This window comes from bacterium, from assembly GCA_008933615.1.
GTDB lineage: Bacteria > CLD3 > CLD3 > SB21 > SB21 > SB21.
In genome coordinates, this window is sequence record WBUR01000009.1 from 1 (window position 1) to 101,496 (window position 101,496).

General features: G+C 44.7%; 83 protein-coding genes. 18 read left to right on the plus strand and 65 right to left on the minus strand.

Going from position 1 to position 101,496, the window contains the following annotated elements:
- Nucleotides 1–666: 666 nt before the first annotated feature.
- From F9K33_04690 to fsa, 21 genes are all read right to left on the minus strand, one after another.
- Entirely contained in the window at nt 667–3,429 is a 2,763-nt protein-coding gene (locus tag F9K33_04690) for a pyruvate, phosphate dikinase (protein KAB2880476.1), read from the minus strand.
- A gap of 454 nt (nt 3,430–3,883) precedes the next feature.
- The gene (locus tag F9K33_04695) at nt 3,884–4,183 is read right to left on the minus strand and encodes a TfoX/Sxy family protein (protein KAB2880477.1); all 300 of its coding nucleotides are present in this window, start codon (nt 4,181–4,183) and stop codon (nt 3,884–3,886) included.
- A gap of 207 nt (nt 4,184–4,390) precedes the next feature.
- Nucleotides 4,391–5,812, minus strand: a complete 1,422-nt coding sequence (locus tag F9K33_04700) for a carboxypeptidase regulatory-like domain-containing protein (GenBank protein ID KAB2880478.1) — start codon at nt 5,810–5,812, stop codon at nt 4,391–4,393.
- Between the two features lie 76 nt (nt 5,813–5,888).
- The gene (gene pta / locus F9K33_04705) at nt 5,889–8,138 is read right to left on the minus strand and encodes a phosphate acetyltransferase (GenBank protein KAB2880479.1); all 2,250 of its coding nucleotides are present in this window, start codon (nt 8,136–8,138) and stop codon (nt 5,889–5,891) included.
- A gap of 389 nt (nt 8,139–8,527) precedes the next feature.
- Nucleotides 8,528–8,929 (minus strand): hypothetical protein, encoded by a 402-nt coding sequence (locus F9K33_04710; protein KAB2880480.1) that lies wholly within the window; start codon nt 8,927–8,929, stop codon nt 8,528–8,530.
- A 191-nt stretch (nt 8,930–9,120) separates the two neighbouring features.
- Complete coding sequence (locus tag F9K33_04715) at nt 9,121–10,020, minus strand: hypothetical protein (protein ID KAB2880481.1); 900 nt, start codon at nt 10,018–10,020, stop codon at nt 9,121–9,123.
- 165 nt (nt 10,021–10,185) lie between these two features.
- A complete protein-coding gene (locus F9K33_04720) occupies nt 10,186–11,031 on the minus strand; it encodes a hypothetical protein (protein ID KAB2880482.1) in 846 nt (281 codons plus the stop codon).
- A 293-nt stretch (nt 11,032–11,324) separates the two neighbouring features.
- A complete protein-coding gene (locus F9K33_04725) occupies nt 11,325–11,678 on the minus strand; it encodes a hypothetical protein (protein ID KAB2880483.1) in 354 nt (117 codons plus the stop codon).
- 70 nt (nt 11,679–11,748) lie between these two features.
- The gene (locus tag F9K33_04730; protein KAB2880484.1) at nt 11,749–13,062 is read right to left on the minus strand and encodes an NAD(P)/FAD-dependent oxidoreductase; all 1,314 of its coding nucleotides are present in this window, start codon (nt 13,060–13,062) and stop codon (nt 11,749–11,751) included.
- On the minus strand, nt 12,996–13,313 hold the full coding sequence (locus F9K33_04735; protein KAB2880485.1) for a winged helix-turn-helix transcriptional regulator: 318 nt from the start codon (nt 13,311–13,313) through the stop codon (nt 12,996–12,998). Before F9K33_04735 ends, F9K33_04730 begins: the two co-directional genes overlap by 67 nt.
- A gap of 139 nt (nt 13,314–13,452) precedes the next feature.
- Nucleotides 13,453–14,901 (minus strand): thiamine pyrophosphate-binding protein, encoded by a 1,449-nt coding sequence (locus F9K33_04740; protein KAB2880486.1) that lies wholly within the window; start codon nt 14,899–14,901, stop codon nt 13,453–13,455.
- Entirely contained in the window at nt 14,898–16,286 is a 1,389-nt protein-coding gene (gene vorB, locus F9K33_04745; GenBank protein ID KAB2880487.1) for a 3-methyl-2-oxobutanoate dehydrogenase subunit VorB, read from the minus strand. Before vorB ends, F9K33_04740 begins: the two co-directional genes overlap by 4 nt.
- 66 nt (nt 16,287–16,352) lie before the next feature.
- On the minus strand, nt 16,353–16,850 hold the full coding sequence (locus tag F9K33_04750; GenBank protein ID KAB2880488.1) for a hydrogenase maturation protease: 498 nt from the start codon (nt 16,848–16,850) through the stop codon (nt 16,353–16,355).
- 1 nt (nt 16,851) lies between these two features.
- Nucleotides 16,852–18,141: a Ni/Fe hydrogenase subunit alpha gene (locus tag F9K33_04755; GenBank protein KAB2880489.1), complete on the minus strand. Its 1,290-nt coding sequence runs from the start codon at nt 18,139–18,141 to the stop codon at nt 16,852–16,854.
- Entirely contained in the window at nt 18,131–18,910 is a 780-nt protein-coding gene (locus F9K33_04760; GenBank protein KAB2880490.1) for an oxidoreductase, read from the minus strand. Before F9K33_04760 ends, F9K33_04755 begins: the two co-directional genes overlap by 11 nt.
- Nucleotide 18,911: 1 nt before the next feature.
- Nucleotides 18,912–19,748, minus strand: coding sequence for a Ni/Fe hydrogenase subunit gamma (locus F9K33_04765; GenBank protein ID KAB2880491.1), 837 nt, complete (start codon nt 19,746–19,748; stop codon nt 18,912–18,914).
- A gap of 3 nt (nt 19,749–19,751) precedes the next feature.
- Nucleotides 19,752–20,219, minus strand: a complete 468-nt coding sequence (locus tag F9K33_04770) for a cyclic nucleotide-binding domain-containing protein (GenBank protein KAB2880492.1) — start codon at nt 20,217–20,219, stop codon at nt 19,752–19,754.
- Between the two features lie 90 nt (nt 20,220–20,309).
- The gene (locus F9K33_04775) at nt 20,310–21,464 is read right to left on the minus strand and encodes a sulfite reductase subunit A (GenBank protein ID KAB2880493.1); all 1,155 of its coding nucleotides are present in this window, start codon (nt 21,462–21,464) and stop codon (nt 20,310–20,312) included.
- 25 nt (nt 21,465–21,489) lie between these two features.
- Nucleotides 21,490–22,800: an acetyl-CoA hydrolase/transferase family protein gene (locus tag F9K33_04780; protein KAB2880494.1), complete on the minus strand. Its 1,311-nt coding sequence runs from the start codon at nt 22,798–22,800 to the stop codon at nt 21,490–21,492.
- Between the two features lie 296 nt (nt 22,801–23,096).
- Nucleotides 23,097–24,194, minus strand: coding sequence for a trypsin-like serine protease (locus F9K33_04785; GenBank protein ID KAB2880495.1), 1,098 nt, complete (start codon nt 24,192–24,194; stop codon nt 23,097–23,099).
- Between the two features lie 266 nt (nt 24,195–24,460).
- A complete protein-coding gene (gene fsa, locus F9K33_04790; GenBank protein ID KAB2880496.1) occupies nt 24,461–25,114 on the minus strand; it encodes a fructose-6-phosphate aldolase in 654 nt (217 codons plus the stop codon).
- A 196-nt stretch (nt 25,115–25,310) separates the two neighbouring features.
- Here fsa and uvrB point away from each other — a divergent pair, with 196 nt between their 5' ends.
- The 5 genes from uvrB (at nt 25,311) to F9K33_04815 (ending at nt 30,430) form a co-directional block, all read left to right on the plus strand.
- Nucleotides 25,311–27,326 (plus strand): excinuclease ABC subunit UvrB, encoded by a 2,016-nt coding sequence (gene uvrB / locus F9K33_04795; GenBank protein ID KAB2880497.1) that lies wholly within the window; start codon nt 25,311–25,313, stop codon nt 27,324–27,326.
- A 61-nt stretch (nt 27,327–27,387) separates the two neighbouring features.
- Nucleotides 27,388–28,197 carry a tetratricopeptide repeat protein gene (locus F9K33_04800; protein KAB2880498.1) on the plus strand — a complete coding sequence of 270 codons (810 nt, stop codon included), beginning with the start codon at nt 27,388–27,390 and terminating at the stop codon, nt 28,195–28,197.
- Nucleotides 28,198–28,261: 64 nt separating this feature from the next.
- Entirely contained in the window at nt 28,262–28,846 is a 585-nt protein-coding gene (locus F9K33_04805; protein ID KAB2880499.1) for a sigma-70 family RNA polymerase sigma factor, read from the plus strand.
- 43 nt (nt 28,847–28,889) lie between these two features.
- Nucleotides 28,890–29,819 (plus strand): hypothetical protein, encoded by a 930-nt coding sequence (locus F9K33_04810; protein ID KAB2880500.1) that lies wholly within the window; start codon nt 28,890–28,892, stop codon nt 29,817–29,819.
- Entirely contained in the window at nt 29,819–30,430 is a 612-nt protein-coding gene (locus F9K33_04815; protein KAB2880501.1) for a molybdenum cofactor guanylyltransferase, read from the plus strand. The genes F9K33_04810 and F9K33_04815 overlap by 1 nt, the downstream gene beginning before the upstream one ends.
- 46 nt (nt 30,431–30,476) lie before the next feature.
- On the opposite strand, the gene F9K33_04820 is transcribed toward F9K33_04815, so the two are convergent.
- The 5 genes from F9K33_04820 to F9K33_04840 all read right to left on the minus strand — a co-directional run bounded on the left by F9K33_04820 (nt 30,477) and on the right by F9K33_04840 (nt 37,388).
- A complete protein-coding gene (locus F9K33_04820; protein KAB2880502.1) occupies nt 30,477–31,337 on the minus strand; it encodes a hypothetical protein in 861 nt (286 codons plus the stop codon).
- 153 nt (nt 31,338–31,490) lie between these two features.
- Entirely contained in the window at nt 31,491–33,287 is a 1,797-nt protein-coding gene (locus F9K33_04825) for an ABC transporter ATP-binding protein (protein ID KAB2880503.1), read from the minus strand.
- 9 nt (nt 33,288–33,296) lie between these two features.
- On the minus strand, nt 33,297–33,884 hold the full coding sequence (locus F9K33_04830) for a nicotinate-nucleotide adenylyltransferase (protein ID KAB2880504.1): 588 nt from the start codon (nt 33,882–33,884) through the stop codon (nt 33,297–33,299).
- A 31-nt stretch (nt 33,885–33,915) separates the two neighbouring features.
- Nucleotides 33,916–34,767 (minus strand): outer membrane protein assembly factor BamD, encoded by an 852-nt coding sequence (gene bamD / locus F9K33_04835; GenBank protein KAB2880505.1) that lies wholly within the window; start codon nt 34,765–34,767, stop codon nt 33,916–33,918.
- A 41-nt stretch (nt 34,768–34,808) separates the two neighbouring features.
- A complete protein-coding gene (locus F9K33_04840; protein KAB2880506.1) occupies nt 34,809–37,388 on the minus strand; it encodes a hypothetical protein in 2,580 nt (859 codons plus the stop codon).
- Nucleotides 37,389–37,560: 172 nt separating this feature from the next.
- Here F9K33_04840 and F9K33_04845 point away from each other — a divergent pair, with 172 nt between their 5' ends.
- Entirely contained in the window at nt 37,561–38,832 is a 1,272-nt protein-coding gene (locus F9K33_04845; GenBank protein ID KAB2880507.1) for an HlyC/CorC family transporter, read from the plus strand.
- A gap of 78 nt (nt 38,833–38,910) precedes the next feature.
- Complete coding sequence (purL, locus tag F9K33_04850; GenBank protein KAB2880508.1) at nt 38,911–41,166, plus strand: phosphoribosylformylglycinamidine synthase subunit PurL; 2,256 nt, start codon at nt 38,911–38,913, stop codon at nt 41,164–41,166.
- An 84-nt stretch (nt 41,167–41,250) separates the two neighbouring features.
- On the opposite strand, the gene F9K33_04855 is transcribed toward purL, so the two are convergent.
- From F9K33_04855 to F9K33_04865, 3 genes are all read right to left on the minus strand, one after another.
- Nucleotides 41,251–42,819: a bifunctional response regulator/alkaline phosphatase family protein gene (locus F9K33_04855; GenBank protein KAB2880509.1), complete on the minus strand. Its 1,569-nt coding sequence runs from the start codon at nt 42,817–42,819 to the stop codon at nt 41,251–41,253.
- 80 nt (nt 42,820–42,899) lie between these two features.
- Nucleotides 42,900–44,912, minus strand: coding sequence for an ATP-dependent helicase (locus F9K33_04860; GenBank protein ID KAB2880510.1), 2,013 nt, complete (start codon nt 44,910–44,912; stop codon nt 42,900–42,902).
- A 152-nt stretch (nt 44,913–45,064) separates the two neighbouring features.
- Nucleotides 45,065–45,457 carry a hypothetical protein gene (locus tag F9K33_04865; protein KAB2880511.1) on the minus strand — a complete coding sequence of 131 codons (393 nt, stop codon included), beginning with the start codon at nt 45,455–45,457 and terminating at the stop codon, nt 45,065–45,067.
- A 68-nt stretch (nt 45,458–45,525) separates the two neighbouring features.
- Here F9K33_04865 and F9K33_04870 point away from each other — a divergent pair, with 68 nt between their 5' ends.
- The 5 genes from F9K33_04870 (at nt 45,526) to F9K33_04890 (ending at nt 50,389) form a co-directional block, all read left to right on the plus strand.
- A complete protein-coding gene (locus F9K33_04870) occupies nt 45,526–46,137 on the plus strand; it encodes a hypothetical protein (protein KAB2880512.1) in 612 nt (203 codons plus the stop codon).
- A 33-nt stretch (nt 46,138–46,170) separates the two neighbouring features.
- Nucleotides 46,171–46,974, plus strand: coding sequence for a hypothetical protein (locus tag F9K33_04875; protein KAB2880513.1), 804 nt, complete (start codon nt 46,171–46,173; stop codon nt 46,972–46,974).
- Nucleotides 46,975–46,999: 25 nt separating this feature from the next.
- Nucleotides 47,000–47,716, plus strand: coding sequence for a hypothetical protein (locus tag F9K33_04880; protein KAB2880514.1), 717 nt, complete (start codon nt 47,000–47,002; stop codon nt 47,714–47,716).
- Nucleotides 47,717–47,799: 83 nt separating this feature from the next.
- On the plus strand, nt 47,800–48,312 hold the full coding sequence (locus tag F9K33_04885) for a ferritin (GenBank protein KAB2880515.1): 513 nt from the start codon (nt 47,800–47,802) through the stop codon (nt 48,310–48,312).
- A 70-nt stretch (nt 48,313–48,382) separates the two neighbouring features.
- Nucleotides 48,383–50,389, plus strand: a complete 2,007-nt coding sequence (locus F9K33_04890) for a glycoside hydrolase family 15 protein (protein KAB2880516.1) — start codon at nt 48,383–48,385, stop codon at nt 50,387–50,389.
- A 56-nt stretch (nt 50,390–50,445) separates the two neighbouring features.
- Here the strand turns inward: F9K33_04890 and F9K33_04895 are convergent, their stop codons facing one another.
- From F9K33_04895 to F9K33_04970, 16 genes are all read right to left on the minus strand, one after another.
- The gene (locus F9K33_04895; GenBank protein ID KAB2880517.1) at nt 50,446–51,540 is read right to left on the minus strand and encodes a cyclic nucleotide-binding domain-containing protein; all 1,095 of its coding nucleotides are present in this window, start codon (nt 51,538–51,540) and stop codon (nt 50,446–50,448) included.
- 275 nt (nt 51,541–51,815) lie between these two features.
- Nucleotides 51,816–52,832, minus strand: a complete 1,017-nt coding sequence (locus F9K33_04900; protein ID KAB2880518.1) for a dipeptide epimerase — start codon at nt 52,830–52,832, stop codon at nt 51,816–51,818.
- A gap of 5 nt (nt 52,833–52,837) precedes the next feature.
- Nucleotides 52,838–53,503, minus strand: coding sequence for a site-2 protease family protein (locus F9K33_04905; protein ID KAB2880519.1), 666 nt, complete (start codon nt 53,501–53,503; stop codon nt 52,838–52,840).
- A 98-nt stretch (nt 53,504–53,601) separates the two neighbouring features.
- Nucleotides 53,602–54,294, minus strand: coding sequence for a 16S rRNA (cytidine(1402)-2'-O)-methyltransferase (gene rsmI, locus F9K33_04910; GenBank protein ID KAB2880520.1), 693 nt, complete (start codon nt 54,292–54,294; stop codon nt 53,602–53,604).
- Nucleotides 54,291–54,671, minus strand: a complete 381-nt coding sequence (rnpA, locus tag F9K33_04915) for a ribonuclease P protein component (protein KAB2880521.1) — start codon at nt 54,669–54,671, stop codon at nt 54,291–54,293. Before rnpA ends, rsmI begins: the two co-directional genes overlap by 4 nt.
- An 11-nt stretch (nt 54,672–54,682) precedes the next feature.
- A complete protein-coding gene (locus tag F9K33_04920; GenBank protein KAB2880522.1) occupies nt 54,683–56,494 on the minus strand; it encodes an N-acetylmuramoyl-L-alanine amidase in 1,812 nt (603 codons plus the stop codon).
- Between the two features lie 9 nt (nt 56,495–56,503).
- Nucleotides 56,504–57,019 carry a tetratricopeptide repeat protein gene (locus F9K33_04925; protein ID KAB2880523.1) on the minus strand — a complete coding sequence of 172 codons (516 nt, stop codon included), beginning with the start codon at nt 57,017–57,019 and terminating at the stop codon, nt 56,504–56,506.
- Between the two features lie 174 nt (nt 57,020–57,193).
- Nucleotides 57,194–58,162, minus strand: coding sequence for a tetratricopeptide repeat protein (locus tag F9K33_04930; protein ID KAB2880524.1), 969 nt, complete (start codon nt 58,160–58,162; stop codon nt 57,194–57,196).
- Between the two features lie 27 nt (nt 58,163–58,189).
- Nucleotides 58,190–59,440 (minus strand): FtsX-like permease family protein, encoded by a 1,251-nt coding sequence (locus F9K33_04935; protein ID KAB2880525.1) that lies wholly within the window; start codon nt 59,438–59,440, stop codon nt 58,190–58,192.
- A 30-nt stretch (nt 59,441–59,470) separates the two neighbouring features.
- On the minus strand, nt 59,471–60,709 hold the full coding sequence (locus F9K33_04940; protein KAB2880526.1) for an FtsX-like permease family protein: 1,239 nt from the start codon (nt 60,707–60,709) through the stop codon (nt 59,471–59,473).
- A 35-nt stretch (nt 60,710–60,744) separates the two neighbouring features.
- Nucleotides 60,745–61,461, minus strand: coding sequence for an ABC transporter ATP-binding protein (locus F9K33_04945; protein ID KAB2880527.1), 717 nt, complete (start codon nt 61,459–61,461; stop codon nt 60,745–60,747).
- Between the two features lie 40 nt (nt 61,462–61,501).
- Nucleotides 61,502–62,797 (minus strand): efflux RND transporter periplasmic adaptor subunit, encoded by a 1,296-nt coding sequence (locus F9K33_04950; protein KAB2880528.1) that lies wholly within the window; start codon nt 62,795–62,797, stop codon nt 61,502–61,504.
- A gap of 39 nt (nt 62,798–62,836) precedes the next feature.
- Entirely contained in the window at nt 62,837–64,144 is a 1,308-nt protein-coding gene (locus F9K33_04955; GenBank protein ID KAB2880529.1) for a TolC family protein, read from the minus strand.
- Between the two features lie 238 nt (nt 64,145–64,382).
- A complete protein-coding gene (locus F9K33_04960; protein KAB2880530.1) occupies nt 64,383–65,117 on the minus strand; it encodes a YIP1 family protein in 735 nt (244 codons plus the stop codon).
- 73 nt (nt 65,118–65,190) lie between these two features.
- Nucleotides 65,191–66,201, minus strand: a complete 1,011-nt coding sequence (locus F9K33_04965; GenBank protein KAB2880557.1) for a zinc-binding dehydrogenase — start codon at nt 66,199–66,201, stop codon at nt 65,191–65,193.
- Between the two features lie 65 nt (nt 66,202–66,266).
- The gene (locus F9K33_04970) at nt 66,267–66,686 is read right to left on the minus strand and encodes a BrxA/BrxB family bacilliredoxin (protein KAB2880558.1); all 420 of its coding nucleotides are present in this window, start codon (nt 66,684–66,686) and stop codon (nt 66,267–66,269) included.
- A 282-nt stretch (nt 66,687–66,968) separates the two neighbouring features.
- Between F9K33_04970 and F9K33_04975 the strand changes: the two genes are divergently transcribed.
- Nucleotides 66,969–67,313: a hypothetical protein gene (locus tag F9K33_04975; protein KAB2880531.1), complete on the plus strand. Its 345-nt coding sequence runs from the start codon at nt 66,969–66,971 to the stop codon at nt 67,311–67,313.
- A gap of 69 nt (nt 67,314–67,382) precedes the next feature.
- On the opposite strand, the gene F9K33_04980 is transcribed toward F9K33_04975, so the two are convergent.
- From F9K33_04980 to F9K33_05050, 15 genes are all read right to left on the minus strand, one after another.
- The gene (locus F9K33_04980; GenBank protein ID KAB2880532.1) at nt 67,383–68,960 is read right to left on the minus strand and encodes a S41 family peptidase; all 1,578 of its coding nucleotides are present in this window, start codon (nt 68,958–68,960) and stop codon (nt 67,383–67,385) included.
- Nucleotides 68,961–68,982: 22 nt separating this feature from the next.
- Nucleotides 68,983–70,563 (minus strand): S41 family peptidase, encoded by a 1,581-nt coding sequence (locus F9K33_04985; GenBank protein ID KAB2880533.1) that lies wholly within the window; start codon nt 70,561–70,563, stop codon nt 68,983–68,985.
- 20 nt (nt 70,564–70,583) lie between these two features.
- Nucleotides 70,584–72,773 carry a DUF1926 domain-containing protein gene (locus F9K33_04990; GenBank protein ID KAB2880534.1) on the minus strand — a complete coding sequence of 730 codons (2,190 nt, stop codon included), beginning with the start codon at nt 72,771–72,773 and terminating at the stop codon, nt 70,584–70,586.
- Nucleotides 72,774–72,791: 18 nt separating this feature from the next.
- The gene (gene ftsY, locus F9K33_04995; protein ID KAB2880535.1) at nt 72,792–73,712 is read right to left on the minus strand and encodes a signal recognition particle-docking protein FtsY; all 921 of its coding nucleotides are present in this window, start codon (nt 73,710–73,712) and stop codon (nt 72,792–72,794) included.
- Nucleotides 73,713–73,725: 13 nt separating this feature from the next.
- Nucleotides 73,726–74,211, minus strand: a complete 486-nt coding sequence (locus F9K33_05000; protein KAB2880536.1) for a hypothetical protein — start codon at nt 74,209–74,211, stop codon at nt 73,726–73,728.
- Entirely contained in the window at nt 74,129–76,558 is a 2,430-nt protein-coding gene (locus F9K33_05005; protein KAB2880537.1) for a BamA/TamA family outer membrane protein, read from the minus strand. The genes F9K33_05000 and F9K33_05005 overlap by 83 nt, the downstream gene beginning before the upstream one ends.
- Nucleotides 76,559–76,574: 16 nt before the next feature.
- Nucleotides 76,575–76,913, minus strand: a complete 339-nt coding sequence (locus F9K33_05010) for an ethanolamine utilization protein EutN (GenBank protein ID KAB2880538.1) — start codon at nt 76,911–76,913, stop codon at nt 76,575–76,577.
- 24 nt (nt 76,914–76,937) lie between these two features.
- The gene (locus tag F9K33_05015) at nt 76,938–78,443 is read right to left on the minus strand and encodes a DUF92 domain-containing protein (GenBank protein ID KAB2880539.1); all 1,506 of its coding nucleotides are present in this window, start codon (nt 78,441–78,443) and stop codon (nt 76,938–76,940) included.
- Nucleotides 78,444–78,674 carry a 4Fe-4S dicluster domain-containing protein gene (locus tag F9K33_05020; GenBank protein ID KAB2880540.1) on the minus strand — a complete coding sequence of 77 codons (231 nt, stop codon included), beginning with the start codon at nt 78,672–78,674 and terminating at the stop codon, nt 78,444–78,446. It lies immediately after the preceding gene.
- Nucleotides 78,675–78,694: 20 nt separating this feature from the next.
- The gene (locus F9K33_05025) at nt 78,695–79,834 is read right to left on the minus strand and encodes a cystathionine gamma-synthase (GenBank protein ID KAB2880541.1); all 1,140 of its coding nucleotides are present in this window, start codon (nt 79,832–79,834) and stop codon (nt 78,695–78,697) included.
- A 34-nt stretch (nt 79,835–79,868) separates the two neighbouring features.
- Nucleotides 79,869–81,215 (minus strand): cystathionine beta-synthase, encoded by a 1,347-nt coding sequence (locus F9K33_05030; GenBank protein KAB2880542.1) that lies wholly within the window; start codon nt 81,213–81,215, stop codon nt 79,869–79,871.
- A gap of 44 nt (nt 81,216–81,259) precedes the next feature.
- Complete coding sequence (locus F9K33_05035; GenBank protein ID KAB2880543.1) at nt 81,260–81,667, minus strand: hypothetical protein; 408 nt, start codon at nt 81,665–81,667, stop codon at nt 81,260–81,262.
- 12 nt (nt 81,668–81,679) lie between these two features.
- Nucleotides 81,680–82,030, minus strand: coding sequence for a hypothetical protein (locus F9K33_05040; GenBank protein KAB2880544.1), 351 nt, complete (start codon nt 82,028–82,030; stop codon nt 81,680–81,682).
- A gap of 123 nt (nt 82,031–82,153) precedes the next feature.
- Nucleotides 82,154–82,540: an anti-sigma factor antagonist gene (locus F9K33_05045; protein ID KAB2880545.1), complete on the minus strand. Its 387-nt coding sequence runs from the start codon at nt 82,538–82,540 to the stop codon at nt 82,154–82,156.
- A 26-nt stretch (nt 82,541–82,566) separates the two neighbouring features.
- Nucleotides 82,567–83,550, minus strand: coding sequence for an ABC transporter ATP-binding protein (locus F9K33_05050; GenBank protein ID KAB2880546.1), 984 nt, complete (start codon nt 83,548–83,550; stop codon nt 82,567–82,569).
- 195 nt (nt 83,551–83,745) lie between these two features.
- Between F9K33_05050 and F9K33_05055 the strand changes: the two genes are divergently transcribed.
- The 3 genes from F9K33_05055 to F9K33_05065 all read left to right on the plus strand — a co-directional run bounded on the left by F9K33_05055 (nt 83,746) and on the right by F9K33_05065 (nt 89,568).
- Nucleotides 83,746–86,109: a TonB-dependent receptor gene (locus tag F9K33_05055; protein KAB2880547.1), complete on the plus strand. Its 2,364-nt coding sequence runs from the start codon at nt 83,746–83,748 to the stop codon at nt 86,107–86,109.
- Between the two features lies 1 nt (nt 86,110).
- Nucleotides 86,111–87,301, plus strand: a complete 1,191-nt coding sequence (locus F9K33_05060; protein KAB2880548.1) for a hypothetical protein — start codon at nt 86,111–86,113, stop codon at nt 87,299–87,301.
- 107 nt (nt 87,302–87,408) lie between these two features.
- Nucleotides 87,409–89,568, plus strand: a complete 2,160-nt coding sequence (locus F9K33_05065) for a T9SS type A sorting domain-containing protein (protein ID KAB2880549.1) — start codon at nt 87,409–87,411, stop codon at nt 89,566–89,568.
- Nucleotides 89,569–89,596: 28 nt separating this feature from the next.
- Here the strand turns inward: F9K33_05065 and F9K33_05070 are convergent, their stop codons facing one another.
- From F9K33_05070 to F9K33_05090, 5 genes are all read right to left on the minus strand, one after another.
- On the minus strand, nt 89,597–91,237 hold the full coding sequence (locus F9K33_05070; protein KAB2880550.1) for an acyl-CoA carboxylase subunit beta: 1,641 nt from the start codon (nt 91,235–91,237) through the stop codon (nt 89,597–89,599).
- 97 nt (nt 91,238–91,334) lie between these two features.
- On the minus strand, nt 91,335–93,041 hold the full coding sequence (locus tag F9K33_05075) for a hypothetical protein (GenBank protein KAB2880551.1): 1,707 nt from the start codon (nt 93,039–93,041) through the stop codon (nt 91,335–91,337).
- 101 nt (nt 93,042–93,142) lie between these two features.
- The gene (locus tag F9K33_05080; GenBank protein ID KAB2880552.1) at nt 93,143–96,349 is read right to left on the minus strand and encodes a hypothetical protein; all 3,207 of its coding nucleotides are present in this window, start codon (nt 96,347–96,349) and stop codon (nt 93,143–93,145) included.
- A 3-nt stretch (nt 96,350–96,352) separates the two neighbouring features.
- A complete protein-coding gene (locus F9K33_05085; GenBank protein ID KAB2880553.1) occupies nt 96,353–98,413 on the minus strand; it encodes a helix-hairpin-helix domain-containing protein in 2,061 nt (686 codons plus the stop codon).
- Between the two features lie 45 nt (nt 98,414–98,458).
- On the minus strand, nt 98,459–99,307 hold the full coding sequence (locus tag F9K33_05090) for a hypothetical protein (protein KAB2880554.1): 849 nt from the start codon (nt 99,305–99,307) through the stop codon (nt 98,459–98,461).
- A gap of 240 nt (nt 99,308–99,547) precedes the next feature.
- Here F9K33_05090 and F9K33_05095 point away from each other — a divergent pair, with 240 nt between their 5' ends.
- Together F9K33_05095 and F9K33_05100 are read left to right on the plus strand one after the other, a co-directional pair.
- Entirely contained in the window at nt 99,548–100,342 is a 795-nt protein-coding gene (locus F9K33_05095) for an SDR family oxidoreductase (GenBank protein KAB2880555.1), read from the plus strand.
- Nucleotides 100,343–100,372: 30 nt separating this feature from the next.
- On the plus strand, nt 100,373–101,496 hold a 1,124-nt coding region (locus F9K33_05100; protein KAB2880556.1), incomplete at its 3' end, for a nitronate monooxygenase.

Sequence of the window (101,496 nt, forward strand, 5' to 3'; positions counted from 1 at the left end):
AAATAAATCCAGTTTTTTACACTTTTTTTTCAATATTTCATATTTTTTGCTCTTCTTTTATAGTATTTAAAAATAATAGTTTATAATAATAAATGGTCATTTTGCGCCAATTTTCACAATAATGTGAAAAAAAATACTTATGAGATTAAACTTCTCCGAGCTTTTGATTGTAGTTTTTATCGATATGGCAGCACGTGATCAACCATGGTAGCCGCAAACTTTAGGATGCCTGGTATTTTCCTCAGGCTAATCCTTCGGCGGAACTCAGGACGAGCGCCTAGCCTACCAACTTAACAATTTTTGTTGGCTTGATAAATAAATAAAATCTTAATGATGAAGGTCAATACAACCAATGAACGATAAAACTGATAGTTTTGGCCGCGTGGAAGATAAAAAAAGGCAGAGATGGGTTCTACTTAGTTGGAAAGAATTACAAACAAGGATTAACGATCTGAGATTTTAGAAGGAGTCGTGTCAATGAATAGGTTAACAAGAACGGAAGATCAGAAATCAAAAATTACCATTTCTTGTTCTTAAATCATTCTAAAATAAAAAAGGCAGAGATGGCCGGGTATAGAGGGTTCCCGTTTCTCTGCCTCTATCAATTATGGGGATCTTGTTGAGGTAGAGAACCCGTTCTCAGTCGAGAACGGGTTCTGAAGCTTTTTATTTATTTACTTTCTCATTAATAACTGCTTGAGCCGCTGCCAATCGCGCAATAGGTACCCGGAATGGCGAACAGCTTACATAATTAAGGCCGAGCGAATGGCAAAACTCCACCGAATTCGGTTCGCCTCCATGTTCACCGCATATGCCGATCTTCAGGTCTTTGCGTACTTTACGCCCTTTGTCGATCGCCATTTTCATCAGGATGCCAATGGAATTCTGATCGATGACCTGGAAAGGATCCACCGGGAGGAGCTTTTTATCAAGATATTCCGGAAGAAATCCGCCGATATCGTCGCGGGAGAAGCCAAACGTCATCTGCGTGAGGTCATTGGTACCGAAAGAGAAAAACTCTGCGTCTTCGGCCACTTTATCCGCCGTCAAACAGGCGCGAGGAATCTCAATCATAGTTCCCACCAAATGCGGGATTTTCTTCATGCCAAATTTCGCCAGAACTTCTGCGTATATGTTTTCGACCAGTGTTTTTTGATTTTTTAATTCCGTATTAGCCGCAACCACAGGAATCATGATCTCTGGAAATACTTTTTTGCCTTCTTTGAGTAATTCCGCCGCCGCTTCAAATATGGCGCGAACCTGCATTTCCGTTACTTCCGGATAGGTCACGCCGAGACGAACGCCGCGATGCCCCATCATCGGATTATTCTCATGAAGATCTTCGGCGCGTTTATTAAATTGCTCCGCCGTGATACCGAGGCTCGACGAAAGTTTATTTCGTTCTTCCTCATGCTGCGGTACAAATTCATGTAACGGCGGATCGAGCGTCCGGATCGTAACCGCATATCCGTCCATTGCCGCCAATGTGCCTTTGATGTCCGACTTGACGAACGGAAAGAGTTCGTCTAATGCGGCTCGTCGTTCCTCTTCATTCTTCGATACGATCATTTTGCGCAGCAGGAAGAGCGGTTGTTCAGAATTTTTTCCATAGAACATGTGCTCGGTTCTGAATAAGCCGATGCCTTCGGCTCCGAATAGGCGCCCTTTAGCGGCGTCTTCCGGCGTGTCGGCATTGGTGCGAACTTTCAGTCTGCGCACCTGGTCGCACAGTTTCATAAATTCGATAAAATTTGGATTGTCTTCGGCGGCTTTGATCATCGGGAGTGAACCTTCATACACAAATCCGGCGGTGCCGTTCAGCGTAATCCAGTCGCCCTCATTGATCTTATGTCCGTTAACTCTGAAGTATCTGTCCGAAAGATGAATTTCGAGTTCGCCGGCGCCGACGATGCAGCACTTGCCCCATCCGCGCGCAACGAGCGCCGCGTGGCTTGTCATACCGCCTCGTGCAGTGAGAATGCCTTCTGCCGCTCGCATGCCTTCCACGTCTTCCGGATTGGTTTCATCACGCACCAGAATAACTTTCTTCCCTTGTTTTCCCCATGCGACCGCGTCAGCCGCCGAGAAAACAGCCTGGCCTGCCGCACCGCCGGGGCCTGCGGGCAACCCTTTGGCGATCGGTTTAAGTTTAAGTTCCGCAGCTGGATCAATAATAGGATGCAGGAGTTCTTCTAACTGCGCAGGAGTCACGCGCATGATTGCTTCTTCCTTGTTGATCAGTTTTTCCTTATACATATCCAGCGCCATTTTTACGGCCGAAGGGCCGTTACGTTTTCCAACGCGGCACTGCAGCATCCACAACTTGCCTTCCTGAATCGTAAATTCGATATCGAGCATGTCGTGATAATGCTTTTCCAATTTTCGTTCTATTACATGTAATTGTTTATAGGCATTCGGCATGGCCGTTTCCAGCGACGATAGATGTTCGTTATGCGGATTCTTGCCAATCTCGTTCAGCGGATTCGGCGTACGAATTCCGGCAACCACATCTTCACCTTGGGCATTGGCAAGCCATTCACCGTAAAAATGATTGTCGCCCGTGGCGGGATTACGCGTAAAGGCTACGCCTGTTGCGGAGGAATTGCCCATATTACCATAGACCATCGCCTGAACATTCACTGCAGTTCCCCATTCATCCGGAATGCCTTCGATCCTGCGATACGCAATAGCGCGCTTGCCGACCCAGCTTGCAAATACGGCGCCGATCGCGCCCCAGATTTGTTCCATCGGATCTTCAGGAAATGGCGTACCGAGAACTTCGATAACACGTGCCTTATACGTCGCAATCAACTGTTTAAGGTCATCTGCCGTCAGGTCGGTATCAAGCTTAATACCTCGCGCCGTTTTCAGCGCATTAAGGTCAAGTTCTAACAGGTGTCGAATGCCGTGCCCGTCCTTAGGTTCGATACCGGCGGCTTTTTCCATCACGACGTCGGAATACATCTGGATCAACCGGCGATACGCGTCATAGACAAATCGCGGATTTTGTGTTTTTTCAATGAGTCCTTTGCAGGTCGCTTCGTTTAATCCCACATTCAGAACGGTTTCCATCATACCGGGTAAGGAGCGGCGGGCGCCGGAGCGTACGGATACGAGCAACGGATTTTTCTTATCGTTAAATTGAGCGCCCATGATCTTCTCAACAAAAACCATTGCTTTTTCGACCTGGGCTTTTACTTCAGGAGGAAATTTTCTTTTATTTTTATAATAATAGGTGCAAACTTCGGTTGTGATCGTAAAGCCGGCCGGAACAGGAATCCCGATATTGGCCATTTCGGCAAGATTTGCGCCTTTACCGCCGAGCAGGTTTTTCATTTCAGCTTTACCTTCGGCTTTGCCGTTGCCGTACGTATAAACCATTTTTTTAGATTTTGTTTTAGCCGGTTTGCTTTTGGGTTTTGTTGCCATAAATAAGAATATCTCCGTTGTTAATATCTTTTTGTAATAGGGAAATGTATAAAACTTTCTATCATTAATCTAAGACTTTGGTCATTTTAAAACATGATTTTTGTCATGAAATGATGAAAAAATATACAGTTTTGCATATTATTGGACCTTCAAACGGTTTTGAGATAATCGAAATCTCAAATACCAAAACCCAAATCACAAATAAGTTCCAATAACAAGAAACAAAACCAGCTTATCGGGTTTACTCACAATTGATAGAAACGCTGTCAGCCTGAGCCCGTCGAAGGCTGATTTTATTGATCGTTTGTCATGCTTCTCAGCCTGAGGCTGATCTGCATGACTTTGTGAGCCAACCCTATAAGCGGGGGGATACTAAAATGTTAATCATTAACAATGTTCGGTCATTGGCGGTTTTGAATTTATTTAAAATTTGTTATTTGTGATTTGAAACTTACTATCTTGGTTTTTTCGTTTCCTTTTGCTGTTCAAAGAACCGTCTCAGCTCCTCTTTCTTCTCTTTTGAAAGTTCATGCCACCGAATTCCCTGTATCGCGCCTTCCAGTGCGCATAGTGAACTCAGGCATGCGCCTTCGTCTTCTGCTTTCAAACGCAGAAAAACTTTTTCTGCGCCTAGTTTTTTAAGTTCGTGAAATGAATAAATATCGGCTCGTTTCAATTTTTTCGCCATCACTTTGCCGATATTCGGCAGACGGTTGATCTCATGTTTTTGTCGATTTTGAATGAAGTGGGGCATAGATGTTGTCCTTTAGTGTATACTATTAGTCTCTCACCCTGAAAGAATGGTGAACAATGACAAAATTTTTTCCGCAGATATCGGCTAATTTTCGCGGAGAGAAAATTCTGCGTGAATCTGCGAAATCTGCGGGAATATATCTATTTCTTTTCCTGCGCTTCGACCACTGCGATCGCGGTCATATTGTAAAAATAATTCAACTTTTCATCAGGGTATCAAATATGACGAAATTCTTGATGAAGGTTTCGTACCTGCACTGTCAAACTGACCGCCAACATATAATTCACTCCCATTGATAGCCATGGCATTTACACCAGGTGGAAAACCAAGGGATCCATACCCGCCAACCCCACTCCCCAAACCACACCACTCATTGCCGTCCCATTGTGCAATATAATTTATGGGTTTTGTGCCTAGCATCGTAAACCAACCACCGCAATACAAAATATTATCGTAAAAAAGTAAACTCACCACATATTCGTTTGCACCATCACCTAAGCTAGACCAAGAGTTGCCATCCCACTGAGCTAACCGATAAGCTGTATTTCCACCTGCGGTCGTAAATATCCCTCCGGCATAAATAGTGCTATTATTTACTGCCAGAGCCCTTACATAATTATTCATGCCACTTCCAAGTGCACTCCATGCCGATCCATTCCATTTGGCGATGCGATTAGCTGATGTTCCTCCGGCGACAGTAAAGTTTCCTCCAACGATTACGTCCGTCCCAGCAATAGCCATTGAATAAATGACGTCGTTCGTTCCCGTCCCAACCGCCGACCATTGCGATCCATTCCATTTGGCAATATTATTTGCCGGAACTCCACCGGCTTGTGTAAACGAACCACCAATATATAAATCACCGTTTAAGACAGCCATTGCATAAACATTTCCATCGGTGCCGCTCCCAAGCGCATGCCAGCTATTCCCATCCCATCTGGCAACATGATTGACGGTGACTCCACCGGCTGTTGTAAATACTCCTCCATAATAAACGTCATTCCCAATCACAACAATCGGGAACACAGCCTCATTCATGCCACTGCCCAAAGCAGACCAATTAGCTCCATTCCACTTAGCAGCAAAACTAACAAGTGAAGAGCCCGCATAATCAAATCTGCCGCCGACATAAACATCCGATCCCTTACTTGCAATTCCATATACGTCACTGCTAAGTCCTTTAACACGAAATTGCTCACTCCAATTAAAATCGGCGAGTATGGGATCAAGGCAATTGCCATTATCTGCTACGATAGTACGTGTCATCAAGATGTTGGCTGATATAGTTTGCCCTCTTTTGACCAATACATCAACCGTCGTCGTAACAAAACCATTCTTAGATGCACCTACAGTATATGGTCCCTCAGAAACTTCAGGAATTAAATAATTGCCATTGCTGTCAGTAAAAACTGAACCCGTCGGAGGGTTTGTCGCTATTAATACATTAACTATAGCTGAATCCCCAACCGCCGTAATTACCTTTCCGGAAATGTTACTGATAGGTTTACTCTCTTCATTACACGCACTCAGAACTAAAATGAAAATCAGAAAGAAATTGATGAGTTTCATACGCCCCCTTTTTTGTTTAAAATTAGTCATTTTGATAGATAGTTTAGAAAATTCGTGCAAACTTACATTTTTTTTTTGATTTCAAATTACTAAAAGGGCGATGAAATCCCTCGCCCTTTTACTGATCCATTCTAACTTACTTCTTTTCCTGCGCTTCGACCACTGCGATTGCGGTCATATTGACGATGTCATTCACTTCACAGCCTTTTTGGAGTAAGTGAACCGGATTACGCATGCCCATCAATATCGGACCGATCGCTTCGGCGCCGCCGAGCCGCTGGAGCAGTTTCACCGACGCATTTGCCGATTGCAGATCCGGGAATATGAGCACGTTGGCGCCGCCCTTTAAAGTGCTGAACGGATAAAATTCGTCGATGATCTCCGGCACTACCGCCGTATCGGCCTGCATTTCACCGTCAATCATAAGTTCCGGCACACGTTTTCGCGCGATCTTCAAAGCCTGCGCAATGCGGTCGGTGTCTGCATGTTTCACACTGCCGAAATTAGAAAACGAAACCATCGCTACGCGCGGTTCGATATTGAAACGTTTGGCAACTTCCGCGCTCATGATCGCAATTTCAGCCAGTTCCTCTGCCGTCGGCATGATATTGACGGTCGAATCGGCGCAGAAGTAGATTTTGTCTTTAATGATCAGCATATACGCGCTGGATACGCTGGATATCCCTTCAGCGCGTTGAATGATCTGCAAAGCCGGTCGCAGGGTTTCCGGATAGTGCTGATCCAGGCCTGCGATCATGGCGTCGGCGTCATTCATACGAACCATCATCGCTGCATAATGCGTCCTGTCATGCATGTCCTGGCGCGCTTCATTAAGGTTTACGCCTTTGCGCTGACGTAATTCGTAATACTCTTCCGTATAGGATATGAATCGTTTGGATGTTTCCGGATTGAGAATCTGAATTCCATCAAGATCAACGTCCAATTCTTTGGCCAAAGAACGAATCTTGATTTCTTCGCCTAGCAATATCGGATGCGCGATGCCTTCATCCAGAACAATATGGCTGGCGCGCAGGACTTTTTCATTATAGCCTTCGGGAAATACGACGCGTTTCGGATCGCGTTTGGCGCGGTTCATCATCGTGCGCATCACTTCGCGGGACTTCCCGAGACGGTTTTCCAATTGTTCTTTATATTCCTCAATGTCGATTTTAATTCGCGCAACGCCGCTGTCCATAGCGGCCTTGGCAACTGCCGCAGCTTCCCAGATCAGTACGCGGTAATCGAACGGCTTCGGAATCAGGTAGTCTTTTCCAAAACGCATGCGCTGATTACCGTAGGCTTTGGATACGGAATCCGGCACATCTTCTTTGGCAAGTGCTGCCAGGGCAAAAGCGGCGGCGCGTTTCATTTCTTCGTTAATCGCTGTCGCGCGTACGTCCAAGGCGCCTCGGAAAATAAAAGGAAATCCAAGTACGTTATTGATCTGATTGGGATAATCGGATCGCCCCGTTCCCATGATGACATCGGGCCTCGCAGCCATCGCAAGGTCGTAGGTAATTTCCGGGTCGGGATTAGCCATCGCCATAATGAGTGGATTCTTTCCCATCGAGCGCACCATGTCCTGCGTAACGCAATCGGCCACCGATAATCCAGCAAACACGTCTGCATCAACCAAAGCATCCGCCAGCGTTCGCGCTTTGGTATCATTTGCCAAAGCTTCTTTGTAGGGATTCATTCCGGCCGTGCGTCCTTTGTAGATCGCGCCTTTGGTATCGCAGAGAATGAGGTTTTCTTTTTTAACGCCAAGGCTGATATAGAAATTGGCGCACGCAATGCCCGATGCGCCTGCGCCGTTAACGACAACTTTGATCTTATCCAGCGGCTTGCCGAGAAGTTCCATCGCATTCATCAGCGCCGCGCCGGAAATGATCGCGGTTCCGTGCTGATCATCGTGGAAAACAGGTATTTTCATCGTTTTCTTTAATTCTTCTTCAATGTAAAAACATTCCGGCGCTTTAATGTCTTCAAGATTGATCCCGCCAAAAGTGGGCTCAAGCAGTTGAACCGTTTTGATAATCTCATCGGCGTTATGCGTATCTAATTCTATATCAAACACATCGATATCTGCGAAACGTTTGAACAAAACGCCTTTGCCTTCCATCACCGGTTTACCTCCGAGCGCGCCGATGTCACCGAGCCCAAGAACGGCGGTGCCGTTCGATACTACGGCTACGAGATTTCCCTTAGCGGTATAAAGAAATGCGTCGTCCGGATTTTTTTCGATATGCAGACAGGGTATCGCAACACCCGGACTGTATGCAAGCGAAAGATCGCGCTGGGTTGTGCATGGTTTGGTCGGTATAACTTCAATTTTTCCTTTTCGCCCCATCTGGTGATATTCGAGGGCTTCTTGATCCTTTATCATGTTCATCCTCCTGCAGTCGTAACTCTCAACGAATTACCGAGAGCATAAAAATCATTTTAGAATAGAATTAATTGTTGAATAGTAACTAACAAATACCGTCATACTGAGGTCTTTTAGCAGATGAATTTAATGAATTGGAATTCAAAAAAACATGACCTACGTCATGTTAGCGTATCTTTTAAAATGTAGAAAAAAACAACGTAGAGGGGTTTTACAATGAAGCGATTTTGGAGAGGAAAACGATTATATAAAAAACCTTGAAGGAAAAGAGCCGATTCATAACTTATCCTACGTTAAATCAGCCAGACCCCTCAAGGTCTTAACTTAATTTTCCGGATAACCCGAAGTCTCCGCATTCGCGGCAATTTTTCCCGCTCACTGGTTTCTCGCTACCTGGCCATGTGCAGGCAAATGTGCCGAACCGTTTTGTTATTATCAAAACGGGCCGCTTCTTTGACTGCAAAGACACCTACGTCGTGCCCGATATCACGTAATGCCATGGCCGCAAGAATGCGGAAATTCGAGTCCGGATGATTTCGCAATATTTTCATCAGCGGGATCACGACCAGATTCATGTCCTTGTCCGAATATGACCTTTTGATATCCGCGACAGATGCAATGACGCTTTCGAGAAAATCACCCTCCACCTTTTTCAATGTCAGGGCGAGATTCATTTCTGCCGCATCCAATATTGCGTTTTGTCTTTCCGTCCGCGTATTGCCGCCTTCACCGGCAAATGCCGCGGTTGACCATACTAAAATGGCCGCTGCAAAGAACATTAACGACTTCATAAATGCCTCCTTGGTTTCTGAGTGAAAGCATTCATTAATTAAAGCCGTGCGCATCGACTGAAATGTAATACGCGGATAAAAAAAGAAAAGTTTCACAATAAAAAGATACAACCTCCGGAATGTTCATGATGTGAACCGGGGCGGAACTTAAGAACAAAACTATGCCGGATAGTCCAAACTCCAGACCCTTTTTATTCGATAGACACAACCAGAAAATCTAATTTCTCTTTGTCGGCGGCAATCACTTTGCTTCCTTCAATGACCTCACAGATACTGAAAATGCCGTCCATTTCAAGCTTAACTACTTTTAATTTCCCGACGGCTTTTTGCCGCTTAAATATTTGTCCGTCGACTATGATCTCTTCTTCCTGTATGACCTGGAATTTATCTCCTTCTTTTATTCCCAGCTCTTTGCCGCAGCTGATCAGCACCAAATCGGCTTGTTTCTTTTTGGACTTGTCTTTTTTCTTGGCCTTCTTGTCTGTTTCAGGCTCGACGAAACGGATGATCTTGCCTTCGACTGGAAATACCTGCTTAATGCTGCGGCCGATTTCCGCGTCGGCGTTGTCCAGCGCGCCATACGCAATGTTGGCTGACTTGTCTTTTTTCTTATCCGAAATACCGGTAATATCTTTGGATGCAATGATCTGACCCGTAGTTACATCAATGATGCGTATCAACAGATCTACTTTGCATGAACTCTTCTTGTCTTTTTTAGACGTGGTCGTATGAATATTGACTATCGTGCCCTGAACAAGAAATTCAGTTCCTAACATCGCGCCCAACGAGACCGCCTTGCTCGGGTCGGTAAGATCGGAAGTCTGCAGGTTTTGTTCCTTCAGGATCTTTTCAATGGCAGACCTTTCGACCACGATGAATCTCCGGAGACCGACGAAGGTATTCACCAGCTGTTGTGTTACTGATTCCGCAAATTTTTCAATTCCGCCCTGATCGAACATCTGCCGGTCGCTGACGGCGCCGACTTCAAACGGGAGCACGGCAACGCGGGGTTTCTTCGTAACCACACTTACCCTGTCCTGAGAGACTAGCGTTCCGCTAATCAGGATCAATGCACATAACCATATTTTCATATCCGTTATCCTTAATGTATTATTTGATGACTGAAAGAATCCTATCAAGAAATAGGCAAAAATCTATTTCATCAAATAACCAAAAGCAAACGGTTTATTTTTTTAGGCGCAAAACTCTGCCGGATAATTCACTCATTTGATCTTCATCAGGTTTTAATGCTCTGACTATTCCTCAATAGCCGATGGAATGCCCAATTGTGTTAATCGCTCTCTAACGATCGCTTTGTGCTGACGAACGTAGTTCCTTCTAATGTCGGGATCAGGAGCCTGAGACGACGCTGGTAGGCCTGCAACATAGAAATAGCTTCCCCAAGAATAGTTATACGTCCAGAAAAACCCTCCGCCATCTCCTTTGATATTACCAGGAGTTCCCGGTGTCAGAGGCGGACCGTCGATCGCAATGAGACCGATAAACCCGTAGTACCAGGTACTGCCGACTGGAACGGTCGGCAGAAAACCTGCCTTGGTCAGGAACGTATCCTTGACGTCCGTTTCTATCTCATAGTCGTAGTGACATACATTCAAATTATCATGGAAGTGGTATTCAATATAGACTTCATAATGCTCGCACTTGGCGTCGGACCAGCGAACGGAAAGATCGGTACCGGAAATAGTCTCGTTATCTGCAGGATCCAAAACCTTGAAATCCCGCGGAACATAAACTGAACTTTCCACAGAGCGGCTTCCGACCTTGATCTTAAGATCGCATCTGGTTCCGGGCATAAAAATAGTATCATTGTAGTCAAAATCACTATAATATGGATTGTCAGGTGGAACACCGTTGATCGTGATGTCAGGAACCGTATCGTAAAAATTCACGATGACGTCGGCATCCCCGTAGTAAGATGAATCGTATTCCCAATATTCTGTTGCAATAAAGGCGGCCGCAAAGATCGGATTTGGATTATCGTAGATATATTCAGTCACGTATTTGTTCTCGACAACTTTGTCACAACTCATGAATAAAATCAAGAGAGTGACGGCGGCAGTTTGCAAAGTTCTGGTCATCATACAACCTCCACACGGTTTGAATTGGTTTGGCATTAATGTGAGCGCTAAGAACCCCGGTTCATTCTTACGGCACTTTTCTAAGACAGTATGACTAACCAAAAAAAAGTGGCAATTTATTTTACAAAAAAAACCCTCCTTATTCAGGAGGGGATAAAAAAGGTAGAGCGAAAAGCCTTTTCGCTCTAGAAGTATGGACGGTATTTACAACACGCTCTCGCCGGGAAATGTGTATTCGCCATTGTAAGCGCGGATGCAAACTGGCGCACTATGATATCGATAATGAAATTAGACGGTTAAAAAGTGAGAACTTTATCTGACTCTACTGTCCATTGAGCCAATTCACTCATGGTGCTGATTTCCACACCGTCGATCAGGGAATGATCCCGCAAACCCCGCGCATCGACGCAGCTTCCGCATAACTTTACTTTCCCTTTTTTGGAGAGTACTCCTTTTAACATACGCTCAATGTTATAGTATCCCTGCGGCGTATTTTGCGCTTTCAGCGCGGACGTCACAGCATCGGCCATTAAAAATACCAGCACTTCAACTTCGGAAGGCTCCTTTTGCACCGCCATAGCAAGGCGCAGAGCGTTGTAAACTTTTTCCGTTCCGTAAGGCGGGTCGTTAATCAAAAACAGGATTTTCATAACATAGTCTCCCGATTCTTTTTGTTTATAGAATGTTCGTGAATTCTACCTTTAGAAAGCAAAGCAGTGTTCATACATCAATCGGAATCCTGAAGACTTTAGCGCCGAGAGAAATCAAAAAGCGTAGTAAAGTTTTGCGAATTCCAACAGGAGCAAGCCACCACTTCTCAAACAAGATTTTACCTAGGTGCCATACTTTTCCGATGTTTCGAAGATCGAGTTGCGGATTTTTTTCTCCAAAGAAGTCGCCATAAGCAAATCCCGCAAGCCCATCGCCTGCTTCAAGCATACAATATCCGGTTCCGCAAAACTCATCTTTGGAAATTCGCCCTTCAATTTGATCTGAAATTCGTCGAGCAACAACTTCCCCCTGTGTATGAGCAAAAACCCCGGCTTTTGGAAGCATCATCGGAATATCGGGATTCCATCGCCCGGGAATACTTATAGCCGTTATGTCGCCGATGGCATACACGTTTTCGTGTGATGTTTGTAAGGTTTTGCGATCTACAGATATCCAACCGGCTTCATTTAAAAGAGAAGCATCTTTGACAACCTTTGGCGCACGGTGAGGCGGAATCGCAACGAGTAATTGGTAGGCTACCGGTTCTTTTCCTTCAAAATGGAGTTCACGAGATTCGTCATTAACCGACATTAGCTTATGTAGCGGATGAAATAAAATACCTTTCGCCGTAATCATTTTCTTTACGGCTTCTCCGAGTTCCGGACCGCCGACAGGCATCGGTTGTGCTTCAGGAGTGTATAGATGAACAGTTTTCGCCGATCTGCGCCGGCGATAATAATCCATGATAAGCATAGCCGCTTCGTGTGGAGCTCCGGGACATTTGTATGGAACTCCCGCGACGACTAATGCTATGTGTTCTTCTCGAAAACTCGACAGCGTTTCTTCTAATTTACTCGCTTCCTGAAATGTATAGAATGAATGTGCGTTGTCGGTTAGACCCGGTATCAGCTGTGGTGCAAGTTCGGCTCCCAGTGCAATTACGAGATAATCGTAAGTTAGAGTTTGTGCGGAAATGGTAACGGAGCGTTTGGAAATATTTATATTCTTTACCTCATCACAAAATAAATCGATGCCTTTACGAATGAGCGATCGGATGGGCTTAATAATTTGCTCCGTTTTTCTGCTGCCGGTCATTACCCAAAGAAACGAGGGGGCAAATGCATGGGTTGGGTTCTTTTCAATAAGAACAATTCTATGAGTCTGCGGAAATTTTCTTCGGAGTTCATTGGCCGCTACAAGACCGCCCACGCCGCCGCCTAAAATTATGACTGTTTTGCTCAAGTTTCTCTCCCGGGTTATTGATTCAAAATCACTTGATGGCGCTGAATATTCTCCACTAGAACTTCTCTCATGAGCCGGCATGCTTTTGACACTTTAGCCGAAGAAAGTTTATAGTATACATTGATGCCTTTTTTCCGTTGTGCCAGCAATCCTTTATGCGCCATGATGGTAAGATGCTGCGATAAAGTGGATTTTAAACCCCCGATTTTTGATAGAATATCCCCGAAACTCAATTCATCCTCTTGTAATACTTCAATGATTTCGATACGAATCGGATGGCCCAACGCTTTACAAACGTCGGCATGCAATACATAAATACTTTTGTTTTTCATAATTCACCTGTTTATTAGTTCATAAGTTTATGAACTAATAAACACAAAATCAATGGTTTTTTAAAAATTTTTTCAGGTTAAAGACTAAAAAAGGGCGAAGATCATCTCTTCGCCCTCTTATCTTAAAACGCAGAATGGTCTACAATACGCTCTCGCCGGGAAACTCGTATTCGCCGTTGTAAGCGCGGATGCCCCATTCGAAGGCCTCTTCATTGATCGGAATCATCGCGCATTTATCTTTCAGCGCCTGACGGATCGCGGTAAGGAAAGTCTCTTTGGGGAAAATATCTGTTGCCGCATGCAGGGCGCCGAGAGCAACGATATTTTTTACCATGACCTTGCCGAGATCCATCGCGATCTGCGTAAACGGAATTCCGTAGATCATAGTTCCGTGATTAAATAGCGGTGGAGCTGTGATTATTGAACTGTCATAGAAAATAGTTCCGCCGTTTCGTACGTGAGGGCCGAATTTTGCCAAACTGGGCGCATTGAACGCGATGAGAATATTCGGATTCGGCGATGCCGGGGACAATACTTCCGTTTCCGCAACGTGCACATCCGCGTAGGATGTTCCTCCGCGCGATTCCGGGCCGTAACTCGGGATATGTGTTGCGTCGAATCCTTCATTGATTCCTGCGCGGGTGATGAGCATCGCCGCCGTCTGGGCGCCGTCGCCGCCGGAACCGGCCAACTTCAGCGAAATGTCGCTTGGCGAAATATGATGCGGGAACCCGGGACTGAATCGTTCTACTTTCTCACTCGTTCCACCGACCAGTTCCTGCAGTTTGTTGGGGTCAAAGTTCGGTTTGTTCAGTTTGAACCAAGGCTCGCGGGGCTCGTCTTTTTTAACTCCAAGAGGAAATACCGGGAGCATCTTATCGCGAACCCAAGTCTCTGCTTCCTGCGGCGTCATCTTTAAATGGGTTGGACATTCTGCCAGCACTTCTACGAATGAATATCCGCGCCCTTCAACCTGTAATTGAATGGCTTTTTTGATCGCCTTTTTTGCATGGTTGCGTTGCTTGTTGTCAAATAAAGCGACGCGTTCCACATACATCGGGCCGTCAATTTGGGCGATCATTTCCGCCATACGAAGCGGTTGTCCCATGATCCTGCTTCGGCCATGCGGCGAGGTTGCTGTTTTTTGTTCCATCAACGTAGTCGGAGCCAATTGCCCGCCGGTCATGCCATAGATCGCATTGTTAATAAAAATTACCGAGATGGGAATTCCTAACTGCGCCGACTGAATGATCTCTGCTAAACCGATCGACGCCAGATCGCCGTCGCCTTGATAGCTAATGACGATCGATTCCGGATTGGCAGTCTTATGCCCCAAAGCAACAGCCGGCGCACGTCCATGAGCGGCTTGTGTATTGCCGACGTCAAAATAATAGTACATGAATACGCTGCAGCCGACTGGCGAGACTAGTACCGTTCGGTTTTGAATTTCCAGTTCGTCTATAGTTTCCGCCAGATATTTATGCGCAAGGCCGTGGCCGCAGCCCGGGCAGTAATGCGTGGAGTTGGCCTTCAACCCTTCGCCGTGAGCATGACGCTCGAACTTTTCATAAAATATACTCGATTTCATGCTAACACCTCCTCTACCGAAATAACCTTTTCGATAATTTCTTTAAGTTGTGGCAATATGCCGCCGAAATGCCTTACATGGTCGATCGTCGGGCATTCCAGGTTGTGGTGGCTCAACGACAGGCGTAGTTCGTCTTCAAGCTGGCCGTTGCCCGCCTCTACCATGACGATCTGCTTTGTATGACTCAGAACGGGTTTCAACAGATCGATCGGGAACGGCCACAGCGTGATCGGGCGGAACAGGCCGACTTTCAATCCTTGTTTTCTTAATTCATTTACAGCGCCTTTCGCCATGCGCGCCGGTGTGTTGCAGGCCATTAAGATAATTTCTGCGTCGTCACAATGATACAGATCGGCACGCTGCTCGTTCTGTGTCATCTGACGGTATTTATTATTTATACGAATATTATTCTTTTCAAGATCCACTTCGTTGAGTTCGATCGAACAAATGAGATTGCCCCGATGCATCTCATCACCGTAAACAGCCCACTCAGGAATGCCCGGTTTGATCATCGCCTTCGGCAGATTCACTCTGCCGGTCATTTGCCCCATATATCCGTCGCCGATCATGATAACCGGATTGCGGTACTTGAATGTGAGTTCAAATGCCAAGATGGTCAGATCCAGCATTTCCTGCGGCGTGTACGGAGCGAGAACGATCGCGTGCGTATTGCCGTGGCCTAACCCGCGGCATACGAGTTTGATATCGGCCTGTTCCGGCGCAAGATTACCCAAGCCCGGCCCGCCCCGCATGATATTGACAAATACGCCGGGCAGCTCCGCGCCAATACTGTACGAAATGCCTTCAAGCATGAGGCTGAATCCCGGTGACGAGGTGAACGTCATACACGGAAGCCCTGCGCCGCTGCAGCCGTACATCATGTTCACCGTAGCAACCTCGCTCACCGCCTGGATAAATACGCCGTCAAGGTCGGGCAATAATTTTGCCATGAGTTCCGCGCCTTCCGTAGACGGCGTAATAGGATATCCGAAGAAATGACGGCAGCCCGCCAGTAGCGCACCAATCGCGGACGCATACGTACCTTTGGTCACCAGCGATTCCGTTTGAGCGAACGGGATAACTTCGCCGGGAATGGCAAATGGCTTTACCTTCGGCGTCGGCCGCGGGCCATTGAACGATTTCGGATCGGTTAATTCAAATTGGAATTCCGTTTCCTGCGGACGCAGGCCGTACGGTTCCGGGCAAGCGCTGATACACAGCCCGCATCCCGAACACTGATCAAGCTCAAGTTCGATCGGAATGAGGCCGGTCAGGGGATTCACTTCCTTGCCCATCGTGATACATCCCTTCGGACACGAATCTATGCACCGCCCGCAGCCCTTACAGTACTCGGGAAATACATACGGTTTTGGTCTGGATTTCATCTTGTTCTCCTTTTAGAAAGGATTACCGGTTACGAAAACAATAAATAAGTTAACAAATAAAAAATATTATTTAAGATTCAGACTGTTGTTTTTTATCTGCCTGTATTTCAAAATGTCATGAATGACCATAATTAGTACGTCTTGAACTTTCTTCTCCACTGCTTCGGATAAACCCTCGCCCGTTCCAAAATCCACACCGTCGATTCCATAGACAATAAGATCCGGTGTTTCCGATTTCAACGCTTTTGCGAGTTCAATCGCTTCGGCAATGCTAAAAGCATGGGTGGAATAATTAAAAAAATTAGCCGGGATCGTTTCGTTCTTAGGCTCCAGGCGATGAATCGTTCCCGGGATGTTATCAGAACAGACGGCATCGATCATGATTGCCATATCTGTCTCTTTCCAAACCTCCATCAGCGCAGCGCCCTCCCCGCTTTGTTCGATCACTCTCACATCCGGGAAATTCAATTTAGCCACTTCCCGCGCAACCATGACGCCGACGCTGTCGTCGCGGCGAAATGCATTGCCGATTCCGATGACCAAAATCTTGGAGGCTGTTTTCATGTTATGCTCTTTCAATTTCAAGTTTCAGAAAATGCGTCGCGCAGGAAATGCATGGATCATAATTACGAATCGCCTGCTCGCACTGCCATGTCAGTTTACCTTTATCCAAACCGATATTTTTTTCTACAAATTTTGTGAGATCGGCCTCAATCTGCTTCTGATTTTGAGATGTCGGCGGCACGATCTTCGCGTCGGTAATAACGCCTTCTGCATCGGTCGAATAACGATGATAACATATTCCGCGGGGCGCTTCGGTGCATCCATAACCGGTTCCGGCTTTCGGATGTAATTCCAATCGCGAGATTTCCGGCGGTTCATAATGTTGTATGATTCGTAGCGCTTCTTCGCAGGCATACACCGTTTCAATGCTGCGCGCAATGATGCTCTTAAACGGATTTTTGCATTCCGGCATGAAATGAACTTCCTTAGCGAGCGCTTTCGCGGTCGGCGTCAGTTGTTCAAAATTGAGATTAAATCTGGCTAGGGGCCCGACGTTATACGCGCCGCGCCGAATGATAATGCTGTGCAGCGCATTACTATGCGCCTCGTGAATTTCTTCAAAATTGCGTTCATAGTCGCGAATCTCAATATTTAACCCGCGATTGGAAATAAGTTTCCCGTCCAAGATCGCGTATTCATCCTCGCGGTGCAGAGCAACAAATTCATAATCCATTTCAAAATCAGGGAAGTCGAATCCGGCAACCCACTTGACAGTTTCAATAGACGCATCGCGCGCCCATTTTAACTTTTCCTCGAGCGGTTGCAATTCTTTCTTCGACGGCGCGCGGTAAAACCCGCCGACCGCCACATTCACCGGATGAATTTCCCTCCCGCCGACTGCCGTCATGATCTCATTGCCAATTTTTTTCAGTTCCAGACCGCGTTTAACTATATCCGGAAATTTACCGGCCATGTGGATGGCGCTCTCATACCCCAGAAAATCCGGCGCATGAAGCATATACACGTGCAATACATGACTTTCAATCCACTCGCCGCAGTAGATCAGCCGACGCAGGTCACGCAGCGCACCTTCGACCTTGATTCCCAGAATATTTTCCATAGCCTGCGAGGAACTCATTTGATAGGCTATCGGACAGATTCCGCAAATGCGCGCAGTAATGTCCGGCGCTTCGGTGTACTTACGTCCGCGCAGGAAGGCTTCAAAAAAACGCGGCGGCTCGAATATTTTAAATTGTACCTTCGTTATTTTTTTGTCTTTGATCTTGACGATAAGGCCGCCTTCGCCTTCGACCCTTGCCAGATAGTCCACTTTTATCGTTTTAGTATTCATACGCCTCGCTCTCCTTACGGCAGGCATCCGAGTAACAATTAAAAGCGCGGAACGATCTGACGATATCCGGATCGCTCACGGCAAGTTGGCTCCACCACTTGCTGAGAGAAGACATATTCGGCGTCTCCTTGGGGCCAAAACATCCGTAACAACCTCTGTGGTAAGAAGGACAAATGGCGCCGCACCCGGCTTGCGTAACCGGACCCAAGCACGGTATTTCTTTGGCAACCATCACACAGGTCGTTCCGCGCTGTTTACATTCCATACAAACGCTATGAGGAGGCGTATTAGGTTTACGCCCGTTCAAATAAGCGCTGATCACTTCAATGAGCTGCGGTTTGCTGATCGGACAACCCCGCACCTCGAAATCAACAAATACATGTTCGGAGATCGGCGTGGATTTTGAAAGCGTCTCAATATAATCCGGCCGTGCATAGACAATGTTTGTAAAATCTTTTACATTTTTGAAATTGCGCAGCGCTTGAATTCCACCCGCCGTCGCGCATGCACCGATGGAAATCAGCACATTCGAAATACGCCGTATGGCATGAATTCTCTCCGCGTCATGAGCTGTAGTGATGGAACCTTCGACCAAAGATACATCGTAAGGCCCTTTGACCACTTCGCGTGATGCTTCAGGAAAATTGGCAATGTCGATTCGTCCGATGAGCGTAAGTAACTCATCTTCACAATCCAAAAGACTAAGCTGACATCCGTCACACGAGGCAAATTTCCAAACCGCCAGTTTGGGTTTATTTTTTTTTGTCATATCATATCTCCCTCTGCATCAGAAGATCATGGATCGTATCATAGCGAAATACCGGGCCGTCCTTGCAAATGAAGACAGAACCCCATTGGCAGTGTCCGCAAAAACCGACCGCGCATTTCATGTTTCGCTCCATGGACATATAAATTTTATCCTTCAGGACGCCGCGGGTAATAAATTCCTGAACCGTAAATCGCATCATGATCTCGGGTCCGCATACCATGGCGATCGTTCGCGCCGGATCAAAATGCGCCTTCGATATTAGCGTGGTGACAACGCCGACATTGCCGCGCCAGGCGCCGCTGGCACGATCTACGGTGACCGCCACTTCCGCATCAAGCCGCGCCCGCCATTTTTCAAGTTCCTTCATGAATAGAATATCCTGAGGCGTGCGTGAACCGTACAATAAAATCACTTTTCCGTATTTTTCACGATGTGCAAGCACATGATAGATCACCGGCCTTAGCGGCGCCAATCCGATTCCGCCTGCAACTATGGCAACGTCATGGCCTGATGCCCGTAATACCGGCCAGTCGGTTCCGTAGGGACCGCGGATCCCGAGAATATCCCCTTTTTTCAGCTTGCGCATCGCCTTCGTGACGCTTCCCACCGCGCGGATCGTATGAATGATACTTGTTTTTTTCAACGGATCGCCGCTGATCGAAACGGGTATCTCACCCACGCCGAACAAATAGACCATATTAAATTGGCCGGGCTTGAAAGTAAACTCACCGCCGTCCAATGGTTTTAATTCAAAAGTAAAAGTATCGTGTGTTTCTTTTACTGCGCGGCTGATCTGAAACAGCCGCGGCAGCATTACATTCGGAACTTCTGCTATCATATATTACCAATCCGCTTTTGCTCCATACACATCCATTAACTGTAAACGGGTTGCCTGGAGGCGTGAAGAGAGAACCGTAAAGAAACGTTTGAGCAATTGATATCCCATTTCATGATTGTCTTCGCATTTTTTTCTCAAACATTCCCCATCCAAGGCTATCGCCCGTGTCGGTTCTACGACGCGCGCATCGAAGTGCCAGTAGTACGGCGGCACCAACCAGGACCAGCCAAGCACGTCGCCCGCTTCTAAAGTTTCGATGACCACATGACCCCGTCCGGGAACAAAAATCTCGACTGCAACTTTGCCCTGACGAATCAGATACACTTTTCTTGCTTCTTCGCTCTCGTGAAAAATAAACTGCTCGGTGTCATACCGAACGTTCGACGCGCAGCCGACGATAACAGGCAATAATTCATCCGGAAAGTCGGACAGGAATCCATGTTCTTTCAATACCGATTCTAGATTTTCCATTTTTTCTCCCGTTTAAGTAGTGCACTTACTTAAGTACGGTTAATGATTCTGTTTATTAAAAATAAATCGGAACTTCTCATGTCCGATATTCTAAAGTTCATCTTCTACGGCAACGTGCTTTTCTCCCTGCCGGATCGTTGCCGCTTCTTCCGTTAAATCAATTCCCACGGGGCACCACGTAATACAGCGGCCGCAGCCGGTGCATCCGAAGGAGCCGAACTGATCAACCCAATTAGATAACTTATGCGTCATCCATTGGCGGTAACGTGATTTAGCAGAATTGCGGATACTGCCGCCGTGGATGTATGAAAAACGAACCGTAAAGCAGGAATCCCATTTGCGCCAGCGCTCCGCATGATCGCCGCTCAGGTCTGTTACGTCCTCAACGTTGGTGCAAAAGCAGGTCGGACAAACCATGGTGCAATTAGCGCAGCTCAGACAGCGTTTTCCGATGCTGTCCCAGATGCGATTCTCCAGATTTCGGTTCAACATATGCTTCAAATCCGTCGTATCCAAAATTTTGGTAATTTGAGATTCTGTCTTCACAACAACTTGTTCTGCCTGTTGAACCTGCTCTTCGTTCGCCGACGTATTTGACACCTCGTGTAAAATTTCTACGCCGAGATCCGAGCCCGTCTCCGCAACGAAGAAATGATGTGTGCCGTCAATAATCTCCGTCAACGCAATGTCAAAATGATTGGCCGCTTTCGGGCCGGTATTCATCGACGCGCAGAAACAATTGTGCCCTGCCACGCTACAATTGACTGCAACAATAAAAGCGCGTTCTCTTTTTTGCACGTAAGCAGCATCCTGAAAATCTTTGCCATAAAAAACTTTGTCTTGTATCGCGATGGCATGCAGTTCACATGCTCGTACGCCGATAAATGCAAATTTCAACGGTTCCGTCTTATCTTCCTCAACGTCAAACTCTTTGCCGTTACGTTTTGCCGACCAGAATTTAACCGCCGGACTGTGCAGATAAGTCTTCCATGACGTCGGAGTGATAACGTAACCAAACCATGCATCATCATTTCGTTTTTTCAAACGATAGGTACCAGCGCCCTGCTCATCCGTCCATCCGACAGGCAGTTGATCGATCGATGAAATTTCATCGAGAATAATGGCTTGATCTTTTAAAGTAGGGCCGATCGTAGTGTAACCGTGTCGGAGTAAGACGTCAAAAAGTTTCTGTAGTTCTTTACTGTCAATAACGAGTTTGTCTTTACCGGGATTAAATTGCCGCATATCCGCTCCTCGCTGCACGAGGGCTTCAGTGAACGAAGAAATTGTACTTCAGCCTTTCATGCGCAGCTTTTGCTAATTCTTCTCTGAAACTGGGGTGAGCGATAGCGATCAGCGCTTCCGCTCTCTCTCTTAAATTTTTTCCATGTAAGTACGCGACGCCGAATTCCGTCACTACATAATGCACATCCGCCCGCGTGGTCACGACACCCGCGCCGGACTTTAGAATGGGGGCGATACGTGAGGTTTTTCCGCCTTGTGCAGTTGACGGCAACGCAATGACCGGCTTTCCGCCTTTGGCGTAGGCCGCGCCGCGAATAAAATCAACCTGTCCGCCGAAACCGGAAAATATTTTTGTCCCTATAGAATCGGAACATACTTGCCCGGTCAAATCTACTTCGATGGCGGAATTCACCGCAACTATATTCTCATTACGTGAAATGATAAAAGGATCGTTAGTGTAATCCGATGGATGAAACTCGAACATCGGGTTATTGTGTATATAATCGTAAAGAGCACGGCTTCCGAGCGCAAACGTTCCAACAACTTTGCCGGGATGTAATGTCTTTTGCGAACCGTTGATAATGCCCGATTCGATAGCCTGCATCACGCCGTCAGAAACCATTTCCGTGTGAATGCCCAGATTTTTCCGGTCATACAAGAATGATAAAACGGAATCGGGAATTCCTCCGATGCCTAATTGCAGCGTGGTGCCGTCGTCAACCAACTGCGCTACATGCTGTCCGATCCTCCGTTCAATGTCGGTAGGCTGCGCTCTCTCGAGTTCCGGTATATCTTCAGAAACCTCAACGATCTTGGTTACTTTTGAAACGTGAATGAAACAATCGCCTAAAGTTCGCGGCATTTTTTCATTCGCCTGCGCCAGAATAATTTTTGCTGCTTTCAATGCCGCCATGGTCGCCAATGTTTCCACGCCTAAACTCATAAAACCATGTTCGTCCGGAAGGGTGGTTTGAATGATCGCCACATCTAAATGTTTTTGACCGGATGAAAAAAGCCATGGAATTTCATGAAGAAAGACGGGAATGTAATCTGCGCGGCCGTCATTAACCGCTTCGCGGTCTGCCGGGCCCACGAACAGCGAGTTGTGTCTGAAGTGCCCCGCCATTTCCGGTTTCGACAACGGATCATTACCGATCAGTAAAACATGCGTCACTTCGACATCGGTGAGTTCGTCCTTACGATCGGCAAGAGCGTTTAGCAAAACGTACGAAGTTGCCGCATTGCCGCTTGTAAATATCTTATCGCCGGGCTTGATAATTGAAACGGCTTCCTGCGCTGTCGTACTTTTCCTCTTAAATTCTTCAGTCCATTTCATTCCAATTACTCTCCGGTTATTATTTTATTTAAAATAGTTCTAAATCGTTTTCTTACCTGCCTTAATGTAATATAAATAAACGCAAAGTGTTAAGACATGGGTCAGGTTTAAACATGATTTTTATCAGGAAATGGACGTATTAAATGACAAAAAAGAGGGTTGGATGGGCATTTAGAAGAAAATAGTGTAGAAATATGCTACAAGGCTGGAAAAAGGGGGTTTTTCTTACTCAATCTGAAAAAAAATGCAGAGCTTATACAGGAATGTTAAGAAAATAGAAATATATAGATCAAATCTTATGCTTTTGCCAATATCAGTTTGAGTGTAAATTTCTTCTTCTCACGAACGACCTCCAAATTCACCGAATCCCCTATCCGAAGATCATCACCCAATATGATCTTACGGAAGTCATATTCATTATTCACATTTTGTCCGTTGATTCTTGTGATCACATCGCTTACACGCAACCCTGCCGACTCGGCCGGGCCTGCTTTCTCCACTTCAGAAACAACGAGTCCTTTCACTTCATCAAGACCCAGGTATTTGGCGATCATACGATCCACGGACTGATATTTAAATCCCATAGTAAAAGATCGATCCACCATACCCTTTTGTTTTAGTTCGGGAAGAATCTTTGCAACACGATTAATTGGAATGGCAAAACCGATCCCGATATTGGTCTTGGCGGCGCCGCTTCCGCTGTAGATGAACGTATTAATGCCAACCACTTCTCCGGCGGAATTTACCAAAGGGCCACCGCTGTTGCCGCCGTTTATCGCCGCATCGGTCTGAATCATGTTTTGATAGGAGTGGTTGCCGTCGATCAGCCCAAAATCACGTTTGGTTGCGCTGATTACTCCAACAGTCACGGTCGGTTGATTATTGATATCAAACAGCCCGAACGGATTTCCCAACGCGATCGCCCATTCGCCGATGATCAGATCTTCCGAATCGGCAAAGGTGATATATTTTAATTTGCGGTCCGGCGTGATCTTCAAAACGGCAACGTCCACGGTTTTGTCCATACCGATGATTTTCGCGGGATATTTCGAGCCGTCAGTCAATGTTACGATTACCTCAACCGCGCCATTCACCACGTGCTCATTGGTCAAAATATACCCGTCATCCGAAATAAGAAACCCGGAACCGAGCCCTTTAACTTTGTCGTAATATTTTTGTTTTGGAAAAAACTGGCTGAAAAATTCGTCGTTAATGAATGGATTAGAATACGTGTATTCCTGAATTGAAACCACATTAATTCCAACGATGGCCGGAACAACTTTTTTAATGGCGCGCGTCAGCGCATTTTGCCGGGATGACAGGATATCATCTTGCGCTAGTAAAGATGATAGTGAGACAAAAATAATCAGGGATATTCCAAATATTCTATGCATGTTAATACCGCTTTATGATATAATTTTTCATTTAATTACGCCAGGCGAAGCTAAAAGTTACAAATCCCTGCACAAAATAGTGCAGGGATCGTAATATTCCAGTTTTCTAAAATAAGGCGCTTATTGAACCCATGTAGTGGTATCCCGCAAATCTCGCAAATTTACGCAAATAAAACTTCTGTGTGAGTCTGCGAAATTAGCGGAAAATGTATTCATAGTGTATTCCTTGCAATCCACCTATGATACAATTTCAAGTTACGACGAATTTATTTCCCCTTATTCATTTTTTCCCAATCTTCTAAAAATTTCTTCAGACCGAGATCCGTCAAAGGATGATGAATCAACTGTTCGATCACTTTGAGGGGCATCGTGCATACATGCGCGCCGATCTGGCAAGCTTCCACCACGTGCATGGGATGGCGCACGCTCGCAACCAGCACTTGGGTTTTATAACCGTAGTTATCATACATATTACATATCTCATCAATCAATTGCATTCCGTTGGTGCTGATGTCGTCGAGACGGCCAACAAACGGGCTAACAAAGGTTGCGCCTGCTTTAGCGGCAAGCAACGCTTGATTTGGCGAAAAACACAATGTCACATTGGTCTTAATTCCTTCGGAAGTAAAAATCTTACAAGCCTGCAAACCGGCCTTGATCAATGGAAGTTTCACTGTGATATTCTTATGAAGCTTAGCAAGTTCATGCCCTTCCTTTAGCATGCCGTCCAGATCCGTACTCACCACTTCCGCAGAGATCGGACCGTCAACCACTTTACATATTTCTTTGAGTAATTCGACGAAGTTGACATTTTTTTCTCTCGCAACAAGCGACGGGTTCGTAGTTACGCCGTCCAAAACGCCTAATGACGCTGCCTCCTTGATTTCATCCAAATTTGCCGTGTCGATGAAAAATTTCATGGGTTCTCCTTTATTATAAAAGTTGAGTAAAAAATGTGGACGTTTTTGATAGTGTCAAAATTACACGAAAGTCATATGTAATGCAAGGGAATCTTTAATCTTCATAATTACATTTGATAATGAATCAAAAAAAATTGTATCTTATTTTTAATTACAATTAACCTCTGAATCTTCAAACTCTGATGTGATCTTCGCTATGAAACAAAACCTGGCGCAATTTAAACTCGTATCCGATTTTGTTCTGCAGGGCGATCAAAAAGCCGCTGTCGCGCAATTGATCGATGGAATTCATCGCGGCGCTAAGTATCAAACTCTGCTCGGCGTTACAGGTTCGGGAAAGACCTATACGATGGCTAATGTGATCGAGCAGATCGGTAAACCAACCTTGCTGTTGTCACACAATAAAACGCTGGCAGCGCAGTTATACGGCGAACTTAAACAGTTTTTCCCTGAAAATGCAGTCGAATATTTTATCAGTTACTACGATTATTATCAGCCCGAAGCTTATGTTCCATCCAGCGATACCTTCATCGAAAAAGACATGTCGATCAATGATGAGATCGAAAAATTGCGTTTGCGCGCTACGAGTTCTCTCCTCGAACGCCGGGATGTGATCATCGTGGCATCGGTCAGTTGTATCTACGGTATCGGCTCTCCTCAGGATTATAAGGATCTATATGTGTTTGTCGAAAAAGGCCAGCAGATCGAACGTAATACGATTCTCGAACGTCTCGTGGCTATGCAGTACAACCGCAACGATATGGATTTTAAACGAAGCACATTTCGCGTGCGCGGGGATGTGATCGATGTGTATCCGGCGTATGAAGATTATTTTGTTCGTATTGAAATGTTCGGCAATGAGATCGACCAGATTACCTATCTGGAGCCGGTTTCCAATAAGGTCATTCGTAAACCGCAGACGGCGGTTATTTTTCCGGCTACGCATTTTGTTACAACCGAGGCCAAAATGCATCAAGGCATACTGCGAATTCAAAAAGAACTGGAAGAGCGTTTGGCGCTATTCCGTTCGCAGGGAAAATTGCTCGAAGCGCAGCGCATCGAACAGCGAACAAAATACGACATAGAGATGATGCTGGAATTGGGTTATTGTTCCGGCATCGAAAATTACTCACGCCACATCGACGGACGCGGCGAAGGCGAGCGGCCGCATTGCCTAATGGATTATTTCCCGAAGGATTTTCTGATGATCATCGACGAATCGCACGTAACGCTTCCGCAGGTTCGCGCCATGTATAACGGCGACCGCGCGCGTAAAACAACGCTGGTCGATTACGGATTTCGTCTCCCGTCGGCCCTGGATAATCGTCCGTTGAAATTCGAAGAATTCGAAAAAATGTTAAGTCAGGTTGTTTTTGTCAGCGCGACGCCTTCGGCATTTGAACTCGAAAAAAGTGAAGGCGTTATTATCGAACAAATTATTCGCCCGACCGGCCTGCTCGACCCCATTATCGAAGTGCGTCCGGTCAAAAATCAAATTGACGATCTGATCCATGAGATCCGCGAATGCGCTGCGAAATCGGAACGTGTGCTCGTGACTACTTTAACCAAACGCATGGCGGAAGACCTGACGGAATATCTTTCAAATTTGAAGATTCGCGTCCGTTATATGCACTCGGAAATCGACTCGCTGGAGCGTGTAAATATTCTGCGCGATCTCCGTCTGCATGCGTTTGATGTGCTCGTGGGGATCAATCTTCTTCGTGAGGGTTTGGATCTGCCCGAAGTATCGCTCGTAGCCATTATCGATGCCGACAAAGAAGGTTTCCTGCGAAGCGAAAGATCGCTCATGCAAACAGCCGGGCGCGCAGCAAGGCATGTTAACGGCAAAGTTATATTCTATGCGGACAAAATTACCGATTCGATGAAAGCGGTCATCGATGAAACGAACCGACGCCGTGAACTTCAGATCGGACATAATGTCGAACATAATATTACGCCGACGAGTATTTCAAAAACCCGGGAAGAGATCATGCGGGCAACATCCGTTGCCGACTATTTCCTTTATAATGAAGAGCAGGAGCAGAACAGATTGGCGGCAGAAAAATTGCCCGATTATGACGCTATGTTGTCAGGGGAGGACAAAAAAACTCTTATTCAGAAATTAAAAGCAGAAATGCTCGACGCGGTAAAAAAGTTGGAGTTCGAACGCGCAGCTAATTTGAGAGATCAGATCGCAAGGATAGAATCTTAGAGCTTTTGAAACCGCCATTTTTCTTGCGATTATATAATGTGTTGGCTATATTTTCAACCGTATGACAATAATGAATGTCCCGATAACTTTGTTCTTTCTCAGTTTTGTTTTGTTGTCCGGTTGCGGCGGATGCGGTAAAAACGAAAAGCTTGAAAAGGCGGCGCCATTATTCCAAAAAGGTTTGTCGCTAGAGCGCGACGGACAATATTCTTCCGCGGCGGAACAGTATCAACTAGCCATTGCAGCCTATCCGGAATATCGCGATGCCTTTTTTCAAATGGGAAATTTATACGAAAAAATGGGTTTAGCGGATAAAGCGCGCGATGAATATAGGAAGGTTATTGAACTGGATCCCGACTACCCGCAGGTTTATAATAATCTCGGCAATGTCTCCGGGCAACTTGGCGAACTGGATGCCGCCATTACCGCCTACGAAAAGGCCGTTGAACTGGATAAATCATTGGCGAGCGCGCATTATAATTTAGGCCAGGCGTACGTCTTGAAACGTGATTTTTCGAAAGCGGAAATGGAATTGAAATATGCCTATGAACTTGTTCCGCACGACTCGAAATACGCTCTCGCTCTTGGAATGCTCTATGCCACGCAGCAGAAATTGAGCGATGCCATGGTCTATCTGCAACGATCCGTTACTATTGACAGCACCAATGCGCAGGCTTATTATCAACTGGCAATGGCTTATAAAAATAATAAACAATACGACGAGGCCGCTAAGTTTCTTGAAAAATATTTGACGTTGATAACTGATTTTCAGGAACAAAACATCATACGCGGAAAAATTAGAGAAATTAATCTGCTCAAAGCGCGTGAGAAACTCGCTAATTCTCAAAAACGGGGCGTCATTATGCCGTAATATTGATTATTTTTCATTTACTTGTTAACAAAAAAAGCATGTATAACTAATTTGATATGGATTCATGAAACCTGCAACGCCTTCTTACGAAAACGCAACTGTAGAATCGGATCAAAGGATCATTGAACGCATCCGCCTGGGAGATGAAAAAGCGCTGGCCGAACTTTATCGAAACAACATCGTGATGGTTCGGAAATATGTCATGGACAACAGCGGACGCGACGACGACGCGAAGGATATGCTTCAGGATGCTCTGGTCGTTCTTTGGGAAAATGTAATGCACGGCGACTTTGACCTGACTTCAAAGATCAGCACCTATATTTATTCCGTAGTTAGGAATAAATGGCTGCGCGAGATCAATAAGCGGAAGGTCGGCAAAATCACTTCACTCGACAATTATGAAGTGGTGGAGGAACGTATCGATGCCCTGCGAAATATAATCCATAAGGAGGAATACCGGGTTATCCTCAAATGCATAGATCAAATGGGCGCAACCTGTAAGAAAGTTCTGACGATGTTTTATCTTGAAGAAAAAGGAATGGAAGAGATTGCCCGCGTTTTACACTTCAACAATACCGACGTTGCAAAAGCAAAGAAATGGCAGTGTAAAAAAGAACTCGAAAAAATTGTAAAAAAGCAATTCAAATAAGAACCAATTACCCTAAATAAGAATTTATAACGAAAAGATTTTCATGTTAACTGTAGAAGAAAGAAAATGGATTGAAGAAAATGATATCTTAGACCGATATGTTTTTGGCCGCCTCACGGAAGAGGAAGCTGCAAGATTCCAATTTCTGCTTGATCGCGATCCGTCATTTCTGGAAGAAATGGAATTCAATACCGCGATCATTGCCGCCATTCGTCATAAAGGCCGTTTGGACTTGAAACAGCGACTGCAGGAGGCTTTGAAAGAAGAAAGCGGCATGGAACTCCATGTATCCCAACATACCCCTGAATCACGACGAACTTTGCCTCTCTTAGTGAAGATCGCGGCTGCTCTTATTGCGCTGGTAGGCGGCTCCGTGATTACTTATCAACTTTTTTTCAATAAACCGGTCGAAGTTCCAATGGCTGAAAAAGAAATAAATGTTAAACGTGCGCCGGAGAAGATCGAAACACCGAAAGATGAACTGAAAGAACAAATCGCGCCGGACAAATCAAAAAAAGTAGCCGCCAAGAAAAGCACTTCCAAACAAAAGAGTGAAGAAAAACCGATGATCGCCGCAACTCCGCCGGAAAATCTGATGCAGAAACATAATCAAAAGTTTCGTGTGGAATCTTACATGATGCCGAAACCGAACGAGGTCAAAGCAACTTTGGTGAATACGGATCTAAAAACAGAACAGGAAACCATTATCTTGTTCAAGAATCCAACCGATCTCGTAGCTGTCAATATCAAGGAAGCTCATTCGGAAGAGAATGGCAAATTACTATGGTTCTTTGTTCTTTACGATAATCAGATTTTGAACGTGTATGTGGACAATTCCAAGTATCTGGCCTTATTCAAGAACGCTAAGCTGACCGCATCCGCTTCATCCCTTCAAATCGAAACAAAAGATGCGTCGTATCTCGTTGATCTTAAATCGGCTGACAAATTTAGAAAAGCAGTTATCAAACCTTAATGAAAAACATAAAGAAGCCGGGAGGAATCATACTTCTCGGCGGCAAGTCAAAAAGAATGGGAACAGACAAGTATCTGCTCCCATTTTTTAATTTAACTTTGGTCGAAAGACTCATCGCGGAACTTGAGAAAGCAGTACAAGAAGTAATTCTCATTACCAATGAACCGGAGAAATTAAACTTTCTGCCTCATAAAAAGTATCCAGATCACTATACAATTCCATGCGCTTTAACCGGTTTGCATGCGGGACTAAAGAATTCAAAATGTGAATTAAATTTCGTTTTGGCATGCGATCTCCCTTTATTTGACTCGAGAATGATTCCTTACTTAACCGAGCAATTGAGCAATGCGACCGTTGCCGTCCCAAAAACGTCAAAGGGATTTGAAGCGCTTTGCGCCGTGTATTCCAAAAAGAATCTGGCGGAAATTGAAAAGATGTTTTACGAAAAAAACTACGCTATTCATGATTTATTTGACAGGATTCCCACGGCAGTAGTTGCGGCTGATAAAATCGAAGCGCTTACACACCGGCATGTGTTTTTCAACATGAATACGCCTGCAGAATATGAAGAGGCTCAAAAAATATATGGAACCTTAAAGAAAAAGAGCTGACCCTTTCAGAGTATCAACTCTTTCTGATTTCAAATAGATACAATTACTACCGTATTTTGAATCCTACGCCTACATTAGCCGCCTTGTATTTTCCCAAATCAATATCCGCATTTAGATACATCAGGAGAAGGTTAATAGAAACGCCTCCATAGATTCTGGATTTATTTACGCCGTCGGCGCTGAATTTAACTTGTGCGCCGCCGTTCTGATCATATTTGATATCCATAGACGATGATTCGACAGCAAAGCCCCCGTAAAAATTGAATAAAAGCAAACTTTTGCTTGCGATGAGATGATATGAAGATGCGTTTGCGGAGAGATAACTGCCCACATCAACGCTCTGATAAGTAAAACCGGCTGCAATATCGAGAGGCAAAGGCACCGGAATCCATTGATTCAGATTATGTTTAACTCCAAATCCCAACATGCTCACTTTACCCATATCGCCTGCCTTAACCTTAGGCATAAACCTGACGATAACATCGGTCTTAAATGGAACTCCAACGACAAGCTGCGGCGCCACAAATGGAATAGAATTTATCCCCACTCCTGGAGGTATTACCGTTCCTCCGTAATTCGCTCCACGATCCTTATCACCAATGACCGTGGGCGCTGGCACCGGAGTGTACCCGGGAACAACCGGGGTATATTCTTTATCCTTGTTTGGCGCCATTGCAACCATTGCAACCACTCCAAATTCAAAACCCAAAACACTGTGTGTCTTGGCGGAATGAAAAAAACCGCTACTCATGTTCATTCCCACGCCGTTCACCAATGGCTGAATATACATTTTTCCATTGGTCTCATCCAATTCCTTAAGATTATCCAGTACTTTGCCTTGCGCATTTACGCTTGCAGTAAGAAATGCCAGCATCGTGACGAACTTCATCATTTTGAAAATGCTCATGTTCCTTCTCTCCTTAAATTTATTAGACTAGTGAAACCTGTATAAATATAATCAATAGGTGTGCTGTTTGCAATCTTCTAATCACGCTTTAGTTTAAGGTTTAATGTTAAATGTGTAATAATCGAACGCTAAAGACGAATTGAGAATACGGCATCATTGGTCCAATGTCTCCATTTCTTCTTCAAGTAATTGACGCTGATACATATCGGCATATACCCCGCCAAGTGACACCAGTTCCTCATGCGTGCCTTGTTCGATAATTTCCCCATCGGATAACGTGATGATCATATCGGCATATTTTACCGTTTGTATACGGTGACTCACGATCAGACAAGTGCGATTTTGCATCAGTTGTCGGAGATGGGATAAAATTTCGTCTTCGGTTCGCGTGTCCACACTCGACAGCGAATCATCGAGAATCAGTATTTTGGGATCGCACATTACGGCACGCGCAATAGCCAATCGCTGCTTCTGTCCGCCGGAGAGCGTTATGCCGCGCTCCCCGATGATCGTTTCGTATTTTTCGGGAAACTCCTCGATATTTGACCGTAACTGAGCAACCTCGGTCGCATGTTCAACCTGATTCATAACGGATTCATCGACGCCAAAAATCACATTATTCAGTATACTGTCTGAAAAAAGAAAATTGTCCTGTGGAACCATGCCGATATGACCGCGTAAGGTGGCGAGGGGAATCCGGTGTATTTCAATGCCATCGATAAATAGAGAATCTTTTGGAACTTCGAAGAGCCGCGGTATAAGGTTAACCAATGTGCTTTTTCCCGAACCCGTTTGGCCGACGACACCGACTATCGTTCCAGGCTCAATACTTAGATTGATATTTTTCAAAACCGTTCGTTGATCTTGATATGAAAAATTCATATTCCTGAATTCTATCTTACCTCTGAGTTTGGTCACGTGACTGACACCGGAATCGTCTTTGATTTTTGGCTGCGTTTCCAAAATCGCATTCATCCGAATCATCGAAGCGGACCCGCGTTGAAAAATACTCAACACCCAGCCCAGCGCAATGATCGGCCAGATCAACATCGCAAGATAAAAATTGAATGCAGCAAAGTGCCCGATAGTTATCTCCTGCAGCGCAATGAGCCTTCCACCAAACCACAGCAGCGTGGCTACGCTGAGCCCGATGGTCAGTATGACGCTTGACATCATGATCCCTCGCACCCTCACCATGTCCATATTCAACATTACGTATTCTTCACTCAACGAGCGAAACCGGCTGATCTCAAACATTTCCCTGACGTAAGATTTTATCACGCGAATACCGGAGAAGTTTTCCTGCGCCAACGAGCTGATATCGGATAATTTTTCCTGAACTTTCTGCGAACGAACGTGAATAAGTTTTGACAACCGGTTAATCGCAAAGGAAAGAACCAATAAAGGAATAAATACCGCTAACGTAAGCTTTGGGCTGATTTGAATCATAAGTGGAACGACAAAAACAAAAGATACGATCGTATTTGCCGTGTACATGATGCCGGGTCCGAGCACGTCGCGCACGTTGCTCAAATCGCTGATCATACGGTTCATCAAATCGCCGGTTTGAGTATTTTGGAAAAACTGAACATGAAGCTTCTGCAAATGTTTGAAAAAATCCCCGCGCAGATCGTATTCGATTTTCCGTGATGCAACGATAAGCGTTTGACGCATAGCGTATAAAAACACCGCATGCATCAATTCCATGATCACAAATAAGAAAATGTATAAAAAAAGAATTCGAACTCCCCAGTGATCAGATAAAAAAACGGCCAATTGGGCATAGACCGTTTTTTCTGCGCCCGGGATAGGCGGACGAAGCGCGTCAATAGCCTCATTCATGAAGGGCACGCTATGGGATTGGAAAAAATTCTTGAAAACGACAAAAATGAAGCCGAGAATGAAATAATATTTGTACTTTATAAAATAGGGCTTAAGCCGATTAAACATTCCGTGTCCTCAGTTCAATAAATATAATCTGTTTTCCGTAATGTATTGCTCAACTTTTTCCGGAACCATGCCGCCAATAAATTCGCCATGTGCTACGCGTGACCGGATATCGGATGAAGAGATTGAAACCAACGGCACTTCCAAAAAAACCGACCTGTCCAGAAATCGTGTTTCTGTCCGAGAAGCATCGGTATAGGATCGCGGGAACACAATGAATTGCGTCATCCCGAGCAGTCTGTCAGGATCTTTCCACGTCTGCAATGCTGCTAGCGAATCGGATCCGATGATGAGGTATATTTCCGAATCGGCGTATTTTTTTTTTAACTCATCCAAAGTCTTAACCGTGTAGGAAATGCCGCCCAACTTATGCTCAATATCATTGGATATAAAATGCGGATGGCCGGAAATAGCAAGATTCAGCATATTCCAACGGTGTTCGAATGAAATAATATTTTGATGAGGCTTATGCGGTGGATTTGCGGAGGGAATAAAAATAACCTGATCTATATCCGTTTTCTCCAAAACCGTTTCGGCAATGAAAAGATGCCCGTGATGAATCGGATTAAATGTTCCACCGAAAATGCCAAGTTTTGTCATGTCATCCCATTCATCATATGTTCTCAAAGGACTACGTTTTTTTCTTATTTTTTTCTTTTTCTTCTTTCTCTTTTATCTTATTCAACAAATTTCCGGCCTCCGTTACCAACTTTTTTTCCTGAGGATAATCGCTGATAAATTTGTTTAATATCAATGTCGCTTTTTGAAATTCGCCGATCTTAAAATTGCAATATCCTTTCCAGAATCTGGCCTGGCCGGCAAACGGTGAGTCATAATAGTCAATGATAACCTGATCGTAATACACGATAGCGGCTTCAAATTCACTGATTTTCCGGTAAATATTAGCGCTCTCAAAATGTTTTTTCGCCAGTTTCAGCTTGATCGTCGTATAGATCGAGTCGACCTCAGATTTCTTTTCACTCTTAGGATACAAATCCACAAAGTTTTGAACGGCCTCAACGGCTTCATAAGTAAATTTCTGGTCCAGAGCATACCCAGGAGACAATTCATTATAACAGATCACCAAATGATACATGGCGCGTTCAACAAATTCGCTGCGGGAGAAACTGGATACTAAACGGTCGTATTCGGAACTGGCAGATACATAATCCTTCTGGCGAAAGTAACATTCGGCCAAATAATATTGCGCATCATCGGCAATATCGGATCCGCTGAACTTATAAGTAATGAGTGAAAATTCATCCGCTGCTTTAACATAACTCTTCTTGTTAAAAAACTTCATCGCATACTCAAAATGCTCGCGCGACGTCATGTACTGCGTCACGTTTTTCTTACTGCAGGACATAAAAAGCAAACTGCATATGATTGTCAAAATAAACGAGAAAACTATTTTCCGGTACATAGGTTCCTTTATTTTTAAATTACTTTTTACCATAACTTTCACATCAAGCCGTAACTGCATCGTTGCAGGCCAGGACTGCTACTGTTGTATGAGCGAGTATATCAGTTTCCTGCTTTCGTCAACTCAAATGTATGTTTGAGAAAAATTTTGAATTTATCGGAATTAGCGAGGCGATCGTATTCTATTTTTACAATCGTCGACGGTTTCCTGTTCGTTGTAATCTGAAATTCCAAGCGCTTTAACTGGTCGTAATAACGATTTTGAAGCGTGTCAATATACGTTCTGTACTTGGCTTCATTTTTTTTGTCGGCCTTGAGCTGCTGGACCAGGCTGTCGACCACCGTACACGTTTTATCGATGTTATTGGACAATTCGGCCTTGAGGCTGTCCAGCGCGCTCTTATAGACTGCCCATTCTTTGGATACACTCGCGTCGGCATATTTCAAGGCTTTGGAAACGTATGTCTGGAAACGTTCGTCATTCATCAGATTTAAAAACTCCGAACGTACCAAAGGCGCCGATTTTTTTCCGCCTTCCAGACTGTCTTTATTATCCGTGATAGCAAAATAATCGTCGTCGCGAAGCTTCGTAATGACTTCCTCGTGCGTTGGATCTTTATCATCCGCCAATGCGCTTATCAACTTTCCAAAAAAACGGTGGTATTCTTCAATCAGCGGAACGACTTCCCGTTTTGCACGGATCTGCGTGTTTTCAAAATGCCGCCAGCCGATCGCATCCTGAATCAGCGCGAGGATCAGGTTGAGCGAACGCTGCAAATGACGCGGATATTCCGGACGATCCAGACGACGCGTTACGAGATAGGTTGAATAATTTTTTATATCCAACAGCGTTTCTTCAAAATTATCCTCTTCTTCCGCTTTGGTCAAGACCGATTCCGGTATGATATTTTTTTCAACCGCATCTTTTTCTATCATTTTGATCGAATCCATCTTGAACAACGCCTTGACTTTGGACTCAACATACTGGGCATTGAAATTATCTCCATCGCCCTGGCCCCGCGTAATTGTACCGGCTTTGACATAATCGCCGATGGCTATACTCAGCTCAATTTCGTTGATCAGATCCAATATTTTGAATACACCCTGCTGATCGAGCGCAATGTTTTCAGAATCAATTACCGCTTCCACCTGATTCATTGTCATAAAAGCGCGTTCGGCCTTGTTAAAAAAACCAAGTCGTTTACGTATCTCGTTTAATTCGCCGATTTTGCGACTTAATTCATATTCATCGATGTTCATATCCTTGGTCAATTTGGTCGAGTCGAGGCTGATGTGGTCGCTGGTCATTTGCAGCAGATCTATATTAATATCAAACCGGCTCATCAGGCGTGCCGACAGGTACCGTGATGCAAGCGCCGCTTTCTTAATATCAGGATCCTCCTCTTTCATTACCGCTTTGTCAATACATGGCAGTTCTTGTTTAAAATATTCTACAACACGCTGTTTTTCGTTTTTTTGTGTATCCAATTCACCGATGAGTTCCACGAATTCGTATACCTCTTTGATCTGAAAACCCTTTACTTTAAAAATCATCGACGTAAGGTATTGCGTTTCCTGCGCGATCTCGGTCAATTTGCCGGATTCATGCAAAGATTCATCCGGGTTATCAAGACGGCGCGCAAAAGAGATAGCGGCAATAGTTTGGTCGGCTATATTATCTGCAGCGAGAGTTTTCCGAATGGCGTCTTTGATCTCCACATCAAGCGGCGCAAAATTATCCTGAACCAATTTTTCTTCGTATTGTTCCAGCGCCACATCCACTTCCAATTCGTTGATCAACTGCAGCCATTCCAGCTTTTCAGTCTTGGAACCAAGTTCGATATTCAGCTCTCCCGACAGCGTGTCTTCAATAATATGATCGAGAATTCTGAACTGGCGGCGAATGTTGTTGGATTGCCCCAGACGGTTGATAATTATACCTTCCAGCGTCTCGTTGGGATACCCGTATTCGGCAAGCCGCATCTGCAATTTTGACAAAAGATATATATTGATCATATCCTTCATCGTTATCGACTCGCTCTTTCGCATCGTTTCATCGCGTTTCATGGCTTCCGCGAGCAGATTGACGATAAAAACACTTTTCATTTGTTCGTCGTTATTCAGTTCCATTTTATCAATGATCTGGATCAATTTGCATAACGTCTCCGTATCGCGAATCTTTTTTTCAAAAAGGTCTTTGAGTTCTTTAGATCGGCCGGATTTATCCGACCCGCCGCCGTCGGAAGCCGCTTTCTCAAGAATAATCGTGATGATTGCGTTTTCGACGGAACTATGATACAGTTCATTCAATTTGCCTTCAAATATCGGCGTTCCGAAATTCGAGGACTTATTAACAAGGAGGGACAACAGCATATTGATTACCGGCTCCGGAACGATTTTCTGTCCCAACATAACTTCCATTTTTGTAAGCGCGGCGATATCCTCGAGTTTGCTGACCAGTATGGTCTTTCCGCTCTTCGTCTTTTTGAGAATTTCTTCTTCGATCTTCTGAATGACGACGAGAAGTTCCGATTCTGAAAATGAAGCAATTTTAGACTGGAATTGCGTTACATGTTCCGGCATCAGCTTTCCCGGGAAAGCTGAGGATTGAACCAACGCCATAATTTTATCCAGGGCTATTTTCTGGTCATTATCGACTATCGGCGTACTGCGTGTGGCCATACGTTACCTGCAACGTAATGAACGTTATAAAATAACAACTTGACGAAAAATGTAACATAATCGGACGATCATATCAAGCAAATTAAATTGATTCACACTTGACTTTTCATGGCCGTTTGAATACTTTTGCACATTGATCATGACACCATCCGACCTCACAGCGCCATAATCCATGAATGCCATTTCATCTTTTGAAATAACTGTATTCTTTGCTCTTATATTTTTGTCCGGAATATTTTCCAGCATGGAAACAGCCATGCATTCACTTAGTGCCGTTTCTATAAAAGAAATACTGACCCGCGGCGGAACCCGTGCAAAACTCCTGGGTATTTGGTCGTCAAATCAGAATAAGTTTTTAACTACGATCTATGTCGGGAATAATATTTTAAATGTCGGCGCATCGGTGTTAGCCTCAAGCATAACGATTGATATCGCCAGATATCACGGATATCATGAGCCGTACGCCCTTGCCGCGGCGACCGGCGTTATCACGTTTATCCTGCTGCTTTTTGGAGAGGTAATACCCAAAGCTATCGCCCACCATCGCGCGGAAAAAGTTTTTCTCGTTCTCGCAGCGCCGGTCAATATAGCCCTGATTCTATTGCGTCCGTTAAGCGCCTTTTTTGTATGGATTTCGCGCATTATTATCAATGCATTCGGCGGAGCAGAGCAGGTGCGTAGCCTGGGCGTTACCGAAGACGAGATCAAGGCTATCATCGAAGCCGGTGAAATGGACGGCGCCATTGCGGAAGAAGAAAAGGACATGATTCACAGCGTGATTGAATTCGGCGACACGATCGTCAAGGAAATCATGGTACCGCGCGTTGATATGGTTTGTGTGGAAGTCGAAACTTCGATGGAGGAAATCCTGGAAATCATGGCATCCGAAAAACTCTCGCGACTGCCGGTGTATGAAAAGACTGTCGATACCGTTGTAGGAGTTTTACATATCAAGAACATCATGAACGCCTGGCGAAAAAATATTCAGGACATGTCCGCTATTGAATTTATTTCACTCCCCTATTTCGTTCCGGAGACCAAGAAAGTTGCCGAATTATTGAAAGAGTTTAAGACCAACCGGATGCAAATGGCGATCGTAGTGGATGAATACGGCGGTACGGAAGGCCTGGTTACCATGGAAGATCTGGTTGAGGAAATAGTAGGCGAGATCAAAGATGAATACGACGACAGTTCACCCATGATCAAAAAACAGGATGACGGTTCTTTTGTAATCGACTCCAAAGTTGAAATTCGCCAGATTAACGAACAATTCAACCTGAACATCCCATCGGATGAATTCAGCACCGTCGGCGGATTTGTTTTATGGATACTCAGACGTATGCCAAAAAAGAATGAAACGATACAATACGAACGGCTAAAATTTACGATAATTGAGGCGGATAGAAAACGCATTTACAAGGTAATGCTTCAGTTTTCAGAATGATTTTCGAATAAGGCTGTGTACTAATTTCTAGAGTTCAAGAATGTTCATGATCCGCCAAATTAATTTTCAAGAGGAAACATGCACGTATCACGATTAATAGAGTTGAACGATATTCATGAGCCTGTCATCAACTTGGATCTGGCAAAAGACCACGGCATCAATGACGAGGAGTACAAGAAAATACTGGAAATCCTCGGACGAACGCCGACGTTCACCGAACTCGGCATTTTCAGTGTAATGTGGAGCGAACACTGCAGCTACAAGAATTCCATCGCCGTACTTAAAACGCTTCCAAAGCAGGGCCCGCGTGTTTTAAAAGGCGCCGGCGAGGAAAACGCAGGGCTCATAGATATTGGCGACGGATTGGCTGTTGCGTTTAAAATTGAAAGCCATAACCATCCTTCCGCCATTGAGCCTTATCAAGGTGCGGCAACCGGCGTCGGCGGAATTTTACGCGATATTTTTACCATGGGCGCGCGACCTATTGCTGCGCTGAATTCTCTTCGGTTCGGAAGTTTGGAAAATCCCCGTGTAAAATATTTGTTTGCCAATGTTGTTAAAGGCATCGGCGATTACGGTAATTGTTTCGGCGTCCCAACCGTTGCCGGCGAAGTCTACTTTGAGGATTGTTACACGGATAACCCGTTGGTCAACGCAATGGCGGTAGGCATTGTTGAACACGGCCAAACAGCGAGCGCTATTGCTAAGGGCGAGGGTAACCCAGTCATGATCGTCGGGTCATCCACCGGCCGCGACGGGATTCACGGCGCAACCTTTGCCTCGGAAGAAATTTCCGAAGCATCTGAATCCAAAAGGCCCAACGTTCAGATCGGCGATCCATTTACTGAAAAGCTCTTGCTCGAAGCAACTTTGGAGGCCATTCAATCCGGACATCTGGTCGGCATTCAGGATATGGGAGCGGCCGGACTTACCTGCTCCAGCGCTGAAACGAGCGCTAAAGGCGAGTGCGGAATAGAAATTGAATTGTCGCTGGTTCCATTGCGCGAAGATCACATGACGCCGTATGAAATCATGTTATCTGAAAGCCAGGAACGAATGCTTTTGATAGTAAAAAAGGGATTTGAAAAACACATTCAGGAAATTTTTGAGAAGTGGGATCTTCATGCAGTAACGATTGGCCGTGTTACGAATGACCGTATGCTGCGCGTAAAATACCGTGGAAAAATATTCGCCGAAATTCCCTCGGATTCTCTAGTGCTCGGCGGCGGAGCGCCCGTATATCAAAGAGACGCCGTTCGACCGGCCTACTTGGACGTCGTATATGCTTTCAAACCGGAAAGCGTTCCTGAACCAAAAGACTATAACAACGTCTTAAAAAAACTTTTGAGTTCACCCAATATTGCAAGTAAAGAGTGGGTGTATGAGCAGTACGATTCGATGGTTCGCACCAATACGATGACGCTGCCCGGCAGCGATTCCGCCGTGATCCGTATCAAAGGTACGAACAAAGCGCTTGCGATGAAAACCGACTGCAACGGGCGTTACGTGTACCTGAATCCCCGCCGCGGCGGGCAGATCGCCGTTGCAGAATGCGCGCGGAATGTGGTCTGTTCAGGCGCTAAGCCCGCAGCTATTACCAATTGCCTCAATTTTGGCAACCCATACAAGCCGGAAAATTATTGGCAATTCAAAGAAGCTGTCGGCGGTATGAGCGACGCATGCAAAGTATTCGAAACCCCGGTCACCGGAGGCAATGTTAGTTTCTACAATGAGAGTCCGACAGCGGCCGTATATCCTACCCCCACTATCGGTATGCTTGGTATTATCGAAGATATGCATCATGTTACGACGTCGTGGTTCAAACAAGAAGGCGATTTTATTTTTCTGATTGGAAAGAACCTGGCCGAAATCGGTGGAAGCGAATATCTTAAAATTATTCATAACGCCGTAAATGGCGATGCGCCGCAGATCGATCTGGAATACGAAAAATCCGTACAGGCGTTCACCTATGATGCCATTGTTAAAGGGTTGATCCGATCTGCCCATGACGTTTCGGACGGCGGGCTGGCGGTAACGCTGGCTGAATGTTGTTTGCAAGAAAAGAAGAATCAAATTATCGGAGCAACGATTCGGCTGAAGGATACACTGCGTCCCGATTTTCTGCTGTTCGGAGAAACCCAATCACGAATCGTTGTTTCGGCTTCACCTGCTCACTCTAAATCATTTACGGAATTGGCTCAGTCTCAAGGAATGGATATATCGGAGATTGGTACCGTTGGAGGAAAAGAACTCGTCATCAACAACTGGATTTCTATGAAAGTTGCCGAAATAGAAAAACATTATCGCTATTCAATAAAAAACATTATGAGCTGATTACATTTGACTTTACTAATTCCGTGAAACATCGTGTTCTGCGGTTCTATAGTAGTAAAAAATTGAAATTTTTTTTCTCTCCTACTACTCTTTCTTTCCCTCGAGTTCTATCACCGGCATAATCATTTCTTCCATGGAAATCCCGCCGTGCTGAAACGTATCCTTGTAATAGTTCAAATAATGGTGATAGTTCGTCGGGTAGACAAAGTAGTAATCCTCTTTTGCTATTATGTAATGCGTGTTCACGCCGCGTGAGGGTAATTTATAATCGGCCGGTTCTTTTATGAACAAGGCATGTTTCGCATTCGCTTTGATATTTTTTCCGTACTTATAACGCAAACTTGTGGAGGTCTCTTTATCGCCGATCACTTGCGTTCCGTGCAAACTCCTTATGCTGCCGTGATCCGATGTTATAATTACAGAACAGTCTAGTTTAGAAAGGATTTTCAGTATTTCAAACATTGGAGAATGAACGAACCATGAATTACTAAGCGAGCGGTACGCCGCTTCATTGGGCGCAATCTCCTTGATCACCGTCGAGTCACTGCGGCTGTGCGCGAGTATGTCGAGAAAATTCAGTACAATGGCAGTTAACTGAGTCGACTCCACGTAACTGGCTATATTTCCTTCCAGATTTTTTGTCGCATCAATATTCAACAGTTTAATATACTTTGCATCGGATTCCAGTGGAACCCGGTTGATCTTCAGCTGATAGTCCAGCAATTCCTTTTCAAATCGGTTACGGCTGGAGTCATCCTCTTCGCCTTTGGACCAGATCTCCGGAAATTTCTTTTCTATATCTGCAGGAAACATGCCGCTGAATATCGCATTGCGGGAATACGGCGTAGACGTCGGAAGAATCGAATAGTAATAATGCTTTGTGATATTAAAGTATTCCTGCAGGATGGGTTCAAATCCAAGCCATTGATCCAATCGTAAACAGTCAATAACGAGAAAGACAACGCGGCGTTTGGCGGCAATTTTAGGAAACACGTATTTGCGAATGATGTCCGTAGACAGCAACGGAGAATTTTCATTCCGCTCATGTATCCATTTATGATAATGACGTTCCACAAACTTGCCGAATTCAATATTACACGCATGCTTTTGATCGTACAGTGTCTGGCGTAGTCCAAGATCGGCATACTCGTCCATTTCTCGGTCCCACTCACTCAGCGACAGATTAATCTCATACCAGTCGTTGAACGTCAGTTCGGTCATCAATTGTTGAGAAATTTTATTAAATTCCTGAATGTAATCTCTTGAAATTTTTTGTTCTGTGATCTTACGGGTGTCGAAGATCTGTTTACAGGCGAGTAAAATCTGGCTGGGATTCACTGGCTTTGTCAGATACTGGTCGATTTTACGCCCGATGGCATCATCCATGAGCTTTTCTTCCTCACTTTTGGTGATCATAATCACCGGCAAAGAGGGATACATATCTTTGATTTCCTCAAGCGTAGTCAAACCGTCTTTGCCGTCCATCATTTCGTCGAGAAGCACCAGATCATATTTTCCCTTTTCAATATAGCGGATCGCGTCTTCGCCGTTAGTTACCGGCGTGACATCGTAACCCCTCTGCTGGAGAAAAAGTATATGCGGTTTGAGTAATTCGATCTCGTCGTCCGCCCAAATGATATTTTTTTTCTGCATGCCTTCACCTCGATTTTTGTGTAATGAATCTTGATCCGCCGTATCAAAAACGATACACATCTCCTTTTCTTGCAGAAACGTTACACATCCACAATGTCCGATAATATCTCTGCATTTTCTCTGACCTTATCGTAGTGTTTTCGAACATGCGCCAATTCATCTCCAAAATGTTCAAACTGTTTTTTCATGTCATCATCCGTCGCACTGCGGAGAAAAATATCGATCAACTGCTGTTCAAATGTCTTATCAGTTTCTACATCGCCGAGGATCATATCCAGTTCGCCGATTACGAGTTCAAACATTCTTATTTTATTATTTAATAACTCCAGAATGCGCGCTTCAATAGTTTCCTGCACGGACAAATTAAAAACAAATACTTCCTGTTCCTGCCCCAAACGGTGAACACGTCCAATACGCTGTTCCACACGCATCGGATTCCACGGCAGGTCGTAATTGATGATCTGGCGGCAAAACTGTAAATTGAGTCCCTCCCCGCCGGCCTGCGTACTTATCAGAATTTGTTTTTTGGTTCTGAATTGTTCAATGGCTTCCTTACGCGCCTGCGTCCCAGCCAAACCGCCGTGAAAAAGTTCGACCGAGAATCCTTCACGCTCCAATTCCATTTTCAGTTGTTTCATCGTGTCAATGAACTCTACGAATATGATCGTCTTGTCCGGAAATTTTTTAAGTATCTCGATCGTGGCCTTGCTTTTTCGGCTCATCGGAATGGATTCACATAGCCGAACAAAATACAACAGCTTTTCTTTTGTTTTTTCAGGATAACTTCGCTTCAAAAAATTCTGTAACGTGTGCCGCGTTGCCTGCGGGCTGCTGCAAACTTCGCGCTGAAGCGTGATGAGTGAAAGGATATGAACTTCAAATGACGTTTCTTTACGAAATTCCTCACGGACGTAGTTGGTAACCTCGTTGTAAAGCTCCCTTTCCGTTTCGGAAAGCTCGAGGTAATACACGGCGGCGCGGCGCGGCGGGAGGCTGATACCAACCTTATCGCGCCTGTTACGAATCATCACTTCATTCAAAATATGTTTGAGTTGGTCTTCATTGTTGGGGAGACGCGGATCTTCTTTCATCATGAATTTGCGTTTGAAGGAACGGATCGTCCCGAACAAACCGGGCTTTAGAATCGTGATCAGACTATAGAGTTCCGTCAAATCATTATGAACGGGCGTCGCCGTGAGCAGTAATACGTATTTCTTTTTGATCTTATTGACAAATTTAAAACCGATCGTGCCGCGGTGTTTCAGCCGATGGGCTTCATCTACGATAAGCAAATCAAACTCGCGCGAAAGAACTATGTTCGCCGCTTCATTCCTTTTCGCGAGATCGATTGACGCAATAATTCTGGGTTCGCGCCAATGATCGGGTTTTTCCGGAATGGTAAAATGTTCGCCGAATTTCACCAGCATTTCATCCTGCCATTGGCCAACCAAAGAAGCCGGCGTGAGGATCAAGATGTTCTTGGCTAAATTTCTTTCAATGAGTTCTTTAGCAATCAAACCGGCTTCTATCGTTTTACCCAATCCGACTTCATCGGCCAGCAAAACCTGTCCACGCATACGCCGCAGGGATTCTAATGCCGTATTAATCTGATAATCATAATGAGTGATATTGGCATCGTTGACCGATATAAGCCGGTCAAAACCCGAGATAAGATTTATTTTTTCGGCTTCCAGACGCAGCGTATATTCGTCAATCGTATTGTATTGTTTCTGCGAGAACAGATTTTGAAACGACATGTCTACTTTGATTTCGATCGGCGGCAGTTCGATATTTTCCTTTTTGAAGAAATCCAAATGCATTTCGTTCGTCTCAAAATCATAACCGCAGCGGAAACATTCGTTGACCGAGGCCTGATCGAGCCATCCGCAACGAGGGCAGCGCTTAGATTTGACGGCCTTCCCTTCCGTTTTGAAACGCTTCGTGAATTGTTTCGGCTGTTCGATCTCGATCCACTCAAACCGTTCGCGGCTTTTTGCCGATTTCGCCGCTTGAACAGCCTTTACTTTCACATTACCCGCGTCTTCAGAAGGAATTTCCAGCGAATCAAATATGGTTTTTTCTGTTTTTTCCATTGGTTCTAAAAAAAATTAAAAAACCAGCCGTTCAATACATGAATAAACGCTGGTTTTAAATACGATACCGTTGTAACAAAGTTGTATAGCCGACATCCTCATTATTAATTGAGTAGAAGCTAAAGTAAACGTCTTTCAAAATCAAGAGCTAACTACTCCCGTAACCTCACATACACGTGGGCATACCCGTCATATACATTTTCCCTAAGAAACAGCGTGTCCTGCCCACGCAAACTTATCGTCTGCGTCTTCGTCATTCCGGAAATACGTAAAACCGGCGCCGGCGATTGTGAATAGATCGACTTTTCGTTTTGGATTTGATAATTTTGTTTTAACGTCAGGGAATCGTTGGCGTAATACATGATGACATGGTCTTTCGTCAGCACGATTTTTTTTGATAATTTAATATTTTCCGGAGTCAATGTGTTGCCTAAAAGTCCGCCGCTGGATTGCACCCAGCTCCATGCGCCGTACATTTCTTTTTCATCTAAAACGGGTTCCTGTATACTAAATACCACGATAAAAATAGCCAGAAAACGTATCATAATGTCTAAACTTTATTATTGGTTTTTCACTAAAAAAACGACTACTTTTTATTAAAATGAAGATATTGTTGTCTAAAGTCAATACAGCTTTTCTTAAATATACGATCTTTGAAATCAATGCCATTACTTTGGTTTCCATGGTCGTTTGGACGCTTGCCCAGCACGAATCCGCCGTGGTGGGATGGTACACGCTTCTTCTGCCGTATTTTCAGCACTGGCTAAGCACAGCAACCGCTGTTTTTGTCATCGTGTCGATTATCGACCTCGCTTGGCTGTATTGTTTGTTCTATTTATTCAAGAAATCTTTTCACGGCTTGGTCAAATTATACCGTGTTCGGGTATGGCTGGACCGTATTCAGCATAAACCCTGGTTTCAAAAGATAGAAAAGTATTTTACGGAATCGCCCGGCGAGGAAGAAGTAATGAATGTGCAGCCTCATGATTCCCGCTTCCAACGTTTTATCAAACGATCCGGGCATCTCGGCATCGTGATCATTGCGGCCATTCCAAGCCCGGGCCTTAAAGAAGTCGGCATTATCATGGCGCTGACTCCAAAATATAAACGTTACGGATTTTGGCTTATGTACATAGGAGGTATTGTCAAGACCACCGGCACTTTATTGGTCTACGGCGGGCTTTACAAGGCTTTTCATCAGTTATTTCAACAAACATTTTATTAATAATTAGCACAACAATCCAACCGGAGGGAAAAAATGGCCGCAATAATTATCGGCATTGCTCTGATCGGACTAAGTGTCCTGCTTATCTTTTTACGCAGAAAAAGCCAGGACAAACTCCTGGAGATCAAATCCACACAAACTTCATCGGCAAAAGACCTGACAGAACTTTGGCAGTCGGTAAAAAGTGAACTGGGAAGCGCCGGCGGATTTAAACAGCTTACAGAAGTCAAAGGCATTGTAAAATGTGCAAAGCCTCTTTTGGGTGAGTTGTCCAAACAAGCCTGCGTGTGTTATCAAATGGAAGTTCTGGAACGTTATGAAGAGACATACTATGAAAAAGACGCACAAGGCAATAACCAGCGCCGAACCCGCACCGGTAAGAGTTCCGTTGCTAACAATTCCCAATCCGTTGCTTTTGAAATCGAAGATGCGACCGGGCGCATCACCGTCAATCCAAACGGCGCGGATATCGATCCTGTTCAGGTAGTGAGCAAATATGAACCAAGTATTCAGGGACGAAATTCGATCTCATTTGGTAGCTTTTCTTTTAACGTCGGACGCGGCGATGGCGACCGAAAAATTTTGGGATATGAATTTACTGAAAAGATTATTCCGGTGGATCGCAGAATATATGCGATAGGCGAAGCATCCGATACCTCCGGTGAGCTCATGATCCAAAAGCCGTCTGAAAAAGGCAAGCCGTTTATAATAACATTAAAATCGGAAGAGGAACTCACCAAAGGCACTGAATCAAACATCAAAGCCCTGATGATAGGTGCAATGCTGAGCCTGATCGTGGGATTGGGCGCTGTAATATACGGAATAATCGAAAAATAAATTGTAACCGTGAAAGGAATCTGATATGAAAACAAGTTTATTTTCCTCAATCATGTATTGCGCAATCTTTTACATTTCTTCTTTTCAAACTTCAGTTGCACAAAACTGCGACAGTTTTTATCCGATTAAAAAGGGCAACTCATTTGAAATGCAGGAGTTCGACGGCAATAATAAACTGACGGGAACCAATACGGTCGTTGTAAAGGACCGCCGGGATATGGGCGGCACTGTCGAGGCTACCCTGCAAGGCACGTATATGAATGCGAAAGGTAAGACAGAATCTTCGGTTGAATTCAAAGTCAAATGCGACGGATCTATTTTTTTCATGGATCTGCAGTCCTTTTTTAGCAGCATGGAGAAGCAGAAAGATATGGAACTGAAATTAGAAGGCGGGTTTTCTGAAATGCCTATACGGAATATTAACGTGGGAGATCAGCTTAAAGATGCCGTAATGAAAATGCACATGATGCAGGAAGGAGAAAAGATGGGCACCATGGTCATGACCATTCGCAGAAAAGTAGAAGCCAAACAATCCGTCACGGTTCCGGCAGGAACGTTTGAATGTTACAAAATTGCCGTCGAATCCGAAAGTGCGATGGAAATGATGGGCATGAAAATGCCGGGCGGCAAGAGCCATAGTGTTGACTATTTTTCCCCGGGCATCGGAACGGTTAAAAATGAAGCGTACGATAAAAAAGGGAAATTAATGCACTATTCCGTTTTAAGTAAAATTACAAAATAAAGTTTTTCAACGCTTGTGCCCTTGATAGAACATTGAGCGCACTGCGGATACATTCGTTTATTCACATCACAGGAGCTACCATAATGTTATCCAAGAATCTTCAAAATGCAATTAACGAGCAGATCAATAAAGAATTTTTTTCGGAGTATCTGTATCTTTCCATGTCCGCACATTGTAATACGATCAATATGGACGGGATTGCCAATTATTTTCTCGTACAGTCGCAGGAGGAACATTTTCATGCGATGAAATTTTTTAATTTCGTTAACGACCGTGGAGGAAAAGTCGAACTCAAAGCGCTCGCCGCGCCGAAAGTACATTTCAAATCCCTGATCGAAATTTTCGAGGAAACGCTGGACCATGAAAAACTGGTTACCGCTTCGATCAACAAACTCATGGACATTGCCATTAAAGAAAAAGACCACGCGCTGATCAGTTTCCTGAAGTGGTTTGTGGATGAGCAGGTAGAGGAAGAATCAACCGTCGGGAAAATCCTACATAAACTTAAGCTTATTGACGGAGACGGGCACGGTTTACTTATGATCGATAACGAGTTGGCCGCTAAAGTTTTTACGCCTCCCGCGGATAACGTTTAGTATCAGAAATCTACATAGAACGCGCAGCGAATACTTGAGTTTTACTACATTCATTTAACGGAAGAATAATATGCCGCGAGACATCCCCGTTGGCAATGGAAATCTACTGATCGGATTTGACAAGAATTATTACATTCGAGATCTGTATTTCCCGTTTGTTGGAAAAGAAAACCACGTGCAGGGCAACGAATGCAAGTTCGGCGTGTGGGCGGACGGGCATTTTGCATGGATGAACGATAGTTGGGAGATAGAACTCAATTATCTCGATGACACGATGGTCACGGAGGTCAGGTTGACCAATCGGAAACTGGGATTAGAATTGACCTGCAATGACGCCGTGGATTTTTACGAGAATATTTATCTTCGTAAAATAGCCGTTAAGAACCTCCTGAACAAACCGCGCGACGTACGTGTGTTCTTTCATCACGGATTTAATATATCAGAATCGGACGTCGGCGACACTGCATTATTTGATCCTAAGATCGGCTGTATTCTTCATTATAAAAGCGATCGGTTTTTTCTGATGAATTTTTATAATGACGATCATTTTGGAGTTGATCACTATGCTATAGGGAAAAAGGGCGGCGGAATGGAAGGTACCTGGCGCGATGCCGAAGACGGTATTCTTGAAATGCACGCGATCGCGCAAGGCTCGGTTGATTCCACGATCGGCATGTTTTTGAAACCACTGCCGGCCGGCGGAGCGGATGATTTTTATTACTGGATCATTGCTGGAAAGACTTACGGCGAATGCGCTAATAACAACAGTTTTATCCGGCAATACAATCCCGACCGTGTATTGAAACGAATCAGGGACTATTGGAAATTCTGGATCGAAAAAGAAAAAATACATTTTGACGATCTGCCGTTGTCCATTACCCGTTTATTCAAGCGTAGCCTGATTACGATCCGTTCTCAGGTAGATAATAACGGCGCTATTATCGCGGCCAATGATTCCGACATTACATTTGAAGGGCGTGACACGTACAGTTACATGTGGCCCCGCGACGGCGCGCTGGTGGCCTACGCGCTGGATCTCGCCGGATACGGTTCGGTCACGCGCCGGTTTTTTGAATTTTGCGCGCGCGTGATCAAAGATAACGGTTATTTACTGCATAAATATAATCCGAACGGCACACTGGCGAGTTCATGGCACCCCTGGGTCAAGGACGGCCATACGCAACTGCCCATACAAGAGGATGAAACGGCGCTCGTCGTATGGTCGCTGTGGAATCATTATCAGAAATACCGCGACGTGGAATTCATTCAGCCCCTTTACGGGCCGCTGGTTATTCGTACGGCAGATTTCATGTGCCATTTTCGAAATGAGAAAACGGGACTTCCGCATCCGTCGTATGACCTGTGGGAGGAGCGCCACGGTATTCTCACTTTCACCACTGCCGCCGTTATTGCCGGGCTAAGGGCCGCGAGCAATTTTGCAACTCTTTTTGGTGAAACAGACAAGGCGCAAAAATATTCAGAAACGGCCGATATTATGAAAGCCGGAATGGATCGTTATTTATACAGCGCGGAACACCATCGATTCCTCCGCATGGCCAACCAGAAACCGGACGGAACATTTGAATACGATTTGACTATCGACGCAAGCATGTACGGTATTTTTGCGTTTGGAGCCTACGATCCGATGGATGAGAAAGTGGTTAATACCATGAAGGCGATCAAAGATCGATTGTGGTGCAAGACGGCCGTAGGAGGTATCGCACGATACGAAAATGACTATTACCACCAGGTAAGTCAGGATGTAAACAACGTTCCGGGAAACCCTTGGTTTATCTGTACGATGTGGCTGGCGCAATATCAAATTGCTAAGGCGAAAACCAAAGACGAACTGAAAGAAGCGTTGCCGACATTGGAATGGGTTGCATCCCACGCGCTCAGATCGGGTATACTTGCGGAACAAGTTCACCCCTACTCCAATGCGCCGCTCTCCGTTTCGCCGCTTACCTGGAGTCACGCAACGGTCGTTATGTGCGTCATGGAATATCTGAAGAAACTGGAAACGCTGGAATCCTGCACCACATGCGGCCAGCCGATCTTCCATGTTAACGCAAAATAAAAAGGCTGCCGGATATCCGATCCAGCAGCCTTACATTTTTCTTATTGTAAAAATTTCTACCCGAGCATTTTCTCCACTGTCGCCGCCATGTGATTTACATCCTGAGAGTCGACTATCGCAGAATTAGCCACTGTTTTGAGCTGCTTCACTACATCAGAGTCAATATTGGAATCGGTAATGAATATAAACGGAATGGCATTATTCGTTGAGTTCTCACGAATCTGCTGACAGAATTCATAGCCGGAAATTTCATCGTATTTAAAATCCGAGATGATCACATCGGGTTTTAAGCTTTTCAGCGATGCAATGCCTTCGGTGATACTATCGACCGTCTTCACTGTATGACCGAGACTTGACAGATTTTTCTCGATGACTTTCCGCACGACCATGCTGTGATTGATCACCAAAATAGAGCCTATCTTTTTCGCCGGAGTTATTTCAGCCTGCTTGTCCTTTGAACCTTCAAAAGAAATGATCTTCGGCTTGATGACAAATTGGCCGTCTTCCCAACTCATCATCTGGTCGAGCGCCTCATCGTCATTAAAATTTTTCAATTTAATATTCTGCAAAACGCCTTTATCATACGTGATGACCGCCGTGTCGCTTTCGTGAGTTACTTCCAGCGTTCCGGTGAGAGAATTGGATTCGCAAAAACCGATGACTTCCGTGATATGTTTGTCTTTTAAACTGCCGGAAGGACCTGCCGGTGCGCCTGACTTGATCTGTTTTGCTTTTTCCGAGACGACTGCATTCGTATCGCGAAGACGCTGGCTCATGATTTTGCTCATGGCTATGGAGATCGAGGGATACTTCTCGAGAATTACGTCAAAATCATCTTTTTCCAGAACAAAAGTTTCCGTGTCTTCAGCCGCATTCACAGTAGCGGATCGCGGTTCGCCCGTCAAAAGGGACATTTCCCCGAAATAATTTCCGGCGCCGATATGAGCCAGTATTTCGCCATTGGTGGCCGTCACTGCCACTTTCCCGCTCAGCACGATGTACATCTTGTCGCCCGGATCGCCCGTTTTACAAATCGTACTATTGGACTTGAATTGTTTAAATTTCAGCTTTTCAGTAATGAAGTCAATGCTCTCGCGGCCCAGAGAGCGAAAGAAAGGAACCTGTTTGAGAATCTCGCCAATTTGAATCATTCCATGCCTCCGAAGAGCTCAGTTACAACTTTGAATCGTTAGAATCATCGAGAAACTAATAAAATCAGAACAAGATAGCAAGTTTTTTTAAGAGGAACAAAACGAAGATTATGAACAAAAAAAGGAAAATGAATTTCTTTGTAAAAGGAAAAGAAGCCCTGGTGGAACGCTTGAAGTGAATTCGTTTTTTACGCTGGACTTCGGGATCTTTGTCCGGTTTATAATAAAACGGCGTATAGTTAAACGATTTATTCTTGTTCTGCTTGAATATCATACTATTCCAATATACCGATTCCGTATTTATCATTCAAAATAATTTTCCCGTTTTTGATTTCCATGCCCTTAAAGGATTGGTCTGCCAATAATAGATGTCCGTCCAGGTCTGCAACATCCGCCATCGGCGATATATGCGCAGCGGCGGTCGTGCCAATGGCTGTCTGGATCATACATCCCAGCATGATCTTCAGCTCATGTTTACGCGCAGTTTTGATCATTCTCAGGGCTTCGCGTAATCCTCCGCATTTATCGAGCTTAATGTTAATCCCGTGAAAACACTCCTGCAGCGCTGAAATGTCTTCGTTTGTCTTGACGCTTTCATCTGCAAATAACGGTAACACGGATCTTTGCTTGAGCCAGATCATATCGTCATAGTTTTCTTTCGGCAAAGGTTGTTCAATCAACTCGACTTCTTCTCGCGCTAACCGGTCGATCTTAAGCGCGGCTTCTTCCCTGTTCCATCCTTCATTTACATCCACACGAAGTGTTTTGTCGGTAACTTTTCGAATGGCTCTAATAATCTCAAAATCCTGTTCGCCCACGCCCAGTTTTATTTTGAGAATGGGATAGGATTCTGCTTCGTGAATTTTTTTTTCAATTACGCTTAGTTCGTCAATACCGATTGTAAAAGAGGTTAAGGGGGTTTTTGCTTCATTCAGTCCAAGAAATTTATACAGAGGCATTTGCAGCTTCTTTCCTACCCAGTCGTGAAGTGCGATATCAATTCCTGATCGCGCAGAAGTGTTTTCCGGAAAATACTGTCGGAGCAATTGCATGATATCATCGATCGCAGATGGGTCTTTGAATTGGCTTAGCAGGACAGCCGCTTTGGCAAGACATTCCAACACGCTTTCCGGCGGTTCTCCGTAATATCGCGAAGGCGAAGACTCACCTATTCCGGTGATGCCTTCGTGTTCAATTCGGACTATGATAACGTCTTTAGCTTCGATGCGGGAATCGGAGAGAATGAAAGGATGAAGCAGGCGCAGGGTTTTTAGTTCATAACTCAGCTGCATAAATTTTAATTTAACAGACCGACGATCAAGCTATTTAACAAGCCGAGCAAAAAAGCAAAGATCGGGCTCATTACGCGGCCAATGATGCCCAGCGCCATCATGGCAACTAGAATAAACATACCCATGAATCCTAAGCTTCGGTACTGATCGCCGAGGTGCGGCGGCAGAAGGCTTGCCACAACGTGCGAACCGTCTAAAGGCGGAATAGGAAAAAGATTAAACAACGCAAGGATCAGATTAATCTGAATACTATACTTCATGAATTCCAAAGCAAATTCGGTCATTTGAACGCTGGTCTGCGATGTAGGAGAAATGCTCTGAAAAACAAGCGATATAATAACAATGAGGAGCGCGGAAATAAAAGCAAGAATAAAATTTGACGCCGGCCCTGCCATGGAAACATAAATATCATCGCGGCGGTAATTTTTGAAGTTGTTCGGGTTCACAGGAACAGGTTTCGCCCAGCCGAAGAGGATTCCCGCATTGGTAACCGCAAGCATAACCGGAATGATAATAGTTCCCCACAAATCAATATGCTTGATCGGATTGAGCGTGATACGCCCTTCTCGGTCGGCCGTATCGTCGCCGCACCATTTAGCAACAAGGCCGTGCGCGCATTCATGAATCACAACGGCAAATATTAACACCGGCAAAAAAACTAATTCAATCAAGTCAAATTCCTTTCGTTATTTTTTTTGTAACGCCCTATGTATACTAAAATTCATTTCCAATGTCAAATGAATATTCAAACGTAAGAACCGCTCTAAGCCTATTCAAAATGCTTTTCGAAGTATTTCTTACCGGTAATTAAGATCACGAACTCCCCTCTTGGTTCGTGCTTTTCAAAATGGGTTTTCAATTCAGACGAACTGCCTTGCAAGATTTCTTCGAATTTTTTTGTCAGTTCACGCGCGATGACCACATGCCTTTCACCTAAATGCTCCTGTATCTCCGTCAATGTTTTTAAAACACGGTGCGGCGATTCATACAAGACAATCGTCCGGTCTTCTTCGGCTAATTTTTTCCAAGCAGTTTGGCGTCCTTTTTTATGCGGCAAAAATCCTTCAAAAATAAAGCTGTCCGTTGGAAGTCCTGAGACGGATATCGCTGCCATGGCCGCATTGGCGCCGGGAACAGGCACGACGGCCACTCCCTGGGCGCGCGCTTCACGAACTAATTTAAATGCCGGATCGGAGATCGTCGGCGTTCCCGAATCGGAAACGACCGCAACGGATTTCCCCGATTGGAGCACGGCGACCACTTCGGGTATTTTTCTGATTTCATTGTGTTCAAAAAAACTCGTAAGCTGGTTTTTGATCTGATAATGATCAAGCAACTTACGAGTTTGCCGTGTATCTTCACAGGCAATGAGATCGACTTCCTTTAGGATACGCAGCGCACGCTGCGTCATATCTTCAAGATTGCCTATAGGCGTCGATACGATGTATAAAGTTCCGCTCACTTTATTTTTTTTGCCGTTAAAATAATATCTTCCTGTAGTGACGTAAAATCAGAACGCGGTATCGAATTCTGTGCGATGATCAATGTCTGGAATCCTTTGAAAAATGATTTATTTTTCCGAAAAACTTCCCGTAATAGCCGTTTGTAATAATTCCGAGTGACTGCATTGCCGATCTTTTTTCCGCACATAAAACCGATCTGCATAGGCACCAATTTCGTTTCTTCGATCGGCAGATACAGAAAATAAACAAATTGGCCGGAAATTTTCCTGCCGGATTGGAATAACCGTTCAATTTCATCGCGTCGGTGAATGATTATTTTTTTGGGCAACGTCTCGGACGCCATCTGTAACTCACTTATTACGAAATAATCCGTCAAATTATTATCACCTATTTTATGAACTTCTTAATTCCATCTCTGATACCCTGTGCCGCTTTCTTCTGAAATTTTGTATCAACAATCATTTTCTCCTGATCCGGCAATATCAAAAAGGCGCACTCAACCAACACCGCCGGCATTTCCGCATTACGGCAAACCGCCATATTGCCTTGAAAGACCCCAAAATCATGCAGTTTGGTCCGTTTGACCAGTTTTTTTTGTATAGACTCAGCCAGTTTTTTACTTTGCGGATGATAATAGATCACGGACGGCCCCAGTGATTGACTGAAAGGGTTCACTCCATCCGGCAGTGCGTTATGATGGATACTCACAAAAAGGTCGCACTTGTTTTCATTCGCAATGGCGACCCGGTCATACAGCGACAGGTTTTGAGAAGTATCCGTGTGTGTCATGATAATCGTCGCACCGTCGGACTCCAATTCTTTTTTTAGCGCAAGAGCTGTTTCCACATTGGCTTGGCGTTCTGTCGTTCCGCGAGGGCCGGTTGCTCCGATATCTTTGGAATGTCCCGGATCAATGCAGATTTTCAAACCGCGGAGTTCTTTTGTATTCGGTTTGTGTCTAATCGTCCATATTAAATTTGTTCCGTCATACGCTGTTTCATATCCCCAATGATGCGGTTCTTTCAAATCAACGGTCAAACGGTATACATCATTTTCCGGCTGAGACCATGATATATTTTTGACCTCATCATTTTTATTGTCAAACCGGATCCAATCCGTATCACTGATTCCGCCAAACAACGACAATTGAAGTTGCCGTTCACCGGTCTGTTCAACTCTGAATGGAATTTTTTCCGACATAACTAATTGAACCACACTCTTCTGACCGACTTTTTTTACGCGAATCAGGGCAACCGTTGTTCTCGGAGTCGGCGTTCCCATGGGAAGATAACGCACATTTTTTTCAGGAATCCAGGCAGCATGAGACTCTGATAATCTTAGGCGAATTTGATTTCCCATCTTTCCATTCACGGCGCAGCGTATTCCCTTTTGCAGGAAATAATAATAGGCGCGGCCGGGTTCAACAGTTGCATTGTTAACGTCGCTTACCAATTCAGCCACGCGCGCGTCTCTATCATCCCATGATGAAACTCTTCCAGGCGCATCGGCATAAACCGTGTCGTTGCCATGTTTAACATAGAAACGAATGACGGCATTTTTAAATGAAGCATTAATACGGCAATCGGCGCTGTACACACCAGGAATCCGTAATTGTTTTGAATGTTTCCTATTTCCAAAAACCGATTCATCCAAATCATGCTGCACCACCGACTCCAAAAGTACCTGGTCTTTTTTGATCACGGTTCCATCCGAATTGATCACGGAGTAGCTCACACTTGCCCCGGGTGTAGCACGGCATGTTATTTTAACTCTGTCTCCTGCGTGCAGCCAAATGGAATCTCTGGGAAAAAGATAATTTCGATCCATGAACGTTTTTACTGAGTCCGGCGATTTGAACGAAAGGGGAATCTTTACTTGTCGGTTGAGTGTGTAGGTTGAATCGCCGGCCGTAACTTTACACTCAAGAATAAAATTCGAATCGGCATTGATCTTTTCATGATCAATGCCAATATACCCAATGAAGGCGCCGTCATCTGTTGTGGAAATAAGTTGGCCATTGATAAAGAGCTTTGAATGCTGAAACTGAATTTGTCCAAGGACGAGCATAGAATCGGTTGCCGTAACCAACATGTCTTGGCGCGGATAGACAAGGCGGATAGATCCTTCCTGAGCATGTGTCGGAACCGAAGCCAAAATAAGAAATAAAACAACTGCGATCTTCCAAAAATAAAAATTCAAATAAAGCTCCTAATTGCGCCTCTGCAAAAGGCTTTGAACCCGATGCAGTGACTCTTTTGCCGATTCATATTCAGGATACAATTCCAGCGCTTTTCCGTACTCTTCCTCCGCGGAAAGCCAATCGCCCTGTCTTTCCTTAATTCTACCTAAATTAAAATACGGATAGTGGCGGGCGTCATACCGTTTGGCCTCTTTGGCGCGCTCAAACCAAATAACCGCCTCGTCTAATTGCTCAAGGCTCAAAAGATACGCGCCGATATCGTTATACGGATTTCCAAAATCCGGGTCTAAAGCGATTGCTGTTTCGCATTCTGAAATCGCTGCCCGATAATCGCCTTCAAAACTAAATGCCCAGCCAAGAAAAGTGTGCGCCTCAGAGGTTGGAAAGAGGTCAATGGACTTTTTGTAATGCTCTATCGCTTCACGTATATGGCCGCTCATTTGATATTGATAGCCCTGATGAAAATGATATTCGGCCTCACGCAAAAGCGCACTGTCATTTTTTCTGAATGTTTCCTCAAACATGATATTAATTTCATGAGATATGATTTCAATGGAATGTAGAAACAACCGTACCCATTTTCAAGATTATAAATACCCTGGGCCGATTAGATAGAGAGTTCATTTCAGGAAAGAACAGACAAAAAAAGCGAAGGGTTTCCTTCGCTCTTTGAATATTTAACTTCATTAAATAAAAACCTATTCATCAAGTTTCGACCTCGCCTCATCGGCTTGTGAGCCGGTTGGAACCAGCGCTAAATAACGCTTGTAATTATCCTTCGCTTCCTTTTTCATGTTTTTCTTTTCATAACACTTGGCTAAATTAAACACCGAAGGACCAAACTTGGGATCAACCGAAACCGCTTTCTTATAAGCATCAATCGCATCATCCAATTTGTTATCCGCTACATACCCATCGCCTAGACTGTCATAGGAATTAGCATTGGCCGGATCGTATTCGACCATTTTTTTGAACAGCTCAACCGCTTCCTTTGTTCGTTTTTGCTTGAGATACATATACCCAAGTTGATGATAAGGTGCTGCTTTTAGCGGTTGAGCCGCGATTGCCTTCTTAAAATACACTTCTGCGGATTGCCAATCCTCCTCATGATTATAGATCGACCCATAAGCCATAAAGCCTTGATACGCATCCAATTTCACCAATGCATCCGCCTGTTCTTTCGCTTTTTCAATGCTTCCCCCCATGATACCGGGTGCCATCACATAAAACTGCGTCAACGCCATCCTTGCTTCTGGATAATTGGGATCCAGTTCAACGGCTTTTTCCATTGCTTTCTTGATCTTGGGGGCCAGAAAGGCTTGCTTTAACATGTTGCTTTGCATGGCTTTTGCACCTAATGCGTTGGACAACATCAGGTGATATTTTGCATTGGAATTCTCAGCTTCAATGGCTCTTTCGAGATGATCGATTGCTTTGTCGGCATCACGATCAAACCTCAAATAAATAGACCCGAGATAATAATGTGCTTCGGCTTGATGGTCCGATCCATTTAAAATTTTTTCAAAAATCGATCTTGCTTCGGCATATTTTTTATTATTAAATAATTCCCGGCCTTGTTCAATCTCAGATTGGGCCAATGCAGCTGAATTCAAAGAAAACAAGATCAACAATCCATGAACCGGAATAGCTTTTATACTGTCAGTCATACGCGTTCTATTTTCTGACTTATGTAGTTATTCAAAACGCAGTGATTCGATAGGATCAAGTTTCGATGCCTTCGAGGCCGGCCACATACCAAAAATGATTCCGATGAAACTGCAAAAGATCAATCCGGCTATTGCCCAATCATAGGGGATTGTCACGGGCACATTCACCAGGAAGCTGACAATATTGCCAATCGCAACGCCGACCCCAATGCCAATGAAACCGCCGATCTCGCACAATACCACCGCTTCGATCAGAAATTGTAACATGATGTCTTTTCGTTTCGCGCCGATCGCTTTACGAATTCCGATTTCTTTCGTTCGCTCTGTAACCGAGACTAACATGATATTCATGATACCTATGCCTGCTACTACCAACGCAATTCCTCCCATCGCGATCGCTACCAGTTTGATCACCGCCGTCATTTCTCCAAAAGCACGCACCATGCTGTCATTTGAAAATATGTCAAAGTCATCTTCTTCGAGCGGCTTCACGCCTCGCTTAATACGAAGGACTCCTCTTACTTCTTCGATCAAATCATCCAATTGTACTCCCTGCCGGGCTTTGACGGTGATATTGACAGACCGGTCACGGCCGTCTGAATCTTTCAGGCCAAATTGCTGCACAAACGCCGAGATGGGTATGCACGCGCTGTTGTCTCCCGATCCGGAAGGCGTATCTCCTAATTCTTCATAAACACCGATCACCGTATATTTGTAACCGCCGATTTTCACGATTTGATCAATAGGGTCTTTGAATGGAAATATTTTATTTACTATGCGCGAACCTATAACAATTACTTTCCGGCCAACCTTTACGTCCTCGTCGGAAATGAATCTCCCGACTCCCACCATTTGGTTATTGTTGATCTGAAATTCCGGCGTTCCTCCGGCGAGGGAAACGTTCGGATTTGTTTTCAGGTCTTCATGCGCAAGTTGTGCAGGCTGTTCCCACAATTCAGCGCCGACTAATTCTGCGTCTTTAACCTTTTCACGAATAAGATCCGCCTGCTCGATCGTAAGCGGTTTGCGTCGCTGTATCTTTCGCCAGTTTTGTCCCGGACCGCCGATCGCAGGCCATTTTTGAACTTGGAATGTATTCGAACCTAAGCGGCTGAGGTCACTGTCCAATTTAGCCTGAATAACGGCGATGCCCGTCATGACCGCGATAATTGAAGCTACGCCCGCAACAACACCCACCAGCGTCAAGAATGAACGGAGTTTGTTTGTTATAACGGCGTTAAATGCCATTTTGATATTTTCGCCTAAATCAATTTTCATAATTTTTTATTTTATGATCGTATATGATTATTATTCATAACGCAATGCATCTATAGGATCTAACCGCGACGCTTTTAAGGCCGGTAAAAAACCGGACAGTATGCCGACAACAATTGCGATCAGAACGGCAACAAGAACCACGCCAATCGACAACTGCGCGGTAAAGAAAATATTGATTACGTAACTTATAATATAAGATAGAATCAATGCTATAACGCAGCCGATCAGACAGATCATGGCTGCTTCAAAAAGAAATTGGACCAGAATGGTCTTTCGTTTTGCGCCGATCGCCTTTCGGATTCCGATCTCGCGAGTTCTTTCCGTCACGGATACAAACATAATATTCATAACGCCGATGCCGCCGACAAACAGGGAAATGCTCGTAATAAGGACCCCCACCAAGCCGACAACGCCCATAATTTGATCGTATACTTTTGTAAAAGTATCCTGGCGGTTTATTGAAAAATTCTCACCCGCAGTCGGCTTCAGTTTTCTTATTTTTCGCATAGCGCCCGTGATCTCATCCGATGTATCGTCCATCAAACTCATATCCTTGACCTTCACAGCAAGCTGCAATCCCCTGGAACGCCCGAACGATTTTAGAAAAGTTGAAATCGGAATGGCTACTTGCGCATCTAAATTAGGCCCTCCTAAGCCACCGAGAAATCGGCCTTGCTTCTCTATGACGCCAACTATTTTGAAATTGTAGGCCCCTATTTTTAATTTTTTTCCGATAGGATCTTTGTTTTCAAACAATTTTTCCTTGACATCAAAACCGATCACACAGATGTACTTAGAATTCTCTACATCGAGATTCGTCACAAATCTTCCCGCTTCCGGTACGGCAGAAGATGTGAATAACTCGTTTTCCGTCGTTCCGCGAACGAAAATATCTTCCAGCGTCTTGGATTCATATTTGACGGGTCGAACAGTGCCCACGCTGGGATTAACCGCTACGATTTTATCTCCCAATGCTTTTTTAAGTTTTTTGCTTTCGTCAAACGTAATTTGCGGCCGGTTACGATACTTCCACCAGTCGTCCATGATGAGCCACGGATGTTTAGATACATATAGAACATCCGTTCCCATCGCCGACAATTGCGACTGAAATGAATTTCTCATGCCCACCATCACCGTCATCGTTGTAGATACGGCCGTAATTCCTATGACAATACCGAGAGTGGTAAGAAATCCTCGTGCTTTATTGGCGCGAATCGCGTTGAGCGCGATTCTGAACGCTTCTATTGTTTCGTAAAACAGTCGTTTCATATATAATCTTTTTGAACGTGATGGATTATCTGTCTTTAAGCGTCAACAAGAACTTTTTTAAATACTTTTCTACCGTTCATCATCTCATCGACTTCGATGCAACCGTCTTTTAAGCGAACGACGCGGCGTGCGTGCGACGCAATATCTTCTTCGTGGGTTACCAGGATAATCGTGTTCCCGGCTTTGTAGAGATCCTCAAATACGCCCATGATCTCTTCTCCGGTTTTTGAATCCAAGTTTCCGGTAGGTTCATCTGCCAAAATGATCGACGGGTTGTTCACCAATGCTCTCGCAATGGCAACACGCTGACGCTGGCCTCCGGAAAGTTCATTCGGTTTGTGTTTCATGCGTTCAGTCAGGCCGACTTTTTCAATCGCATCAAGTGTGGCGCTTCTGCGTTCCGATGCACCAACGCCCGCATAGATCATCGGTAATTCCACGTTATGAAACACATCTGAGCGAGGAATCAGATTAAAATTCTGAAACACAAAACCAATCCGTTTATTTCGGATCTCAGCTAATTGATCATCCGTCAATTTTGCAACATCCTGACCTTCAAAAAGATATTCGCCGCTGGTGGGCGTATCCAAACACCCTATCATATTCATCATCGTCGATTTACCGGAACCCGAAGGGCCCATGAGCGCGATGTATTCGTTTTTTTTGATCGTCATAGAAACCCCGCGTAGCGCATGAACCTGCTCCGTGCCGATCGTATACACTTTTGTCATATTTCTGAAATCTATTACCATTTTACGATCCTCATTTGGTCAGTGACTTTTTTGTTAAATATTAATTCCCGTCACGTTCTTCATCTTGTCCGCCTTTGGCCATCTTCTTCTCGTTATCAACTTTTACTTTGGATCCGTTCTCGAGCAATTTACTTATGGCGCGGTAATTTCCTATAACCACCTCATCACCCTCTTTAAGGCCTTCAAGGATTTCGATATGCGATTCGCTTTGAATTCCGGTCTTTACCGCTTTGGCTACTGAGGTTCCGTTTTCAATGACGAAAACAACTTCAACGACGCCGTCTTTATTTGGCTTGAATTCACTCGCCGTATCGTTGGCAATAGCTACGTCCTTTTCAACACCTTCTTTGTGTTTTAATTTTTCAGGTAACCGTACGGTAACGCATTGGATCGGAACGCTCAGCACGTTGGTTTTCACATCCGTTGTAACGTCGGACGTCGTGGACATTCCCGGTCTTAATGTCGGTATATTGTCCGATAAAGCGATCTTCACTTCAAATTCAGTTTTTTCTTCCTGTGTGCCCGCTGAAATGACATTGGCCGTATTGGCAATTTCCGTTACACGGCCGTGCAGTTTTTGATCGTTAAGCGCATCGACTTCGATGACAGCCGAATCATTTAAACTGACGGATACCACATCGTTTTCATCCACATTGACACGCGCTTCCATTTCTGCTAAATTGGCAACAACCATGATCACATCCTGAGAAAATTGTGACCCTAATGCAATTTCACCAACTTCTTTATTTAATTTACTCACCGTACCGGCAATAGGAGAAAAAATCTCTGTTTTACTCAGGTTATCCAAGTTTCGATCCAGATCGGCCTGCGCAGCTTGAACCTGGCTTTGGGCAGATTCTACAGCCGACCGGCTCGTTGAAAGTCCCGCCTCGGCCGATTGCAGTTCAGAATCGGCAGCAAGTTTCTTGTCATGTAAGCCCTTGATTCGATCATAATCCTGTTTAGCTTTAAGCAAACTTGCCTCCGCAGAAATCACCTGCGATTTGGCGCGCATGAGTTCCGCTTTGGACTGATTTACTGAGGCTTCATATACTGTTCGATCAAGAGAAACCAATAATTGCCCGCGTTGAACACGGTCCCCTTCTTTGACGGTCATTTTCGTGATTTTTGCGCTGACATTGGAACTGATCTTAATATCCGTCACGGGCTGAATTTTCCCGGACGCGCTGACCGTTTTGATCACGTCGCCGCGTTTTACTTTTTCCGTCTGAACCTCGATCAAGTTTTCTTTTTTATTCGCCAGATTAAATACGACGACGGCCGTGATCACAATTGCCAATCCGGCGCCGATGAGTATTTTTTTCTTCTTGGACATAGGGTTTCTCCTTAATAAAAGTAAAATTTAGTTGTAAGCTTAGTTACTCAACATTCCTACTGCCAGCAAATACTGCTGACGAGCGTAAATAAAATCGTAGATCGACTGCGTATAATTTGCTTCTGCTGTCGAATATCCCGTATTTGCCGTGATCTGATCCAAAACGGTTCCTGCGCCAAGATTATAACGTTCTGTAGCCAGGCGAAGATCTTCCTTAGCCGACTTTACGTTTTCTTCCGATAACTTCACATTTTCAAACGACGTTTGCATATTTAACAACGCAATTTTAATATCGAGCGCAACTTTACGTTTTGTGGTTTCTAAATTGCTTTTGGCAGTCTGAACGCTTTCATTGGCCCTTATGACACCAGCATTGGTTTGAAATCCTGAGAAAATAGGAATTTGTAGATTAATTCCAATACTGCTGCGGTCGTTCATCGTATAGGATTTATATGTTTTTGGTACAAAACCATCATTCCATTGATAGGTTGCAAACGCGCTTACAACCGGGAAATAACCACTTTTAGAGGCTTTTAGAGAACCCTGGGCGCTTTCAACTTTTTTTGTGGATGCTAAATAATCTTTTCGTTGTTCGAGTGCATTCTCATATGCGTCGTCAAACTCAACCTTCAACAATTCCGCATTTGGATCAAACGGAAGTTCGACTAAGGTGATTTCAGTGCGCACGTCGATGCCAATCAAACTATTCAAACTGGCTTTTGACGTATTTAAATTGTTCTTGGCCTTGTTGACTGATAACTTATCAGACCCAACCTGAACTCGTTGTTTGTACACATCGGATAATATCTGAGCGCCAAGTTTATTACGTTCTTCAAGTCTCTTAAGTTGTTCTTCGCTCCTCTTAAGATTCTCTTCACTGATCTTCAAAAGCTGCTGATTTTTCAAAACATTTACATAGGATTGGTATATCTGAAGAGTTACCTCTTGTTTTGCTTGTTCAAAATCGTATCGTGCAGACTTTTCGTCCGTTTTTGCTTGCGATATATCTACAAATTTCTTAAAACCGTCGAACAAGACGTAATTAGCCGTTACATTATATGAATAACTCTCAGAGCTATTTTTGACTCCTGAGGTTGTAAAAAAAGGACTAGACTGGTCTGACAAGGAATATCTGCCATTCAGGTCCACCGTAGGCAATGCGTTGCCCCACGTTTTTGGTAAAACGTTTGCAACAGTAGCGTTGTAAGAGTTTTGCGCCGTGATGACCTGAATATTATTTTGCATGGCAATTTTAACCGCTTCATCAATATCAATTGCCCTTTTTTCCTGAGCGCTTATCGTGGTTGACGCCGACAAAATCATCGCCAATAATGTCCATTTTTTCATAGTAATCTCCTCATAAGTTCAATATGATTTTTTAAACTAATTCTATATTCGTAATTCAAGAAACTTTGTTTCATTTTTTTTACTAATCTACAAAATATATTTTAAATTGCCAACCGCCCCCCGGTGTATTCAACAAATATTAGACAGATAAAGGTAACAAAAGTTTCAAAAAAAAACTCCATGAAGACAACTTCATGGAGTTTAATTCAAATGTCAGGATGACCAAAGTTACTCGATTTTATCCTCCCATACTTGTGCCTAGCGCTGTAAAACCGACACTGAGTAAAACCCATATTAGCCATAATCCGATAACCAAAGCAGCCGTTTTGCCTCTGGAAAACTTATATAACATCGACAGACCTATGATGAGTATGGCCAATTGCCAAAAAGTAAACAAATCAAACTTGCTCAAAAAAATATATAGCGGCGTTCGCGTCTGATCCGTAGCAATCAGCATTCCTAAACCGGTATCAACCCGCATCGTCTGGTTGGCCATCATTAAAGGCACTTTGATGATGCCTGCCAATATGTCTACCAACCCGCTGTAGCCAAAGATCGATAGGGCCTGGAGATAAGATCCTTCGCCTTTCATTATATTTTTCCCTCCAATATGAAGAGCCAGGCCCCCCAATAAATAGAACGCCAGAACGACAATGAATCCTACGCCGATCCCAACGGCCCAGAATTTTTTCATCATGGAAATTGCCTGATCTGCGCTTTCCTGCTTTTGACTATCAGGAATTTGAGTGTTCTTCATGATGGATTCTTTTGTTGCAACGGCCTGTTCTGCTTGTATTACCTCTTTTAACAAGATGCTCGTCGCAATGAACATTAAGAAAAACAAAATTAAGGGGGTCACCCAATCGGGTTTTACAATTAGCGCTTCGAACGTTTTAGATGGCGTTACGAACAAATTAATAATTCTACTGAATACGTTCATCTCAGCGACAGGCTCTGTTTGATTTGATTCCATCTTCGTACTCCTCAATAAGTTTTTTATTACTCACATGTTTGCATCACAGGGTTCTTTTGATTGACAAGTTAATTTAGGGTTTCAGTATGATTTTTCCAAATTGAATTCCATCTTTCATGCGTTGGAATGCGTGTGCAAAGTCCTTCAACGAGAAAACTTTATCAATAACCGGTTTGATCTCATGCGACCGGAAGAATGCGATCATATTTTTAAAATCCTCACTTGTTCCCATAGTAGAACCTTGAAGTGTAATTTGTTTCCAGAACATTTTTCTTAAATCGAGCGACTCAGGGTTTCCTGCCGTCGCACCGAAATTGACAATCCGGCCACCCGGCTTTATGAGCGCCAATAAATCTCCAAAGCCTTTACCGCCCGCACTGTCAATTATAAGATCAATCCCGCCGTAAGTCTCTGCCGCCGCCGTTAGTTTTTTGAAGGAGTCTTCATCGTTATAATTGCTTCCAAATGCTATTCCTGCTTTTATCGCACGTTGAATTTTTTCTTCATGACCCGATGTGGCCATTACTTTTACTCCGTAAGCTAAAGCCATCTGCATGGCCAGTGTGGCGACTCCTCCTCCAATTCCTGTTATGAGAACAACCTCATTTTTTTGCAGCTTTCCCTGTACAAACAGTGCGCGATATGCGGTCAAGCCTCCCAATGGCAGCACAGCAGCTTCTTCGTCGGTTAAATATTCTGGCTTTTCAAAAATATTGCTTACCGGAACGATCACATATTCCGCCAGAGTCCCGTTATCCGGCATACCCAAAATTCTAAAATCTTTCCCCTGTGCACGCGCATTATCGCCCCAACTTAAGCTCGGATGAATAACGACCCGTTGGCCAATAAGAACTTCGTCCTTTGGATCGCCAACACTTACAACTTCCCCGGCGCCGTCCGAACCTAAGATGACCGGAACTTTTATTTTGGCGTAAAGCCCCTGTACGATCCACCAATCCCTGTGATTGAGAGCTGCGGCTTTGAGGCAAACCACGGCTTCGCCTGATTTAACAAGCGGAAACTCAACATCTTCGTACGACAATTTCTCGAGGTTGCCAATATCTCGCAGAACTACCGCTTTCATTGTCTTCATAAACCTTACCGATCTATATTATTTTTCATACTTATCGGGTTTTTGTCATCACCATTTTATGTGGTCACGGTTTCCTTCGAACAATAAGCTTCGTAAGCCGCTGTTAGCTTTCCTGCAACATCTGAAGCGGTATGACCTTCAATCTCGAACCTTTGCAGCGCCCACAAGAGTTTACCGTCTTTAAATAACAGAACAGAAGGTGATGAAGGAGGAATTTCCGGTATCATGCTACGAACTTTGGCAACGGCTTCTATATCCTGCCCGGCGAATACAGTCGTCAGATGATCCGGTATAACTAAATTATTTAATGATAATGCAACTCCCGGGCGAGCCATTCCCGCGGCACATCCGCAAACTGAATTAACAACAACTAAGGTCGTCCCTTTTTTGTTCTTGATGTCTTCCTCGACCTCTGCAGTATTTTTCAGTTCCTTAAACCCGATTCGCGTCAATTCCTGTCGCATCGGTGATACCATTCTTTCGTCGTATGGCATTGTTTGTCTCCTTTATGTTTAAAATGATTGTAAAGCCAAAGAGTAATAGTTTAAAAATTCAAACTTAGAATAAGTCGTTGTCTCAAATTGTTGCAACTAAAATATAATGAGACACAACGACCGGGAATATCAAGTGAATTGAGAACCACAAGCCTATATTTTACAATATATAATAATATCGTAAAAGTTGGCAGACAATTTGTATTTAAATAAAATATCTTCAAAAAAAATTTTTATCCATCCATTAACAAAGGAGGAGTTCAAATGCAATCAAAGGAAAGAATCGCCGATTCGAGGAAAACTAAAAGTGCCCCGCTTTTTATGGATTTGGAAAGCCGCATTTTACGTTTTGGTTTGGACTGCGAGCCGACTTCCGCCAATGTGGTTGCAAAACGACTGCACATGAAAGAAAATCCGAAAAATATCGGCATGATAAAGGCCATAATGGAAAAACTGATCCGTGAGAAGAAAGTTTACAAGCTTGGCAGCCGTTATGCGATCGACCGTGGCGGCGGCATGAACCTAATGAAATCGTTCTGCATCAAACTGTCAAATGAGAATTATAAGATCAACAATTACGTATTTGAAAATATCAGTTCTCATATATAAGCCGGGAAATGGGTTTCATCACAGGCGTTCCGGTACCCGCCGGAACGCCTTTTATTTACAGTTTCTTTTTTATTTCTTACCTGCAAATTTTACCGCCTCCGGGAAATATTGTATGGCTTCCTGTATTGTCGGATCTGCCTTAAGACGCACCTGCGCCGATTCATTTAAACTCCAGATATAACGCGCCACTTCCGCCTTTACCACATTTTTCATATCCCCTCTGTCTTTCTCAATAGCCTTCTCATCGGCAAGAACATCTTTCTGATTGCCTAACCGAATTAATGACTGAAAATCGGATTCGGAAATTTCATACGATTTCAAAAAATTAGGATAATTTTCTTTGTATTGCACACGTAAAGCCGGGCCATTGGTTTCTAAAAACTTATTGACGTATTCCCGGAAAACACCTTTGCTCCATAGCTTCGCATAATATACGCTAAACGTATCATTACCAACATGGTAGTCGGGAACGATTCCTCCGCCGCCGAAGACCTTACGTCCCATCGTGGTGAAATAAATCTTTGAAGAGTCCGTTTGCAGAGTATCATTTAAATGCGCTTCCTTATAATAATCCTCCTGTGATTTACCGTTATACGAACGCTGGATCAGCCTGCCGCTCGGCGTATAGTATCGCGCCGTCGTGATGCGTACAGCAGATCCGTCATTCAAATCGTATTGCGACTGTACCAGCCCTTTACCGAAGGTTCTTTCACCTACAACGATTGCCCGATCCAGATCCTGCAAAGCGCCGGAAACAATTTCTGAGGCCGAAGCGGAATAACGATTGACTAAAATGATCATCGGAAATTTACGGTAGGAACTTTTTGACGTCGAGATGTATTCTCTCGACGAATTGGAAATACGCCCTTTAGTGTATACGATCATTTTTCCGCCCGGCAAAAATTTATCTACGATCATTTCCGCTTGCTCTAAATATCCTCCGCCGTTATTTCTCAGATCCAACACCAACTGCTTCATGCCTCTGATTTCGAGTTCCTGTATGGCGAGTTCGATCTCATCGGATGATGTTTCGGCAAATTTATTCAACCGAATATATCCGGTTTGTTCATCCCACATGAATTTAGCATCCACAGTGAAGATCGGTATTTTATCGCGAACAATGTCAAACTCCAACAATTCATTTACTCCGGCGCGTTCTATGCTTACATGAACCGTAGTCCCTTTCGGTCCTTTGAGCCTTTTGAATACATCCTCGTTCGTTATACCTTTGGCCGTGGTGCGATCGATCATGACGATCTTATCCCCGGCAAGAATTCCGGCGCGATCTGAGGGCGTTCCGGGTATGGGCGACACAACGGTCAGTATTCCATTTACGATTTCAAATGAAATTCCTATGCCTTCAAAATTACCCTGAAATTCCTCTTTGACTTGTCTCATTTCTTTCGGCGGGATGTATACCGAATGTGGATCGAGACTTTTCAGCGCCCCTATGATAGCGTCATCCACCAGTTTGTTACCGTCGACCTCTTCAACGTAGGTCTTCTCGATCATGTCGAGAACGCCCCTGAGTTTACCGGAATTTTCGTTGGAAAGCTTCGCAGACTGAGTAAAGCCGGTAACTACAGCGATGATCACCACGATCAGCAGCGCCGGCAATATTATTTTTTTTCTCATACGACCTCCCATATATCATTCTACTTTTGAGTAGTTATTTCGTTTTGACTCGCGTCTCGGTAAATTTCTTAGCCTGTGGAAAATACGTTACAGCTTGTTTCAGCGCTGGATCGTTCTGAAAACGTATCTGAGAAGCCTCAAAACTGCTCCATATATAACGAGCAATCTCGGCTTTCACCAAATTCTTCATCAGGTCTTTATCCGTATCGACTGATTTTTGCTCAATCTGAATACCCTTTTGAAGCCCTAGATTCACCATTTCCTGAATGTCCAATTCAGTCAGGTCAAAAGATTTTCCGAATTGCATGAAATTTGATTTATATTGATCGCGTAATGCCGGGCCGTTTTTTTCAAGATAATTATTTGTAAAATCCCTGAAAACGCCTTTTCCCCAGAGCTTGATATAATAAGCTGTCACAGTGTCATTGTCCGTAATGAAATAATCCGGAACAATACCGCCGCCGCCGAAAACTTTGCGCCCCATCGACGTACTGAACACTTTTGACGTGTCCGTATGCAGCGTATCGTTTAGCCGGGCTTCTCCATAATAATCTTCCAGCGATTTATTATCATAGGGTCGCTGTATAAGGCGACCGCTGGGCGTATAATAACGCGCTATCGTGATACGCACAGCCGAGCCGTCATTCAGATCAAATTGATTTTGCACCAACCCTTTCCCAAAACTCCGTTCACCTACGACGACACCCCTGTCTAGATCCTGTATCGCGCCCGCAACAATTTCCGATGCAGAAGCAGAGCCGCGGTTGATCAGCACAACGACCGGGTAACTTCGATACGATTTTTTGTCGCTTGAATAAAATTCCTGCGTAGAACCCGGAATTCGCCCTTTCATATACACGATCATCTTACCGCCGGGCAGAAATTTATCCACGATCATTTTTGCTTCTTCCAAAATACCGCCGCCGTTGTTTCGCATGTCCAGCACAAGTTGCTTCATCCCTTTACTTTCCAATTCCTTCAAGGCCTGCTCGATCTCATCCGACGTAGTTTCGGCAAACCGCACAAAACGTATATATCCCGTGTTTTCATCCAGCATAAATTTTGCGTCAACGCTGTAAACCGGAATCTTATCGCGAATAATGTCAAATTCGAGCAATCCTTCTATGCCCGTTCTCTGAATGCTGATGTGTACCAAAGTTCCTTTCGGCCCGCGTAATTTTGAAACCGCTTCATCCGTCGTTATACCCTTGGTCGTAACGGAATTAATCATCATAACTTTGTCGCCGCCCTGAATGCCGATCCTTTCGGACGGACTGCCGGGAATCGGCGTCACAATCGTTAACTGGCCATTGATTACATCAATCTGACTTCCGATACCTTCAAAGTTTCCTTTGAACTCTTCTTTAACTTGCTTCAATTCTTTCGGAGGAATGTACACGGAATGCGGATCTAGGCTTTTTAGCGCACCGATAATGGCGTCATCAACCAACTTTTCACCGTCAACTTCTTCAACGTAGGTCTTTGATATAAGATCTAAAACCGTATTCAGCTTGACGATATTTTTGTAGGCATTCTGCGCAGTATTGGAAAATCCGGTAATGGCGAGAACGACAACAAAAAGCGCGATCATGGGAATCCAGATTTTTTTCTTCATACAAATTCTCCGATTTATATTTAATGTTCTATTTTTCTTGATAGACTAAGTATTATGTTTACGCACCACACCTCGTCAGGTTTCAACGAAATCTTCCAGTGCGGGAATAAACAGGACTGTTGATATACTCGCTCAAAACCCTCTTCGGACAGAGAAATAGTTTCTACGGGATGCCGCCAAAACGTTGCGGGTTGTTCCAGTTTTAAATTAACATCCACGCCCAGCCAATGATCCACCATACCGAGTTCGGATACGTTCGCGTTGACACCTTTGCTTGCTAATTGTCTGTCGGCCAACGTCTGTCCTGTTACATAATAATAACGATCATCTGCCTTACCGGCTAGCAAAGTCAAATTCAATTCCGGTCCGAATAACGATTTTATAATTTTATCGCCGATATTTCGGAGTTCATATAATATTTGAATTTGTGTGGTGCCCGGAATAAGTGAAAAAGTTTTATGAAGCAGTAGTTTGGTCTGATCAACCTGTCCCTCGCGACTAAAAACATATTGTATTTTCTTTTCATCAGAATTGTTTTTCCCGCTAAAAGGATTTTCTATAAAGTCGCCCGATTCGATAAAATGGCCTTTGTAGAAATATTCAAATCCGGTATCCAGCGGTATGAAATGATCAAGGAAACTCTGTCGGGTAAACGAATCATATAACAAAAACTCATGTAAATTTTTTTCTTTAGCAAGGACAAGATCGTGGATGCTGGCTACATCATTACTGTTCTTTTTAACTTCTGATGCGGCACTATCGGCATTGAATTCAGTTAATTTTTTATGGTAGCCTTCTTCGCGGCGCGTCATCGTATCGCCGAGATTAATCGGCACGTCCTTGTAAGACAATTCAAATAACCCCGCGCCATTCTCAAGGTTAAAATACAAATCAAGCTGCTTGGTTTCTATCAGAATTTCTTCCCGCCCGTCTGCATCGTAATCGATTTTTTCAATTTGGTACCATTTTTCATTATCGCCGTTCTCTACCGTGTCCAGCAATTGTTCGCATAATAACATTTCGCGGTACATGGCATAACGGATATTATTGAGATAAATTCCACCGAAAACTCCGTGCCAGTATGGACAGTTGCATTGCGACGCCCATAGATGGTCTTGCGCTTTTTCCAGCAGACGGGCTTTTTCTTCAGCCGCACTTTGGTCTTCGGGCGTTACGACGGCTTTCAGCATCTGAATTCGGTTACTCAGCCTGAGCATTTTTTTGTGCATTCGATTAGCTTCGGGATATTTTACAGAAAAATTTCTCCAAAATCCGCCCCGCACAAAAATACCGTATTCATCAAATAAGTTTTTTTCTTTTAATGTATTTTCAAACTGTTCGTAGGACAGATAACTTTTTACGGGCAATGCCCAGTGCTGCATTTCACTGTAAGATGAAGACGGAATATAGACACGTCCGGAAGGTTTCACCAAACTCTGAGACTCAGAAAAATGCAGAATCCTAATCCAATCTTTGTTTTTCTCCAGAAGTTTAAAAAACTTCTCAAGCCATCCGTTTTCATATACATGCCGGTACGTCTGAGGCCAGATACCGAATTTTTCTCCATCGTCGGCGAAAACGGCAATCCGATCACCTTCTTCGGTCGCCATGTCTCTTAAATAATCTATCGTTATTTCGGGATCATGAAACGGAATCGTGTACCGCAGTGTTCTGCTGATGGGAAACACATTCACCTTAAGGCCCTCTTCCTCGGTGACAAAATAGCCGGTGAGATCCTCTTCTTCTAATCCGGTATATTTGAAATGCGTATCATCCAGAACGACGTACCGCATCCCCGCCTGATGAATAGGTTTAGGCAAATGCGGTTCCCAAATTCTCTCTGCCATCCACATACCCTGGGGTTTGACGCCGAACTTTTCCTCGCAATATGATGAGAGTTTTTTGATCTGTCCCAGTTTATCATGATCCGGTATAACAGACAAGATTGGTTCATAAAATCCTCCTCCGATAATTTCGATCTGTCCACTCTCTGCCATCACACGTAGCCGCGTAATAAATTCAGGATAGGTACGATCAATCCAGTCCAATAATATACCGGTAAAATGCATGTTAATTTTGATCGATGGAAATTTATCCAGCATATCCAAAAACGGTTTGTACGCCTTCTGATAAGCTTCGTCAAAGACAAAATCAAAATTTCCAACCGGCTGATGATTATGCAGCCCGATAATGAAATTTATTTTTTTCAAATCCTACTCTCGCGTGGTTTATTCAACAATGGCTTTAACAAAATCACGTGAATTAAATTCTTCCAGATCGTCAATTCCCTCTCCGATACCAATAAATAGAACGGGAATTTTTAGCTCTTGCTGGATTGCCAGTACAACGCCGCCCTTTGCTGTGCCGTCCAGTTTGGTAAGAATGAGCCCGGATATCTGCGCTGCCTGCGAAAATTGTTTTGCCTGCTGAATGGCATTCTGACCGGTAGTCCCGTCCAAAACGAGTAACGTTTCGTGCGGCGCATCAGGTATCTGTTTTTCGATAACACGGCGAATTTTTTTCAGTTCCTCCATCAAATTGATCTTGGTATGAAGCCGCCCCGCTGTATCCACTAATACTACGTCATATCCACGGGTTTTGGCCGATGTAAGTGCGTCAAATACGACCGATGCAGGATCTGCGCCTTCCGCCTGACGAACGATCTCCACAGCCGAACGGCGAGCCCAAACTTCAAGCTGCCCTCCGGCAGCTGCCCTGAAAGTATCTCCGGCCACCAGCAAAACCTTGCTTCCGGCCTTTGCAAAACGATTGGCAAGCTTGCCGATGGTCGTCGTCTTGCCTGTTCCATTCACCCCAACAATCAATATGACAAACGGCTTATGCTGATGTATCTTCGACTCCATCGGAATATGGTTCTGCATGACAATCATTTTCTCTATCTCATCCTCAAGCAGGGTATAGATGATCTGCGTATCGTTTAGTTTTTCCTTTTTTATTCGCTGCCGGAGTTTCTCTAGAATTTTGTGCGAGGTCATGACGCCTATATCGGCCGTAATTAATATCTCTTCAATCTGCCCAAGCAAAGATTCATCAATTACAGTTTGGCCCTGCAATACAGCCGAAAGTCTCCCAAAAAGATTGTCCCGCGTTTTTGCCAATCGTCGTTTCAGTGTTTCAATAATCGACATGTTCCGGCCTGATTTAAAATTTGCGAAAAAAATAGTAGATATGAATTGCAACGACTCCAATCGAATCGGCGAAGAAGTCTAATGCGGACGCATACCTGCCTCGAACAAAGCTCTGATGAAATTCATCGGATGCTGCATATATCAAACAAAAAAATAAACTCCATCCGATAATCCATATTATGTTTTTCTTTCTTGCATAACCGTAATGAGTAAAAGCACGTAATGAACAAAAAGCCAGAACCGCATAAACGCCCGTATGAACAAATTTATCCAATGACCAAACATCCAGAAGTGGCAAGGACGAGCCCTCAATCGACGAAGAAATAAAAATAACAATCATCCAAACAATTAAAGGATAAAAAGACTTTGTTTTAAGCGATTCTGAAGACATGTCTGAATTCACAATTCTATTTCCATTAGAAGGGCTGACCCAACGTAATCTGGAAAGCGATCGGAGAAATGAGCTTAGCGCCCTTGGAGCTAATCGTCCGCACATCATCTGTAACGACGTCGCGCACTTTAAGCTTATTGATATTAACTAATTTATATCCAACGTCTATACGTACCGGCCCTATCAAGGTTCTAATGCGCGTTCCGATACCCGCGGCGCCGACAGGTTGAATTGGCAGTTTCTTGTCGAAGTTCTTAAAATCATATTCCGTCCATACGTTGCCGTAATCAAAAAACGCGGCTATATCCATACCGCTTATCACGTCATTCGGATTTCGTGAGATATATAAATTGTATCGAAACTCGATACTGGCCTCCATAATACTGTTGCCGCCCAAGTAGGTAAGTCTGCTCGATACTTTTCCCGAACTATCGGTAGTGAGCCTTTCTTCAATAACGCCCAATTCTTTGATGCCCCAGCCGCGGATACTGTTAGGGCCGCCGCCGTAAAATTGCTCGCTGACAGGAATGATTGTCTTATCCCCGCCAACGTAATAGGGAATATCCGAACCTACACGTGCACGCAGCGCCAACGATATTTTTTTTGATAATCCAAAATATTTTCTATTGTCTAAACTCAATTTCACATATTTAAGATCCGACGGTAAGATGAAACCTGCAAAATCACTGTTAGCATAGATGAGAAAACCCGTATTAGGATAGAAAAAGTCGTTGCTGCTGTTAAGTGTGAAGCCCAACCTTGAGTTCGTAGTAAAAAAGTTTTTATTCGTTTTGTCGCTGGCTTCCGTTCTGAGAAGCAGTTTCCGCGTAAAGGACAACGGCGTAAAGTTCATGCTTAACTGCCTGTTAAATTGACGAACAAACGTAGGCGAAACTTCGTAGCTGAGTTCATCGAATGCCTTTGTGTTGTTACGTTCGGCTGAAACTGAGAGCAGGAGATCGTTTTCAGCGTCGCGAATAAAAGGAAGTATAAATGACGGCTGACGAAACGTTATTTTTCCCTGCATATAATTTGCGAACAATATGTCGTTTACAAATCCTTTGCTCACCTGGCTTGAAACTTCGAGTTTTCTCGCTCCGCCGAAAAAATTTCTGCTTTGCCATGATACCTGCAAACCGAGAAACGGGAGATTACTCAATCCGCGGCGTTCGCTGGCCGGCAAATCTCTGAAATCGGTGGTAATACCAAAGCCGGGTTTAATGATCTTCTCTTTTCTCTCGCTCACCGACATCGTTATATTTAACGTATCAACCGGGATGCCAAGTTCATCCAAATGCATATCTTTCCCGATTAAACGATTGTCTGCATGTTGTTTTATCGAATCCAGTATGGCGGCAAGTTCCGATTTGGAAGCTATCAGCGAAGAATCAATCTGGCCGCGTTTTCTGGACAATATAGGTTTTACAGATCGAAATACACTGAGGCCGTTAATCTGGCCAACGCTCAGACCTAATTTATCCGGGTCAAACGGCTTACCTTCCTTATAACGTACCTTCAGCAGGATCACTTCGTCGTTCACTATTTTTTTTGTCGTATCCGCATTGTTATTCTGCTTTTTATAGTAATTACCGGCTATATCGGTTTTACCGAACACCGTATATCGTCCGGGAAATACTGTGTAAACTAAATTTACTTTGCGTTCCTCGGTAGATATTGTATCGATAGATTCCGATACTTCCGCTGAATAATAACCGTATTGGCCGTATATCTTTTGAATGGTCGCTTTATCAAGGTCGATATTTTCTCTGACAAAAATATTGCCTTTTTGAACGATAAGTTGCGATATGATTTTTTCCGGATCGAGATTACGCTTGGGATCAATCAGTGGAAGCGATGAAGTCACCTTAATTCTAGGATCGTCAGCAAGTACTGTCGGCTTGCCTTCGCGGATATAGATCTTAACAGAAATTTTTCTGCGGTCTTTCGACAACGTTGCTTTGTATTTCACTATCCGGGCGTCAAAATACCCTTGTTCCTCGTATAACGAGCGGATCAACCGGAGGTCTTCCGTTAATATCTCATTGACAAAGAAATAACGATTAGTGCCTATACCGGGATCCCAGAACGTCAGCGTTACAATACGTGTCAGGTTATTGACAAACCACGAGCCGGCTTTACCAAAAAATCCAAGGTCGCGATCTTCTTCTTCTCCAACTTTTAAGGATAGGTTTAATGTGGCTTCATCAAAAACATTTAGACCGGTTGATTCACCCTTATCGTCCAGTCCGGTGAACTCATATTCTTTACCGGATACAAAAACACTATCCTCAAAAACCGGCAAGGAATCAATCAAAGCTCCGGAAGAATCTACGTACACGGAACGAAATCGTGTCCGGGTTTCTTCGAATTGACCTAAGACATTTGAATTGAAATTTAAAAAGAGCATCACCGCAAAAAATAACCCGGAAGCCCAATGTCGAATGGAAAAACGCATGGATGGGAATAGATTACTATGATTTCTTTTCAGGAGGATAGTTGTGTTGTAGTTTTTCAACAGACAAACCGCTTAATAGTTTTTCATCAACTTCAATCTCATCAACAATTCCGATTACAGCCGCTTCAATGGATAGTTCGTTCGGTTCATCGGTGATCGCGCGCCTCGCCGCATGCCCGTATGAACAAATAACTAATTCACCGATACCGGCGCCCAGCGTGTCGGCAACCACTACCACGTTGGTATTAGGCGCTTTGTCAATATTGACCGGATGAACCATAAGAAACCGGAGCGATTTGACATTGTCCACTTTCTTAGTTGCCCAAACTGTTCCGACGACTCGTCCTATAAACATATATCGTTTCCAGAAAATTAAGGATTAGTAGATCAAATACAAGGCCAAGCCGCCGCTCAAACCGCAGATCAAATTGACCCGGTCGTTATGAAAAAATTCCCATCCGCGGATTAAAGTTGAACGTGTGCCACAATGTACCTTGCGTTCGGTCACTTTTTTGCACCGCTCGCAGAGATACTGTGATTGAAAAGTTGCTCCAAGAATGCTGTCCACCGTGCTTCCAATTAATCCTGCTAAGATAATCCAAAAAAAGCTAAACTCCAATGAACTTTTCAGAAATAAGTCTCCGTTGACCCCATACCCGCTAACGGCGATGCTTAATGCCCCGAGAGCCCCGCCCAATGTACCGGCAAGCGTTACACCGCCGGAAGTTCCCGCCGCCACTTTTCTAAAATTCAGAATGTTGCGGGGCGCGGCTGTGAACCAAACTCCGATTTCCGTAGCCCAAGTGTCGCTCGTAACCGCAGCTAATACTCCCAGAAAAACAAAATACCAATCCTGATTCGGATAATAGAACGATAGAATAATAATAATACCTGCAACGCCGCCATTGGCAATAACCTGACCGACGTCGCGGGTACTGCTCTTTTCAAACACGAGATCGTATTGCTGCTTGCGGTTTTTGCCAAGCCTTGAGAGAATGCTGGAGGTTAAAAAAAACACCAGGATCGGGGCAGCCCATGTCCAGCCGCCCAGCCCAAACACGATCGTTCCTAAAATGAAAGCCGCCGTAGCCCCTCCGGCATTTAGAAAACGCGCATAGTATGATAGTAACGAAACGGCGAGTGATAAGAACGTTGCAAATAAAAATTGTAAAACAAAACCTTCAGATGAATTTGTCATGACCTGAACTACCAATGCAACGCTGAGCGGAATGGTCATATTATCCGAACCTCTGGCTGAAACCGCTTCCGAAGCGGTTGCCATCATAGAGGCTGTCAATGCCGTTATCAGAGCAAGCTGCCATGACCATGGAAGAAAATTCCACCGGTCGAGACAATAAAACGAAATAAGAATTACGCAAAAAGATACTAGTAACATGCCGGCAGAGCCTTCGATACTTTTGGCATCACCGGTCAAATTGTAGATGTGCGGTCTCTTCCAATGTCCGCCGATCAAAGCGGCGGATGCATCGCCGATCGCCAAGACCAACATGGCGGTCATGAGCGCGGGCTTATTATGATCCCAGCATAGAAAAGTGAGCAATGAAAAAGCCAATGGATACCATGCCGTACCGTAGGTAGTTCGGCTCGTACCGTGTATACCCTTTAGCCAATGAAAACGAACAGCGAAGTAATTAAAGGCAGTAAAAAAAATACCCAGCGCGACCGCGGGCGTTTTGGATGTCAAAAATAAAGGCGATATGAATACAAGCAGGCCGGTTCCGATGTGGATAATCTTTCGTGTGACCTCGCCGGACCAATGAAAACGGCGGCGAACCCATTCGACGATTACTAACAAAAAACCAAGCAATAAGAAGGCAGAAAGGCCGTAAAACCAATCCTGATTCGAGGTGGGCTCGTGCATCATTTACGTTACGGAATGAATCGATGGTTTTCTGCGCTCGGATGCGCGCGGTTTGAGCGGAACGCCGTCATTGGTCAGCACTTCGAACGGGCATATCTCCACGCAAAAATCACATTCGGTGCAATTAGAGTGAATCACGCTGAGGCGAACTTCGGTAAGTTCCATCGCATCAAACGGACACACTCCCACACAGGCTCCGCAAAGATCACATTTATCATAGTTAATCTGAATCATACCAATGGGTTTTTCCGTTTCTAAACTTTTTCTAATGCGGCTTTAATATCGGCAATCAGATCTTCGGGATCTTCACAGCCGACGGATAGCCTTACCAATCCGTCAGTCAGATGCAGCTTTATCCGGTCCTCGAGCGGAATGGAACCGTGCGTCATACTTGCCGGGTGACAAATGAGACTTTCGACGCCGCCCAAACTTTCCGCTAAAGCAAAAATTTTGACGTTGCGTAATAAATTTTTCCCGTTTTCCAATGACCCCAATTCGATTGAGATCATTCCGCCGAAACCGCTCATTTGCTTTTTTGCCAATTCATACTGCGGATGCGACGGCAATCCCGGATAATACACTTTTTTAACTTTGGGATGCGTACTGAGGAACTTCGCCATTTGAATGGCATTTTCATTATGCTGACGCATGCGTAATGCCAGCGTTTTAGTGGAGCGCATTACCAGCCAGCAGTCAAACGGCGAAGGCACTCCGCCGATCGCATTTTGCAGAAAACGCAATTTGTCGTGGAGTTCCTGACTACCCGTAACCACAATGCCGCCGATCACATCGCTGTGGCCGTTGATGTACTTCGTCGTGCTGTGCAGAACGATATCAATTCCAAACTCCAACGGTCGTTGAAAATACGGACTCATAAAGGTGTTGTCCACGACCGTAATGAACTTATTTTTTTTACCGATCTCAGCAACGGATTTCAGATCGGTAATGGTCAGCATCGGATTGGTCGGGGTTTCCACATAAATCATTTTTGTTTCTTTAGTAATTGCGTCGGTAATATTTTTTACGTCCGACGTATCCACCCATGAAAAAGTCAGGCCATAGCGGCGCATGATCTTGTCAAAGAAACGAAACGTCCCGCCGTACACATTATCTGAAACGATCACATGATCTCCGGCGCTCAGAAGCCCGGCTATTGCCTGAATGGCCGACATGCCGCTTGAAAAAGCTAAACCAAATTTTCCGTTCTCCAAAGCCGCAATATTGTTTTCCAATGCAACGCGCGTCGGATTGATCGTGCGCCCGTAATCAAAACCTTTGCTGACCCCGAGTTCCTCCTGAGCATACGTCGACGTCTGATAGATCGGCGTAATGACCGCGCCGGTAGTCGGATCGGGCGTTTGCCCGGCATGAATTGAATCCGTTAAAAAACCCATTCTATTTTTCTTTCTCAGTCTATTTTATTTTAAATTATTTACCCGCTAAATAATCGAGAAGATCGATCCGTGTCATGATGCTGAGCGGTTTACGTTGATCGTCCACGACCACGACGGCATTAGCCTGGCGGAATATTTCCTGCAAAGTCGAAATCGGCGTATTCGGCGCGACCATCGGAACCTGCCGATTCATACATTTTGAAATCAGCGACGAACTCTGTCCGGCGCCTGAACTTAAATACTCCATCAGATCCGCTTCCGAAACGATGCCGACCAATACGCCGCCGGAGGTAACCGGCAATTGCGATATGCCTTTTTCGCGCATCACAGCAATCACCTTTTGGATGGTCTGCATGTCGTCGGAACAAACCAACGCCGGCCGTGCGGATTGCCCAAGAATATCTTTGACCTTTCCCTGAATCGGTTTGGATTCAAAAAATTTATTTTCCCGCATCCACTTATCGTCGACAAATTTAGTCATATAATTTCGCACACCGTCCGGCAGAACCACGACGCAATTCTGTCCCGTTTTCAACTTAGACGCTTTTTGCAGAGCCGCGTATAAAGCGGACCCGCTTGAACCGCCGACCAGCAACCCCTCTTCACGTATCAGGCGGCGCGAAAGTAAGAATGAAGGCTGATCCTCCGTTTTGACCCATTCATCAATAAAAGATCGATCCAATACATCCGGAACAAAATCGTATCCGATGCCTTCGACCTTGTATGTGCCGACGTCCGCGCCGCCGCCCAAAATCGAACCCACCGGATCCGCGCCGATCACGATACATTTCGGATTATGCTCTTTTAATCTTTTTGCCACGCCGGTGATCGAACCGCCGGTTCCCGCGCCCATGACGATCATATCGACTTTCCCATCAAGATCATCCAGAATCTCTTTTGCCGTTTCGTGATAATGCACATTGGGATTATTGGGATTGGAATACTGGTCGAGAATATGCGCATTGGGAAGTTCCGACTGCAGGCGCCGCGCAACGCTGATGTGGCTCTCGGGAGAATCGAACGAAGCTTCGGTCGGAGTACGGATAATTTCAGCGCCCAGCGCCTCCAGCACCACCTGTTTTTCTCTGCTCATCTTTTCCGGCATCGTGATGATCACGCGGTATCCGCGAACGGCTCCCGCTAAAGCGATACCTATGCCGGTATTGCCGCTGGTCGGTTCGATCAATGTATCGCCGGGTTTAATGCGGCCTTCAAGTTCCGCCGCTTCCACCATGGATTTACCGATACGGTCTTTGAGCGATCCGCCGGGATTTAAGAATTCACATTTAGCGTACAGATTACATTCCAGATGCGCGCCGACCCGATTGAGTTTCACGAGGGGCGTTCGCCCTATGACTTCGATAACGTTGTTAAATTTCATGCGTCCGTAGGTGAGTTATTATATTAGGGATTATTTTACGCAGATTAAAAAGCGATCTCTTCTTTTTGTATCATCGCCTGTAGGCGGTCGGATTCTTCGAGCGATCTCTTGAGAAATTCATTCGTTTTTGATTTATCTTCGCCCAGAATTACTAAAAAGGCATCGTTGAGCAGTTGGGTCAGAACAAATACGCGTTTCCCGCCGACGGTAACGGTCGTCTGAATTTCCTCTTTCGCTGATTCGGTGGAATTGTCAGCAGGAACTGAAAAGATCTTTTTCCCTTCGTCCAGAAACACGGAAGAAAAAGAACCAAGCTGGGATTCGGCCGTTTCATCTTTAACGTTTGAGTGAAGAACCAACCCGTCAGAGGAAACGATTGCTACGGAAGTTCCGGCGGCTATTTTTTCAATATTTACAATTACCTGATCAAAAAAATCTTTGTGCGATATCATGGCAACCCTTCGCTAATTCACGTGTGATTTGAGTTCCTTCATGGCGCAATTAATGTCGTAAAGCACGAGGCCGAGTTTGGCGCTGGTAGTGGTAAAAACGGTGAGCAGCGTATCTTTGCCTGCGCGGGTAATGATGATATACCCGTCTTTGCCGTGAATGGATATCTGCGACATTTCACCGAGCATAGCGTCTTCCGCGCTGGTTTCGCCCTGATTAATCAGCGCCGCAGAAATGGCGGCAACGCGTTCGTCTTCGATATTGTCGGGCAGAAGCGAGGCGATGATGAGCCCGTCATTACTCACTAATGCAACGGCGCTCACGCCGGGAGTATCGTTTCTTAAGCGCTTGAGAATTTCTTCCATTGTCCACCTGTTATAATGAGGTTTAACCGAGGGAGTGAAATGATTTTTGAATGGGGCAAAATAAACAGAAAATCATATAAAGTCAACACACAAAACCGCTGTCGGATCGGATTCGATACGGGCTTAGACGTCCGCTTCATTAAAACTTTCGACGGCGGAATCGAGATCATCGAAAAACTCAAAAACGCGGTCCAGTTTAGCGATCTCAAACATCTTGGAGACCTTTTCGTGCGCTCCGACGATCCGCAGGTCGCCTTCATCGGCAGTAAATAACCGTCGCCCGAGCAGTAGCGATCCCAATCCCGAACTGTCAATAAAATCAACGTCCGACAGATCCACTACCACATCGTGAATGCCTGCGTCTTTCATTTTCACGAATTCCTGTTTGTATAAGTGCGATATCCGGCTGTCGAGACGCTCATCCTTGATACACATCACCGTTACTTCATTGATATCCTTCTCGGTGAAATTGATTTGTTTTTCTTCCATAATAGAATCTCCGTTTAACATTTGAATTTTAATCGTTTGATCATAGTTTAATTGGCCAGATGACAGCTGACAAAATGATCTTTTTCTATTTCTCTTAATTCAGGCTGAATTTCTCTGCATTCCTGATTGGCAATTGGGCATCGTGTGTGAAAGGCGCATCCCCTCGGTGGATCGGATGGATTTGGAATTTCTCCTTTCAGTATGACGCGTTGTTTCTTCGATGCCGGGTCCGGCGAAGGCACGGCGGACAACAGAGCCTGCGTATACGGATGAAGCGGATTTATATATAATTGCCGCGTCTCAGCCATCTCAACCACTTTGCCAAGATACATCACGGCAACACGATTAGATATATGACGCACTACGGCCAGATCGTGCGCAATAAATAAATAAGTCAATGAAAGCTGTTTCTGCAGATCAACGAGTAAATTAATGATCTGCGCCTGAATGGAAACATCGAGTGCCGAAACAGGTTCGTCGCACACGATAAATTTAGGTTCCACCGCCAGCGCCCGCGCAATACCGATTCGTTGCCGCTGGCCGCCGGAAAATTCATGCGGAAATTTATACCGCTGCGCCGAAGAAAGTCCGACCATCTCCAAAAGTTCATTTACCCGCCGCGCGGCCTTGTCGCCTTCGGCAAGCTGATGCACGTGAAGTATTTCGCGCAGCATGGATGCTATATTCATGCGGGGATTCAGAGAACTGAACGGATCCTGAAATATGATCTGCAGATGACGCCGATACGGCCGAAATTGCCGATGATCCATGCGCGAAAGGTTTGTCGTTTCATAATACACATCGCCGCCGGTAGACTCGATGAGGCGCAGCATACATCTTCCCGTAGTGCTCTTTCCGCAGCCCGACTCGCCGACCAGTCCCAGAGTCTCTGAAGGCCTAATTTCAAAGGATACGCCGTCAACGGCTTTCACAGTTTGGACTTTTTTTGAAAAAAAAAGTTTCGATGAAACAAAATGCTTTTTCAGCCCGTGAACTTGGATTAGCGGACGCCCTGGTGTCAATGAGTTCATGAATTATAATTTGTAGTGAGATGGTCTTCCATTCAAAGTACGGCACGAGTGACGAAAAGTCAAGCAGATGAAAGCACATTTTTTTGAATTTCCGCAATAAATTCATTGCGAGCACTTCGTACGATAGATTTTTTCTTGAAATTGAACTTATATTTTTTAAATTAAGTAACAATTGTTCTAATTGTAGCGTAATGTATGCACCCTTTTTTCTTATTGCCAAGGTTAAGCCGGAGTCATTTATTCATGATTTCTTTAGCTAATCGGTGTATTACTGTTTTCGGACTGATCTTTGCCCTGCCTGTCTACGCCCAGCAGAATAATTATTCCATTGAAGGTTCAGTCAAAGACCTCTACACAGGCAAAGGTTTACCGGCCGTAAATGTGTATATCCAGGAATTGCAAAGAGGCTCGATCACCGATTCGTCCGGCTCTTACAAAATCGGCAATCTTAACAAAGGAATTTATTCCGTTTCTTTTACCCGTGTGGGATACAAAAAGCAGGCCCGGAAAATCAATTTTGAAAAACACATAACCATCTTTCTAAACGTCAGCATGGAAGAACAATCCATCGTATTTGAAGCAATTGAGATCACGCCAGGAGTCATTGAATTGTCATCCGAGGAAGGCGCCTCGTCTACTATTACCAATCAGGAAATCCTCTCTTCCGCAAGTATATTTTCCAAAGACGTGTACCGCAGTCTGCAAGTCGTGCCCGGAGTATCTAATAGTGAGTGGAGTTCAAAGCCGCATATCAAAGGCGGCAACCCCGACGAGATGGCTGTGATCATAGACAATTTGGAAATATACGAGCCTTTTCATCTGGAGGAAATCGACGGGCCGTACAGTGTGATCAGTTCCGATCTCGTGAAAGATATGAAACTTATCACCGGCGGATTTGCCCCAAAATACGGCGATAAGATGTCCGGTATTCTCAAGATCAACACCATCGACCGTGTGGACGACGATTCCATCAAAGCCTCCATTGATTTTTCTAATGCATCGGCTGCATTGAATCAACGCATCAGCGATCGTGTTAACGTTTTCTTCAGCGGCCGCAGAAGTTATGTCTACCTGCTGGAACAGGCGTCCGACAATAATTTTCCAACGGTGGTGTACGATCTATGGAGTAAACTTGATTATAAAATGGATGCGCAGAACCGCCTGTCGCTCAACTTCATGTTTCTGAAGGACGAGATCAAATACAAACAGGATTCCACATTCCTGCGGCGCGAGTTTTTCGACAGTTATAAAATGAATTATTATGTCTGGCTGAATTGGTATAAACTTAACAATGAACGACGGTATTATTCAACAACCGTCGGGTTTCAAAATCTGGACAAACATGCCGACTTTTCTTTTGACGGCAGTTTTACTGACGATAACGCCGACCGGCGTTCTACAAAAATTGTAACTTTCAAACAGGATCATTATTGGAAATGGCACAATGACCACACTTTAGAATTTGGGTTGGATGGCAACGTTTTTTTTAATGATTATTTCTACCGGGAATTCCGGGTTAATCCTACAGAAACCACGCCGTACGCCATTTCAACGGACGTTATCTTTGTTGACTCCAAGACAGAAGGATATACCGCATCCGGATACGCGCAGGACACTTACCGGTTTTCCGACAATATCAACGTGCTCTTGGGCGCTCGCCTCTCCAGCCAGAGTTATACGGATGCGCCGCAGATTGCGCCGCGGGCCGCGCTCAGTTATGAATACAGCGACCAATTGAATTTCAAATGGGCGTACGGATGGTACTATCAGCCGGATAATTTTCAGAAAATGAAAGCGTACGATAATCAGTACAAATTATATTCGAAGCCTGAGAAGAGTATCCATTACGTTATGAGCGCGGCGTATGCTCCCGATCCTAATTCCGGAATCACAGCCGAGATTTATTATAAGGATTATCCCCGGCTGAATGACGATTACAATTTTGATTTTTCCAACCGTATCGAAGGCGTCGGCATAGTTGACAAGCCATATAACACGCAATCGGGTTATGCTGCAGGATTTGACCTATTCTTCAAAAAACGATACAGCGCTTTTAATCTGCTCAGCGTCGGCTACTCCTTTTCCGTCAGCCGGATCAGGAACCACCTGAATATTACCGCACCCAGAGATCTGGATCGAACGCATTCTCTCGCGGTCAACAATATTTACAATTTCGGACATGGCTTGTCCCTGAGTACCTTATTTCGCCTGCATACCGGCGATCCCTACACGCCCAGCAGCGTACGCATTCTCGGCGACAGTTCCGTCACCGACAGCCGCATATATTATTTGACGGAAACAAAAAACAGCGGACGCCTTCCCCTATTTCACTCTTTGGACATTAAACTTGAAAAACGCTGGAATCTTAATCAGATCTATCTTGTTACTTACGGCGGAATTATCAATCTGTATGATCACAAAAATATCCGCCAGCGCGCATGGAAACGCGAAGTCAGTAACGGGAAAGTGACGTCGTATTCGCAAAAAAATCAACTCTATTTTCCGCGCGTTTATACACTTGGCCTTAGCCTGGAACTCAGTATTCCGAAGAGCAGGTAAGATGAAACAAATAAGCGTCACAAAATTCACTCTTCGCCTATCTCTCGTCATGGCGTTGACATGCGCGATGTCCTGCGATCATAAGTCCACTTTCGGCCCCGAAGCGCCGGCAGGCACTACTTTGGGTTTCAGCGGTGAAGACTATGGGCAGTCTATTGTACAGACGCGTGATGACGGCTATTTTATCACGGGTTATACCAACAGTATCCGCGACAACTATGACATGTATGCGATCAAAACCGACAGGCATTATAAAATCCAATGGTCAAAAACTTTTGGAAACGCAAATATCGACAAAGGATATAAAGGCCGGCAATCCAATGACGGCGGCTTCATCATGGTTGGAACAGTTTCCATAAAACCCGGTAACAATGATATTCTATGTATCAAGACGGATAAGCAGGGCAACGTGTTGTGGTCACGGCACTTCGGAGGAACTTATAATGAAGATGGACGCTCGTTTGTCGAATTACCTGACGGCGGGATAGTTATTGCCGGAACGACGGAAAGTTATGGCCAGGGCCAAGGCGATGTGATGCTGATAAAAGTGGACGCTCAGGGACGGCTCAAGTGGACGAAGACCTACGGCGGCACCGGCAGTGATCGCGCCTTCGACATTAAGAACGCGGCGGACGGCGGATTTGTTGTTACCGGCAGAACGTCGAGTTTTGGCGCAAGCGTGTACGCCACTTTCCTGTTGAAAATCGATTCCGACGGCAATCAGATATGGTTTTCAACGTCCGGCGGCGCGCAGGATGAAGGCGTTTCCGTCGTCCAAACACCTGACGGCGGATTTATCACAACCGGGCGCATCTACGTCGGACTCGGCAATTACCAGATCTATTTGGTGAAATTCGAAACCAACGGTAATGTGGCGTGGGCGAACATTATTGGCTTTACGACATACGAAGAATCATATTGTATTACCCCATCAAGCGACGGCAACTATATCATTACCGGGGAAACCCTTTTGGATAACTTCGCCGGCGATTATCAGGCGCTCATCGTTAAGATCAATCCATTGGGAAATGTGATTTGGGTCAAATCGTACGGCGGCGAAAAGCAGGATATCGGGCTTTCGATACAACCTACAAATAGAGGCTACGTCGTCGCCGGTTACACCTTCAGTTTCGGACATGGGAATGCCGATATCTACGTACTCAATATCGACGAGGACGGGGAACTGCAGTAAAACGACTTGTTCGTTACCGATCATAATTTTTTTGTAATTAGAAAAATATGTTGTAAGTTTTACACATGGTTTGACACTATATATCTAAGACAAACCATGGAGTCTGTATGAAAAAAATTCTCACCTTCTCAGCCCTGCTCTACATCCAATCGTTAATAATAATTACCCCATCATTCACCCAGGATCAAAACTGGCAGCACTTTTATTACAGAAATTATTCCGGTTATGTCGCAGATGACAGTAACTATGTTTGGGTTGCGGCCGGTTATAACACCTTAGCCCGGTTTGACAAAACTACGGGCACTTTTGAAACGATTAAGCGTGACGGATACTATTTTCCTTTCGCTGTTGACAGAAAACATCGGCTCTGGTTCAACGACATTGAGGGGCTTTCGATGTATGACGGAAAAGATTTCACAAACTTTACAAATACCCCTGTCAGGAATTTTTGGGATATCAAGACAGATACACTCGGTCATGTCTGGTTTTGCAAGCACGACACTTTAGTTAAATTTGATGGTACGCAATATTCAATTTACACACCTACAAACTCAGGTCTTCCGCCATTTAATATAAATGGCATTGCTGTTGACAACCATAGTAATATATGGCTTGCGACTGACGGCGGGTTGGTAAAATTTGATCGAACCCAATGGACGATCTACGACTCATCTAATTCAACCTTGGATGGCAGTTATTTATCATGCGTTAAAGTCGGCTTCGATGAAAAGGTGTATGTGGTCGAAAGTTCATACAAACTCCACATATTTAATGGGTTTTCTTGGTCGGTTCAAACTATTGCTTCTTATGGATACGTGGAATGCATTACTACAGACCAGAGCGGAAATGTTTATATGGGCGGCGGACGAACAGGAATTATAAAATTTGATGGTGACAATTACACTACATTTAATACTAGTTATTATGGCCAGGATGACGACGTAAATCAGCTTGCCGTAGATGATCAGGGAAATGTCTGGTCGGCCGGGAACGGGTATGGGTTAACCAAATTAACTTCGTCAGGTATTGCTTTTTATGGCTATGAGGTACTCTCGGACGATATCCATTGCATCGACATAGATCGCAAGGGCAACAAATGGTTTGGAACCGATCTTGGCTTGTCAAGGTTTGATGGGAGCACTTGGCAAACCTATAATTTTTCTAATTCAGGTCTGCCTGCTAATGATATTCGCGCCATAGCCTTGGATCGGCAGGACAATCTCTGGCTCAGCGTCAGATGGCCGTGGGGTTACTATGAATATGATGAACCCTACATTTTCAATGGCGACACTTTGGAAGGCGGCTTAGCCCACTTTGACGGGGAAAATTGGACCGTTTATAATAAACATAATTCAGACTTACCATCACTTAGGATCGACGCAATTCATGTTGACAAAAATGGAATCGTTTGGATAGGCACACAGGATGCAGGCCTTGTTAAGTTTGACGGCTCAACATTTTCATCCTATGCTCCTTCAAATTCCTTATTTGTCTCAACCATTGCTTCCGATCCGTCCGGCGTATTGTGGATCGGGACGAATGTGGGCATTTCAGTATGGGATCAGAAGAATTGGACGAGCTATACTGTCAACAATTCAGGGTTGAATTCGAATGCAATTCGAAAAATTGTTATTGATAAAAAGAACACTAAATGGATCGCGACCGGCGCCGGACTGGTGAGTTTTGACGGATCAAAATGGACAGCGTATGGTTCGACAAATTCACCAATGACCTCTATTGACATTAGATCCGTTGAAATTGATTACAATGACCGAATATGGATTGCAACCCAAGGTATCGCCCATGAGCTCATTTGTTTTGATGGAGAGAATTGGACAAAATACACTATTGATGCGGGTTATCCGTGGGAGGATTTGAATTACATCATTAAGGCGGATACCCGAAACGTTTGGTTAGCAATGGAAGGAGAAATTCTCGTATTTAATCAGAACGGATCAGTTGAACTCAATGCACCCGGAGTACCTCCTGAAATCCTCAAGCTTAATCAAAATTTCCCTAATCCTTTCAACCCGGAAACGACGATACGTTATGACTTACCGGCCGATGGGAAAGTGACCCTGAAGATTTACAATATTCTCGGTCAGGAAATTCGAACATTGGTAAATCGGAAGGAATTGGCCGGAACGTATCAAGTCGTTTGGAATGGAACCAATGATAGAGGCAGCAGAGTTTCAAGTGGATTATATTTTTACAGATTGCAAATAGATAAAACAGCGAAGACTAGAAAATTACTTTTAGTAAAATAGTTTATCATCTTTCATTGCATCCCTTCGATCACACCTGCAGTACCCCAAAATTCGGCGGAGGAACATTCGGATTATTCATCGCGGTATCGAGACATCGGATGAGAACTTCGCGCGTTTCTTTAGGATAAATGATCGCATCGACCCACAGGCGCGCGGCGGCGTAGCGCGGATTGCCTTGCTTTTCGTAATTGGATCGTATCTCTTCGTACACTCTGTTTTTTTCTTCCTCGCTCACCTGTTTTCCCGATAGACGAATTTCCGTGATCGTCGAAGCCGCCTGAGAACCGCCCATGACGGAAATATTCGCCGTCGGCCATGCAAAGATGAACCGCGGATCGTACGCTTTCCCGCACATCGCGTAATTTCCCGCTCCGTAACTTCCGCCGATGACGATGGTAATTTTCGGTACGACGGAATTAGCAACCGCATTCACCATCTTCGCGCCGTCTTTGGCAATGCCGGCATGTTCCGCGTCGCGACCGACCATGAATCCGTTTACGTCATGCAAAAATAAAATCGGAATACCGTCCTGATTGCAGTTCATCACAAACCGCGCCGCTTTGTCGGCGGCTTCGTTGTACATCACGCCGCCCATCTGCATCTCGCCTTTGGCCGTGCGCTGCACCGTTTTTTGATTGGCTACGATCCCTATCGCGTAGCCGCCGATGCGCGCCGTGCCGGTCAATATCGTTTTTCCGTACGTCGATTTATATTCATCCAATTCCGACCGGTCGACGATGCGCGCGATGATCTCGCGCATATCGTATTGGCCTACGCCTTCGGGAATGATGCCGTGAATTTCGTCCGGAGAAAAGAACGGTTTCTCCGATGCAATCTTATTAAATGACGCCTGCGGTTTATGGCTCACTTTCCCCAATATACCACGTATGCGTTCCAGCGCGGCTTCGTCATTAGGTTCGTGATAGTCCGCCGTACCGCTGATCGCATTGTGCGTACTCGCGCCGCCGAGCGTTTCCAGATCGATCACCTGCCCGATGGCCGCCTTGACAAGCGCCGGCCCGGCGAGAAACAAGCTCGAGCCTTCGGTCATGATGAATTTATCGCACATCACGGGTAAATACGCGCCGCCGGCCACGCACGGCCCCATCACGGCTGCAACCTGCGTGACGCCCATCGCGCTCAGGCGCGCATTATTATAAAATATTCTGCCGAAATGATTTTCGTCCGGGAAGACCTGATCTTGTAATGGAAGAAAAACGCCTGCGGAATCCACAAGATACACGATCGGAATATTATTCTTCATCGCGATTTCTTGCGCGCGCAACGTCTTCTTGACCGTCATTTCAAAATGTGCGCCCGCTTTGACGGTAGCATCGTGAGCGACGATCATCGTCTCTTTGCCGTGAATCATCGCGACACCGATGATGTTGCCTGCTGCAGGACATCCGCCGAATTCTTCGTACATCCCGTTAGCGCAGAAAAGCCCCAGTTCCATGAAATAGGTGTCCACATCGATTAACTTGGCGATGCGCTCCCGCGCAGTCAACCGTTTTTTCTGATGCTGCTTTTCGATATTCTTCGGCCCGCCGCCTTGTTGAATGACCTCTTCTTCAGATTTTAACTGTTCAACCAGCTTGTCCATGAAGGATTCGTTCTTCTTGAATTTCTCCGGATTCCATTTAACAGCCGATGTTCCGATAACCGCCATTCAAAACTCCTTTTGAATTCAAATATTAAAATGTAAAAATCAAAATGACAAATCAGATTTAAACGTTTTCCATTTGTAATTTTTGATTTCTGATTTTTTATTTAAGCAAAGACGTCACGTCGATCATCCACACGTCCGTATTGTTGCCCGCCTGAAACACGACGCGTTTCCCGTCCGGCGACCAGCGTCCGTGCTTTTCCTGATTGGTATTGTCCTTCGTCAGCGTGCGCGTGGTTTTTTCCCCGCCGGAAGTCGTCATGATCCACACGTCGCGGTCGTCATACCAACTGCGCGTAAATGCGACGATCGCATGCGTCGGCGAGACGACAGGCTCTTCGTCTTTTCCGTAGGGTAATTTATCCCGTGTGACCGGAAGGGGCAACCCTCCCTCGGAAGGCGTTTTCCAGATACTCCATTTTTTTGCCCAATCCGCCTGAAATAAAACGGTTTGATCGCCATCGGTAAAACTCGGCGCCAGTTCGTTCTGTCCGTCTATCGTAAGCTGCTGCGTTTTGTTTGATTTCAAATCCTTAATCCAGATATCCGGATTGCCTGCTTTTTCGGAAACATAAACAATTTTATCGCCGCCTTTCGAATACCGCGCTTGGTATGAATTGACAGAATCATCCGTTACTGCAAGCAGGTACGGCGCCTGCGTTGAGGCGGAATCCAAAACCAATTTTGTGATCCAAATATTCAGACAACCCGTTCGGTCGGATGTAAAAATCATTTCCTTTCCATCAGGCGAAATATCAGGATCAAAATCATTTTGTTTGGCATTAGTCAACTGCGTTTGTTTTCCGTCTTTTAGATTCAAACTGAAAATAGTTTTTTTGCCCAACCGATCGGAATTGAAAATAACATATTGCCCATCGGGCGTAAAGACGGGCGATTCATCGTTGGCTATCTGATCAACCAACATGGAATCTTTTTGAGTTTCTACATCGATGATCTTAATATCCCAATTGGGAAGCGATTCAAACAGAATATTTTTTCCGTCCGAACTCCAGCTTGGAAAAAAATGATCCTGCGACGAACTCGTTACGGCGACGGGATGAAACCGATCCGTCGGCGTAATATATACTTCGTAAAAGCCCGTAGCATTCGACACGTAGGCCATCCATTTCCCGTTGGGAGAAATGGAAGGGTGCTTTTCATCGAACGACGAGCGAATAAATGAAGTAAAATCCTTTCCCTCGCTATCAACATAACAAATATCAGTATGGTTTTTTTCATTCCGCTGAAAAAAAACTTTATTGCCGGACGAGCTTAAACTTAGTTTATCTATCGGCAATATGTCTTCATAGAGAACCACAACGTTTGAAAAATTTTGCGTGTTCACTTTGCATATTTTGTAATTACTGTCATGCTTCACAAAAAATATTGATTTCCCGTCGGATGCCCAGGCCGGGCTGAATTCATCTGCATTATCCGTTTTCGTCACCTGGGTCATTTTCTCTTGTTTATCAATGATCCACAAATCACTTTGCCCCAGAATATGCGATGAGAAAACGATGCGTTCATTGTCGGGCGAAAAGTCAGCGCCCTCGTCAACACCTTCATTGGCCGTTAACGGATGTATGCTGCCGTCATCCATGTTGTAGATGAATACGTGCTTATCGCCAATTTGCGTCGAAATGTAAGCAACAAACTTACCGTCCGGTGACATTTTTGGCTGTCCGTCGTAACACGCCAACGTAGTCATACGCTCCAGAGTCAATCCTTCAGGCGTCGTGGCCGTATTCTTTTTGGCGCATCCTGTGTACATAACGAGTACGGCAATAAGGATCATACGGTTCGTCATTTGCGCGTTTCTTTCCTTAAAAAAAATGGAAACATTGGAGTCAAACTAACAAAAAATATTCTTATTCTCATCATAAATAAATAAAACGCTCTTTTTTATTATTATTTAACGACGCCAATGGGAAAATCTTGGCCGCGCGCATAACTATTCGGATACTGCGCCGTTCCGCGATACTTTTTTGTAAGTTCAGGTACTCTGTCATTTAAATACGCTTCGAGTTCTTTTACCGTGATTCTGCCGTCTTTATTTCCGTCGCCTTCACCGCTTAAGCCTTTAAGTAAAGCATACGTAAAAACACCGTGGCCCAGCTGTTTGAATTCAGCCGCAAATTGCTCCGTTCCGGTGGCGGACAGTACCACCAATCCGGCGCTTCGCGCCAACTGCAGAATGGCTTTTTCATTCGCCGCACCGCGGTTGGAAAACGACTCCACTGCGCCGCCCGACTGGCATGCATCAAAAACGATGATCTGCTTTTGCGCTTTGATCTGCGTGCAGAACTCTTTAAGTTGATTTGCCGATACGCCTCTTGCTGCCAGGCCTTCTTCATCACCATATAATTTAGTGACGTCGTGCGGAATGAGATAAAATTCCGGCGCTTTATTTGAATCGCCTTCGCTCATGACCCCGTGTCCCGCATAATACAATATGAATGCATCTTCAGGTTTTGCTTCACCCATGATCCTGTGAATTGCCGATTCTATATTGCCCCTCAATCCATCGGCATCATACAGCGTGTGCTTGAAGATCTGTTTGAAAATAGCTTGTCCGGATTGTTCGATCGCTTTTTCAAAAGCCTGCGCATCGGGCCGCGCATATTTTAATGTATAGTTCGAGTTTTTATATTTATTAATTCCAATGGATAATATGTACAAATTCGAGCTTGCCTCCAATGACTTCCTTTCCACCGTAATTTCGTAAGGATTCGATTCTGTTCGATCACGATTGAAAGCCGTAACAAGCAAGTTGTTCGCCCCCGGAACCAACGGAATATAATACGTCAGCGTCAGCTTCTTGCCAAGATTTGACAATTTCCTGCTCGTGACCTGATTGTCGGAAACTAGTTTGCTGTTTTGATATAACCGCACTTCATCGATATCGCCCGTTGATTCGGTGGCCGTGATTTCTATTTCTATTCCTTCGCTTTCCACTTCGGACATGTTACCCGGACGGTCTATGCGAACTTTCGGCGGAAGTTTGATGCCTTTATTTATGTCGGACGCTTTTGTTATCGCATAGTTTTTGTCGCCGGTCAAAATTTGCTTAAGAAGATCCGGCGTATAAAATTTTTCAAATAACGCGTCCAGTGGAATTGAATTGAGATTTTGAACATAATGCATTTTCTTCATGCCCTCCGAAGTACCGTCAAATCGCCCGTCAGGAGCAACTGCCACCCAATCCTTCTGGCCGATTACCGTCAAACTGATCAATTGCCGCCCCGTTGCCGCATCCCAGATGATTGTGCGCGCGTCCGTGCTCACGGTGTATAAGAATTTTCCGTCTTTGCTGAAAGTAAGCCCGTTAATATAACTTACATGGCCTGCTAATTGCCTTAATTCTTTCCACGTGCCTGTTTCAATAATGCGAATAATCCTATTATCACCAACGGCCAGGATTTTTCCATCCGGGCTGAACATCATGCCGCCATTGCTTCCCCACAATCCGTAAAAAATGGGTTCATTTTGGTGCAAATCAACAATTAATCCGGAACCGCTAGCGAGGTATTGCCCGTTCGGGCTGATACAAATTGCGTTGGATACGGATGAATCCTGAACCGTCCTTACACATCGCCCGCTTTTAACATCCCAGAACTTGATCGTTTTGTCATAACTAGCGCTTACCAATAAGCTGTCATTGGGCGTAACGGCTAATGACCAGATAATATCCGAATGCCCTGATAGCGTTTGAATAGGTTTTCCTCTGCTCAAATTCCATACTTTGATGACGCTGTCCTTTCCGGCCAACGCGATATAATTTTTTTTGTCGTTAACGGCCATACAGGTGATCGCCGTATGCGCTTTGAAACTGCGGATTTTATTTCGCGTGCCCATATCCCAGAAAATAGTACTCGAATCCAACCCGCTACTGATCAGAATTTTGTCTTCTTTTGAAAACGCTACGGGATAAACAGGAAGTGTATGTCCTAAAAAAGCCGTGCGTAATTTACCCGATTCTAGATTCCAAACTTTAACCGAATGATCTTTGCTTCCGCTGGCAAGAAATTTTCCCGATCGGTCGATCGCTACTGAATGATTACCCTCTGCATATCCTTCCAGCGATGGCCCGTCAGATAAATCTTCCAGGTTCCATATTTTTATGGTCTGATCCCAGCTTCCGCTGACTAACCATTTTCCATCTGAACTTATATCAATGGATGATACCGCCGCATCGTGAATCCCGATCGTTTCTGAAATTTCTCCCGTCCAAAGATCCCAAAGGCGCAGCGCGCCGTTCTGTCCGCCGGAGCCGATGTAGCGCCCGTCCGGACTGCATTTCAGAGCCTTTACGGCTCCATCAGGCGCTTTCATTGATATGATCTGTTTGCCGTTCGCGACGTAAAATAATCGGATCGTACTGTCTTCGCCCGCGCTCGCTATAAAAAACCCATCGGGGCTGTAGCAAACCTGATTAACCGCACCGATATGCTCCGTCATCTTAAATATTTGTTCACCGCTGCCGAGGTCCCAAATACGAATTGTACTGTCCTGGCTCGCGCTTACCATGTGCCTGCCATCCGGGCTGAACGAAATCGAAGTAACCAGTTGCGTATGTCCGCTAAACTCTTTGAGCTGATTAAAAGATGCCACATCCCAAAGGCGAACGGCATAGTCGTCCGTCTCCACGTTTGTCAATTCCTTATACCACAACGGATAACCGTGTCCAGTTGCCAGCATACTTCCGTCCGGGCTGAAACTCAAACCCTGCACCATATTGTCGCCGTGCACACTGCCGATTTTTGTATGATTGATGACGTCATATACATTAACTGTAGAATCGCTTCCGGCGGACGCCAGCAGTCTTCCGTCGGGGCTGAAGGCAACGGAAAAAATATTGGTTGATGTGTACGTTCTCAGTTCCTTACCCGATTCCGCATCCCATATTTTCGTCGACCAATCGTAGCTTCCGCTTGCAATGTATTTTCCGTCGGGGCTGAATGCCACGGACGTGACGGCATTTGTGTGGCCGGTTTGAACTATCAGTTCTGGCACCTGCGCCAAGCCAACTTCTGCCATCAGAAATAATCCAACAAATACTATCATTATTTTTTGCGTCATGCCTGTCTCATTTCTGCGTTTCATTTGGTTGCACATTTTCTAAAAACTCAAATCCATCGACATCGTTACTTTTCTCAATATATTTCCATGAATAGCGTCTCCTCCCGAACCGATCTGCTCCAGGTCATCGCGGTAAAGCTCCCAATATTTAACTCCGACGTTTATATTTTTTTTCACAACATATTTCAGCAGGATATACCAGCGTTTCCCTTTCCCCGAAAATGCGGTATTTGCAAAGACACCGTCGACGTCATTTTCATATTCATATATTGCTGTATTAAAACTGTGCGTATCAAAAAAACTCAATCTTCCGTAAACGGCCAGCCCTTTTCTCAAGATGACGCGCATTTCTTCATAAAACAATATTCCGGTTTCCTTGGTGCCTGAAATATTTTCAATTTCGTACCACGCTTTCTCAACGCGGGAACGCAGACGGACCTCTCGAGAAATGTCTACATCCCATTGGTAACGCATTCTGGTGACTATTTCTTTTTCAACGACCGTGATATCGCGTCCCAGAATATCCAGCGTTTTAACGGATCGGTCTTTTCGCTCATTCTTAAATTGAATCTGTGCAACGATCCGCGACCAGACCCTCTGTTCCACTTTCGCAAGGAAATCATCGCCCGTTACCGGCTTCGGCACATCATACGAGCGCCACGGATAGCGAAAAATATCGTAAAAAAGCTGAATGGTCGTTCCGCGTTTTGGCCTTACCTTCAGTCCCAGATACATGCCCTCTTCGTTTTGTGTTTTGCCGTTTTGTTCTCCAAAAGCATAGCCGTGTAAACTTTGAAAATCCTTCGAATAGTTCCTATAAAAAATAACCCATTCAGCTTTTGGCCAATATCCCTGGATTCCTGAATTCCAGGCAAAATGGTCTCTTTTATCCTTCGCCGCCTCCCCGAAGAAATTTATATTGCCAACGTACACGTCGTGATGCAAACTGATCACGTTGTTGCTAGAGCCTGCAAAATTATATAAACTCCTTACGCTGTCGCCGGTAATAAATCTTCGGTCAAATTGCTGGCCATAAAAAGTCACGCCGATCTTGGACATGCCGAAATGGTAAGCGACATTTGCGCCTTCCACAGTTTCCAGTAAATAATTATTCTTTGACACCTCACCGCTGTCGCGGTGCAATCCGTCGATGATGATTGAATTCACCGATCCGTCTGAATCAAATGAAGCGTCCAAATTTGAATACGAATAAAATCCCGTGACATCAACATTTTTTAATAGCTCAATGCTCCTCAGATCGAATTGCGCCGCCGCTCCAAAGTAACCGGCGTTTTCCGTTGCATAATTATATGCGCTGATCCCGCGAGCCTTTTTCTTGACAGACCCGACCGCTTCGCTGCTTTTGGACATCCCCGACGAACTCCACATCGACACCGCCTGGCCAAATTCCAGTTGATAATTTCCAATGACTGATTTTCGAATAAATGGAAAATCCCGCAATTCAACGAACCCCACCTGATGGTCATTTAATTTTTTTTCACCGGGGTCTTTTTCAAATACAGCCCCCGCACGTATTTGCGCTTGCGGGCGTTTCAAAAATGGCCGGTAGTCGGCATTGATCCTTTCATAAAACTGATAGATGCTTCCATCGTATTTTTCATCTTGAAAATTTCTACTTTCTTCTATGTTACGCTTGGCGCGTTGACGATAATCGACTGCATACCTTTTAGCGCGCACGAGAGGATTAACCGTAATGAAATCTTTGACCTGAACAAAGGCCTCACGCGTGAAGTTCGGAATTTTTAGCAAATCCCGTTCCAACATAAAAACTTTATGTTTACGGTAATCCGAGATCGCCTTTGCCAGTATCGGAGAGAGCCCCGGGATTTGTTCTAATTCGCTTTGGGAAGCGGTATTAATATCAACAGGGTTTTGCTTAAAATAGTCAAGTTCTTCCGAAATCAGCGTTGCATCTGACGATTCTGAATAACTGTCTAATATTCTTTCCTCTGCATCATCCGTGGTAACATTAAATAAATAATCACGTGTTAAGCTGTCGATGCTTGCAGAATCTTGTCCATCCTGCGCGTGCAAGGACATAGTACTCAAAAAAACAAGGATTAACTGATACCTGAGCATAAAGATTAGTAACGCTGGCGTTATATGTATGATGTCAATTGGCCGTTATCGGTAGTTGCTTTTTATCACACGCGCAGGCAGACGTTTTATATGAAATGACGCGGAAACAGCATGCGTAACTCCGAGATCGGGATGGGAATATATTGCATAATCGACCGCTCCTTTCCCAAAGTCAAACCCTAATCCTGCGGAAAACAGCGACGGTTCTCTTGCCATACCAACTCGTAAGAACAGTTTTTCAAAGAACTGATATTCGGCGCCAAAACGAACGTCGGTCGGAAATTTAATATCTTTGTATACATCCACATTAAGCAATAGGTGGTCAATCATTCGAATACCGGTTCCCATAGAAAAAGTTTGAGGCAATGCATCCCCTTCAATTTTCGGCCTGTTAATATTACGTGCGGCAAAACCCAGCGTCACCATTTCGTGAGGCCTAAACATCAGCCCCATATCGCATCCAATGGTTCCGGCTGATCCGGCGTCTTTAATATTCAAGTGATCATAATTGAGAACGACGCCATAAATTAGTTTTTCTCTAAAGCTTCGGCTAAAGGCTAGGCCAAACGTCGTTTCCCTGTAAAGATCTGAACCATACGATTCAAAATTGATCGTGCCATTTCCAAAAGAACTCGGGTAAGTAAAATTGAATGCCGTGGTGCCAAGATCTTTCAGGTTAAAAGGTGCTGAATAATAAGCCTGCGCATATGGGTTACCGATCTGCCATAGTCCAGCCGGATTATAATACATGGCGTCGCCGGTATTGGCGACCGCAACAAAGGTTCCACCCATACCCAACGGCCGCGCGCCCTTTTTGGTGTCAAATGAAGCAAATACGGTTCGGCTTAAAAACAACAGAATTACGATTGCTTGAATAATTTTTCTGTAACGCATGAAACAAGAAATGATAAGATTTTTAGGAAGGTTTTCTAAAAAAAGTAATCATTTTCAGCCCAATAATCAAGAAATCCCGCCGCTTTTTGCGCAATGTTTTTGTTGAATAAGTATATAAATTTTGCTATCCTTGCTTATTATTATTACCATTATTTTTCTTCTTGAATCCTCTACCTGCATGGTAAGTTTGCCCACGGATTCCTACAGCAAATGTAACTAGAAAGCGGAATTTAGATATACATGCCGGGATTACAATTTTCTACAGCCCTTATCACCGGCGCTTCATCAGGAATTGGAGAAGCGATAGCGCGTGAATTGGCAAAACAAAATGTCGCATTGGTTTTAGTTGCCCGTTCCGGTGACAAATTGGAATCGCTTGCGGCAGAACTCAGCGCAGGTGGCTTAGAAGTGATTCCTATCGCACAGGATCTCCTGGCCGGCAACGCGGATGAGGTGTTATGGAATGAGCTGCAGAGAAGAAATATCAAAATAGATATGCTGATTAATAATGCAGGATTCGGCGGTTATGGGTTCTTTCATGATTCCCCAATTGAGAAACAGATCGAGATGATCGACTTGAACATCAAAGCTTTGGTTAAATTAACCTATCGGTTTTTGCCTCCAATGATTTCCAATAATCACGGGGCTATCATGAATGTGTCCTCCACTGCGAGTTTTCAGCCTGTTCCATTCATGGCCGCCTATGCGGCAACTAAAGCATTCGTGACCAATTTTACTGTAGCGCTTTCTTCAGAATATCAAGATACACATGTTCGATTTATCGCATTATGTCCCGGAAGAACAAAAACCAATTTTCAGGTTGCCGCCGGATCGCAGAAAGTGCGCATTCGCTCTCGTGCAGCCACGCCGCAACAGGTTGCGCGCGTAGCGGTAAAAGCGCTGCGTCGGAATAACAATATTGCGATCGAAGGCTTTATGAATCATGCTATGATACACTTACAGCGGTTTTTCCCGCGTTGGTTTATTATTAAGATTGCTCATAAAATATTCAAACCGAAAAATATTCATCATTAAAATTCATTTTTTGAAAGTAAGGAATCTCCCATGTCCTGTATGTCATTACCTCTGCCAACCATAATTCAGGGCGGCATGGGCGTCGCAATATCCGATTGGCGGCTTGCGAAAACCGTATCACAACTAGGCCAACTGGGCGTCGTTTCGGGGACGGGCATCAGCTGCGTCCTCACCCGGCGTTTGATGGACGGCGATCTGGCCGGCAATTTGCGCCGGGCCATTGCTCATTTCTCAATCCCGGATGCGGTACAGGACATACTGGACCGTTACTTCATCCCCGGAGGAAAACCGCCGAATGCGTCTTACAAATCGACTCCCACGTCTACCGTTGCTTCATCGGGATTTGTCGACCGCCTCAATGTTATCGCAAACTATATTGAAGTGTTTCTTGCTAAAGAAAACCATAACGGCGTTGTCGGAATTAATTTACTTGAAAAGGTTCAGATGCCAACGCTGGCTTCGCTTTACGGCGCGATGTTATCTGGAGTGGACTATGTATTGATGGGAGCGGGTATCCCGACACAGATTGCGGCTATACTTGATAAACTTTCAACCCACCAGCCGGTAAGCTATCGCCTCGATGTGCAAGGCGCCGCACCGGAGGACGATGTGCGCGTACACTTCGATCCGGAAAAAACCTTCCCGGGTATTTCTAAGTTAGCGGGAAAGCTCAAACGCCCAAAGTTCCTGCCGATTATCTCTTCGTCTGTACTTGCTCAGGTCTTGCTTAAACGCAGTGAAGGCGCCGTTGACGGGTTTGTGATCGAAGCTTCGACCGCAGGCGGACACAACGCACCGCCACGAGGCACGATGAAATTAAGCCGTGAAGGCGAACCAGTCTACGGTGAAAAGGACACCATCGGCCTGGACAAAATAAGGGAATTCGGTCTTCCGTTCTGGCTCGCAGGATCGTACGGACATCACGCTCAATTAAAAAAAGCGCTGGAAGAAGGCGCCGCCGGAATACAAGTAGGAACTGCGTTCGCCTTATGTGATGAATCCGGAATGGAGACTGAGTTAAAAAAGAAAGCTCTGAGACAAGTTCTAATCAATCAGACGCGGGTTTTTACCAATCCCATCGCCTCCCCGACCGGATTTCCATTTAAGATCGCTCACGTTGATGGTACCATTTCTGAAACAAATGTATATAATGC

Coding starts and splice junctions, on each gene's coding strand:
- F9K33_04690 (KAB2880476.1), bottom strand. CDS start 3,429: ATGGCAACAAAACCCAAAAGCAAACCGGCTAAAACAAAATCTAAAAAA.
- F9K33_04695 (KAB2880477.1), bottom strand. CDS start 4,183: ATGCCCCACTTCATTCAAAATCGACAAAAACATGAGATCAACCGTCTG.
- pta (KAB2880479.1), bottom strand. CDS start 8,138: ATGATAAAGGATCAAGAAGCCCTCGAATATCACCAGATGGGGCGAAAA.
- F9K33_04710 (KAB2880480.1), bottom strand. CDS start 8,929: ATGAAGTCGTTAATGTTCTTTGCAGCGGCCATTTTAGTATGGTCAACC.
- F9K33_04715 (KAB2880481.1), bottom strand. CDS start 10,020: ATGAAAATATGGTTATGTGCATTGATCCTGATTAGCGGAACGCTAGTC.
- F9K33_04720 (KAB2880482.1), bottom strand. CDS start 11,031: ATGATGACCAGAACTTTGCAAACTGCCGCCGTCACTCTCTTGATTTTA.
- F9K33_04725 (KAB2880483.1), bottom strand. CDS start 11,678: ATGAAAATCCTGTTTTTGATTAACGACCCGCCTTACGGAACGGAAAAA.
- F9K33_04730 (KAB2880484.1), bottom strand. CDS start 13,062: ATGCCGGCTCATGAGAGAAGTTCTAGTGGAGAATATTCAGCGCCATCA.
- F9K33_04735 (KAB2880485.1), bottom strand. CDS start 13,313: ATGAAAAACAAAAGTATTTATGTATTGCATGCCGACGTTTGTAAAGCG.
- F9K33_04740 (KAB2880486.1), bottom strand. CDS start 14,901: ATGAAATCGAGTATATTTTATGAAAAGTTCGAGCGTCATGCTCACGGC.
- vorB (KAB2880487.1), bottom strand. CDS start 16,286: ATGAAATCCAGACCAAAACCGTATGTATTTCCCGAGTACTGTAAGGGC.
- F9K33_04750 (KAB2880488.1), bottom strand. CDS start 16,850: ATGAAAACAGCCTCCAAGATTTTGGTCATCGGAATCGGCAATGCATTT.
- F9K33_04755 (KAB2880489.1), bottom strand. CDS start 18,141: ATGAATACTAAAACGATAAAAGTGGACTATCTGGCAAGGGTCGAAGGC.
- F9K33_04760 (KAB2880490.1), bottom strand. CDS start 18,910: ATGACAAAAAAAAATAAACCCAAACTGGCGGTTTGGAAATTTGCCTCG.
- F9K33_04765 (KAB2880491.1), bottom strand. CDS start 19,748: ATGATAGCAGAAGTTCCGAATGTAATGCTGCCGCGGCTGTTTCAGATC.
- F9K33_04770 (KAB2880492.1), bottom strand. CDS start 20,219: ATGGAAAATCTAGAATCGGTATTGAAAGAACATGGATTCCTGTCCGAC.
- F9K33_04775 (KAB2880493.1), bottom strand. CDS start 21,464: ATGCGGCAATTTAATCCCGGTAAAGACAAACTCGTTATTGACAGTAAA.
- F9K33_04780 (KAB2880494.1), bottom strand. CDS start 22,800: ATGAAATGGACTGAAGAATTTAAGAGGAAAAGTACGACAGCGCAGGAA.
- F9K33_04785 (KAB2880495.1), bottom strand. CDS start 24,194: ATGCATAGAATATTTGGAATATCCCTGATTATTTTTGTCTCACTATCA.
- fsa (KAB2880496.1), bottom strand. CDS start 25,114: ATGAAATTTTTCATCGACACGGCAAATTTGGATGAAATCAAGGAGGCA.
- uvrB (KAB2880497.1), top strand. CDS start 25,311: ATGAAACAAAACCTGGCGCAATTTAAACTCGTATCCGATTTTGTTCTG.
- F9K33_04800 (KAB2880498.1), top strand. CDS start 27,388: ATGACAATAATGAATGTCCCGATAACTTTGTTCTTTCTCAGTTTTGTT.
- F9K33_04805 (KAB2880499.1), top strand. CDS start 28,262: ATGAAACCTGCAACGCCTTCTTACGAAAACGCAACTGTAGAATCGGAT.
- F9K33_04810 (KAB2880500.1), top strand. CDS start 28,890: ATGTTAACTGTAGAAGAAAGAAAATGGATTGAAGAAAATGATATCTTA.
- F9K33_04815 (KAB2880501.1), top strand. CDS start 29,819: ATGAAAAACATAAAGAAGCCGGGAGGAATCATACTTCTCGGCGGCAAG.
- F9K33_04820 (KAB2880502.1), bottom strand. CDS start 31,337: ATGAGCATTTTCAAAATGATGAAGTTCGTCACGATGCTGGCATTTCTT.
- F9K33_04825 (KAB2880503.1), bottom strand. CDS start 33,287: ATGTTTAATCGGCTTAAGCCCTATTTTATAAAGTACAAATATTATTTC.
- F9K33_04830 (KAB2880504.1), bottom strand. CDS start 33,884: ATGACAAAACTTGGCATTTTCGGTGGAACATTTAATCCGATTCATCAC.
- bamD (KAB2880505.1), bottom strand. CDS start 34,767: ATGCAGTTACGGCTTGATGTGAAAGTTATGGTAAAAAGTAATTTAAAA.
- F9K33_04840 (KAB2880506.1), bottom strand. CDS start 37,388: ATGGCCACACGCAGTACGCCGATAGTCGATAATGACCAGAAAATAGCC.
- F9K33_04845 (KAB2880507.1), top strand. CDS start 37,561: ATGAATGCCATTTCATCTTTTGAAATAACTGTATTCTTTGCTCTTATA.
- purL (KAB2880508.1), top strand. CDS start 38,911: ATGCACGTATCACGATTAATAGAGTTGAACGATATTCATGAGCCTGTC.
- F9K33_04855 (KAB2880509.1), bottom strand. CDS start 42,819: ATGCAGAAAAAAAATATCATTTGGGCGGACGACGAGATCGAATTACTC.
- F9K33_04860 (KAB2880510.1), bottom strand. CDS start 44,912: ATGGAAAAAACAGAAAAAACCATATTTGATTCGCTGGAAATTCCTTCT.
- F9K33_04865 (KAB2880511.1), bottom strand. CDS start 45,457: ATGATACGTTTTCTGGCTATTTTTATCGTGGTATTTAGTATACAGGAA.
- F9K33_04875 (KAB2880513.1), top strand. CDS start 46,171: ATGGCCGCAATAATTATCGGCATTGCTCTGATCGGACTAAGTGTCCTG.
- F9K33_04880 (KAB2880514.1), top strand. CDS start 47,000: ATGAAAACAAGTTTATTTTCCTCAATCATGTATTGCGCAATCTTTTAC.
- F9K33_04885 (KAB2880515.1), top strand. CDS start 47,800: ATGTTATCCAAGAATCTTCAAAATGCAATTAACGAGCAGATCAATAAA.
- F9K33_04890 (KAB2880516.1), top strand. CDS start 48,383: ATGCCGCGAGACATCCCCGTTGGCAATGGAAATCTACTGATCGGATTT.
- F9K33_04895 (KAB2880517.1), bottom strand. CDS start 51,540: ATGATTCAAATTGGCGAGATTCTCAAACAGGTTCCTTTCTTTCGCTCT.
- F9K33_04900 (KAB2880518.1), bottom strand. CDS start 52,832: ATGCAGCTGAGTTATGAACTAAAAACCCTGCGCCTGCTTCATCCTTTC.
- F9K33_04925 (KAB2880523.1), bottom strand. CDS start 57,019: ATGTTTGAGGAAACATTCAGAAAAAATGACAGTGCGCTTTTGCGTGAG.
- F9K33_04930 (KAB2880524.1), bottom strand. CDS start 58,162: ATGACTGACAGTATAAAAGCTATTCCGGTTCATGGATTGTTGATCTTG.
- F9K33_04935 (KAB2880525.1), bottom strand. CDS start 59,440: ATGAAAATTGATTTAGGCGAAAATATCAAAATGGCATTTAACGCCGTT.
- F9K33_04940 (KAB2880526.1), bottom strand. CDS start 60,709: ATGAAACGACTGTTTTACGAAACAATAGAAGCGTTCAGAATCGCGCTC.
- F9K33_04945 (KAB2880527.1), bottom strand. CDS start 61,461: ATGGTAATAGATTTCAGAAATATGACAAAAGTGTATACGATCGGCACG.
- F9K33_04950 (KAB2880528.1), bottom strand. CDS start 62,797: ATGTCCAAGAAGAAAAAAATACTCATCGGCGCCGGATTGGCAATTGTG.
- F9K33_04955 (KAB2880529.1), bottom strand. CDS start 64,144: ATGAAAAAATGGACATTATTGGCGATGATTTTGTCGGCGTCAACCACG.
- F9K33_04960 (KAB2880530.1), bottom strand. CDS start 65,117: ATGGAATCAAATCAAACAGAGCCTGTCGCTGAGATGAACGTATTCAGT.
- F9K33_04965 (KAB2880557.1), bottom strand. CDS start 66,201: ATGAAAGCGGTAGTTCTGCGAGATATTGGCAACCTCGAGAAATTGTCG.
- F9K33_04970 (KAB2880558.1), bottom strand. CDS start 66,686: ATGGTATCACCGATGCGACAGGAATTGACGCGAATCGGGTTTAAGGAA.
- F9K33_04975 (KAB2880531.1), top strand. CDS start 66,969: ATGCAATCAAAGGAAAGAATCGCCGATTCGAGGAAAACTAAAAGTGCC.
- F9K33_04980 (KAB2880532.1), bottom strand. CDS start 68,960: ATGGGAGGTCGTATGAGAAAAAAAATAATATTGCCGGCGCTGCTGATC.
- F9K33_04985 (KAB2880533.1), bottom strand. CDS start 70,563: ATGAAGAAAAAAATCTGGATTCCCATGATCGCGCTTTTTGTTGTCGTT.
- ftsY (KAB2880535.1), bottom strand. CDS start 73,712: ATGTCGATTATTGAAACACTGAAACGACGATTGGCAAAAACGCGGGAC.
- F9K33_05000 (KAB2880536.1), bottom strand. CDS start 74,211: ATGATGTGCGGACGATTAGCTCCAAGGGCGCTAAGCTCATTTCTCCGA.
- F9K33_05005 (KAB2880537.1), bottom strand. CDS start 76,558: ATGCGTTTTTCCATTCGACATTGGGCTTCCGGGTTATTTTTTGCGGTG.
- F9K33_05010 (KAB2880538.1), bottom strand. CDS start 76,913: ATGTTTATAGGACGAGTCGTCGGAACAGTTTGGGCAACTAAGAAAGTG.
- F9K33_05015 (KAB2880539.1), bottom strand. CDS start 78,443: ATGATGCACGAGCCCACCTCGAATCAGGATTGGTTTTACGGCCTTTCT.
- F9K33_05020 (KAB2880540.1), bottom strand. CDS start 78,674: ATGATTCAGATTAACTATGATAAATGTGATCTTTGCGGAGCCTGTGTG.
- F9K33_05025 (KAB2880541.1), bottom strand. CDS start 79,834: ATGGGTTTTTTAACGGATTCAATTCATGCCGGGCAAACGCCCGATCCG.
- F9K33_05030 (KAB2880542.1), bottom strand. CDS start 81,215: ATGAAATTTAACAACGTTATCGAAGTCATAGGGCGAACGCCCCTCGTG.
- F9K33_05035 (KAB2880543.1), bottom strand. CDS start 81,667: ATGATATCGCACAAAGATTTTTTTGATCAGGTAATTGTAAATATTGAA.
- F9K33_05040 (KAB2880544.1), bottom strand. CDS start 82,030: ATGGAAGAAATTCTCAAGCGCTTAAGAAACGATACTCCCGGCGTGAGC.
- F9K33_05045 (KAB2880545.1), bottom strand. CDS start 82,540: ATGTTAAACGGAGATTCTATTATGGAAGAAAAACAAATCAATTTCACC.
- F9K33_05050 (KAB2880546.1), bottom strand. CDS start 83,550: ATGAACTCATTGACACCAGGGCGTCCGCTAATCCAAGTTCACGGGCTG.
- F9K33_05055 (KAB2880547.1), top strand. CDS start 83,746: ATGCACCCTTTTTTCTTATTGCCAAGGTTAAGCCGGAGTCATTTATTC.
- F9K33_05060 (KAB2880548.1), top strand. CDS start 86,111: ATGAAACAAATAAGCGTCACAAAATTCACTCTTCGCCTATCTCTCGTC.
- F9K33_05065 (KAB2880549.1), top strand. CDS start 87,409: ATGAAAAAAATTCTCACCTTCTCAGCCCTGCTCTACATCCAATCGTTA.
- F9K33_05070 (KAB2880550.1), bottom strand. CDS start 91,237: ATGGCGGTTATCGGAACATCGGCTGTTAAATGGAATCCGGAGAAATTC.
- F9K33_05075 (KAB2880551.1), bottom strand. CDS start 93,041: ATGACGAACCGTATGATCCTTATTGCCGTACTCGTTATGTACACAGGA.
- F9K33_05080 (KAB2880552.1), bottom strand. CDS start 96,349: ATGTGCAACCAAATGAAACGCAGAAATGAGACAGGCATGACGCAAAAA.
- F9K33_05085 (KAB2880553.1), bottom strand. CDS start 98,413: ATGCTCAGGTATCAGTTAATCCTTGTTTTTTTGAGTACTATGTCCTTG.
- F9K33_05090 (KAB2880554.1), bottom strand. CDS start 99,307: ATGCGTTACAGAAAAATTATTCAAGCAATCGTAATTCTGTTGTTTTTA.
- F9K33_05095 (KAB2880555.1), top strand. CDS start 99,548: ATGCCGGGATTACAATTTTCTACAGCCCTTATCACCGGCGCTTCATCA.